Source organism: Mesorhizobium sp. M0152, from assembly GCF_040322415.1.
GTDB lineage: Bacteria > Pseudomonadota > Alphaproteobacteria > Rhizobiales > Rhizobiaceae > Mesorhizobium.
The window spans coordinates 336316-423033 of record NZ_JAMYTH010000001.1 but is presented as its reverse complement, the minus strand read 5'-3'; the positions used below and the strand labels follow the sequence as shown (position 1 = coordinate 423033).

94 protein-coding genes are annotated in these 86718 nt (G+C 62.4%); 78 read left to right on the top strand and 16 right to left on the bottom strand.

The window, feature by feature from the left end; all coding sequences use genetic code 11:
• From NKJ26_RS02165 to NKJ26_RS01985, 37 genes are all read left to right on the top strand, one after another.
• Nucleotides 1-84, top strand: an 84-nt coding sequence (locus tag NKJ26_RS02165) for an EF-Tu C-terminal domain-related protein (protein WP_455749504.1), incomplete at its 5' end; no start/stop codon positions are given.
• Nucleotides 85-147: 63 nt separating this feature from the next.
• Nucleotides 148-456, top strand: a complete 309-nt coding sequence (gene rpsJ / locus NKJ26_RS02160) for a 30S ribosomal protein S10 (protein WP_010909272.1) — start codon at nt 148-150, stop codon at nt 454-456.
• 60 nt (nt 457-516) lie between these two features.
• Nucleotides 517-1230 (top strand): 50S ribosomal protein L3, encoded by a 714-nt coding sequence (rplC, locus tag NKJ26_RS02155; protein ID WP_027026957.1) that lies wholly within the window; start codon nt 517-519, stop codon nt 1228-1230.
• Nucleotides 1230-1850: a 50S ribosomal protein L4 gene (gene rplD / locus NKJ26_RS02150; protein ID WP_027026958.1), complete on the top strand. Its 621-nt coding sequence runs from the start codon at nt 1230-1232 to the stop codon at nt 1848-1850. The genes rplC and rplD overlap by 1 nt, the downstream gene beginning before the upstream one ends.
• Nucleotides 1847-2140 (top strand): 50S ribosomal protein L23, encoded by a 294-nt coding sequence (locus tag NKJ26_RS02145; protein WP_027026959.1) that lies wholly within the window; start codon nt 1847-1849, stop codon nt 2138-2140. The genes rplD and NKJ26_RS02145 overlap by 4 nt, the downstream gene beginning before the upstream one ends.
• A gap of 22 nt (nt 2141-2162) precedes the next feature.
• Entirely contained in the window at nt 2163-2996 is an 834-nt protein-coding gene (rplB, locus tag NKJ26_RS02140) for a 50S ribosomal protein L2 (protein ID WP_027026960.1), read from the top strand.
• A gap of 16 nt (nt 2997-3012) precedes the next feature.
• Entirely contained in the window at nt 3013-3291 is a 279-nt protein-coding gene (gene rpsS / locus NKJ26_RS02135) for a 30S ribosomal protein S19 (RefSeq protein ID WP_006205463.1), read from the top strand.
• 2 nt (nt 3292-3293) lie between these two features.
• A complete protein-coding gene (rplV, locus tag NKJ26_RS02130; protein WP_006205462.1) occupies nt 3294-3683 on the top strand; it encodes a 50S ribosomal protein L22 in 390 nt (129 codons plus the stop codon).
• The gene (gene rpsC, locus NKJ26_RS02125; protein WP_027026962.1) at nt 3683-4408 is read left to right on the top strand and encodes a 30S ribosomal protein S3; all 726 of its coding nucleotides are present in this window, start codon (nt 3683-3685) and stop codon (nt 4406-4408) included. Before rplV ends, rpsC begins: the two co-directional genes overlap by 1 nt.
• Before the next feature lie 27 nt (nt 4409-4435).
• Nucleotides 4436-4849 (top strand): 50S ribosomal protein L16, encoded by a 414-nt coding sequence (rplP, locus tag NKJ26_RS02120; RefSeq protein WP_027026963.1) that lies wholly within the window; start codon nt 4436-4438, stop codon nt 4847-4849.
• A gap of 13 nt (nt 4850-4862) precedes the next feature.
• A complete protein-coding gene (gene rpmC, locus NKJ26_RS02115) occupies nt 4863-5063 on the top strand; it encodes a 50S ribosomal protein L29 (RefSeq protein WP_006205459.1) in 201 nt (66 codons plus the stop codon).
• 11 nt (nt 5064-5074) lie between these two features.
• Nucleotides 5075-5314, top strand: coding sequence for a 30S ribosomal protein S17 (rpsQ, locus tag NKJ26_RS02110; RefSeq protein WP_010909280.1), 240 nt, complete (start codon nt 5075-5077; stop codon nt 5312-5314).
• Nucleotides 5315-5399: 85 nt separating this feature from the next.
• Complete coding sequence (gene rplN / locus NKJ26_RS02105; RefSeq protein WP_006205457.1) at nt 5400-5768, top strand: 50S ribosomal protein L14; 369 nt, start codon at nt 5400-5402, stop codon at nt 5766-5768.
• Nucleotides 5769-5780: 12 nt separating this feature from the next.
• Nucleotides 5781-6095 carry a 50S ribosomal protein L24 gene (gene rplX / locus NKJ26_RS02100; RefSeq protein WP_013531428.1) on the top strand — a complete coding sequence of 105 codons (315 nt, stop codon included), beginning with the start codon at nt 5781-5783 and terminating at the stop codon, nt 6093-6095.
• Nucleotides 6088-6666, top strand: coding sequence for a 50S ribosomal protein L5 (gene rplE, locus NKJ26_RS02095; RefSeq protein WP_023717521.1), 579 nt, complete (start codon nt 6088-6090; stop codon nt 6664-6666). Before rplX ends, rplE begins: the two co-directional genes overlap by 8 nt.
• A 27-nt stretch (nt 6667-6693) precedes the next feature.
• Entirely contained in the window at nt 6694-6999 is a 306-nt protein-coding gene (gene rpsN / locus NKJ26_RS02090) for a 30S ribosomal protein S14 (protein ID WP_010909282.1), read from the top strand.
• 12 nt (nt 7000-7011) lie between these two features.
• Nucleotides 7012-7410 carry a 30S ribosomal protein S8 gene (gene rpsH / locus NKJ26_RS02085; RefSeq protein WP_006205453.1) on the top strand — a complete coding sequence of 133 codons (399 nt, stop codon included), beginning with the start codon at nt 7012-7014 and terminating at the stop codon, nt 7408-7410.
• A gap of 91 nt (nt 7411-7501) precedes the next feature.
• Nucleotides 7502-8035, top strand: coding sequence for a 50S ribosomal protein L6 (gene rplF, locus NKJ26_RS02080; protein WP_013895694.1), 534 nt, complete (start codon nt 7502-7504; stop codon nt 8033-8035).
• 138 nt (nt 8036-8173) lie between these two features.
• Nucleotides 8174-8533, top strand: coding sequence for a 50S ribosomal protein L18 (gene rplR / locus NKJ26_RS02075; protein ID WP_352601813.1), 360 nt, complete (start codon nt 8174-8176; stop codon nt 8531-8533).
• 154 nt (nt 8534-8687) lie between these two features.
• Nucleotides 8688-9251, top strand: a complete 564-nt coding sequence (rpsE, locus tag NKJ26_RS02070; protein WP_006333394.1) for a 30S ribosomal protein S5 — start codon at nt 8688-8690, stop codon at nt 9249-9251.
• A 24-nt stretch (nt 9252-9275) separates the two neighbouring features.
• A complete protein-coding gene (rpmD, locus tag NKJ26_RS02065; protein WP_006205449.1) occupies nt 9276-9473 on the top strand; it encodes a 50S ribosomal protein L30 in 198 nt (65 codons plus the stop codon).
• 22 nt (nt 9474-9495) lie between these two features.
• Complete coding sequence (rplO, locus tag NKJ26_RS02060) at nt 9496-9969, top strand: 50S ribosomal protein L15 (RefSeq protein ID WP_352601811.1); 474 nt, start codon at nt 9496-9498, stop codon at nt 9967-9969.
• Nucleotides 9970-10161: 192 nt separating this feature from the next.
• A complete protein-coding gene (secY, locus tag NKJ26_RS02055) occupies nt 10162-11502 on the top strand; it encodes a preprotein translocase subunit SecY (RefSeq protein ID WP_027026968.1) in 1341 nt (446 codons plus the stop codon).
• Nucleotides 11499-12104 carry an adenylate kinase gene (locus tag NKJ26_RS02050; RefSeq protein WP_352601809.1) on the top strand — a complete coding sequence of 202 codons (606 nt, stop codon included), beginning with the start codon at nt 11499-11501 and terminating at the stop codon, nt 12102-12104. The genes secY and NKJ26_RS02050 overlap by 4 nt, the downstream gene beginning before the upstream one ends.
• Nucleotides 12105-12308: 204 nt before the next feature.
• Nucleotides 12309-12677 carry a 30S ribosomal protein S13 gene (gene rpsM, locus NKJ26_RS02045; protein ID WP_352693285.1) on the top strand — a complete coding sequence of 123 codons (369 nt, stop codon included), beginning with the start codon at nt 12309-12311 and terminating at the stop codon, nt 12675-12677.
• Between the two features lie 159 nt (nt 12678-12836).
• On the top strand, nt 12837-13226 hold the full coding sequence (gene rpsK / locus NKJ26_RS02040; RefSeq protein WP_006205444.1) for a 30S ribosomal protein S11: 390 nt from the start codon (nt 12837-12839) through the stop codon (nt 13224-13226).
• A 99-nt stretch (nt 13227-13325) separates the two neighbouring features.
• The gene (locus NKJ26_RS02035) at nt 13326-14336 is read left to right on the top strand and encodes a DNA-directed RNA polymerase subunit alpha (RefSeq protein ID WP_027026970.1); all 1011 of its coding nucleotides are present in this window, start codon (nt 13326-13328) and stop codon (nt 14334-14336) included.
• A gap of 95 nt (nt 14337-14431) precedes the next feature.
• Nucleotides 14432-14863 carry a 50S ribosomal protein L17 gene (rplQ, locus tag NKJ26_RS02030; RefSeq protein ID WP_352693283.1) on the top strand — a complete coding sequence of 144 codons (432 nt, stop codon included), beginning with the start codon at nt 14432-14434 and terminating at the stop codon, nt 14861-14863.
• 179 nt (nt 14864-15042) lie between these two features.
• Nucleotides 15043-16533 carry a DegQ family serine endoprotease gene (locus tag NKJ26_RS02025; RefSeq protein ID WP_352693281.1) on the top strand — a complete coding sequence of 497 codons (1491 nt, stop codon included), beginning with the start codon at nt 15043-15045 and terminating at the stop codon, nt 16531-16533.
• Between the two features lie 40 nt (nt 16534-16573).
• Nucleotides 16574-17881, top strand: a complete 1308-nt coding sequence (locus tag NKJ26_RS02020; RefSeq protein ID WP_352693279.1) for a replication-associated recombination protein A — start codon at nt 16574-16576, stop codon at nt 17879-17881.
• Between the two features lie 150 nt (nt 17882-18031).
• Nucleotides 18032-18862, top strand: coding sequence for an aspartyl/asparaginyl beta-hydroxylase domain-containing protein (locus NKJ26_RS02015; protein ID WP_352601800.1), 831 nt, complete (start codon nt 18032-18034; stop codon nt 18860-18862).
• A 327-nt stretch (nt 18863-19189) separates the two neighbouring features.
• Nucleotides 19190-20851 carry a hypothetical protein gene (locus NKJ26_RS02010; RefSeq protein ID WP_352693277.1) on the top strand — a complete coding sequence of 554 codons (1662 nt, stop codon included), beginning with the start codon at nt 19190-19192 and terminating at the stop codon, nt 20849-20851.
• A gap of 118 nt (nt 20852-20969) precedes the next feature.
• A complete protein-coding gene (gene crcB, locus NKJ26_RS02005) occupies nt 20970-21344 on the top strand; it encodes a fluoride efflux transporter CrcB (RefSeq protein WP_352601796.1) in 375 nt (124 codons plus the stop codon).
• A gap of 60 nt (nt 21345-21404) precedes the next feature.
• Nucleotides 21405-22385 (top strand): RluA family pseudouridine synthase, encoded by a 981-nt coding sequence (locus NKJ26_RS02000; RefSeq protein ID WP_027026977.1) that lies wholly within the window; start codon nt 21405-21407, stop codon nt 22383-22385.
• Nucleotides 22386-22432: 47 nt separating this feature from the next.
• Nucleotides 22433-23305 (top strand): DMT family transporter, encoded by an 873-nt coding sequence (locus tag NKJ26_RS01995; RefSeq protein WP_352693314.1) that lies wholly within the window; start codon nt 22433-22435, stop codon nt 23303-23305.
• Nucleotides 23306-23316: 11 nt separating this feature from the next.
• Nucleotides 23317-24108, top strand: coding sequence for an ATP12 family chaperone protein (locus NKJ26_RS01990; RefSeq protein ID WP_352693275.1), 792 nt, complete (start codon nt 23317-23319; stop codon nt 24106-24108).
• Nucleotides 24109-24299: 191 nt separating this feature from the next.
• Entirely contained in the window at nt 24300-26189 is a 1890-nt protein-coding gene (locus NKJ26_RS01985; protein ID WP_352693273.1) for an MFS transporter, read from the top strand.
• Nucleotides 26190-26288: 99 nt separating this feature from the next.
• Here the strand turns inward: NKJ26_RS01985 and NKJ26_RS01980 are convergent, their stop codons facing one another.
• Nucleotides 26289-26486 carry a DUF2735 domain-containing protein gene (locus NKJ26_RS01980; protein ID WP_352693271.1) on the bottom strand — a complete coding sequence of 66 codons (198 nt, stop codon included), beginning with the start codon at nt 26484-26486 and terminating at the stop codon, nt 26289-26291.
• Between the two features lie 317 nt (nt 26487-26803).
• Here NKJ26_RS01980 and NKJ26_RS01975 point away from each other — a divergent pair, with 317 nt between their 5' ends.
• Nucleotides 26804-27844, top strand: coding sequence for a glutamine synthetase beta-grasp domain-containing protein (locus NKJ26_RS01975; RefSeq protein ID WP_352601788.1), 1041 nt, complete (start codon nt 26804-26806; stop codon nt 27842-27844).
• A gap of 123 nt (nt 27845-27967) precedes the next feature.
• On the opposite strand, the gene NKJ26_RS01970 is transcribed toward NKJ26_RS01975, so the two are convergent.
• The 3 genes from NKJ26_RS01970 to NKJ26_RS01960 form a co-directional block, all read right to left on the bottom strand.
• Nucleotides 27968-28213 (bottom strand): hypothetical protein, encoded by a 246-nt coding sequence (locus tag NKJ26_RS01970; RefSeq protein WP_352693269.1) that lies wholly within the window; start codon nt 28211-28213, stop codon nt 27968-27970.
• A gap of 502 nt (nt 28214-28715) precedes the next feature.
• A complete protein-coding gene (gene glnA, locus NKJ26_RS01965) occupies nt 28716-30125 on the bottom strand; it encodes a type I glutamate--ammonia ligase (RefSeq protein ID WP_027026984.1) in 1410 nt (469 codons plus the stop codon).
• 61 nt (nt 30126-30186) lie between these two features.
• A complete protein-coding gene (locus NKJ26_RS01960) occupies nt 30187-30525 on the bottom strand; it encodes a P-II family nitrogen regulator (RefSeq protein WP_006205430.1) in 339 nt (112 codons plus the stop codon).
• A 358-nt stretch (nt 30526-30883) separates the two neighbouring features.
• Between NKJ26_RS01960 and NKJ26_RS01955 the strand changes: the two genes are divergently transcribed.
• A complete protein-coding gene (locus tag NKJ26_RS01955) occupies nt 30884-32413 on the top strand; it encodes an NAD(P)H-hydrate dehydratase (protein ID WP_352693267.1) in 1530 nt (509 codons plus the stop codon).
• A 15-nt stretch (nt 32414-32428) separates the two neighbouring features.
• Here the strand turns inward: NKJ26_RS01955 and NKJ26_RS01950 are convergent, their stop codons facing one another.
• A complete protein-coding gene (locus tag NKJ26_RS01950) occupies nt 32429-33961 on the bottom strand; it encodes an acyl-CoA carboxylase subunit beta (RefSeq protein WP_352693265.1) in 1533 nt (510 codons plus the stop codon).
• 401 nt (nt 33962-34362) lie between these two features.
• Here NKJ26_RS01950 and NKJ26_RS01945 point away from each other — a divergent pair, with 401 nt between their 5' ends.
• Nucleotides 34363-35784: a DEAD/DEAH box helicase gene (locus NKJ26_RS01945; protein WP_352693263.1), complete on the top strand. Its 1422-nt coding sequence runs from the start codon at nt 34363-34365 to the stop codon at nt 35782-35784.
• A gap of 105 nt (nt 35785-35889) precedes the next feature.
• Here the strand turns inward: NKJ26_RS01945 and NKJ26_RS01940 are convergent, their stop codons facing one another.
• Together NKJ26_RS01940 and NKJ26_RS01935 are read right to left on the bottom strand one after the other, a co-directional pair.
• Nucleotides 35890-36864 (bottom strand): alpha/beta hydrolase, encoded by a 975-nt coding sequence (locus NKJ26_RS01940; RefSeq protein ID WP_352693261.1) that lies wholly within the window; start codon nt 36862-36864, stop codon nt 35890-35892.
• 99 nt (nt 36865-36963) lie between these two features.
• Nucleotides 36964-37785, bottom strand: a complete 822-nt coding sequence (locus NKJ26_RS01935; protein WP_352693259.1) for an SDR family oxidoreductase — start codon at nt 37783-37785, stop codon at nt 36964-36966.
• A 224-nt stretch (nt 37786-38009) separates the two neighbouring features.
• On the opposite strand from NKJ26_RS01935, the gene NKJ26_RS01930 reads away from it, so the two are divergent.
• From NKJ26_RS01930 to NKJ26_RS01910, 5 genes are all read left to right on the top strand, one after another.
• Complete coding sequence (locus NKJ26_RS01930) at nt 38010-39044, top strand: cysteine synthase A (RefSeq protein ID WP_352693257.1); 1035 nt, start codon at nt 38010-38012, stop codon at nt 39042-39044.
• Entirely contained in the window at nt 39044-39784 is a 741-nt protein-coding gene (locus NKJ26_RS01925) for an alanyl-tRNA editing protein (RefSeq protein ID WP_352693255.1), read from the top strand. The genes NKJ26_RS01930 and NKJ26_RS01925 overlap by 1 nt, the downstream gene beginning before the upstream one ends.
• Before the next feature lie 34 nt (nt 39785-39818).
• A complete protein-coding gene (gene sseA, locus NKJ26_RS01920) occupies nt 39819-40685 on the top strand; it encodes a 3-mercaptopyruvate sulfurtransferase (protein ID WP_352604451.1) in 867 nt (288 codons plus the stop codon).
• 5 nt (nt 40686-40690) lie between these two features.
• Complete coding sequence (locus NKJ26_RS01915) at nt 40691-41254, top strand: GNAT family N-acetyltransferase (RefSeq protein WP_352604449.1); 564 nt, start codon at nt 40691-40693, stop codon at nt 41252-41254.
• 109 nt (nt 41255-41363) lie between these two features.
• On the top strand, nt 41364-41831 hold the full coding sequence (locus tag NKJ26_RS01910) for a DUF1203 domain-containing protein (protein ID WP_352693253.1): 468 nt from the start codon (nt 41364-41366) through the stop codon (nt 41829-41831).
• Between the two features lie 228 nt (nt 41832-42059).
• On the opposite strand, the gene NKJ26_RS01905 is transcribed toward NKJ26_RS01910, so the two are convergent.
• Together NKJ26_RS01905 and ald are read right to left on the bottom strand one after the other, a co-directional pair.
• Nucleotides 42060-43364 (bottom strand): outer membrane protein, encoded by a 1305-nt coding sequence (locus NKJ26_RS01905; RefSeq protein ID WP_352693251.1) that lies wholly within the window; start codon nt 43362-43364, stop codon nt 42060-42062.
• A 212-nt stretch (nt 43365-43576) separates the two neighbouring features.
• A complete protein-coding gene (gene ald, locus NKJ26_RS01900; protein ID WP_027026995.1) occupies nt 43577-44692 on the bottom strand; it encodes an alanine dehydrogenase in 1116 nt (371 codons plus the stop codon).
• Nucleotides 44693-44849: 157 nt separating this feature from the next.
• Between ald and NKJ26_RS01895 the strand changes: the two genes are divergently transcribed.
• Nucleotides 44850-45323 (top strand): Lrp/AsnC family transcriptional regulator, encoded by a 474-nt coding sequence (locus NKJ26_RS01895; RefSeq protein WP_027026996.1) that lies wholly within the window; start codon nt 44850-44852, stop codon nt 45321-45323.
• On the opposite strand, the gene NKJ26_RS01890 is transcribed toward NKJ26_RS01895, so the two are convergent.
• A complete protein-coding gene (locus NKJ26_RS01890; protein WP_352693312.1) occupies nt 45320-45925 on the bottom strand; it encodes a 5-formyltetrahydrofolate cyclo-ligase in 606 nt (201 codons plus the stop codon). The genes NKJ26_RS01895 and NKJ26_RS01890 overlap by 4 nt on opposite strands.
• Before the next feature lie 222 nt (nt 45926-46147).
• Between NKJ26_RS01890 and NKJ26_RS01885 the strand changes: the two genes are divergently transcribed.
• Both NKJ26_RS01885 and NKJ26_RS01880 read left to right on the top strand, forming a co-directional pair.
• Nucleotides 46148-47413 carry an NAD(P)/FAD-dependent oxidoreductase gene (locus tag NKJ26_RS01885; RefSeq protein ID WP_352693249.1) on the top strand — a complete coding sequence of 422 codons (1266 nt, stop codon included), beginning with the start codon at nt 46148-46150 and terminating at the stop codon, nt 47411-47413.
• Nucleotides 47414-47565: 152 nt separating this feature from the next.
• Nucleotides 47566-49545: a bifunctional 2',3'-cyclic-nucleotide 2'-phosphodiesterase/3'-nucleotidase gene (locus NKJ26_RS01880; protein WP_352693247.1), complete on the top strand. Its 1980-nt coding sequence runs from the start codon at nt 47566-47568 to the stop codon at nt 49543-49545.
• Nucleotides 49546-49680: 135 nt separating this feature from the next.
• On the opposite strand, the gene NKJ26_RS01875 is transcribed toward NKJ26_RS01880, so the two are convergent.
• Entirely contained in the window at nt 49681-50937 is a 1257-nt protein-coding gene (locus NKJ26_RS01875) for a class I SAM-dependent methyltransferase (protein WP_352693246.1), read from the bottom strand.
• Between the two features lie 446 nt (nt 50938-51383).
• On the opposite strand from NKJ26_RS01875, the gene NKJ26_RS01870 reads away from it, so the two are divergent.
• The 4 genes from NKJ26_RS01870 (at nt 51384) to kdsA (ending at nt 53960) form a co-directional block, all read left to right on the top strand.
• Nucleotides 51384-51518 carry a hypothetical protein gene (locus NKJ26_RS01870; RefSeq protein ID WP_352604435.1) on the top strand — a complete coding sequence of 45 codons (135 nt, stop codon included), beginning with the start codon at nt 51384-51386 and terminating at the stop codon, nt 51516-51518.
• 284 nt (nt 51519-51802) lie between these two features.
• A complete protein-coding gene (locus NKJ26_RS01865) occupies nt 51803-52093 on the top strand; it encodes a Dabb family protein (RefSeq protein WP_352604468.1) in 291 nt (96 codons plus the stop codon).
• Between the two features lie 137 nt (nt 52094-52230).
• A complete protein-coding gene (locus NKJ26_RS01860) occupies nt 52231-53118 on the top strand; it encodes a VOC family protein (protein ID WP_352693244.1) in 888 nt (295 codons plus the stop codon).
• Nucleotides 53115-53960, top strand: coding sequence for a 3-deoxy-8-phosphooctulonate synthase (kdsA, locus tag NKJ26_RS01855; RefSeq protein ID WP_352693242.1), 846 nt, complete (start codon nt 53115-53117; stop codon nt 53958-53960). Before NKJ26_RS01860 ends, kdsA begins: the two co-directional genes overlap by 4 nt.
• A 107-nt stretch (nt 53961-54067) precedes the next feature.
• Here the strand turns inward: kdsA and NKJ26_RS01850 are convergent, their stop codons facing one another.
• Nucleotides 54068-54193 (bottom strand): hypothetical protein, encoded by a 126-nt coding sequence (locus tag NKJ26_RS01850; RefSeq protein ID WP_352604429.1) that lies wholly within the window; start codon nt 54191-54193, stop codon nt 54068-54070.
• A 198-nt stretch (nt 54194-54391) separates the two neighbouring features.
• Between NKJ26_RS01850 and eno the strand changes: the two genes are divergently transcribed.
• From eno to NKJ26_RS01800, 10 genes are all read left to right on the top strand, one after another.
• Nucleotides 54392-55666, top strand: a complete 1275-nt coding sequence (gene eno / locus NKJ26_RS01845) for a phosphopyruvate hydratase (protein WP_352693240.1) — start codon at nt 54392-54394, stop codon at nt 55664-55666.
• A gap of 155 nt (nt 55667-55821) precedes the next feature.
• Nucleotides 55822-56145: an FtsB family cell division protein gene (locus NKJ26_RS01840; protein WP_352604425.1), complete on the top strand. Its 324-nt coding sequence runs from the start codon at nt 55822-55824 to the stop codon at nt 56143-56145.
• A 193-nt stretch (nt 56146-56338) separates the two neighbouring features.
• Nucleotides 56339-57376 carry a pyruvate dehydrogenase (acetyl-transferring) E1 component subunit alpha gene (gene pdhA / locus NKJ26_RS01835; protein ID WP_352604423.1) on the top strand — a complete coding sequence of 346 codons (1038 nt, stop codon included), beginning with the start codon at nt 56339-56341 and terminating at the stop codon, nt 57374-57376.
• An 11-nt stretch (nt 57377-57387) separates the two neighbouring features.
• Entirely contained in the window at nt 57388-58818 is a 1431-nt protein-coding gene (locus NKJ26_RS01830) for a pyruvate dehydrogenase complex E1 component subunit beta (protein ID WP_352693238.1), read from the top strand.
• Nucleotides 58819-58835: 17 nt separating this feature from the next.
• Nucleotides 58836-60236: a pyruvate dehydrogenase complex dihydrolipoamide acetyltransferase gene (locus NKJ26_RS01825; protein WP_352693236.1), complete on the top strand. Its 1401-nt coding sequence runs from the start codon at nt 58836-58838 to the stop codon at nt 60234-60236.
• Nucleotides 60237-60374: 138 nt separating this feature from the next.
• Nucleotides 60375-61010 (top strand): SGNH/GDSL hydrolase family protein, encoded by a 636-nt coding sequence (locus NKJ26_RS01820; RefSeq protein ID WP_352693235.1) that lies wholly within the window; start codon nt 60375-60377, stop codon nt 61008-61010.
• Between the two features lie 15 nt (nt 61011-61025).
• Nucleotides 61026-62471, top strand: a complete 1446-nt coding sequence (gene lpdA, locus NKJ26_RS01815) for a dihydrolipoyl dehydrogenase (protein WP_352693233.1) — start codon at nt 61026-61028, stop codon at nt 62469-62471.
• 100 nt (nt 62472-62571) lie between these two features.
• Nucleotides 62572-62829 (top strand): GlsB/YeaQ/YmgE family stress response membrane protein, encoded by a 258-nt coding sequence (locus NKJ26_RS01810; protein ID WP_027027012.1) that lies wholly within the window; start codon nt 62572-62574, stop codon nt 62827-62829.
• A 137-nt stretch (nt 62830-62966) separates the two neighbouring features.
• Nucleotides 62967-63932, top strand: a complete 966-nt coding sequence (gene lipA, locus NKJ26_RS01805; RefSeq protein WP_352693231.1) for a lipoyl synthase — start codon at nt 62967-62969, stop codon at nt 63930-63932.
• A gap of 114 nt (nt 63933-64046) precedes the next feature.
• A complete protein-coding gene (locus NKJ26_RS01800; protein ID WP_352693229.1) occupies nt 64047-64505 on the top strand; it encodes a type II toxin-antitoxin system RatA family toxin in 459 nt (152 codons plus the stop codon).
• On the opposite strand, the gene NKJ26_RS01795 is transcribed toward NKJ26_RS01800, so the two are convergent.
• A complete protein-coding gene (locus NKJ26_RS01795) occupies nt 64481-64990 on the bottom strand; it encodes a CinA family protein (protein ID WP_352693227.1) in 510 nt (169 codons plus the stop codon). The two genes, NKJ26_RS01800 and NKJ26_RS01795, sit on opposite strands and share 25 nt — an antisense overlap.
• A complete protein-coding gene (locus tag NKJ26_RS01790; RefSeq protein ID WP_352604405.1) occupies nt 64987-66216 on the bottom strand; it encodes a bifunctional 2-C-methyl-D-erythritol 4-phosphate cytidylyltransferase/2-C-methyl-D-erythritol 2,4-cyclodiphosphate synthase in 1230 nt (409 codons plus the stop codon). Before NKJ26_RS01790 ends, NKJ26_RS01795 begins: the two co-directional genes overlap by 4 nt.
• 242 nt (nt 66217-66458) lie before the next feature.
• Between NKJ26_RS01790 and dusB the strand changes: the two genes are divergently transcribed.
• The 8 genes from dusB (at nt 66459) to hflX (ending at nt 76592) form a co-directional block, all read left to right on the top strand.
• Nucleotides 66459-67487: a tRNA dihydrouridine synthase DusB gene (dusB, locus tag NKJ26_RS01785; protein ID WP_352693225.1), complete on the top strand. Its 1029-nt coding sequence runs from the start codon at nt 66459-66461 to the stop codon at nt 67485-67487.
• The gene (locus NKJ26_RS01780; protein ID WP_352693223.1) at nt 67484-68626 is read left to right on the top strand and encodes a two-component system sensor histidine kinase NtrB; all 1143 of its coding nucleotides are present in this window, start codon (nt 67484-67486) and stop codon (nt 68624-68626) included. Before dusB ends, NKJ26_RS01780 begins: the two co-directional genes overlap by 4 nt.
• Nucleotides 68623-70083, top strand: a complete 1461-nt coding sequence (gene ntrC / locus NKJ26_RS01775) for a nitrogen regulation protein NR(I) (protein ID WP_027027019.1) — start codon at nt 68623-68625, stop codon at nt 70081-70083. The genes NKJ26_RS01780 and ntrC overlap by 4 nt, the downstream gene beginning before the upstream one ends.
• 128 nt (nt 70084-70211) lie before the next feature.
• Nucleotides 70212-72497 (top strand): sensor histidine kinase NtrY-like, encoded by a 2286-nt coding sequence (locus tag NKJ26_RS01770; protein WP_352693221.1) that lies wholly within the window; start codon nt 70212-70214, stop codon nt 72495-72497.
• Nucleotides 72487-73848, top strand: coding sequence for a nitrogen assimilation response regulator NtrX (gene ntrX / locus NKJ26_RS01765; RefSeq protein WP_027027021.1), 1362 nt, complete (start codon nt 72487-72489; stop codon nt 73846-73848). The genes NKJ26_RS01770 and ntrX overlap by 11 nt, the downstream gene beginning before the upstream one ends.
• Before the next feature lie 100 nt (nt 73849-73948).
• A complete protein-coding gene (locus tag NKJ26_RS01760) occupies nt 73949-74812 on the top strand; it encodes a D-amino-acid transaminase (RefSeq protein WP_352693219.1) in 864 nt (287 codons plus the stop codon).
• Nucleotides 74813-74957: 145 nt separating this feature from the next.
• Nucleotides 74958-75203: an RNA chaperone Hfq gene (gene hfq, locus NKJ26_RS01755; RefSeq protein ID WP_006202172.1), complete on the top strand. Its 246-nt coding sequence runs from the start codon at nt 74958-74960 to the stop codon at nt 75201-75203.
• Nucleotides 75204-76592: a GTPase HflX gene (gene hflX / locus NKJ26_RS01750; RefSeq protein ID WP_027027023.1), complete on the top strand. Its 1389-nt coding sequence runs from the start codon at nt 75204-75206 to the stop codon at nt 76590-76592. It abuts the gene before it with no gap.
• Nucleotides 76593-76598: 6 nt separating this feature from the next.
• On the opposite strand, the gene mazG is transcribed toward hflX, so the two are convergent.
• Nucleotides 76599-77423, bottom strand: coding sequence for a nucleoside triphosphate pyrophosphohydrolase (gene mazG, locus NKJ26_RS01745; RefSeq protein WP_352693217.1), 825 nt, complete (start codon nt 77421-77423; stop codon nt 76599-76601).
• Nucleotides 77424-77583: 160 nt separating this feature from the next.
• Nucleotides 77584-78768, bottom strand: coding sequence for an amino acid aminotransferase (locus tag NKJ26_RS01740; protein WP_352693215.1), 1185 nt, complete (start codon nt 78766-78768; stop codon nt 77584-77586).
• 113 nt (nt 78769-78881) lie between these two features.
• On the opposite strand from NKJ26_RS01740, the gene NKJ26_RS01735 reads away from it, so the two are divergent.
• From NKJ26_RS01735 to NKJ26_RS01700, 8 genes are all read left to right on the top strand, one after another.
• Nucleotides 78882-79433, top strand: a complete 552-nt coding sequence (locus tag NKJ26_RS01735; protein WP_352693213.1) for a sigma-70 family RNA polymerase sigma factor — start codon at nt 78882-78884, stop codon at nt 79431-79433.
• Complete coding sequence (locus tag NKJ26_RS01730; protein WP_352693211.1) at nt 79430-80203, top strand: anti-sigma factor family protein; 774 nt, start codon at nt 79430-79432, stop codon at nt 80201-80203. The genes NKJ26_RS01735 and NKJ26_RS01730 overlap by 4 nt, the downstream gene beginning before the upstream one ends.
• Before the next feature lie 23 nt (nt 80204-80226).
• On the top strand, nt 80227-80943 hold the full coding sequence (locus tag NKJ26_RS01725; protein WP_352693209.1) for a Bax inhibitor-1/YccA family protein: 717 nt from the start codon (nt 80227-80229) through the stop codon (nt 80941-80943).
• 137 nt (nt 80944-81080) lie between these two features.
• Nucleotides 81081-81959, top strand: coding sequence for a helix-turn-helix domain-containing protein (locus NKJ26_RS01720; RefSeq protein ID WP_352693207.1), 879 nt, complete (start codon nt 81081-81083; stop codon nt 81957-81959).
• A gap of 135 nt (nt 81960-82094) precedes the next feature.
• Nucleotides 82095-82754 (top strand): 2Fe-2S iron-sulfur cluster-binding protein, encoded by a 660-nt coding sequence (locus NKJ26_RS01715; RefSeq protein ID WP_352604381.1) that lies wholly within the window; start codon nt 82095-82097, stop codon nt 82752-82754.
• A 3-nt stretch (nt 82755-82757) separates the two neighbouring features.
• A complete protein-coding gene (locus NKJ26_RS01710) occupies nt 82758-83747 on the top strand; it encodes an FAD binding domain-containing protein (protein ID WP_352693205.1) in 990 nt (329 codons plus the stop codon).
• Nucleotides 83748-83762: 15 nt separating this feature from the next.
• Entirely contained in the window at nt 83763-84305 is a 543-nt protein-coding gene (locus NKJ26_RS01705) for a nuclear transport factor 2-like protein (RefSeq protein ID WP_352693203.1), read from the top strand.
• Between the two features lie 137 nt (nt 84306-84442).
• Nucleotides 84443-86692, top strand: coding sequence for a xanthine dehydrogenase family protein molybdopterin-binding subunit (locus tag NKJ26_RS01700; protein ID WP_502903073.1), 2250 nt, complete (start codon nt 84443-84445; stop codon nt 86690-86692).
• Nucleotides 86693-86718 lie beyond the last annotated feature (26 nt).

Here is an 86718-nt window from a genome sequence, read left to right as displayed (position 1 = left end):
GCCATGGAAGAGAAGCTGCGCTTCGCCATCCGTGAAGGCGGCCGCACCGTCGGTGCCGGCATCGTCGTCACCATCAAAGAGTAATTTGGACTTAAACCGATCTGTCGCGGGCGCTGCCCGCGCCGCGCCAGAACAAGGAAGTGACGCATGAACGGACAGAATATCCGCATCCGCCTGAAGGCGTTTGATCACCGCGTGCTCGACGCCTCGACGAAGGAAATCGTGTCGACGGCCAAGCGCACCGGTGCCAACGTCCGCGGCCCCATTCCGCTGCCGACGCGGATCGAGAAGTTTACGGTCAACCGGTCGCCCCACGTCGACAAGAAGAGCCGCGAGCAGTTCGAGATGCGCACGCACAAGCGTCTGCTCGACATCGTCGATCCGACCCCGCAGACCGTCGATGCTTTGATGAAGCTCGATTTGGCGGCCGGTGTGGACGTCGAGATCAAGCTCTAAGGAACGAGAGGCGAGGAAGGGGCGGTGCCCCTGGCCCGGAACTCTAAAGGAATTGAACCGATGCGTTCAGGTGTGATTGCAAAGAAGGTGGGAATGACCCGCATCTATAACGATGCCGGGGAACATGTTCCCGTCACTGTTCTCCAGATGGAGAACTGCCAGGTCGTGGCGCAGCGCACGCAGGAGAAGAATGGCTACACCGCCGTTCAGCTCGGCGTTGGCCTTGCCAAGGTGAAGAACACGTCGAAGGCGATGCGCGGCCATTTCGCGACCGCTTCCGTCGAGCCGAAGGCGAAGGTCGCCGAGTTCCGCGTCTCCGCCGACAACATGATCGATGTCGGCGCCGAGATCACGGTCGAGCATTTCGTCGCCGGCCAGAAGGTCGATGTGACGGGCACGACGATCGGCAAGGGTTTTCAGGGCGTCATCAAGCGCCACCACATGGGTGGTGGCCGCGCGACCCATGGTAACTCGGTCTCGCACCGTACGCACGGTTCGACCGGCCAGCGCCAGGACCCGGGCAAGGTGTTCAAGGGCAAGCATATGGCTGGCCACATGGGCGACACCCGCGTCACCACGCAGAACGTCGAGATCGTATCGACCGACGCCGACCGCGGCCTGATCCTGATCCGCGGTGCGGTTCCCGGATCGAAGGGCGCCTGGATCCTGGTCCGCGATGCGGCCAAGGTGGCACTGCCGGCCAACGCGCCGAAGCCTGCCGCGATCCGCGCTGTCGCCAAGAACGAGGCTCCGGCCACAGAGGGAGCGGAATAATGGATCTCAAGATCACAACGCTGGGCGGCAAGGACGCCGGCAAGGTGAAACTCTCCGAGGAGATTTTCGGCCTTGATCCGCGCGAGGACATCCTGCAGCGCGTCGTGCGCTGGCAACTCGCCAAGAAGCAGCAGGGCACGCACAAGACCAAGGGCCGCGCCGAAATCGCGCGCACCGGCGCCAAGATGTACAAGCAGAAGGGTACGGGCCGCGCCCGCCACCATTCGGCACGCGCTCCGCAGTTCCGCGGCGGCGGCAAGGCCCACGGCCCGGTCGTTCGCAGCCACGAGCACGATCTGCCGAAGAAGGTTCGCGCGCTTGGCCTCAAGCATGCTCTCTCGGCCAAGGCCAAGAGCGCGTCGATCATCATCATCGACGAGCTGAAGCTGACCGAGGCCAAGACCAAGGCACTGATCGCGAATTTCGCGACGCTGGGCCTGACCAACGCCCTGGTGATTGGCGGCGCCGAGCTTGACAACAATTTCAAGCTGGCCGCGACCAACATCCCCAACATCGACGTGCTGCCCATCCAGGGTATCAACGTCTACGACATTCTGCGCCGCGGCACGCTGGTCCTTTCGAAGGCCGCCGTCGAGGCTCTCGAGGAGCGCTTTAAATGACCGACCTTCGTCATTACGACGTGATCGTCTCGCCGGCGATCACCGAAAAGTCGACCATGGCCTCCGAGCAGAACCAGGTCGTCTTCAACGTCGCCAAGAAGGCGTCGAAGCCGGAAATCAAGGCCGCCGTCGAAGCGCTGTTCGGCGTCAAGGTGACGGCAGTGAACACGCTTGTCCGCAAGGGCAAGATCAAGCGCTTCCGCGGCACCATCGGCCGCCAGAGCGACGTCAAGAAGGCGATCGTGACGCTGGCCGAAGGCCAGTCGATCGACGTCGCGACGGGTCTCTGAGCAAGGCCGCGAGGACAGGACAATGGCACTTAAAAAATTCAACCCGGTAACGCCGAGCACCCGCCAGCTGGTCATCGTCGACCGCTCGGGCCTCTACAAGGGCAAGCCCGTCAAGGGTCTGACCGAAGGCCTGACCAAGTCGGGCGGCCGCAACAATCACGGCCGCATCACGGCTCGCTTCATCGGCGGCGGTCACAAGCGTTCGTACCGCATCATCGACTTCAAGCGCCGCAAGTTCGACGTCGTCGGCACGGTCGAGCGCATCGAATACGATCCGAACCGCACCGCCTTCATCGCGCTGATCAAGTATGACGATGGCGAGCTGTCCTACATCATCGCTCCGCAGCGTCTGGCTCCCGGCGACAAGATCGTGTCGGGCGAAGCGGTCGACGTGAAGCCGGGCAATGCGATGCCGCTGGCCTCGATGCCGGTCGGCACCATCGTCCACAACATCGAGCTGAAGCCGGGCAAGGGTGCCCAGGTCGCTCGTTCGGCGGGTGGCTATGGCCAGCTCGTCGGTCGCGACCAGGGCATGGCGATCCTGCGCCTCAACTCGGGCGAGCAGCGTGTCGTTCACGGCTCCTGCATGGCCACCGTCGGCGCCGTTTCCAACCCGGACCACGGCAACATCAACGACGGCAAGGCCGGCCGCACGGTGTGGCGTGGCAAGCGCCCGCACAATCGCGGCGTGACCATGAACCCGGTCGACCATCCGCACGGCGGTGGTGAAGGCCGCACCTCGGGTGGCCGTCATCCGGTCAGCCCGTGGGGCAAGCCGACCAAGGGCAAGAAGACGCGGTCCAACAAGGCGACCGACAAGTTCATCCTGCGCTCGCGCCATCAGCGCAAGAGCTAAGAAGAGGTAACGCCAAGTGACTCGTTCTATTTGGAAAGGCCCCTTCATCGACGGCTACCTTCTCAAGAAGGTGGACAAGGTTCGTGAAGGTGGTCGCAATGAGGTGATCAAGATGTGGAGCCGTCGCTCCACCATCCTGCCGCAGTTCGTCGGCTTCACCTTCGGTGTCTACAACGGCCAGAAGCATGTTCCCGTCTCGGTGAACGAGGACATGGTCGGTCACAAGTTCGGTGAATTCGCTCCGACCCGGACCTATTACGGTCACGGCGCGGATAAGAAGGCGAAGAGGAAATAATCATGGGCAAGGCCAAAGCTCCGCGCAGGCTTGCTGACAACGAAGCGCGCGCCGTGTTGCGCACGATCCGTATCAGCCCGCAGAAGCTGAACCTGGTTGCCGCGCTGATCCGCGGCAAGAAGGTCGCGACAGCGCTTTCCGATCTCGAATTCTCGGCCAAGCGGATTTCCGGCACGGTCAAGAAGACGCTGGAATCGGCGATTGCCAACGCGGAAAACAACCACGACCTCGACGTCGATGCGCTGATCGTGGCGGAAGCCTATGTCGGCAAGTCGATCGTCATGAAGCGGTTCCACGCTCGTGGCCGCGGTCGCGCCAGCCGTATCGAGAAGCCGTTCTCGCACCTCACGATCGTCGTTCGTGAAGTCGAAGAAAAAGGGGAGGCCGCATAATGGGCCAGAAAGTCAATCCGATCGGTCTTCGCCTCGGCATCAACCGCACCTGGGATTCGCGCTGGTTCGCGAACACCGGCGAGTACGGCAAGCTGCTGCATGAGGACATCAAGATCCGCAAATATCTTGAGAAGGAACTCAAGCAGGCCGCGATCTCGAAGGTCGTGATCGAGCGTCCGCACAAGAAGTGCCGCGTCACCATCCACGCCGCGCGTCCGGGTCTGATCATCGGCAAGAAGGGCGCCGACATCGAGAAGCTTCGCAAGAAGCTGATGGAGATGACGAAGTCCGAGACGCACCTCAACATCGTTGAAGTGCGTAAGCCGGAAATCGACGCGACCCTGGTCGCCCAGTCGATCGCCCAGCAGCTCGAGCGCCGTATCGCGTTCCGCCGCGCCATGAAGCGCGCCGTGCAGTCGGCGATGCGTCTCGGTGCCGAAGGCATCCGCATCAACTGCGCCGGCCGTCTCGGCGGCGCCGAGATCGCGCGCATGGAATGGTACCGCGAAGGCCGCGTGCCGTTGCATACGCTGCGCGCCGATGTCGACTACGGCACGGCCGAGGCGAATACGGCGTACGGCATCTGCGGCGTCAAGGTCTGGGTGTTCAAGGGCGAGATCCTCGAGCACGACCCGATGGCTTCGGAGCGTCGCGCGACTGAAGGCGAACATGCGCATGGCGGTGGTGGCGAACGCGAACGCGGTCGTCGTCGCGAGAACGCCTGAGACATTTAGGAATTTGGAGTTAGAACGATGCTGCAGCCAAAGCGCACAAAGTTCCGCAAGCAGTTCAAGGGCCGTATCCATGGTACCGCAAAGGGCGGCACCAACCTGGATTTCGGTGGTTTCGGGCTGAAGGCGCTTGAGCCGAACCGCGTCACCGCGCGTGAGATCGAGGCGGCCCGCCGCGCGATCACCCGTGAAATGAAGCGCGCTGGCCGCGTCTGGATCCGTATTTTCCCGGATCTGCCGGTCACGTCGAAGCCGACCGAAGTCCGCATGGGCAAGGGCAAGGGCGCGGTCGATTACTGGGCGGCGCGCGTCAAGCCGGGCCGCATCATGTTCGAGATAGACGGCGTCAATGAAGAAACCGCCCGTGAGGCGCTGCGTCTCGGCGCGGCCAAGCTCTCGGTCAGGACGCGCTTCGTACAGCGCATCGCAGAATAAGGACGGGCTGATCATGAAAGCCGAAGACATCCGGACCAAGACCCAGGACCAGCTGACCGACGATCTGGCCAGCCTGAAGAAGGAGCAGTTCAACCTGCGCTTCCAGAAGGCCACCGGCCAGCTCGAGAAGACCGCGCGCGTGAGACAGGTCCGCAAGGACATCGCGCGCATCAAGACCATCGCTGCGGAAAAGTCCGCGGCTAAGAAGGCTTAAGGACGAAAAACATGCCAAAGCGCATTCTGCAGGGCACCGTCGTCAGCGACAAGAACGAGAAGACGGTTGTCGTCAAGGTCGAACGGCGCTTCACGCATCCCGTGATGAAGAAGACCGTGCGCATGACCAAGAAGTACAAGGCGCACGACGAGAACAACGCCCACAAGGTTGGCGATCAGGTGTTCATCCAGGAATCGAAGCCGATTTCCAAGGACAAGCGCTGGATCGTCGTGTCTTCGGACCAAGCCTGATCTCTGGGCGTAAACAAACGAATTTTGGACAGACCGGGGAGGGGCTTCGAGCCCATCCCGTTAGAAAAGAAGAAGGCGGCCAGTCATGATTCAGATGCAAACAAACCTCGACGTCGCGGATAATTCCGGCGCCCGTCGTGTCATGTGCATCAAGGTGCTGGGCGGCTCGAAGCGGAAATACGCTTCCGTGGGCGACATCATCGTGGTGTCGATCAAGGAAGCCATTCCGCGCGGCCGCGTTAAGAAGGGCGATGTGATGAAGGCGGTCGTGGTTCGCACGGCCAAGGACATCCGCCGCCCGGACGGCAGCGTGATCCGTTTCGACAAGAACGCGGCCGTTCTCGTCGACAACAAAAAAGAGCCGATCGGCACGCGTATCTTCGGACCGGTTCCGCGCGAACTCCGCGCCAAGAACCACATGAAGATCATCTCGCTCGCGCCTGAAGTGCTGTAAGGAGCCGGACCAATGCAAAAGATTAGAAAAGGCGACAAGGTCGTCGTGCTGGCCGGCAAGGACAAGGGCCGTTCAGGCGAAGTCCTCTCGGTTCAGCCGAAGGAAGACACCGCGCTGGTGCGCGGCGTCAACATGATCCGTCGTCACCAGAAGCAGTCCCAGTCCCAAGAGGGCGGGATCATCACCAAGGAAGCGCCGATCCAGCTGTCGAACATCGCGCTGGCCGACCCCAAGGATGGCAAGCCGACCCGCGTCGGCTTCATCTTCCAGAAGGACGGCAAGAAGGTGCGCGTCGCCAAGCGCTCGGGAGAAGTCATCAATGGCTAAGGCTCAAACCAAGCAGGCGACTGCTCAGAACACGCCGCGCCTCAAGCAGGTCTACAACGAGACCATCCGCAAGGCCTTGCAGGAGCAGTTCGGCTACGACAACGAGATGCAGGTTCCGCGCATCGACAAGATCGTGCTGAACATGGGCGTCGGCGAAGCGACCGGCGATTCGAAGAAGCCTTCGATCGCGGCCGAGGACCTGGCGATGATCGCCGGCCAGAAGGCCGTCGTCACCCGCGCCCGCAATTCGATCGCTGGCTTCAAGGTCCGCGAGAAGATGCCGATCGGCGCCAAGGTCACGCTGCGCAAGGAACGCATGTACGAGTTCCTCGACCGCCTCGTGAACATTGCGCTGCCGCGCGTCCGCGACTTCCGCGGACTGAATCCGAAGAGCTTCGATGGCCGTGGCAACTACGCCATGGGCATCAAGGAACACATCGTGTTCCCGGAGATCAACTACGACAAGGTTGATCAGATCTGGGGCATGGACGTCATCGTTTGTACGACTGCGAAGACGGACGACGAAGCCAGGGCACTGCTCAAGGCCTTCAACTTCCCCTTCCGCCAGTAACGGCAGCGAGAAAAGGAAAAATCTGAAATGGCAAAGACCAGCTCAGTCGAGAAGAACAACAGGCGCCGCAAGCTTGCCGACCAGTACGGTCCCAAGCGCGCTGCCCTGAAGGCGATCATCATGGATCAGTCCAAGCCGATGGAAGAGCGTTTCCGCGCTCAGCTCAAGCTTGCTGCCCTGCCGCGCAACTCGGCCAAGATCCGCATCCGCAACCGCTGCGAAGTCACCGGCCGTCCGCGCGCCTACTATCGCAAGCTCAAAGTATCGCGCATCGCGCTTCGGGATCTCGGCAATAACGGCCAGATTCCGGGCCTGGTCAAGTCGAGCTGGTAAGGAGGACATAACATGTCATTGAGCGATCCTCTCGGCGATATGCTGACCCGCATCCGCAACGCCTATGGCCGCAAGAAGTCGAGTGTCTCGACCCCGGCCTCGCGTCTGCGCACCCGCGTCCTCGACGTGCTGAAGGCTGAAGGCTATATCCGCGACTACAGCCAGACCGACTTCGACAACGGCAAGTCCGAAATCGAAATCGAGCTGAAGTATTTCGACGGTGCGCCGGTCGTGCGCGAAATCGCCCGCGTCTCGAAGCCGGGCCGCCGCGTCTACGTTTCGGCCAAGTCGATTCCGCATGTCGCCAACGGCCTCGGCATCGCCATCCTTTCGACGCCGAAGGGCGTGATGGCCGACCACGAAGCGCGCGAACAGAACGTCGGTGGGGAGATCCTCTGCCAGATCTTCTGATCTGGCAGCGCGATCCCGAAAAATGGAATCCGGTCTTCGGATCGTTCCGAAGACAGAGACCTGAAACAAGAGAAGTGACGAGGACAACAAAATGTCTCGTATTGGAAAGAAACCCGTTTCGCTGCCGCAAGGCGTGACCGCGACCGTCAACGGCCAGACCGTGACGGCGAAGGGCCCCAAGGGCGAGCTGAAGTTCGTGGTGAACGACGAAGTGCTGGTCAAGATGGAAGGCAGCGAGATCGCTGTCCAGCCGCGCGACCAGACCAAGACCGCCCGCTCCAAGTGGGGCATGTCGCGCACGCAGATCGTCAACATTCTGCAGGGCGTCAAGGACGGCTTCGAGAAGAAGCTTGAGATCACCGGCGTCGGCTATCGCGCCGCGCTTCAGGGCAAGAACCTGCAGCTAGCGCTTGGCTTCAGCCACGACGTCGTCTACGAGACGCCGGCCGGCATCACCATCACGGTGCCGAAGCCGACCGAAATCACCGTGGCCGGCATCGACAAGCAGCAGGTCGGCCAGGTTGCCGCCGAGATCCGCGAATATCGTGGTCCCGAGCCTTACAAGGGCAAGGGCGTCCGTTACGCCGGCGAGAAGATCGTCCGTAAGGAAGGCAAGAAGAAGTAGTGGGTTGACCCCGAAAAGTCGCAGACTTTTCGGAAAGGGCCAAGCCAAGAAGTGTAGCGCCGCGGGGAGCGGTCGCGGGAGGCGCTTTCGCCTACCGCACAGGGCGGCCCCCGTTTTTTGAAGGCAAGGAAGACCACCATGGGTACCAAAGAAGCCACGCTGCGCCGCGCGCATCGCGTCCGCCGCCAGATCAAGAAGGTCGCCGGTGAGCGTCCGCGCCTGTCGGTGCACCGCACGTCGAAGAACATCTATGTTCAGGTTATCGACGACGCCAAGGGCCACACCATCGCTGCCGCATCGACGCTCGAGAAGGACCTCAAGGGTTCGCTCAAGACCGGCGCCGACACTGCTGCCGCCGCCGCGATCGGCAAGCTGATCGCCGAGCGCGCCGCCAAGGCTGGCGTCAAGGAAGTCGTCTTCGATCGCGGTCCGTACATCTATCACGGCCGCGTCAAGGCACTGGCCGAAGCTGCCCGCGAAGGTGGTCTGAGCTTCTAATGCTTGATCCCGAACCGGAGGTCAGCGCAGCAAAAAGTTGCAGACTTTCGGATAGGATCATGCAAAGGAAAAAATGATTTTCGCCCCCGGCAACCCACAGAGGTGCCGGATCTTATCAGCAACCGTGCTTCCGGAAAAAAACAAGGAACAGGATATGGCACAGGAACGTAGGGATGGCGGCCGCGGCCGCGATCGTGAAGAGCGCGATGACGGCATGGTGGACAAGCTCGTCCACATCAACCGCGTCGCCAAGGTCGTCAAGGGTGGCCGCCGCTTCGGCTTTGCAGCACTCGTCGTCGTCGGCGACCAGAAGGGCCGCGTCGGCTTCGGTCACGGCAAGGCGCGCGAAGTGCCGGAAGCCATCCGCAAGGCGACCGAATCGGCTAAGCGCGACATGATCTTCGTGCCGCTGCGCTCGGGCCGTACGCTGCACCACGACGTCGAAGGACGCTGGGGCGCGGGACGCGTTCTGCTGCGCGCAGCCAAGCAAGGTACCGGCATCATCGCCGGCGGCCCGATGCGCGCCGTCTTCGAGACGCTCGGTATGCATGACGTGGTCGCCAAGTCGATGGGTTCGTCGAACCCCTACAACATGGTTCGCGCCACCTTCGACGCGCTGAAGAGCCAGATGCATCCCAAGGATGTGGCTGCCGCGCGCGGCATCAAGTATTCGACCCTTCAGGCCCGCCGCGGCACCGCCGTCGCGGCTGAAGAATAGTCGATCTGACCAGGGATTTTGACCATGGCCAAGAAAGCAACCAAGACCATCACCGTTGAGCAGATCGGTTCGCCGATCCGCCGTCCGAAGGAGCAGCGCGCGACGCTGGTCGGCCTCGGCCTCAACAAGATGCACAAGCAGCGCACCCTGGAAGATACGCCTTCCGTGCGCGGCATGATCGCTGCCGTTCAGCATCTCGTCCGCGTCGTGGACGAGGGCTGATCAGAAGCGCAGGAGAACTCAGATGAAACTCAACGATCTGCGTGACAAGGACGGCGCGACGCACTCCAAGAAGCGTCTCGGCCGTGGCATCGGCTCCGGCTCGGGCAAGACAGCCGGTCGCGGCGTCAAGGGCCAGAAGGCGCGCTCCGGCGTCGCTGTCAACGGCTTCGAGGGTGGCCAGATGCCGCTGTATCGGCGCCTGCCGAAGCGTGGCTTCAACAACATCTTCGCCAAGAGCTTCACCGTCGTCTCGCTGGCCCGCATCCAGGTGGCCATCGATGCCAAGAAGCTCGATGCCAAGGCAACCGTGACGGCTGAATCGCTGGTTGCTGCCGGCGTCATCCGTCGCGTCAAGGACGGCGTGCGCATCCTTTCGGACGGCGAGATCAAGGCGAAGCTCGCCTTCGACGTGGCCGGTGCCTCCAAGGCCGCGATCGAGAAGATCGAAAAGGCCGGCGGCTCGGTCAAGTTGCCGGAGACGGCGGCTGCCGAGTAACAGCAATTTGAAGCGCGGCCGGCAAGAGCGGGAACCGTTTTTGCTCGCGATCGCGCTTTGATCTGCTCAATCAGGCGGCCGCGTCAACGCGGCCGCTTGCATGTTTACAGCCCGGAGCTTATCTCGTGAGTTTCGGTGCGACGCGCCGCCTGACCTCAGGGCCATCAAGCGTTACCAAGCGGAGAATCAGGCATGGCTTCGGCTGCTGAACAACTAGCCTCGAATCTGAATTTCTCGGCCTTCGCCAAGGCGGAGGATCTGAAGAAACGCATCTGGTTCACGATCGGCGCCTTGCTCGTCTATCGTCTCGGCACCTATATCCCGCTTCCCGGCATCAACCCCGACGCGTTCGCGCAGGCCTTCTCCTCGCAGAGCAAGGGCGTGCTCGGCATGTTCAACATGTTCGCCGGCGGCGCCGTGCAGCGCATGGCGATCTTTGCGCTCGGCATCATGCCTTACATCTCCGCCTCCATCATCATGCAGCTGATGACCTCGGTCATCCCGTCGTTGGAAGCGCTGAAGAAGGAAGGCGAGCAGGGCCGCAAGGTCATTAACCAGTACACCCGCTACGGCACCGTGCTTCTGGCGCTGGTGCAGGCCTATGGCATTTCGGTGGGCCTCGAGGGCGGCAACGGCATCGTCAGTGATCCCGGCATGTTCTTCCGCATCTCGACCGTCGTCACGCTGGTCGGCGGCACCATGTTCCTGATGTGGCTCGGCGAGCAGATCACCGCGCGCGGCATCGGCAACGGCATTTCGCTGATCATCTTCTCCGGCATCGTCGCCGGCCTGCCGCATGCCATCTCCGGTACGCTGGAACTTGGCCGCACCGGCGCGCTGTCGACCGGCCTGATCCTGGCGATCATCGTGCTCGCCATCGTCGTCATCGCGCTCATCGTGTTCTTCGAGCGCGCCCAGCGCCGCTTGCTGATCCAGTATCCGAAGCGCCAGGTCGGCAACCGCATGTTCCAGGGCGATACCTCGCATTTGCCGCTCAAGCTCAACACGTCGGGCGTTATCCCGCCGATCTTCGCGTCGTCGCTGCTCTTGCTGCCGGCCACCATCGCCGGCTTCTCGCAGACGACCAACATGCCGGCCTGGGCGAGCACCATCCTGGCCTCGCTCGGCCACGGCCAGCCGCTCTACATGGCATTCTACGCGGCGATGATCGTGTTCTTCGCCTTCTTCTACACTGCGATTGTCTTCAATCCGAAGGACACCGCCGACCAGCTCAAGAAGCATTCGGGCTTCATCCCGGGCTATCGTCCGGGAGAGCGCACCGCCGATTACATCGATTACGTTCTCACCCGCATCACCGTCGTCGGCGCCATCTATCTGGTGCTGGTGTGCCTGCTGCCGGAGTTCCTGATCTCGGCGACTGGCGTACCATTCTACCTCGGTGGCACATCGCTTCTGATCGTGGTCAGTGTCACGCTCGATACGGTTGCGCAGATTCAGGGCCACCTGATCGCGCACCAGTATGAAGGCCTGATCAAGAAGTCGAAGCTGCGCGGGGGGAAGAAAGCCAGATGAGGTTGATTTTGCTTGGGCCGCCAGGAGCGGGCAAGGGGACACAAGCACAAAGACTGGTAGAAAAACACGGCATACCCCAGCTTTCGACGGGCGACATGCTGCGTGCAGCGGTCCAGGCCGGAACGGAAGTCGGCAAGCGCGCCAAGGCGGTGATGGATGCCGGTGAACTGGTGTCCGACGCCATCGTCAACGCCATCGTTGCCGAGCGCATCGACCAGCCGGACTGCGCCGGGGGCTTCATCCTCGACGGCTATCCACGCACGCTGCCACAGGCTGACGCGGTCGAGGCGATGCTCGGCGAACGCGGCATCGGCCTCGACACGGTGATCGAGCTGGTCGTCGACGACCGGGCCCTGGTCGGCCGGATCGTCAAGCGCGCCGAGGAGGCCAAGGCGGCCGGGCAGCCGGTCCGCAAGGATGACAATCCCGCGGTGTTCGAAGAGCGTCTGCGCGAGTACTACAAGAAGACCGCACCGCTGACCGGCTACTACTACGCCAAGGGCAAGCTCAAGGGCGTCGACGGCATGGCCAGCATCGACGCGGTGACCGCCGAAATCGAGGCGGTGCTCGCCGCGGCGGCACAAGGGGCTGAGGAAAGTTAAGAATTGGCTTGACGGCGACGGAACGCTGCGGTATGGCGGCCCGTCTTCCTATCAGGCGTGAACTTTGCTTGTCCGCAAGGGCAAGGCAGTCGTTTTGAACTGGAAACACCCGCAAGGGCCGGCCTCCACCGGACGCGGGGCAATCTTGAAGCGCCGGGCCTGCCTTTTTTGAAGGTTGGCCGGCCCATATGGAGAAGAGAGAACATGGCTCGTATAGCCGGCGTCAACATTCCGACCAACAAGCGCGTCGTCATTGCGCTTCAATACATTCACGGCATTGGCAAGAGGTTCGCCCAGGAGATCGTCGATAAGGTCGGCATCCCGGCCGAGCGCCGCGTCAACCAGTTGACCGACGCCGAAGTGCTCCAGATCCGCGAGGCGATCGACCGCGACTATCAGGTCGAGGGCGACCTGCGCCGCGAAGTGTCGATGAACATCAAGCGGCTCATGGACCTCGGCTGCTACCGCGGCCTGCGTCACCGCCGTTCGCTGCCGGTTCGCGGTCAGCGCACGCATACCAACGCACGTACCCGCAAGGGCCCGGCCAAGTCGATCGCCGGCAAGAAGAAGTGATTTTTTAGGGGAATAAGGGAGTAGGGGAGTAAGGCAGTAGGGAATGCCCGCCGATCGGGCCGTACTTTCCTACTCCCTTACTGCCCTATTCCCCTACTCCCTTACGAAGGTGGAGCCGCTGGCATTACGGCGGTGCAGAGATCAACTGAAAGGACTATCATGGCCAAGGAAGCCGCTCGTGTTCGCCGTCGCGAACGCAAGAACATCTCGTCGGGCGTTGCCCACGTCAATTCGACCTTCAACAACACGATGATCACCATCACCGACGCGCAGGGCAATTCGATCGCCTGGTCGTCGGCCGGTGCCCAGGGCTTCAAGGGTTCGCGCAAGTCGACCCCGTTCGCCGCCCAGATGGCTGCCGAGGACGTCGCCAAGAAGGCCCAGGAACACGGCATGCGCATGCTCGAAGTCGAGGTCTGCGGACCGGGCTCCGGTCGTGAATCGGCTCTGCGTGCCCTGCAGGCGGCTGGCTTCACCATCACCTCGATCCGTGATGTGACGCCGATCCCGCACAATGGCTGCCGCCCGCGCAAGAAGCGCCGCGTCTAAATTATTGAACGCCGCGCGAACGCTACAAGGCGTTCCTCCGCGGTATTCCAGGTCGCCCGCCACGATTGGATGGTGGCGGGTCAACGGAAGGAAAGCATTATGATCCAGAAAAATTGGCAAGAACTGATCAAGCCGAACAAAATCGAGTTCTCGTCGAAGAAGAAGACGCTGACCACACTGGTCGCCGAGCCGCTCGAACGTGGCTTTGGCCTCACGCTGGGCAATGCGCTGCGCCGCGTGCTCCTGTCGTCGTTGCGTGGCGCGGCCGTCACTGCGGTGCAGATCGACGGCGTCCTGCATGAATTCTCGTCCATCGCCGGCGTGCGCGAGGACGTGACCGACATCGTCCTGAACATCAAGGAAATCGCAATCCGCATGGAAGGCGATGGCCCCAAGCGCATGGTCGTGCGCAAGCAGGGACCGGGTGCGGTCCTGGCTGGCGACATCCAGACGGTCGGCGACGTCGAGATCCTCAATCCCGACCACGTCATCTGCACGCTGGACGAAGGCGCTGAGATCCGCATGGAATTCACCGTCGACACCGGCAAGGGCTATGTGCCGGCCGAGCGCAACCGCGCCGAGGACGCGCCGATCGGCCTGATCCCGGTCGACAGCCTGTACTCGCCGGTCAAGAAGGTCTCCTACAAGGTCGAGAACACCCGCGAGGGCCAGGTTCTCGATTATGACAAGCTGACCATGACCCTCGAGACCGACGGTTCGATCTCGGGCGAAGACGCCGTGGCTTTCGCCGCGCGCATCCTCCAGGACCAGCTTGGCCTGTTCGTCAACTTCGACGAGCCGCAGAAGGAAGTCGCCACCGAAGCCGTCACCGAGCTCGCCTTCAACCCGGCGCTGCTCAAGAAGGTCGACGAGCTCGAGCTTTCGGTGCGTTCGGCCAACTGCCTGAAGAACGACAACATCGTCTACATCGGCGATCTCATCCAGAAGACCGAAGCCGAGATGCTGCGCACCCCGAACTTCGGCCGCAAGTCGCTGAACGAGATCAAGGAAGTCCTGGCGGCGATGGGCCTCCACCTCGGCATGGAAGTGCCGGATTGGCCGCCGGAAAACATCGAAGACCTCGCCAAGCGTTACGAAGATCAATATTGAGCATGATCCCGAAAGGTCGCGCGACTTTTCGGGAGATCATGCGGCTAACCAACAAGAGGCGCCTGCCTCTGAACCCGGAATGAAGGAGAAGAGCCATGCGCCATGGATTTAAAGGCCGCCGGTTCGCCCGCAGCATAAGCCATCGCAACTCGATGTTTGCAAACCTGGCCGTGTCGCTGCTCGAACACGAGCAGATCGTCACCACGCTGCCCAAGGCGAAGGACCTGCGTCCGATCGTCGAGAAGCTGGTAACGCTCGGCAAGCGCGGCGACCTGCACGCCCGCCGCCAGGTGATCGCGCAGATCGGCAATGAAGGCGTCGTCAAGCGCCTGTTCGACACCATCGCCCCGCGCTACGCCACCCGCAACGGCGGCTACCTGCGCATCATGAAGGCGGGCTTCCGCCACGGCGACAATGCGGCGATGGCCGTTATCGAGTTCGTCGACCGCGACCCGGATGCCAAGGGCGCCGGCGACCGCGCCCGTCTCGAGGCCGAAGGCACCGACGCGGAAGCCGCGGCCGCATAAGGCTCGGTCTTTCGAAGTGAATTGAAGGGGCCTGCGGGCCCCTTTTTCTTGTTCGGGTGCGCCAAGGCGCGCTCATGCTGACCCGCTGGCTGCAAAAATAATCGGATTTCAGCGGCTTAGCCTTTTATTTTGCACATTCGTCGGGACAATGCCCCCGAACTCGCCCCGGAGGATTCGCGATGCGCGCCAAAAGACTGTCCCTTGTTCTGCTCTGCGCGATGCTGGCGTTCGCAGCCGCGCCGACAGTCAGGCAGGCGCTTGCCGAGGAGGCGCCCAAGGCCGATCCCGGGCTGTCCGATGTGCTGACTGACCTCTTGCACGGCGTGGAAGGCGAAAACGCCACCTCGGGGCCTGACAAGCGCGTGCCATTTGGCCGCGAGGAGGTGCAGCTGTCGTTCGCACCGCTGGTCAAGCAGACCGCGCCGGCCGTAGTCAATGTCTATGCATCGCAGACCGCCAAGGTCACGTCGCCTTTCGAAGGCGATCCGTTCTTCGAGGAGTTTTTCGGCCGTGCGCAGCCGCGAGCGCAGTCATCGCTGGGCTCCGGCGTGCTTGTCGATCCGAGCGGCGTCATCGTCACCAACTTCCACGTCATCAAGGATGCCGACGAGGTCAAGGTGGCGACCGCCGACGGGCGTGAATTCACCAGCAAGGTGATGCTCAAGGACGAGACGCTGGATCTCGCCGTGCTCAAGATCGAATCCGACAAGCCGTTCCCGGTCATCGCCATCGGCGATTCCGACGCGCTCGAGGTCGGTGACCTGGTGTTGGCCATCGGCAATCCCTTTGGTGTCGGCCAGACCACCACCAGCGGCATCGTTTCGGCGCTTGCCCGCAGCCATATCGGCGTTTCGGATTCCGGCTATTTCATCCAGACCGATGCCGCCATCAATCCGGGCAATTCCGGCGGCGCGCTGATCAATATGGGCGGCCAGCTGGTCGGCATCAACACCGCCATCTACAGCCGCAGCGGCGGCTCTATCGGCATCGGCTTCGCCATCCCCGCCAACATGGTGCGGGCCTTCGCCGATGCCGCCAAGGCCGGTCTGGATTTCTTCGAGCGCCCCTATATCGGCGCCGAGTTCGAAGCGGTGACGCCGCAGATCGCTGAATCGCTCGGCATGGAAAAGCCCACCGGCGCGCTGGTCTCGTCCGTCGACGCGGCAGGGCCGGCGGGCAAGGCAGGATTGAAGCCGGGCGACGTCGTGATGCAGATCAACGGCAAGCCGGTCGAGAGCATCGAGGCGCTGGATTATCGCATGGCGACGCTGTCGATCGGCACCAAAGCCAATTTCGCGGTGCTGAGCAAGGGTCAGCAGGCGGCGATGGACATCGCGCTGGAGCGCGCGCCGGAAGGCGCAAAACTCTCCGAGGTGACGCTGCATGGCCGCAGCCCGTTCTCGGGCGCCAAGGTTGCGGAATTGTCGCCACGGCTTGCCCAGAAGCTCGGCCTGCGCACCGACATCAAGGGAGTGACGGTGATCGACATCAATCGCGATTCGCCGGCCGCAGATTTCGGCTTTCAGCCGGGCGACATCGTGCGCGAGGTGAACGGTACGACCATCGATACGGCGGCGGTGCTGGCGCAGGTCGCCCAGCAGGATACGCGCTGGTGGCGCTTTACCGTCGAGCGCGGCGGGCAGATACTGCGCCAGGTGTTGCGTTACTGAGTTCGATCCGGGAGGGTCGTGCTCCAACCTGAAGACAAGCATGGCCGATCTGTTCAGCGTTGACGAACCGGAAAAGCCGCCGCCCGGACGGCCGCTGGCCGACAGGCTGCGGCCAAGAAATCTTGGCGAGGTCGTCGGCCAGGAGCATCTGACCGGCCCCGACGGCGCGCTGACCCGGCTGATCGGGTCCGGCTCGCTCGGATCGATGATCTTTTGGGGCCCGCCCGGCACCGGCAAGACCACGGTGGCAAGGTTGCTCGCCGGCGAAACCAGCCTTGCCTTCGAGCAGATATCGGCGGTGTTTTCCGGCGTGGCCGACCTGAAGAAGGTGTTCGAGGCAGCCAAGCTGCGCCGCGCCAACGGCCGCCAGACCCTGCTTTTCGTCGACGAGATCCATCGCTTCAACCGCGCCCAGCAGGATTCTTTTCTCCCGGTCATGGAGGACGGCACGGTCGTGCTCGTTGGCGCCACAACCGAAAACCCATCCTTCGAACTCAACGCCGCCCTGCTGTCGCGTGCGCGGGTGCTGGTCTTCCACTCGCTCGGCGAGGAAAGCATCGCCAAGCTGATGGCCCGCGCCGAGGAAACCGAGGGCAGGGCGCTGCCGCTCGATGACGATGCGAAGGCGATGCTCATCCGCATGAGTGATGGCGATGGTCGCGCGTCTCTCACCCTTGCGGAAGAAGTCTGGCGCGCCGCCAAGCCCAGTGAGATATTCGATCCCGAGGGCCTGCAACGCATCGTGCAACGCCGCGCGCCGATCTACGACAAGGGCCAGGACGGCCACTACAACCTCATCTCGGCGCTACACAAGTCGGTGCGCGGCTCGGACCCCGATGCCGCGCTCTACTATCTCGCGCGCATGTTCGATGCCGGCGAAGATCCGCTATATCTCGGCCGCCGGCTGGTGCGCATGGCGATGGAGGACATCGGCCTTGCCGATCCGCAGGCACTGGTCGTCGCCAATGCCGCCAAGGACGCCTACGATTATCTCGGCTCGCCGGAGGGTGAACTCGCTTTCGCCGAGGCGACGGTCTATCTCGCCACCGCGCCCAAATCCAATGCCGTCTACACCGCTTTCAAGGCGGCCACACGCGCCGCCAAGGAGCACGGCTCGCTGCTGCCGCCGAAGCACATCCTCAACGCGCCGACCAAGCTGATGAAAGAAGAGGATTACGGCGCCGGCTACAGGTACGATCACGACGAGCCGGACGCCTTTTCGGGCCAGGACTATTTTCCCGAGAAGATGGGCCGCCAGACCTTCTACGATCCGCCTGAGCGCGGTTTCGAACGCGACATCAGGAAGCGGCTCGACTATTGGGCGAAGCTGCGCAAAGAGCGGGAATAGCAGGTTTGCGCGACCGGTGGTCTTCGCGCTTCCATGGCCGTTGTGCACCGGCCCAAAAGACCTTATCAAGGCGGCGCCGCCGGGCGGTGGTCGTTGCCGTTGTTCGGGCACATCTCATTCGCAACAGGATCGCGCTTCGCGCGTGGAAAAATGACAAAAACCCTTCGCAAATCTCTTCGCAAATTTGCCATTGCCATCCCGCTTCTCGCCCTTGGGTTCTATTTCGTTCCCATTCTGACGACGATTTTCATCGTTTGCGGCCTGATCGATGTGCTGCGCAACGACAGGAAGGATTTGTCCCTGTTCAGCGGCTATTTCCTCGGCAATGGCCTTTTCACCTGGCTGCTTTCGCCGTTCAATCTGCTGGTCGATCTCTTGTGCTACAGAAATCCCGGCGTGTGGAAGCTGGAGCAGTTTCCCGCCGATTATCAGCGCGAGGTCAACGAGGTCCTGGACATCTTCAAGGCGCGCAAGGATGAGATCATCGCCGATATCGACGCCAATTTCGGCGCCGGCCGGCGCGGCATGTATGTCTATCAGTGGTACGGCAAGCACAAGATCGATAACGTCGCCGAGTTCAACAAGGATTTCAAATACATCAAGACCATCGCGGTTTCGGTCTTCAGCAAGCGCGAATCGACTTCCTGGCATTTCGGCCCGCTGCGGCTCAGCCTGCGTATCCTCTACAATCTGGTCCCGGTGAAGTCGGAGATCTTCGTCGAGTGCGGCAACGTCAAGAACTACTGGTACGACAATCCGCTGTTCGTCTTCGACGACACGCTGCTGCATCGCTCGGTCAACGAGTATGACGGCCGCCGCTATTGCGTGTTCATGGACATCATCCGCCCGTCCCCGGTCCCTCGGCTCATCGCGGGCATGCTCGCGGTCGTCTCGGTGAGCGTCGAACGCATCAATTCGATGTTCTATAAGAACTGGAAGATGATCGGCTCGACCAAGCCGAAGAAGACCGAAACCACCTGAGCTGAAATTCCTCGGCGCTGCCGGGCGCTGTCGGCAGTGTTTCGGCGGTTCGCATGGGTGAGATCTGGCTGCTGTTGCGGGCCGCTCGTAAGTCGCCGTACATCGGCGAGCCCTGAACTATCAGCACGCTGCCCCTGTGGTCCCCGGGACGTGCTCAACGCTTGCGGCGCCCGCGCGTTCAAGCATACTTCCTTTCAAGATTTCAACAGTTCATCACATGAATCCCATGGGATTCCTGTTCTGCCGGAACGATTCTTAACTGCATCGGCGGTAGTTTCGGTCTGACCTCGGCGGTTCTGGCTCTTCCCTCTCTCCTGGCGACCTCAAGTGACAAACAACAAAACCCTGGGATTCTGGGTCGGAACCTACATAGGCACCGTGTTGCTTGGCGTTGCCATCAGCGCCATGTACATAAACCTTGAGGATTCGGTCTATTATTGGGACTTCGCCGCCTATTTCAATGTGTTCAACCGGGAGGGAGCGCTCCTGATCGAGAACCCGCTCAAGTGGCTGAGCCGACTGGGCACCTCCATCGCGACGGAAGACTACAGCGCGGCAATCTTGGTGCCGTTGATGCCGTTTCACATGCTTTTTGGCGGTTCGAGGCTTTCATACATCGCCGCGATAGTGACGGTTTACCTGGTCCCGACGGCTCTCTTCATGGGAAGAATGAGCTACCTGGAGGCGGTCTCCGAGACGTCTCCATCTCGAAGCTGGTTTGCGGTCTGGATCGCGGTCTTTCTCTACACCCCGCTATGGGCGGCAACGCTTCGGGGGTGGCCAGACATTGCCGGATGTCTCCCGCTTGTTGCAGCGACCTATTTTCTCTGGAAGTCAAAGTTTCTGACCCGCGAACCGGTGATCAGCGCGATATCCGTCGGCGCGTGCCTGTGGTTGGCTTTCATGCTGCGCCGCTGGTACGCCTACGCCGTCATCGGGATCGCAATTTCTGCGGCGTTCTTTTGTCTGTTGCAGGTGGCGAGGGACCGCGACCTCCCGGGTCTTCGGAAAGCTTCGCTGGCAGGACTGTGTGCGGTTGCGGTTATCCTGGGAGCCGCATGGAATTTCCAGCTTCCGCTGATCGCCAGGATTCTGGGAACCAGCTATGGCGATCTTTACAGCGGATATAGGACCAATTTCGTCACCCAGCTTGGCGAAATGGCAGCCCGGCTCAGCTATGTGAATTGGCTGTTGATTGCATTGGGGCTTTATTTCTCTGTTGTGCGTGGCAACAGGTTTTCCTTGTTATGCGCTGTTGCCTCGGTACTCACCTTTCTGCTTTTTACCCGGATGCAGGATCCAGATCGCCATCATTCATTGCCGATGTTTCTTTGGCTATTTCCTGCCTATGCCCAAGCAATCGTCGCGATCGTTTCTGTGCCGGTGCTAAGATCGCGATGGTCGACGATAGCCGTGGCTGCTGCTGCTGGACTTGCATTTTGGGGCACTTTTTTCCCGGCCGGCCGTCAGGTCCTGTCGCCGGTGGGCTCTGTTTTCTTCGCCAGGGAAGACACGCTTCCGCTTCGCCTGGACAATCTTCCCGAATACAGACGCCTGATTGCCGATCTTGTCGGCAAAATGGGACCCGAAGACCGGTTTTCGGTATTTGCCTCTGGCCCGGCTATGAGCGACTCGCTTTTGTTTGGCATGAATCGAGACCTTTTCGCGTATGTCGGATGGTCCTGCCAGGTTGATAGCCGTGACCAATTCCAACCGGAAGCGTTGAAATCCAGATTTGTTGTCGTGACCGATCGTCCAGTCACCCATTTGCAACCGGGTGCTCAGATCTGCGTCACAACACCGAACCAGTACATTCTCGAAGGGAAAGGCATCGGTGCCGCCTACAAGCGCATTGCGACGTATCAGTTGTCCGGCGGCGTTACCGGTTACCTTTATGAGCAGGTGCGTCCGGTGAGCAAAGCGGAAATCGACGCGCTCTACGGCGAGTTCAGGAAGAAATATCCTGGTTGGACGACGCCGGAGTGGTGACGATCACGTGAACGAGTTTGCGCGTGGCCCAGGCTGGCCGCTCTGCCTGCGCTGTCCGGCGGAACACGTTCGGCTCGAGGGATTGACCTTGCCGCCCCGACAGGGGCAGTAAACGGTCATGTTCAATCTGCTTCTCATTGCGATCGGCGGCGGCATCGGCGCCGGCATGCGCCACCTGGCCAATATGGGCGCGCTGCGCCTCGTCGGCCCGAATTATCCCTGGGGCACGATGGTCATCAACATCGTCGGCTCCTTGGCCATGGGCCTGTTCATCGCCACCCTGGCGCGCCGTGGCGGATCGAGCGAACTCAGGCTTTTCGTCGCCACCGGCATCCTTGGCGGGTTCACCACCTTTTCCGCCTTTTCGCTCGATTTCGCGACCTTGTGGGAGCGAGGAGCCACGCTGCCGGCGTTCGGATATGCGTTGGCCAGCGTCATTGGCGCCATTATCGCCCTGTTTCTGGGACTTTGGCTCGCAAGAGGCCTGCCTTAATGCTATTGCCGCGCCAAAGGCAGGCCGAGCCTGCTCAGGAAACAGGTAAGCGAAGAAAACATGGCAGGCGTTGAACAGATCACGGTAGAGGCCGGCGAGGCGGGCATGCGGCTCGACCGCTGGTTCAAAACCCATTTCCCGGGCCTCGGCTTCGGCCATCTGCAGAAGTTGCTGCGCTCCGGCCAGATCCGAGTCGATGGCGGCCGGGTCAAGGCCGATACCCGCGTCGAGCCGGGCCAGATGGTGCGCGTTCCGCCGCTCGAGGTGGACAAGAAAGGCGAGAGCGCGCTGACTGGTCATTCGATCCGCAACCAGGGCGATGCCGACGTTTTGGCGAAGATGCTGATCCACGAGGATCCTAAGGTCTTCGTCTTCAACAAGCCGGCGGGCCTTGCGGTGCAGGGCGGTTCGGGCGTCACCCGCAACGTCGACGACATGCTGGAGGCCTGGCGCAACCAGAAGGGCGAGAAGCCGCGGCTGGTCCACCGGCTCGACCGCGATACGTCGGGCGTGCTGGTCGTTGCCCGTACGCGGCTGGCCGCGATGAAGCTCTCGGAGGCGTTCCGCGCGCGCGAGACCAAGAAGACCTATTGGGCGCTGGTCAAGGGCGTGCCGCCCAAGCGCGAGGACAAGATCTCGACCTGGCTGATCAAGGAGCCGACACCCGACGGCGACCGCGTGCGGATCGCCGCGCATGGCGAAAAAGGCGCCGACCATGCCGTGTCCTACTACCGCATCATCGAGCAGGCGGCGCAGACGATGACCTGGCTGGAAATGGAGCCCTATACCGGCCGCACCCACCAGCTTCGTGTTCATGCCGCCTACATCGGCTGCCCGATACTCGGCGATCCGAAATATTTCGAGGCCGACACCAACTGGGATTTTCCGGGCGGCATTCAAAACCGCCTGCATCTGCACGCCCGTCGCATCGTCATTCCGCACCCGGACAAGGGCTTCATCGACGTCACCGCACCGATGCCGCCGCACATGCGCCAGAGCTGGAACCTGATCGGTTTCGACGACGCCAGCGCGGAGGACTGATCTTGAGCGGCGCCAGCCATGCGCTCGATCGGCGCCAAACCGTCGACATGGCCGCCGCCGCCATCATGGTCGGCCTGACCTTTTCCTGGGGGCTGAACTACGTCGCCGCCAAGGTCTCCTATGCCGGCTACGATCCGGTTTTCCTGTCGATCGCGCGCTCGATCGTCGGTGGTTTCTGCGTCTTCCTCTGGTGCCGCTGGCGCGGCATCGCTCTCTTCACGCGCGACGGCACATTGCTCGCCGGCATCGCCGTGGGCGTGCTTTTCGGCATCGAATTCCTCTGCCTCTATGTCGGCCTGGAACACACCACCGTTGCCCGCAACACGCTGCTGGTCAACACGATGCCGTTCTGGATGCTGGTCGGTGGCCATTTCCTGCTTGGCGAGCAGATCACCTTGCGCAAATTCCTCGGCCTGTTGCTGGCCTTCGCCGGCCTCGCAGCCGTGTTTTCGGACAAACTTGGCAGTGGCGGCGACATGTTGTTCGGCGACCTCCTGAGCCTCGGTTCCGGATTTTTCTGGGCCTTGACCAACATCCTCATCAAGCGGTCGAAGCTGGTCGAGGCGAGCGCGGAGAAACTGTTGCTCTATCAGCTCGCCGGCGCCGCGATCGTCGGCTTCCTGGTGCTGCCTCTCGCCGGTCCGCCCATTCGCGATCCTGCCGTATTGCCGACATTGGCGCTGCTTTTCCAGGCGATCTATATCGTCGCCTTCACCTATGTGCTGTGGTTCTGGCTGCTGCGTCGCTATCCGGCGTCGGGCCTGTCCAGTTTCACCTTCCTGTCGCCGGTTTTCGGCGTCCTATGCGGCGCGATTTTCTTGAACGAGCCGCTGACCATGCGCATCTTTCTGGCACTCGGCCTGATTGCCGCCGGACTGATCATCGTCAACCGGCCGGCGCGCAAGCTGATACCGGTATAAGAGAGACTTCCATGCGCGATATCCTCAACGACCTCGAAACGGGCAAACAGCTTTCGGATCCGGATCCGGTGCGCCGCGCCCAGATCCAGATGAGAAAGCCGCTGCCGAAGCGCTTCTACAAGACCGTCTCGGTCGCGCCTGTGGACAGCGGTTTTGCCGTCCATCTCGACGGCAAGCCGGTTCGCACGCCAGGCAAGGCGTTGCTGGTGTTGCCGACCGAGAAGGCGGCGTTGTTGGTCGCAGATGAATTCTCCGCCCAGGGCGAGACCATCGATCCGGTGACGATGCCGGTGATGCGCTTGGTCAACACTGCTCTGGACGGTGTCGCCAACGATCCCCAGGCGGTGCTGGAGGACATATTGCGCTTTGCCTCGTCGGATCTGCTCTGCTACCGCGCCGACGTGCCGCAGGGTCTGGTCGAGCGGCAGAACCAGCATTGGGACCCGGTTCTCGATTGGGCACGGGCCGCACTTGGAGCTCGCTTCAATCTCGCCGAGGGGATCATCCATGTCGAGCAGCCCCGCGAGTCCATCGCGGTGCTTGGCGCCCATCTCAGCCAGCGCGCCGAGCCTCTGCGCCTTGCCGCCATTCACGTCATGACCTCGCTGACAGGTTCGGCGCTGTTGGCGCTGGCCGTCGATTTCGGCGAACTCGATGGCGAGGCGGCCTGGGCCGCCGGCCATGTCGACGAGGACTGGCAGATCGAGCATTGGGGGCAGGACGCCGAAGCAGTCGCGCGCCGTTCCGCCCGCAAGCGCGACATGATGGCCGCCGTCGGCCTCCTCGAAGCGCTCAAGGGCTGACGTGCGCAACTCGTACGGGTTGATGCCGCATTGCACCTAATACCAAAGTCATAATCCCAAAGACGCGTTGCCGTTGGGCAGCACTTTCTGTCATTTTTTCCGTGATGGCTCCACTTTCTGAGTCTGCGTTCGGAGGAGAACGCGGACTTTGGCGCGCATCGAGGACACGGGTCTCACGGGAGGATATATCAATGGCAATCGCATCGACCGCCGGCGGAAAGAGCCGCGGCATGACGCGGGAGGAGAAGAAGGTCATCTTCGCTTCCTCGCTCGGCACTGTTTTCGAATGGTACGATTTCTATCTCTACGGCTCGCTGGCCGCCTTCATCGGATCGACCTTTTTCAGCCCGACCATTCCCGAGGCGACGCGCAACATCTTCGCGCTGCTGGCCTTTGCCGCTGGCTTCCTCGTCCGTCCGTTCGGCGCACTGCTGTTCGGCCGCATCGGCGATCTTGTCGGCCGCAAATACACTTTCCTCGTCACCATGACGATCATGGGCCTGTCGACCTTCCTGGTCGGCCTGCTGCCTGGATATGCGACGCTGGGAATCGCGGCGCCCGTGATCCTGATCATCCTGCGCATGCTGCAGGGGCTGGCACTCGGTGGTGAATATGGCGGTGCCGCGACGTATGTCGCCGAGCATGCGCCCGACGACCGCCGCGGTTTCTACACATCGTGGATCCAGACGACGGCGACACTCGGCCTGTTCCTGTCGCTGATCGTCATCCTGATCGTCCAGGGGTCACAGAGCAAGGAAACCTACGCAGCCTGGGGCTGGCGCATTCCTTTCATCGTCTCGTTCGTGCTGCTCGCCGTTTCGATCTGGATCCGGCTGTCTCTCTCCGAATCGCCGACGTTCCAGAAAATGAAGGAAGAAGGGAAGGGCTCCAAGGCGCCGCTCTCGGAAGCCTTCGGCCAGTGGAAGAACGCCAAGATCGCCCTGCTGGCGCTGCTCGGCCTCACCGCCGGCCAGGCCGTCGTCTGGTACAACGGCCAGTTCTACGCGCTGTTCTTCCTGCAGAACGTGCTGAAAGTCGACGCTCAGTCGGTCAACATCATGATCGCCATCGCGCTGGCTATCGGCTCGATCTTCTTCGTCGTCTTCGGTTGGCTGTCCGACAAGATCGGCCGCAAGCCGATCATCATGGCTGGCCTCGCGCTCGCCATCGTCTGCACCTTCCCGCTGTTCAAGGCGTTGACCTGGGCCGCCAATCCGGCGCTCGCCACCGCCCAACAGAACACGCGCGCGACGGTGACGGCGGCACCCGGCGATTGCAGGTTCCAGTTCAATCCCGTCGGCACTGCCAAGTTCACAACCTCCTGCGACATCGCAACCTCGTTCCTGACCAAGAACTCGGTTCCCTTTGACGTGGTCTCGACGGCCGCGGCCGGAACGGCGGCGTCGGTCAAGATCGGCAACGAGACGGTGGAGTCCTATGACGCCATCGCCGCCGGCGATCAGGCCAAGGCCAAGGACGCGGCCTTCGTCAAGGCCGTCAACATGTCGCTGCAAGACAGCGGCTATCCGCTGAAGCGCGCGGCGATCAAGGTTGCCGACCAGAAGCTCGACGCCTTCATCGCGGCCAATCCGGAACTGAAGCTAGATGCCACCACCATCCGCGGCGGCGAGAAAGCGACGGTACCGGTCGATCAGGCGGTCAAGGACAAGCTGGTGACCGCCGACGAGGCTGCCGGCGCCACCGAGGTCACCGCCTACAACATACCCGGCGGTGGTCCCTTCGCCATGTTCGCCGATCCGGCGGCCGTGAACTGGCCGGTGACGATCGGCATCCTGTTCATCCTGGTGCTGTTCGTGACCATGGTCTACGGGCCGATCGCGGCGATCCTGGTCGAGATGTTCCCGACCCGCATCCGTTACACCGGCATGTCGCTGCCTTATCACATCGGCAATGGCTGGTTCGGCGGCCTGCTGCCAGCGACCGTGTTCGCGCTCAGCGCCTACAGGGGCGATATCTATTACGGCCTTTGGTATCCGGTGGTGATCGCGGCGATGTCCCTGATCATCGGCATGATCTTCGTCAAGGATACGCTCGGCACCGATCTGAATACCAAGCAGTAATCGGGCACAACGGCCTCGGAAAAGCCCGGCGCGAGCAATCGCGCCGGGCTTTCAATTTATCTACGCCAATTCGCTGCCGAAGGCTGGCTGGCCTTGCGGTCAGCTCTTGCGCCCCTGGGCCTCTTCCTCGATGGCTGCTTCATGGTACCAACCATCGCCGAAATCGGTTCGGGCGCCGCGCAGCGAGGCAAGCTCTGCTGCAAACTTAGCCTTTCCGCTCAAATTTGAGGCAGAGGCGTGCGCTGCCACCGGGAACATCAGAATTTTGGCCGACGGACGGGCGGAAACGATTTCCATTGCCGGGCTCCTTTCTTCTGCCGAACCTTGTCGATTCAACTTGTCCCGAAGATAAGGTCTGCAATCAAGTTAGGCAATATGCCCACGAAAAGATCAGTATTTGCCTAATATTTATGCGATTTGTGACTGTGATCGATCCGGGCGCATTGCTTAGGCGGCTTGCCGACTTCAGCCGAATGCGACGTCAATTTTGCCGCACCCTTCGGGACGAGAGTGGCACACGACTTGCATTTTAGTGAACCGGCAGGGCCGGCTGCTGGTGGCAGACGCATGTCGACGCCGTTCAGTGTTCGGTGATCAAGCAACGAGAGGCTAGAATGACGAAATACAAGCTCGAGTACATTTGGCTCGATGGATACACCCCGGTCCCCAATCTTCGCGGCAAGACGCAGGTCAAGGACTATGCGGAATTCCCGACGCTGGAGCAGCTTCCCCTGTGGGGCTTTGACGGCTCGTCGACGATGCAGGCCGAGGGGCACAGCTCCGACTGCGTGCTGAAGCCGGTCGCCGCCTATCCGGACCCGGCCCGCACCAACGGCGTGCTGGTCATGTGCGAAGTCATGATGCCGGATGGCGTCACCCCGCATGCCTCGAACAAGCGCGCCACCATCCTCGATGACGAGGGCGCCTGGTTCGGCTTCGAGCAGGAATATTTCTTCTACAAGGACGGCCGTCCGCTCGGCTTCCCGGAGAGTGGCTACCCCGCACCGCAGGGCCCGTACTACACCGGCGTCGGCTACTCCAATGTCGGCTCCGTCGCCCGCCAGATCGTCGAGGAGCACCTCGATCTCTGCCTCGCGGCTGGCATCAACCACGAAGGCATCAACGCCGAGGTTGCCAAGGGCCAGTGGGAATTCCAGATATTCGGCAAGGGCTCCAAGAAGGCCGCGGACCAGATGTGGATGGCCCGCTATCTCATGCAGCGCCTGACCGAGAAATACGGCATCGACATCGAGTACCACTGCAAGCCGCTCGGCGACACCGACTGGAACGGCTCTGGCATGCACGCCAACTTCTCGACCTCCTATATGCGCGAAGTCGGCGGCAAGGCCTATTTCGAAGCGCTGATGGCCGCTTTCGACAAGAACCTGATGGACCACATCGCCGTCTACGGCCCCGACAACGACAAGCGTTTGACCGGCAAGCACGAGACCGCGCCGTGGAACAGGTTCAGCTATGGCATCGCCGACCGCGGCGCCTCGATCCGCGTCCCGCATTCCTTCGTCAAGAACGACTACAAGGGCTATCTGGAAGACCGCCGCCCGAACTCGCAGGGCGACCCCTACCAGATCGCTTCGCAGATCCTGAAGACGATCGCCTCGGTGCCGGCGAGCGCCCAGGTGTCAGCTGCCGCGTAACCGTCGCGGCATCGGTGAAACAAAGGCCCCGGCGCTCCAGCGTCGGGGTTTTTGTTTGCGAACTGCCCGATTGAAAAAACGGCGCGTTGCTTCGGCTTTAGCCGGCAACCACTCCGCGTGCTTTCAGCGCCGCTGGCATCTTGGCGGGCGCAAGGCCGGCGTACGGTTGCCGCCGCGGCCGATCATCTGCTGTTCGGCGACCAGAGCGTACCCCGGCCCGTCGGGTGTCTTTTTCGTCGTGCCTTTGACATGGCGAATTCCCCCAAAAAAAGTCAGGCGGAAAAGATCGCCGCCGAGAGCATAGGGGCGAGGCAATCCGGGCTCTTGCATCGCTGTCGTGAAGCCCTCCCGGCGAACCATCATGTACAAAAAAGCCCGCAAATCCGCCCGATTCGACCGTTTCTCGCGCTTGCGGGCGCTTTTATAAGCTGCTGTTCATGCACTGAAATCGGCGGTTTGCACAGCCGGCCGCGGGCGTTGACAGATGAGGCCGCGTCATGCGTATTCGGAGGCCTTGGGGTACGTCATCGCGGGTGCTGTTCGGCGGGCGGGGGTTTTCTGAACAGCAGCATTGGCGGGGGCGCCGGACGAGCGGGCATTGCAGCCTGAGGCGGTGTGCCGCTCGCTCCTGGCGTATTTTTTTCAGTCGAAAAGCCATTCACCGGGTCGCTTGAGCCGTGCCTTTCCGCTCGGCATAAATGTCGCCGCTCGACCAGCCGCTCGTGTCTGACGCTTGCCAAAGCAGGCCAAACAAGTGGCACGAAATGCAGGCTGGCCGGATGCAACCGGGTCGGTGTGGTGTTTCACAGACGGCAAAAAGCCCTCGAAGGAGGATCCTTCGAGGGCTTTGAACCGCGATGCGAAGACGATCTTAAACCGAGTAGTACATATCGTACTCGACCGGATGCGGGGTCATTTCGAAGCGCATCACTTCGGCCATCTTCAGCTCGATATAGCTGTCGATCTGGTCGTCGTCGAAGACGCCGCCGGCTTTCAGGAAGCCGCGATCCTTGTCCAGGCTCTGGAGCGCTTCACGCAGCGAGCCGCAGACGGTCGGGATCTTCTTCAATTCCTTCGGCGGCAGGTCGTACAGATCCTTGTCCATCGGCTGGCCGGGATGGATCTTGTTCTTGATGCCGTCGAGGCCGGCCATCAGCATGGCGGCGAAGGCGAGGTAGGGGTTCGCGCCCGGATCTGGGAAGCGGACCTCGACACGCTTGGATTTCGGCGACGAGCCGAATGGAATGCGGCAGGAAGCCGAACGATTGCGTGCCGAATAGGCGAGCAGCACCGGCGCTTCGTAGCCCGGCACCAGGCGTTTGTAGGAGTTGGTCAGCGGGTTGGTGAAGGCGTTGATCGCCTTGGCGTGCTTGATGATGCCGCCGATATAGAACAGGCAGCTTTCCGACAGGCCGGCATACTCATTTCCGGCAAAGGTCGGCTTGCCGGCCTTCCAGATCGACTGGTGGACGTGCATGCCCGAGCCGTTGTCGCCGAAGATCGGCTTCGGCATGAAGGTGGCCGTCTTGCCATAGGCGTTGGCCACCTGGTGCACGACATACTTGTAGATCAGCATCTTGTCGGCGTTGCGGACCAGCGTGTCGAACTTGATGCCGAGTTCGTGCTGGGCGGCGGCGACCTCATGGTGATGCTTTTCGACGCGCACGCCCATTTCGGCGAGCACGGTCAGCATTTCGGAGCGCATGTCCTGCGCGGAATCGATCGGCGGCACCGGGAAATAGCCGCCCTTGATGCGCGGGCGATGGCCGAGATTGCCGGTTTCGTAGTCGGTGTCGTCATTCGACGGCAGTTCCGTGGAGTCGAGCTTGAAGCCGGTATTGTAGGGATCAGCCTTGTACTTCACATCGTCGAAGACGAAGAACTCGGCTTCCGGACCGACATAGATGGTGTCGCCGATGCCTTCCGACTTCATGTAGGCCTCGGCCTTCTTGGCCGTGCCGCGCGGATCGCGGTTGTAGGATTCGCCCGAAACCGGATCGAGGATGTCGCACAGGATGACCATGGTCGACTGCGCAAAGAACGGGTCCATGTGGACCGTGTCCGGATCGGGCATCAACACCATGTCGGACTCGTTGATGGCTTTCCAGCCGGCAATCGAAGAGCCGTCGAACATGACGCCGTCGGCAAACATGTCTTCCTCGACTTCGATGACATCCATCGTCACGTGTTGCAGCTTGCCCTTCGGATCCGTGAAGCGCAGGTCGACGAATTTCACGTCGTTGTCCTTGATCTGCTTCATGATGTCTTTGGCTGTCGTCATGTCGTGTATCCCTGTGATGATTTTTTTGATGATGACGTTTCGGAAGGAGGGCCGGGCCGGATCAGACCGCGTCCATACCTGTCTCGCCGGTGCGGATGCGCACGACTTCCTCGATGTTGGAAACGAAGATCTTGCCGTCGCCGATACGGCCGGTCTGGGCCGCCTTGCGGATGGCCTCGATCGCCCCTTCCACCGCGTCGTCGCCAAGCACGACCTCTATCTTCACCTTGGGCAGGAAATCAACGACATATTCGGCGCCGCGATAGAGTTCGGTATGCCCCTTCTGGCGACCAAAACCTTTGGCCTCGGTGACGGTGATGCCTTGCAGTCCGGCCTCCTGAAGCGCTTCCTTCACTTCGTCCAGCTTGAATGGCTTGATGATCGCTTCGATCTTTTTCATGTAAAAAGTGGCCTCCACTGCCAAAAAAACGGGTTGTTGACCCCCCGCTTGCGCCTCCATCAAGCACGAATTGTGCCAAGTAGATGGATTTGAAGCGGTCTCATACGATTTCAAAGCCCTGCCGCGCCGGTATGCAAATTCGCGTCATTCGCTGCATCAGGCGCGTCATGGGCTGCTGGAGCCTAAACAGCGCCTGCGCTTACGTCTGAACAAAATATAGGCATACCGCCCATTTTGCGGGCGCTTCTGCGCTTGCGGCGTCCCTCCAGACATGGCGGCACCCTGCGGCGGCAACTCCTCTCCGTTTGCGTCGAACCGAAAACTGGACAATGCTTGATCGAATGCGGATCGGCAATCCATGAGCGACGAACTTCTTACTTCCGCCGAGATGGGCGAGGCGGATCGGCTGACAATTGCCGCCGGCGCAATCGACGGCATCGGCCTGATGCGTCGCGCCGGTGAAGCCGTCGCGGCCGAGGTTCTCAGGCGCTATCCCACTGCAAAGCAGGTCCACGTGCTTTGCGGGCCCGGCAACAATGGCGGCGATGGCTATGTCGTCGCCCGCATCCTGGCCGATAGCGGCGTCGACACCATCCTCTGGGCATCCGGCCCGCCGAGGTCCGGAAGCGATGCGGCGTTCGCAGCTGCGGAATGTTCGATCGAACCGCGTCCGCTGTCGAAGTTCGATCCCGAGGCCGGGTCGATGGTGGTCGACGCGCTTTACGGGGCAGGGCTCTTCAAGCCACTGTCGGGCGATGCCGCGAAAGCCGTCGACCTTGCGGCCAGCTTGCATTTGCCGGTCGTCGCGATCGATCTGCCTTCCGGGGTCTCCGGAGACAGCGGCAAGGTGCTTGGGAAGGCATTTGTCGCCGACATCACCGTGACGTTTGCGCGCAAGAAACCCGGCCATCTGCTTTTGCCCGGCCGGGAACGATGCGGCGAGATCGTGCTTGCCGATATTGGCATTGGCGAGGACATCATTGCACGCCTTCAGCCTCGGGCGTTCGGAAACACGCCCGCACTCTGGCTGGCCGATTTTCCGATGCCGGCCACCGATGCACACAAATACAAGCGCGGCCATGTCGGCGTCTTTTCCGGCGGCCCGAGCGCCACCGGCGCGGCGCGGCTGTCGGCGCTTGCCGCGGCAAGGAGCGGGGCAGGGGCGGTAACGGTGCTGTCGCCCGCGAACGCGATGCAAGTCAACGCCTCTCATCTCACATCGATCATGCTGCGCAAGACCGACGATATCGAGGACATAAAGGCGTTTGTCGGAGCGCGCCGGCCGTCGGCCTTTGTTCTTGGGCCCGGCTTTGGTGTCGGTGAAAGAACGCGGGCGTTCGCGCTGACACTGCTCGCCAGTGGTCAGCCACGGGACGCCTCCGCCGGGGTTGACGGCCTGGTGTTCGACGCCGACGCGATCACATCCTTTCGCGAGGCGCCGGACGTTTTGTTCGAAGCCGCTCGCCAACCGAGTGCGCCTGCTCTTGTGATGACGCCGCACGAAGGCGAGTTCGCCAGGCTGTTTCCCGACATCGCCGAGGATGAAACCACATCGAAACTGGACAAGGCCCGCGCCGCGGCCACGCTTGCCGATGCCGTCATCGTCTACAAGGGCGCGGATACGGTGATCGCCGCTCCCGATGGCCGGGCGGCGATCAATTCCAACGGCGCGCCGTGGCTCGCCACCGCCGGGTCCGGCGACGTGCTGTCCGGCATCACCGCCGGCCTGCTGGCGCAACGCATGCCGGCCTTCGAAGCGGCCTGCGCGGCGGTCTGGATCCATGCCGAGGCGGGCAGCCGGTTCGGGCCGGGACTGATCGCCGAGGATCTGCCGCTGGCGCTGGTGCCTGTTCTTCGTGATCTGGTCGCGACTCGCGGCCAGCGCTGAGCGGCGACGTTCAGGTCACAGCGGAATGTTGTCGTGCTTCTTCCAGGGGTTCTGCATGTCCTTGTTGCGCAGCATCCGGAGCGCGCGGGCGATGCGGCGTCGGGTCGAGTGCGGCATGATCACCTCATCGACGTATCCGCGCTCCGCGGCGACGAAAGGCGACAGGAAGCGATCCTCGTAAGCCTTTGTATGAGCCGCGATTTTTTCGGCATCGCCGATGTCCTTGCGATAGATGATCTCGACCGCCCCCCTGGCGCCCATCACCGCGATCTGCGCCGTCGGCCAGGCATAGTTCATGTCGCCGCGTAGATGTTTCGACGCCATCACGTCATAGGCGCCCCCATAGGCCTTTCTGGTGATGACGGTGATCTTCGGCACGGTTGCCTCGGCATAGGCGAACAGAAGCTTCGCGCCATGTTTGATCAGCCCGCCATATTCCTGCGCCGTCCCCGGCAGGAAGCCTGGGACGTCGACGAAGGTGACGATCGGGATCGAGAAACAGTCGCAGAAGCGCACGAAGCGCGCGGCCTTGCGGCTGGCGTCCGAATCGAGCACGCCGGCCAGCACCATCGGCTGGTTGGCGACGAAGCCGACCGTGCGGCCCTCGACGCGCCCGAACCCGGTGACGATATTTTTGGCGAAACTCTGCTGGATCTCGAAGAAGTCGCCCTCGTCGGCAACTTTAATGATCAATTCCTTGATATCGTAGGGTTTGTTGGCATTGTCGGGGATCAGCCGGTCGAGCGACAAATCATGGTCGGCGACCGACTGATAGCATTCGATCTCGGGGAGTTCCGAAGTGTTGGAGGCAGGCAGCAGATCGATCAGCCGGCGCATCTGCAAAAGCGCCTCGACGTCATTGTCATAGGCGCCATCGGCGATCGAGGATTTGGTCGTGTGGACGGAGGCGCCTCCGAGGCTCTCGGCTGTCACCGTCTCATTGGTGACGGTCTTCACCACATCCGGCCCGGTGACGAACATGTAGGATGTGTCCCGCACCATGAAGATGAAGTCGGTCATCGCAGGCGAATAAACGTCGCCGCCGGCGCAAGGCCCCATGATCACGGAAATCTGCAGAATGACGCCGGAGGCGAGCACATTGCGCTGAAAGATCTCGGCATAGCCGCCGAGCGCCGCCACGCCCTCCTGGATGCGCGCTCCGCCAGCATCGTAGAGGCCGATGATCGGCGCGCGGTTGCGCAGCGCCATCTCCTGCACCTTGATGACTTTTTCGGCATGCGCCTCAGAGAGCGAACCGCCGAACACGGTAAAGTCCTTGGCGAAGAGATAGACCGGACGGCCGTTGACGGTACCCCAGCCGGTGACGACGCCATCGCCGGCGATCTTCGTCTTCTCCATGCCGAAGTCGGTCGAGCGGTGCTCGACATACATGTCGAACTCCTCGAAAGATCCTTCGTCGAGAAACACCTCGATGCGTTCGCGCGCGGTGAGTTTGCCCTTCTTGTGCTGGGCATCGATGCGGGCCTGTCCGCCGCCCATGCGGGCAATCTCGCGGCGGCGCTCGAGTTCCTTGAGTACATCCTTCATCGGTTACCTCCCAGGCCAGCGGCATCCGTGGTAATCGTGCCGGTAAGCGAGCGCAAGCGCCGCTTACGTCGTGGCATTTGTTGCGCTGCAACATGCCGCCCTTGCATTTCGGCGCGAACTAAGCCATATGCACGGCATAGGCGCTTGGGCCGGGAGCGAATCCGGCCTTCTCGATGAATGAGACTGGTTGCGTCTGTTTTCCCTCTTTCCTGCTGATCGGCACCGATTGGTTAGCAAGGTGGCGAAAAAGCCCCGTGGCATGACGCCTGCGGGCACGACAGCGCAGCCGCGCGGACGAAACCGTCCGCCGCCTTGTCGTTCCATAACAGTTTTCCGACGGCAGGTTGCGCCCTGCCGCCATTGATGTTTGCGGCCAGAGGCCGCGTGAAAGAAGAAATATTTTGACCAACGAAAACACTTTGCCCGGCAAGGACACTGGGGAACTCTCCGGTTTCGCGGCACTGGGAATTACGGGTGCGCTGCTCAAGGCCACCCATGCCGCCGGTTTCACCGACCCGAAGCCGATCCAGATGCAGGCCATCCCGCCACAGCTGGAAGGCCGTGACATATTCGGCATCGCACAGACCGGCTCCGGCAAGACCGCGGCCTTCGCGCTGCCGATCCTGTCGAAGATCATCGCGCTCGGTACCAAGCGGCGCGCCAAGACGGCTCGCGCGCTCATTCTTGCGCCGACACGCGAACTTGCCGTGCAGATCGAGGACACCATCAAGATCCTCGCCAAGGGCGCACATGTTTCGACGGCACTCGTGCTGGGCGGCGTTTCGCGTTTCAGCCAGGTGAAGAAGGTTGCTCCCGGGGTCGACATCCTGATTGCCACCCCAGGCCGGTTGACCGACCTGGTGCGAGAGGGCGACCTCATTCTCTCCGACACCAAATGGCTGGTGCTGGACGAGGGCGACCGCATGCTCGACATGGGCTTCATCAACGACGTCAAGCGCATCGCCAAGGCGACCGCGCCCGACCGCCAGACGGCGCTGTTTTCGGCCACCATGCCGGACGAGATCGCCGAACTCGCCAAGGGCCTCTTGAAGAACCCCGTTCGTGTCGAGGTCTCGCCGCAAAGCACGGCGGCGGTCGAGATCGTGCAGGGCGTCGTTTTCGCCCGCACCAAGCAGAAGCGCCAGGTGCTGTCGACGATGCTCGCCGACGAGGCGATGAGGTCCGTCATCATCTTTTCGCGCACCAAGCATGGTGCCGACCGGGTGACCAAGGATCTTGAGCGCGACGGCTTCAAGGCCGCCGTCATCCACGGCAACAAGTCGCAGAACGCCCGTCAGAAGGCGCTGAACGACTTTCGCGATGGATCGGTGCGCATCCTGGTCGCGACCGACATCGCGGCGCGCGGCATCGACGTCCCCGGCATCAGCCATGTCGTGAATTTCGACCTGCCGGACGAAGCCGAGAGCTATGTCCACCGTATCGGCCGCACCGGCCGCAACGGCATGGACGGCATCGCCATCACGCTTTGCGATCCTTCGGAAAACAGCAAGTTGCGCCAGGTGGAGCGCATCATCCGCACCAAGCTGCCGATCGTTGCCGACCATCTCGGCAGCCCCGATCCGCAGCGCAATCCGGCTGAAAAGAACGAGCGCTTCGAACCGGCCAATGATCGCAACGACCGCAATGGCCGTCGCGACGGCAGGCGGCCCGGTGGCGAGAGCAAGGGCAACGGTTTTGGCAAGAAGCGCTTCGGCGACAAGCCGGCCTTCGCCGGCGAACGCAAGCCGGAGGGCGCCAAGCCCTTCAAGGGCAACAACAAACGCCGCTTCGGCGGCAAGCGCCCCGCGGCGCGCGCTGCTTAAGTCTCATCGCGCGCATCGGCCAGGCCATGAGGCCTTGGCTTGTGACTGACAAACAAAGGGCGACCGCAGCAATCCTGCGGTTGCCCTTTGCGTTTGATACCGGGCTTACTTGACCACGGCCTCGATCCAGACGCCGATCCTTTGCACCAGAAAGGCCGTCGTCGACGGTGACAGGGCGTCGCCGGCAATCACATGATCGTCGGGGTCGCCGGTGTCGTCGACCGGCACCAGTTCGTGCGGCGCGCCCCACCGGCCGGCGATTTCACGTGTGCGGTCGGGCCGTACCACCTTGTCCGAATCCGAAAAGATGAACAGCGCAGGGATATCAGCCTTCTCCACTGGCGCGCCGTAGGCGAGCTCGGTCAGAGCCTGCATCGGCTGCGTCGCGGCGATCGGATATTTGGTGGTCCAGAATTTCTCGTGCAGCGCGTTTCGCGGCACGTAGCTGCGTTCCTTGCCGGCGACGAGTTCGGCGATCTGTTTGCCCCATGGCATGGTCAGGATCTCGGCGCCGGAGGCCTTGACGCCGAAATTGGGCGAGATGAATGCGATCGCCGCCACCCCGTCCGACGCGCCTGGCTGCGTTGCCGCCCAGGCCGCCAGCGAACCGCCGGTCGAGGTCGAGATGACGATCACCTTGTCCCCGATCGCCCGGCCGATGGCGAGCGCCTCCTCATAGTCGTTGATCCAGGCATTGACGCTGGCTTGCGTCATCGCCGCTCCGTCCTGCCCGTGGCCGGTCAAGCGGGTGTAGAAGAGATTGGCGTCGAACTGGTCGGCTACCTCGTCGGCCAACGGCCTGACCTCGCCCTTCGACGCGGAGAAGCCGTGGACATAGACGATCGATAGCGACGTCCTGGCATGCACCATCGGATTGGCCCAGACGATCTCCTTCTCCAGCCCGTCACGGATGCCGGATACGGTGGCCTCCACCTTTGCCACGTAGGCCTGCGGATCGTCACCGATGACGGACGCGTCGAAACGGATATTTGTGTCGACGGGAACGCGAGGGCCAAGCACGAAAACCAGTGCGAGGATGGCGACGAGGCCCAGCACAGCAAGCACGATTCGTCGCCCCATCGCAGACCTCACGCAAAGAATGTCTCAACCTATGATGGCGGCCGCAAGCAGGCAACGGCCGGCCATCGCGCCGATTTCCGCCAATCCAGTGGACTGTGTTTATTCGCTCGGCGGCTTGCGGTCGTAATTCAGCGGCCGTGCCTTCCAGCTCGTCATCATGCTGATCACCGATCGGCATAAAGGCCTCGGCAGCAGGCTGAGCAGTTTCAGTGGCCAACTCGTCCGGTACGGGAAAGTGACCTCGAAGCCGCCGGACTTGATGCCCCGCGCCATCCGGCGCGTCGCCCGGCTGACCGGCATCAGCCCGGGCATCGGCAGCATGTTCTTTTCGGTCAGTGGCGTGTCGATGAAGCCCGGATTGATCACCTGGATGCGCACATTCATCTTGTCGAAATCGTATTTCAGCGACTCGGCCAGGATGTTGATCGCGGCCTTGGTGCCGCCATACGCGGCCGTGGTCGGCCAGCCGAAATAGGCGGTGACCGAGCCGACCAGAACGATATGGCCGCGCGCCCTGACACGCATATGCTCGAGGACCGGCACCAGCCCATTGATGATACCGAAATAGTTGACCTCGAAAGACCGCCGAAAGTCTTTGACGACGAGGGCCTCGCCCGGCGTCGAGATGTAATTTCCGGCATTGAAGACCGCCAGCACGATGGGGCCGAGTTCCTTCTCGATCGCGGCGACCGTTCTTGCCATGCGCGGCTCGTCGGTGACGTCGCAGGGAAAGGCCGTGACGCTGCCCGGCATCTGGGCCGTCTCGACGAGAAGCGTGTCGATCGGATCGTTGTCGAGCGCCGTCACCGCCACGGCATAGCCTTGGGACGCAAGATCCCTGGCCAGCGAGCGGCCGATGCCGCTGCTGCCGCCCGTGATCCAGGCGACGCCGTGCTTGGGGTCGGCCCGGTAGAGTGTCATGCTGCGCCCCGTCGAGTTGTTGGTGTCCTGCTCTAGCCGTGAAGAAATCGAATGAAAAGAGTGCTTTTCGGCCGCGGGTGCAAATGAACCGTGCGATATCGATCCGTTTTCGCCGGCATCCACGCACCGCAGTGCTGGAATGCGACTGGACCAGACGAATTCTTGCCTTGAAACCGAAGCTTCGGGTTTCTAGGGTTTCGCTGCACGCACACAAGGAATCTTGAATGCCCCGTTCTGTGATCGACGCGATCGGCAACACGCCTCTGATCCGCCTCAACAAAGCTTCCGAAGCAACCGGCTGCGAGATTCTGGGCAAGGCCGAGTTCATGAACCCGGGACAGTCGGTCAAGGATCGCGCCGGCCTGTTCATCATCCGCGACGCCGAGCAGCGCGGCCTGTTGGCGCCTGGTGGGGTTATCGTCGAGGGAACGGCCGGCAACACGGGCATTGGGCTGACGCTGGTTGCCAAGGCGCTCGGCTATCGCACCGTCATCGTCATTCCGGACACGCAGAGCCAGGAAAAGAAGGACACGATCCGGCTGCTCGGCGCCGAGTTGATCGAAGTGCCGGCCGTGCCCTACAAGAATCCGAATAACTACGTGAAACTGTCGGGACGGCTGGCCGAGCAGATGGCCAAGACCGAACCGAACGGCGCCATCTGGGCCAACCAGTTCGACAATGTCGCCAACCGCGACGGGCATATCCGCACCACGGCGCAGGAGATCTGGGCCCAGACCGGCGGCAAGGTCGATGGTTTTGTCTCGGCTGTCGGCTCCGGCGGCACGCTCGCCGGTGTCGCTTACGGGTTGAAGGCAAAGAGCAAGGACGTCAAAATCGCGCTCGCCGATCCGCTGGGCGCCGCGCTCTACAGTTTCTACACCAGCGGTGAATTGAAGTCCGAGGGCAGCTCGATCACCGAAGGCATTGGGCAGGGCCGCATCACCGCCAATCTCGATGGCTTCACGCCGGATTTTTCGTTCCAGATTCCGGACGAAGATGCGCTGCCGATCGTCTTCGACCTGATCCAGGAAGAAGGCCTCTGCGTCGGCGGCTCGACCGGCATCAACATCGCCGGGGCGATCCGGCTTGCCAGGGAATTGGGCCCCGGCCACACCATCGTGACCATGCTTTGCGACTACGGCACGCGCTACCAGTCGAAGCTGTTCAACCCGGAATTCCTGCGTGAGAAGAAACTGCCGGTGCCAGGCTGGATGGAGCTGAAGAGCAGGATTTCTGTGCCGTTCGAAAAGGTCGCGTGATGGCGCACAAGACGCAATCGCTGTTTCGCGACGATGCCTATCTGCGCACGACGAACGCGGCGGTGATCGCCATCAATGACCGCGGCATTATCCTCGACCGGACGATCTTCTACGCCACCTCGGGCGGTCAACCGGGCGATACCGGCTATCTCGAACGTACCGACGGCAGCCGCGTCGCCATAGCCGCCACCATCTCGGGTGAAACCAAGGACGAGATCATCCATGTGCCGGCGCCAGAGCAGGCCGCGCTCGAGCCAGGTGAACGTCTGAGCCTGGCGATCGACTGGGAGCGGCGGCACCTTTTGATGCGCATGCATGCGGCTTGCCACCTGCTGACCGTCGTCTGCCCGTTCCCGATCACGGGTGCGGCGGTTTCCGAAGACGACAGCCGCGTTGATTTCGACATGCCCGACGCCAGCTTCAGCAAGGAAGAGGTGACGGCTGGCCTGATGGATCTGGTGCGAGCCGATCACCCGATCTTCACCAGACTGATCAGCGACGAGGACCTGGCCGACAATCCTGGCCTGGTGAAGTCCAAGAATGTCCGGCCGCCGGTCGGCACAGGCAGCATCCGCCTGGTCTGCATCGGCGACAATGCTTCGGTGGACAGCCAGCCTTGCGGCGGTACGCATGTCAGAAGCACCGGCGAGATCGGGGAAATCCATATCGGTAAGATCGAGAAGAAGGGTCGTGAAAACAGGCGCTTCCGGATACGCTTCGGCCCGATGCCGGCGATCTGACGCGCAAGTCTTCGACCAGCGAACAGGAGAAGAAATGGCCCAGGACAGTCCTTTCACCGTCGACGCGGATTGGCTGCAGCAGCGCTTGGGCGAGCCGGGGCTGACGATCATCGATGCGTCCTGGTACCTGCCGGCCCAAAAACGCGATGCGCGCGCCGAATATGACGCCGCGCACATTCCGGGGGCCCGCTTCCTCGATCAGGATGCCGTCTCCGATCCGGACGCCGCTTTGCCGCATACGCTGCCGTCGCCGCAGCATTTCGCGCAATATGTCGGTGCGATGGGCGTTACGGCAGATGATACGATCGTCGTCTATGACGGTCCGGGCTTCTTCTCGGCGCCCCGGGCATGGTGGATGTTCCGGGTGATGGGCGTTTTCCAGACCTATATCCTGGACGGCGGCTTTGATGGCTGGAAAGCGGCTGGCCGGCCGGTGACGGCCGAGCCGACGAAGATAGCGCCAAGTGTGTTCTATGCCGATTTCGACGCCAGTCGCGTCGCCGGCCTCGCCGATATGCGCCGGATCGTCGACACCGGGGAAAGCCAGATCGCCGATGCCCGTGGACCGGGCCGCTTTACGGGCACGGAGCCCGAACCTCGTGCGGGTATCCGCTCCGGCCACATGCCGGGCGCGCGCAATCTCCCGTATTCGGCATTGTCGGAAAACGGTGTGCTGTTGCCGAAGGACCGGCTGCGCAAGGTGATCGAAGGCGCCGGCATCGATCTGTCGAAGCCTGTCATCACCTCTTGCGGCTCCGGCGTCACGGCTGCCGTGGTCACCCTGGCATTGGAGACGCTTGGCCACACCGACAACAGGCTTTACGACGGCTCATGGACCGAATGGGGCGGGCTCTCCGACACGCCCGTGGTGACCGGTCCCGCTGCGACCGGCAAGGAATGACAACGATGGAAAACGGCGCGCTGCAGGACATCGAGGTCACGGTGACGTTTCTCGAAATGCATGCCCCGCCGGCCGCCTCGCCACCGATGCCTTACAACCGGCAGGTCGCACTGTTGAAGACCAAGGATATTCCATTGCATTTTTACCGCTACCTGATGGATCGGGTGGGGCGCAAATGGCATTGGGTCAATGTGCTGAGGCTGAGTGACGACGAGCTTTCGGCCGGCATCCACCGTGAGGATCGCGACATCAGGGTGCTCTATCTCGACGGCGCACCGGCGGGGTTTTTCGATCTCAAGCCGCATTTGCCCGAGGAGGTGGAACTGGCCTATTTCGGCATGATGGAGCATGCCACAGGGCAAGGTCTGGGCCGTTGGTTCCTCGGTTCCGCGATCTCTGCCGCGTGGTCGTACGGGCCAAAACGGGTGACGGTGCAGACTTGCACGCTCGATCACCCGGCGGCTTTGCCGCTCTATCAAAAGCTTGGGTTCGCGCCGGTCGCGCAGAAGAAGGAAGTCGTACACCCGCTGCCTTTCGCCGAGCGTTCGGCGAGCGTCATGCGGCCGTGACGCAGGCTCGGACCTGAACCGATCGCTGACATCCTTGGCAGGAATCGGGTGGGAAGACCGGCTGTGGGGGCACATAATTTCCGGGTCAACGACGCCGGAGATTTTCGCCATGACCGTTCAATTCAAAGCCTTGCCGACCGAAAATGTGAGAGCCTTGCAGCGCGGTAGCCCTGACGCTTACGGTCGCACCCCGGAGCGACAGATTTCCGACGGCGATGGCATGCCTTGTCGGCACTGCTTGAAGAACATTGCCGCGGGTGACGCCTATCTCATTGTGGCCTACCGGCCATTTCCGGACCTTCAGCCCTACGCCGAAACCGGGCCGATTTTTTTGCATGCGAAAGAATGCGCTCGTGCCGCGGAGAACGGGGAACTCCCCGAGATTCTCGAAAGCCCCGACTACATCGTCCGCGGCTATGGCAGGGATAATCGCATCGTCTACGGCAGCGGCGGCGTCATTCCCACCGGAGCAATTGTTGCGCGGGCCGAGAGTCTGTTCGAACGCGACGATATTGCCTACGCCCATGTCCGCTCGGCACGCAACAATTGCTACCAGTGCCGCATCGAGCGTGCTTGAGGCGCGGAGTTGCGCGCCGACTCTGTCGCACTCCCGTCGCATAGTTGCGGTAGGAAGGGATCGTCGATCGATTGGCGACCGCGGATGAACCGGCGGCAATCTCGATATCGAGGAAGCGGGGCTTTGGCTCCGCTTTTTTGTTGCCTGCTTTTTCTTCGCGATAGCCTTCGGCAACGAAAAAGCCCGCCGGCATGGCCGACGGGCTTGGACTGTAGCCTGGAGGACCTTTTAGTTGAACTTGTACTTCGCGCCGAGGCGCACGGTGTGGAAGGAAGAGGTGGCGGTGAGGGTGTCGTCAGGCGCACCGAACTCCGAGGAAAGATCCTTCTTGGCGAAAAGCGAATAGCGATATTCGAGACCGACAGTGACGTTGCTGGACAGAGCCGTTTCCAGACCGCCACCAACCGAGAAGCCGCTGGAGCCCCAGTCGAGGATATCGCCGACCGGGTCGGAAGCGTTCAGATCGAAATGCTGCCAGCTGTAGCCGGCAAGCGCGTAGGCGAGGGTCGATTCGTTGACCTTCATACCGACGCGGCCAAGCACGTCGAAGCCGTAGTCGGTATCCACATTGATCGATCCGCCGCCGAGGTCCAGCTTGGAGGTCATGCCGGAATACCGGGCGTCGACCATCACGCCTGCAACCCAGTTGCCGAACTCATGGTCGTAGCCGACGTTCAATTCACCGAAAACACCTTCGCCGCCGAGGCCGTTGAATTCCAGATCGCCGAACGGCGAAACGTTGATCTGATGCACGGAGGCACCCGAGCCAAGACCGCCGCCGACGTAGAAGCCGGTCCAATTGTAAGCGGGAGTCTCGAAGGCAGCACCACCGCCATTCTGCGCATTGAAGCGATAGTTGGCAGCGACCTGGAAGGTATGCCGCGACGTATCGAGATTGAGCAGGCCATCCGGAGCGCCGACAAGGCCGGCCTCGGACAGGAGATCACCCTTGGTGCCAAAGCGGGTATAACGATATTCGGTCTTGATCGTCCAATTGCTGTTAAGGGCCGTTTCAACGCCGGCCCCGACAAAGTATCCGCTCTGGTCCCAGTCGAAGCCGAAGCCGGCGTTCGTGTCGAGCTTGTACTTCTGCCAGGAATAGCCGCCGAGCACGTAGCCCAGAGTGTTTGGTGTGAAGAGATAACCTGCACGCAAACCGGCATCGAAGCCGTAGGTCTCCTGGATCGAAGCGCTCAGTCCGCCAGCATCCAGCGTGGTTTCGACATTACCGACGTGAGCGTCCAACAGTCCGCCGAGCAGGAAGCGCGGTGAGACCATGTAGTCGTAGCCAACCGTCAATTCACCGTAAACGCCTTCGCCGCCAATGCCGTTCAGCGAAATGGGAGCAAAATCGCTGCCCAGTTCGTGGACATTGGCTCCGGCGCCGACACCAAACCCGACATAGACACCGCTCCAGTTAAAGCCGGACGCTTCGACCGGCTGCGCCACATCAGCCGCATGCGCGACAGACATCAAAGCCAAAGCTGAAACGGCACCAAAAAGAATAGATTTCGCAGATGTGCGAATAAACATAGCCCGTACCCCTGATAAATAACCCCAAGTCATTCCTATCAGGGGTTCGGCAAATTTAGGAATGACAAAAATGCAACACTGGTGGGCAAAGTGACGTTACGGCACATGTTTCAGCGCCGAATGCTTGGAAACGGGCTAGGCGGCAGTGGCCCTCAAAGAAAACCCGCCGGCATGAACCGGCGGGGTGACAGGAGAAAGCCCTTCAGGGTGAATCAGGCGGCGAGAACGGCTTTCGGCTCGACTAGGTCATAGCCGAGCGCCTCGGCGACCGCACGGTTGGTGATCTTGCCCTTGTGGACATTGAGGCCGTTGCGCAGATGGTGGTCGTCGACCAATGCCTTCAGGCCCTTGTCGGCGAGCTGCAGACCGTAGTGGAGCGTCGCGTTGTTGAGCGCGTGGGCCGAGGTGACAGGCACCGCGCCGGGCATGTTGGCGACGCAATAGTGGATGACCCCGTCGACCTCGTAGGTCGGCTCGGCATGGGTGGTCGCATGCGAGGTTTCGAAGCAGCCGCCCTGATCGATGGCGACGTCGACCAGCACTGAACCCTTCTTCATGCCCGACAGCATTTCGCGCGACACGAGCTTGGGCGCGGCGGCACCCGGGATCAGCACGGCTCCGACGACGATATCGGCTGAAAAGCATTCTTCCTCGAGCGCTTCGACGGTGGAATAGCGCGTGTGGACGCGGCCGGCAAAGAGGTCGTCGAGCTGGCGCAGCCGCGGGATCGAGCGGTCGATAATGGTGACGTCGGCGCCGAGGCCGACCGCCATGCGGGCCGCGTGCAGGCCGACGACGCCGCCGCCGAGCACCGTGACCTTGCCGGGCAGCACGCCGGGCACGCCGCCGAGCAGCACGCCACGGCCGCCATTGGCCTTCTGCAGCGCCGTGGCGCCGGCCTGGATCGACAGGCGGCCGGCAACTTCCGACATCGGCGCCAGCAGTGGCAGGCCGCCACGGTCGTCGGTCACCGTCTCATAGGCGATCGCCGTCACGCCGGAAGCGAGCAAGCCCTTGGTCTGCTCAGGATCCGGAGCCAAATGGAGATAGGTATAGAGAATCTGGCCGTCGCGCAGCTGGGCCCATTCATTGGGCTGCGGCTCCTTGACCTTGACGATCATGTCCGACTTGGCGAACACGTCGGCGGCCGTCTTGGCGATGGTTGCCCCGGCGGCGCGATAGGCGTTGTCATCGGCGCCGATGCCGGCACCGGCTCCGGTCTCGACCAGCACCTCATGGCCATGGGCGACATATTCGCGGACCGAGCCGGGCGTGAGGCCGACACGATATTCGTGGTTCTTGATTTCCTTGGGGCAGCCGACGCGCATTTTTCTTCTCCTGATCCGGCCCTTTTGGGCTCACTCCCTGTATCAACGAAGTGAACCATGAATCGCTGCGCAGGTGTTTGCGAATGCGCTTGCGCTAACAGGCGGGTTTCGATAATCGTTGCGCGAAATTGCAAGATATTCGCAGGATTCACGAAAAATGCCGCTCGACAGGATCGATATCGCCATTCTCGAGACATTGCAGAAGGAGGGGCGGATACCCAATGCGGCGCTTGCCGAAAAGGTGGGCCTGTCGCAATCGGCCTGCTCGCGCCGGCTCGACAATCTGGAGAAATCCGGAACCATCCGCGGCTATCATGCACGGCTCTCCAACGCGGCGCTTGGTCATCAGATGACGGCGATCGTCCACATATCGTTGTCGGGGCAATTCGAAAAGACGCTGTCGGATTTCGAAGCCGCGATCAAGCGCTGCCCGAACGTTCTGTCTTGCCACCTGATGTCGGGCGAATATGATTACATCCTGCGCATCGCTGCGAAGGATCTTGTCGACTACGAGCGCATCCACAAGGAATGGCTGTCGGCGATGCCGCATGTGACGAAGATCAACTCGTCCTTTGCGTTGCGCGAGATTGTCGACCGCACGGCCATGGGCATGAAGCCCGAAATGGCCTAGCTGGCTTCGAATGCCTCGGTAACGATCCGGTCCATCGGGATATCGTGCGGCTGCGGGTAGATGGTGACGATGCGCTGCAGCTCGTAGCCGACGCCGATGACCAGCGGCTTGAACGGCATCGCAGCCAGTGTGCGATCGAAAAAACCGCCGCCATAGCCCAGCCGATAGTTTGTCGGGTCGATGCCGACGATCGGCGAGATGACGATGTCGGGCAGCACCGGATCGCCCTCGGCCGGTATCGGGATGTTCCATACGCCTTTTTCCAACCGGTCGCCCGGTCTGTACGCACGGAAGATAAGCGGCTGCGCTTTCTCGACGACGATGGGCAGCGCGGTGCGGCCGCCGCGTGCGTTGATGGTGGCCACCCACGGCCGCAAGTCGGGCTCGCCGCGAAACGGCCAATAAAGACTGACCATGCGGCCGGCGACGTCGCCGATGACAGCGTCCAGACCTTCGGCGATGCGTTGCGACATCGCCGTTCGGGCATCGGCTGAAACCGCCAGCCGGGCAGCGATAAGTCGCTCGCGCTCGGCCTTGCGCCAGCGCCTCACATCGGTCCAGTCGCTCAAGGGCGCGCGGAACTCGGGATCGAGCTCGTGCATGAAACAAGGCGGCGAAGAATACTGCGCCGGACCTTGGTCTCCGGGATCTTTGGCCACGCGTTACCTTTCGTGCGGTTTCGGACAGGCTATACCCGGTGGCGGCGGCTGACATGTTGCATTCACGACATCCAGCGACGAGTCCCAGGCAGGTGTCCGGCATTGTTGCGCTGCACAAAATACCTACATTGAGACGGGAGCTTACATCGTTCTGGAGTGGATGAGATGAACCGGAACAGCCATCACGTCGTCGTTGTCGGCGCGGGTTTCGGCGGCCTCGAATTCACCCGCGCGCTTGCCGACGCTTCGGTGCGTATCACCATGATCGACAAGCGCAACCACCATCTTTTTCAGCCGCTTCTCTACCAGGTGGCAACCACGGCGTTGGCAACCTCCGAGATTGCCTGGCCGATCCGCCACCTCCTGCGCAAACGCAAGGATGTGACGACGCTGCTCGCCAACGTCAACGGCGTCGACCGTGCCGGCAAAAATGTCCTGCTCGAGGACGGCAGCGCCATCGCCTACGACACGCTGGTGCTCGCGACCGGCGCTCGCCACGCGTATTTCGGCCATGACGAATGGGAACCCTTCGCACCAGGGCTGAAAACGCTGGAAGACGCCACCGCCATCCGGCGACGCATTCTTCTGGCCTTCGAGCAGGCCGAGCGCGAAACCGATCCTGCCAGACGCTGGGCGCTGCTCACGCTGGCGATCGTCGGTGGCGGGCCGACCGGCGTGGAGCTGGCCGGCACCATCGCCGAACTGGCGCATGACGCGCTACGCGGTGAATTCCGCAACATCGATACCGGGCAAGCGCGCGTGGTGCTGATCGAGGCCGGCGACCGCATCCTCGCCAACTTTGCGCCCGACCTTTCCGCCTATGCTGCGAAGGCGCTCGAGCGGCTGGGCGTGACGATCGAGCTCGGGCGGGCCGTCACACGTTGCGACGCCGAGGGCGTCGTCTTTGGCGACAAGCAGCTGGCGGCGAAGACGATCCTGTGGGCGGCGGGCGTTGCCGCTTCGCCAGCCGCCGAATGGCTCGGCACACCGGCGGACCGGGCGGGCAGGGTGCTCGTCGAGCCAGACTTGACCGTTCCGGGCAGCCCGGAGATTTTCGTGATCGGAGATGCCGCGCATGTGCCGCGCCCTGACGGGCGGCTCGTTCCCGGGGTGGCGCCTGCCGCCAAGCAGGAGGGCCGGCATGTTGCCGCCACGCTGAAAGCCCGGCTCGCCGGCGACACGAGCCCGCGGCCGTTCCGCTACAGGCATGACGGCGATCTGGCGACGATCGGCAAGCGGGCAGCCGTGATCGACTTCGGCTGGATGAAGCTGACCGGTTGGCCGGCGTGGTGGCTGTGGGGACTTGCCCACATCTATTTCCTGATCGGCTTTCGCAACCGGCTTGCGGTTTCGCTGAGCTGGCTATGGATCTACGCCACGGGCCAGCGCAGCGCGCGCCTGATCACGCAAGGAGACGACGACAAGGGCTGATATTCTTTCGCCTGCGCCTGTTCATCGGCGCGTCATCTGTTGCTGATCGACTGACGGTCCGATGCGCAACTTCTCGGATGGACTCGGATGGGTTTTCAGCGCGAAGTTCGCTTCGGGGCAGGGCTCGTCAGGTCGTCGAAGAAGGAGAAAACATGTCGCAACTGCTCCATCCCGTCTCTCGCCGCGGTCTCCTTGCCGGCGCCGCCGCCACGGGGGCATTGATCATGCTTCATCCCTTCTCCGCCCGCGCGCAGACCAACCAGGCGCATCTGAGAATCATGGAAACCACCGACATCCATGTGAACGTGCTGCCCTACGACTATTACGCCGACAAAGCGAACGACACGATGGGCCTGTCGCGCACGGCGTCGCTGATCGATGCCGTGCGCAAGGAAGCCGTCAATTCGATGCTGATCGACAATGGCGACCTGCTGCAAGGCAATCCGATGGGCGATTACATTGCCTATGAGAAAGGCCTCAAGGACGGCGATCTGCATCCGATCATGAAAGGCATGAACCTGCTCGGCTACGAATGCTCGACGCTCGGCAACCACGAGTTCAACTACGGCCTGTCGTTCCTGGACAAGGTGCTGGCCGGCGCCAATTTTCCCTTTGTCTGTGCCAATTTGATCCGGGGCACCGAGCTTGCGGCCAACCCGCGCGACGACAAGCTCTATCTGAAGCCCTATGTCATCCTCGACAAGAAGATCAAGGACGGTGCAGGCGCCGAACAGCCGATCAGGATCGGCATTATCGGCTTCGTGCCGCCGCCGATCATGGTCTGGGACCTGAAGAACCTCGAGGGCAACGTCAAGACGCGTGACATCGTCGAGGCAGCCAAGGCCTGGGTGCCGCAGATGAAGGAGGAGGGCGCCGATATCGTGGTTGCTCTCTCGCATTCCGGCATCGACGTGAAGCAGGGCGATATGATGGAGAACGCATCGTTCTTCGTCGCTGGCGTCGATGGCATCGACGCGGTGTTTACTGGTCACCAGCATCTGGTCTTCCCCGGCAAGAAGGATTTCCAGTCGCTTGAGGGCGTCGATGCCCAGAAGGGCACGTTGCAGGGCAAGCCTGCCGTCATGGGCGGCTTCTGGGGCTCGCATATGGGGCTGATCGACCTGATGCTGGAGCGCGACGGATCGAAATGGAAGGTCGTTTCCGCTACGTCGGAGGCACGGCCGATCTTCGAACGCGTCGACAACAAGAACAAGCCGACCGTGCCGGACGACAACCGCATCATCGCCGCGCTCGAACAGGACCACCAGGCGACACTGGCCTATGTGCGACGCCCCGTCGGCAAGACCTCCGCGCCGCTCTATTCTTATTTTGCGCTGGTCGCCGACGATCCGTCGGTGCAGGTCGTAAGCCAGGCGCAGACCTGGTACCTCCGCGATATCCTGAGGAACACGCAATGGAAGGACGTGCCGCTGCTGTCCGCCGCCGCACCCTTCAAGGCTGGCGGGCGCAACGGCGCCGATTACTATACCGACGTCCCGGCGGGCGACATCGCCATCAAGAATGTCGCCGACCTCTATCTCTATCCCAACACCGTGCGCGCCGTCGAAATCACCGGTGCTGATGTCAAGGAATGGCTGGAAATGTCGGCCGGCATCTTCAACAGGATCGAGCCGGGCAAGCCCGACCAGTCCCTCATCAATACCGATTTCCCATCCTACAATTTCGACGTCATCGACGGCGTCGTCTACAGGATAGACCTGTCGCAGCCGCCGAAATACGATCCTAAGGGTGGACTGGCGAACGCTGGCACCAACCGTATCGTCGACTTGATGTTCGACGGAAAACCAATTGATCCAAATCGGAAATTCGTCGTCGCGACGAATAATTACCGGGCCGGCGGTGGCGGCAATTTCCCAGGCATCGAAGCCTCGAAAATCATCTATGAGGCGCCGGATACCAATCGCGACGTCATCGTTCGCTATATCGTGAATCAGGGCACGATCAATCCGTCGGCGGACGACAACTGGTCGTTCGCGCCGCTGCCCGGAACCAGCGTGATGTTCGAAACCGGCGCTAAGGCGAAGGATTTCATCACCGAGGTGAAGTCGCTGAAGATCGAGCCGGCGGGCGAGGGCGAAGCGGGTTTTGCGAAATACCGCATCACCCTTTGATCATCGATATCCTGCCGTGCGTCGTCGGGCGAATATTCCAATGCGCCCGCACAAACGCAAAGGCCTTCCATTGTAGGCAGGACCGGCCTCGACGTCGGCCTGCCGCAGGCAGCGAAACGCGGTCAGCGCGTTGGGCTACGCCTTGTAGACCACTTGGCGCACGTCGATATAGCTGGCGCGGAAGCCGGCTTCGCAATAGTGCAGGTAGAACTCCCAAAGCTTCTTGAAGCGGTCGTCGAAGCCGAGCGGAACGATCTTCTCCCACGAAGCCCGGAAGCGATGGCGCCATTCGGCGAGCGTGCGCGCATAATCGTCCGGAAACACGCGCTCGCGCAGATGAGCAAGGCCGTGATCCCTGCCGAGCGCCTTCAGGATCGACGGCGTCGGCAACATGCCGCCCGGAAAGACATAGCGCTGGATGAAATCCGGCCTGGCGCGATAGGTGTCGTAGGCCGCTTCATTGATGGTGATGATCTGCAGGCCCGCGGTGCCGCCGGGTCTCAGGCAGGCCTTCATCTTGCCGAAAAACACCGGCCAGTATTTCTCGCCGACCGCCTCGAACATCTCGATCGAGGCGATCCGGTCATAGGTGCCGGTTTCGTCGCGATAATCCTGCAGCTTGATGTCGACCTTGTCCGCAAGACCGGCCTTGGCGATGCGCGCCTTGGCGAAGTCGTGCTGCTCGCGGCTGATCGTCAGCCCGGTAACGTGGCAGCCGATCTCGCGTGCAGCGAATTCGGCGAAGCCGCCCCAGCCGCAGCCGATTTCCAGCACGTGGTCATTCGGGCCGATCCCGCTGTCCCTGGCCAGTTCCCGGTATTTGGCGGCCTGGGCGCTTTCCAGGTCGTTGGCGCCGTTCGCGTAGAGTGCGGACGAATAGGTCATGCTCGGATCAAGCCATTCCCTGTAGAAGGCGTTGCCGAGATCGTAATGCGCCGAGATGTTGCGCTTGGAACCGGAAGGTGTGTTTTCGTTGAACCAGTGGCGGATGCGCTGGACCGCGTTGACCACCCAGCTTGCCCCGCCGGCGACCTTCTCGCCGAGGGCGGAGTTGATCACGAACAGCTCGAGGAAACTGGTCACATCCGGGCTTTCCCAATCGCCGTCCATGTAGGACTCGGCAACGCCGATCGTGCCGCAGGCAAAGGCGCGGCCGGGCAGCCGCCAGTTCTTGAGCACCAGTTCGGCCTCGGGGCCCGGCCCCTTGCCACCGACGAGGACGGCACGGCCGTCCGGCATCCTGACCTTCAATGAACCGCGCGGCAGGCTCATCGCCGCCGACAGCACCATGCGCGCCTTGGCTGGCAGGCCCTTGACGATCTCGGCGAAATTGAATTCGTCCAGCTTGACCGCGTCGCCCGGCGTCGTGCCGGAATGATTATCGTAAGCCATGTCGCGCCCCCGGATTTTCGCGATACCCGTGCAATTGCCGGTCGCGCTTTTCGCAGTTCAATTCGCCGGGTCGAACGCCTTTGCCCGACCGGATAGCTGACCGGTTCGGCCATGGGCGAGCTCGAACGAAAGCCGATCGGCCCTTAGAGCTTCAGCGCTTCCCGGTGAATCCCCGCGACAATCTTCCACGTCATGGCGAGGAACTTCAAGAGGCAGGCTGCGGGCAGGGCTAAGCCAAAAGGTGGTTGCGGAACTGCCCTGCTTTGCCCTGTCTGCCGCCAGGATGCCGGCGCGCCATGGGGTGGCCGATATCGGCTACGCAACGGCCGACACCGGGTCTCCCGGAACCGTCGAGGGCGTTTGCCGGTTGATGATCTTCCCACCGCGGCGGCTGGTCGCGTCAAAAACGTCTATGGCCGGCGCCGAGCTTGTGCGATAGCTTAGCCATGCGTTATGTGATCGTCATCTGCGCCATCGCCTTTTTCGTGATCTGGGACGGCCTGTACAATCAGGGCCGGTATCTCGACATCGCGGTCAAGGATTTCTCTCATGTCGTGCGCTACGTGACCGGCAAGGTCTAGATATTCCATCCAACGGCAGCGGGCCGATGCTTCATCCCGCCTCTGTTTTCCCGGAAGATCCCTGTTTTCCCGAAAGATAAAGTTCCGAGCAATTTCAGGCGCGTCGCAAGGACGCGTGGCGCGATGAACGGTTGACGCGAGAAGTCTACCGTCACAAAAGAGCCGGCGTTCAGAGCGTGATCCCGAAAAGTGGAAACTGGTTTTCGGACAAGATCCTGCTCAACCAGACGGAGCCCTATCCCGACCCGTCGGGATGGAACAGGCTCCAGACCGAGGAGGCGGGGTTGATTAGGCATATCGTTTTCTTCAGCGCGCGGCGCAAAGAGGATGTGGAAGCAGTGCGCACCGGCCTGCTGGCGCTTGGCGATATCCCCCACTCCAGCCATTTCGAAGTGACCCTCAACACCAAGGTCGACCCGCTGTCGGACGAGATCGACGTGGTCGTCTATGCGGAATTCGCCGACCACGCAGCGTTGGCCGCCTATAAGGCGCATCCGCTCTATGCCCAGACGACCAGCAAGGTCAAACCATTGCGCGAGCTGCGTTATTCCGCCGATGTCGTTGCCGGGAGCTGACCCTGGCCTGCTTCAGCAGATGGCTTTTCGACGTCCCGATGAAGCATGTGCAGGCGCGCCCAGCACGTTCCCGGCCTTTCGCCAAGATCGCGATCAAGTCTTGAACCACTCCTCGGAATGATGCACATCGCGCCCGCATGACCCGAACAACAGCCGCCGGCACTCATCCGCTCGATCATCTGGTACTGCCGACGCAGAGCCTCGATGTGGCGCGGGCCAGGCTCACCTCGCTGGGTTTCGTCGTCGCCCCAACCGGCATTCATCCCTTCGGAACGGAGAACTGTTGCGTTTTCCTCGCCGACGGCACCTATCTGGAGCCGCTTGCGATCGGCAGCGCACAGGTTGCGACGAAGGCTGTGGCCGCGGGCAATGTCTTCGTCGCGCGTGACCGCGTCTATCGCGAGAGCCTCGGCGACGAGGGATTTTCCGCGCTGGTTCTCGGCACCGGCGATGCCGAGGCCGATCACGCGCGCTATGTCGAAGCCGGTCTGTCGGCGGGAGATACGTTGAGCTTTTCGCGCGCTTTCACCGACACGGCGGGAAAAAGCGATGTCGCGGCGTTCAAGCTTGCCTTCGCTTCCGGCAGCAAGGATACCGACGCTTTCTTCTTCGCCTGCCAACGCATCAACGCGCCGAGAGTGGACCGCGCTGCTTTGCAGGCCCACGCCAATGGTTCCACCGGCATCGTCGAAGTGGTGGCGGTCAGCGACCAACCTGCCGGACAGCATCGGCTGGTTTCCGTGGCGGCGGACGATGCCGCTGGCGGGCAAGGTGGTGTATTCCGTTTGCCGAATGCAACCTTGAGCGTGCTCGATCCCGCGTCTTTCACCACGCGCTTCGGCGTTCCGGCCGGTTCACCGACGAAACTTCGCTTCGCTGCGGTCGTCTTTGCAGTCCGGAGCGCGGATGTCACATCGAGGCTGCTTGCATCCAATTCCATCCGACACGATATGTCGGGCAATGATATTGTCGTGCAGCCGGCATCCGGACAGGGCGCGGCCTTCATCTTCCGGGAGACCCCATGAGCAAGCCCCTGGCACCCAATTCGTCGGTAACCGTCGGCAACGTCGTCTTCGACAACAAGGCGGCCTTGTCGCTGATCGCCGGCCCCTGTCAGTTTGAATCGCGCCAGCACGCCTTCGACATGGCCGGCGCGCTGAAGGAACTGACGGGCAGGCTCGGCATAGGCCTCGTCTACAAGACCAGCTACGACAAGGCCAATCGCACCTCGCTATCGGCGACGCGCGGCGCCGGCATGGACGCGGCACTGCCGGTCTTCGACGAACTGCGCAAGGAATTTTCGCTCCCGGTGCTCACCGATGTGCACACCGAGGAACAGTGCGCGATCGTCGCGCCGCATGTCGATGTGCTGCAGATTCCAGCTTTCCTGTCGCGCCAGACCGACATGCTGGTCGCCGCCGCCAGGACCGGCAAGGTGATCAATGTGAAGAAAGGACAATTCCTCGCCCCTTGGGATATGAAGAACGTGGTCGCCAAGATCACCGGCTCCGGCAACGCCAACGTGCTGACTACGGAACGCGGCGCGTCCTTCGGCTACAACACGCTGGTGTCCGACATGCGCGCTTTGCCCGTTATGGCCGAGATCGGCGCTCCGGTGATCTTCGACGCCACGCATTCGGTTCAGCAGCCGGGCGGGCAGGGTGGTTCGTCCGGTGGCGAGCGTCGCTTCGTCGAGACGCTGGCACGCGCGGCTGTCGCCGTCGGTGTCGCCGGCGTGTTCATCGAGACGCACCAGGACCCGGACAATTCGACCTCTTCCGATGGCCCCAACATGCTGCCGCTGAAAGACATGCCGGCACTCCTGGAAAGGTTGATGGCGTTCGACCGGGTGGCGAAAGCCCGCTGAGCGCGGTGCATCGTCCACCGATTGCCGACGCTTGTGATTCTACCAACGAACCGCCCAGCTACCAAAGGGCCCGTTTCGGGGCCTTTTTTGGGGAGGCGATGCGATGCCTATTCGCCGATGTGCAACGCCGCCAAAGGCGCCATCGTCTTCGGCGCCGACTGCTGATTGTCGCACGACGTCAGGAACGCAGCCGCGATCAGGAACAGACTGACGATACCGCTCAACTCAGACATGGCGAAACTCCTCCCGTTTCGCCCCGCGCAACAACAGCCATAACCGAAATTCGCGCCTGATGGCATGACTTATGATGACAGAAATTTGCGCTTCGTGAATCGGATAGACGGCAATATTCGCCAAGGGGCCGATTGCCTTTTGCGTCGCTTTGGCTAAGACGTGCGCGACGCTTCGTCAGATCAATCGGGGACATCGCAATGACCGCCATCATCGACATTGTCGGGCGTGAAATCCTGGACAGCCGTGGAAATCCGACCGTCGAGGTCGACGTCGTGCTCGAAGACGGCTCGATGGGCCGCGCCGCGGTGCCGTCCGGCGCCTCGACCGGCGCGCACGAAGCGGTTGAGCTTCGCGACGGCGGCGCCCGCTATCTCGGCAAGGGCGTGCTCAAGGCGGTCGAAGCGGTGAACGGCGAGCTGTTCGAGGCGATCGGCGGCATGGAAGCCGAAAACCAGATACACATCGATCAGACCATGATCGAGCTCGACGGCACGCCCAACAAGAGCAGGCTCGGTGCCAACGCCATTCTTGGTGTTTCGCTGGCGGTGGCCAAAGCCGCGGCCGACGCCGCCGGCCTGCCGCTCTACCGCTATGTCGGCGGCACCAAGGCTCACCTCCTGCCGGTGCCAATGATGAACATCATCAATGGCGGCGCGCACGCCGACAACCCGATCGACTTCCAGGAATTCATGATCCTGCCGGTCGGCGCGCCGACGTTGCGCGAAGGCGTTCGCTGGGGTTCGGAAATCTTCCACACGCTGCGCAAGAAGCTGAAGGATGCCGGCCACAACACCAATGTCGGCGACGAAGGCGGCTTTGCCCCGAACCTGAGGAGTGCGCCGGTGGCGCTGGATTTCATCATGGAATCGATCGAGAAGGCCGGTTTCAAACCGGGCGAGGAGATCGCACTCGGTCTCGATTGCGCGGCGACCGAATTCTTCAAGGACGGCAACTACGTCTATGAAGGCGAGAAGAAGACGCGCGACCCCAAGGCTCAGGCCAAGTATCTCGCCAAGCTCGCCGCCGACTATCCGATCATCTCGATCGAGGACGGCCTGGGCGAGGACGATTGGGAGGGCTGGAAGTACCTGACGGACCTGATCGGCAAGAAGACGCAGCTGGTCGGCGACGATCTGTTCGTCACCAACACGGCGCGCCTGCGCGACGGTATCCGCATGGGCGTTGCCAATTCCATCCTGGTCAAGGTCAACCAGATCGGCTCGCTGACGGAAACGCTGGACGCGGTCGAAACCGCGCATAAGGCCGGCTACACCGCCGTCATGTCGCACCGCTCGGGCGAGACGGAAGATTCGACCATCGCCGATCTCGCCGTCGCCACCAATTGCGGACAGATCAAGACCGGGTCGCTGTCGCGCTCCGACCGCATGGCCAAGTACAACCAGTTGATCCGCATCGAGGAAGAACTCGGCAAGCAGGCGCGCTACGCCGGCAAGTCGGTGCTGAAGGACTGATCCGGAAACGCCGGGTCATCGGATGTTGACCAAGGGCGGGCATTCCCGCCCTTTTTCATTATGCGCCAAGATGATCATCCGTAACCATCCGTTAAGCACAATCGGGCGAAAAAGATCGCAGGCGGCCTGAGTTCGCGGCTGCGAGGACCTGGATCATGTGGACGCGTCAGCACAAGCAGAGAAACACCGGCCGGCTGATCATTCCCTCGCTCTGCGCGGCGTTCCTGGCCTATTTTGGCTTTCACGCCTATCACGGTGAATTCGGCATCAATTCGAAATATCAGCTGGAAGCCCAGACGGTCGCGCTGCAAGCTCAACTCGACGCCGTCAAGGCGCGCCGGATGGAACTCGAGCAGCGTGTCCGGCTCATGCATGACGGCACGCTGGAGAAGGACATGCTCGACGAGCAGGCGCGCAAGGCGCTGAACTTGTCCCAGGCTGACGAAATTACCATCATGCTGCCGGGCTCGGCGAATTAACCGGTATTCCGTTAATCAGCAATATTTTCAATGATTTTAGTCGCTTAGGCGCATGCCAGCTATGCATTTTCGACATGGCGGAACGCGTTCTCACGTGTTAGCCTCCCATAAATCGGTGGGGAGAGCTGATCTTCCCGGAGCAGTTTTGATCCTGCTCTGATGTCCGCAAAGAGACACCAACAGGGAGTGATGCATGGCCACCGCAGCCAGAAAAGCGCCTGCCAAATCCAAATCCGACGGTAAAGCGGGGCTTTCAGCACCCAAGCCTGTCGAGTTCACCAAGGACGAAGAGCTTGCCGCCTACCGGCACATGCTGCTCATCCGCCGCTTCGAGGAGAAGGCCGGCCAGCTCTATGGCATGGGCTTTATCGGTGGGTTCTGCCATCTCTATATCGGCCAGGAAGCAGTCGTTACCGGCATGAAGATGGCGCTGGTCGACGGCGACCAGATGATCACCGCCTATCGTGATCACGGCCACATGCTGGCGATGGAGCTGTCACCGCGTGGCGTCATGGCAGAGCTCACCGGGCGGCGCGGCGGCCTGTCCAGGGGTAAAGGCGGCTCCATGCACATGTTCTCCAAGGAGAAGCATTTTTACGGCGGCCACGGCATTGTCGGCGCGCAGGTCTCGCTCGGCACTGGGCTCGCCTTTGCCAACCGCTATCGGGACAACAACAATGTCTCGCTGACCTATTTCGGCGACGGTGCCGCGAACCAGGGCCAGGTCTATGAAAGCTTCAACATGGCCTCGCTGTGGAAGCTGCCGGTGATCTACATCATCGAGAACAACCGCTACGCCATGGGCACCTCGGTGTCGCGCTCGTCGGCGGAGACCGATTTCTCGCACCGCGGCGCCTCGTTCAAGATTCCCGGCATCCAGGTCGACGGCATGGATGTGCGCGCTGTCAAGGCCGCCGGCGATCTCGCCACCGAATGGTGCCGCGCCGGCAACGGGCCGCTGATCCTCGAAATGCAGACCTATCGCTACCGCGGCCACTCCATGTCGGACCCGGCGAAATACCGCTCCAAGGAAGAAGTGCAGAAGATGCGCTCCGAACGTGACCCGATCGAGCAGGTCAAGGCGCGGCTGATCGAGAAGAAGTGGGCGACCGAGGACGAATTGAAAGCAATCGACAAGGAGGTTCGCGACGTCGTCGCCGACGCCGCCGAATTTGCTCAGAACGACGCCGAGCCGGATCCGTCCGAGCTCTGGACCGACATCGTATTGTAAGGGGCCAGGACATGCCGATCGAAATTCTCATGCCCGCCCTTTCGCCGACCATGGAAGAGGGCAACCTTTCCAAGTGGTTGAAGAACGAGGGCGACAAGGTCGTCGCCGGTGACGTCATCGCCGAGATCGAGACCGACAAGGCGACGATGGAAGTCGAAGCCGTCGACGAAGGCACGCTGGGCAAGATCCTGATCGCCGCCGGCACCGAGGGCGTCAAGGTCAACACCCCGATCGCTGTTTTGCTGCAGGACGGCGAGAGCGCTGGCGACATCGCCAAAGCCTCCAAGCCGGCTCCTGCCTCTACGCAGGACGCAGTGTCGGCTGGTGGGCAGCGCACCGACGCAGCCGAGGAAGGCTCGAAGGCGACGCCCCAGGATGCCGGAGAGGCGCCGAAGGCCTCCGTTCCCGCCGCCCCGGCGGCAAAGCCCGCCGCCGATCCGGATATTCCGGCCGGCACCGAAATGGTCTCGACCACGGTGCGAGAGGCCTTGCGTGATGCGATGGCCGAGGAAATGCGCCGCGACGGCGATGTCTTCGTCATGGGCGAGGAGGTCGCCGAATACCAGGGCGCCTACAAGATCACGCAAGGGCTGTTGCAGGAATTCGGTCCGCGGCGCGTCGTCGACACGCCGATCACCGAACACGGCTTTGCCGGCGTCGGCGTCGGTGCGGCGATGGCCGGCCTGAAGCCGATCGTCGAGTTCATGACGTTCAATTTCGCCATGCAGGCAATCGACCAGATCATCAATTCGGCCGCCAAAACGCTCTATATGTCCGGCGGCCAGATGGGCGCGCCGATCGTGTTTCGCGGACCGAACGGCGCGGCGGCTCGCGTCGCCGCCCAGCACTCGCAGTGCTACGCCGCCTGGTACAGCCACATTCCCGGCCTGAAAGTGGTGATGCCTTACACTGCGGCCGACGCCAAGGGCCTGCTCAAGGCGGCGATCCGCGATCCCAACCCGATCATCTTCCTCGAGAACGAAATCCTCTACGGCCAATCCTTCGATGTGCCGAAGCTGGATGATTTCGTGCTTCCGATCGGCAAGGCGCGCATCCACAAATCAGGCAAGGACGTCACCATCGTCTCGTTCGGCATCGGCATGACTTATGCGGTCAAAGCGGAGGCGGAACTGCGCGGCCTCGGCATCGACGCCGAGATCATCGACCTCAGAACGATCCGCCCGCTCGATTTCGACACCATCATCGCCTCGGTCAAGAAGACCAACCGCTTGGTGGTGGTGGAGGAAGGTTATCCGCAGAACTCGGTCGGCGACCATATCGCCAACCATGTGTCGCAGCGCGCCTTCGATTTCCTTGACGCCCCTGTCATCACTATTGCCGGCAAGGACGTGCCGATGCCCTATGCGGCGAACCTCGAAAAATTGGCGTTGCCCAATGTCGGCGAGGTCATCGAGGCGGTCAAAGCCGTCGCGTATCGCTGAACCGGCCGGAGGACAAAATGCCAATCAACATCACCATGCCGGCGCTCTCGCCCACGATGGAAGAGGGTAATCTTTCCAAGTGGCTCGTGAAGAAGGGTGACAAGGTTTCGCCGGGCGATGTCATCGCCGAGATCGAGACCGACAAGGCGACGATGGAAGTCGAGGCTGTCGACGAAGGCACGGTTGCCAAGCTCGTCGTTCCCGCCGGCACCGAAGGCGTCAAGGTCAATGCTCTGATCGCCGTGCTCGCGGCTGAGGGCGAGGATGTCGGCGCTGCCGCGAAGAACGGTGGCGGCGCAGCACCGGCGAAAGCCGAGGCCAAGCAGGACAAGGCGCCAATCTCCCCACCCGTGGGGGAGATGTCGACGAAGTCGACAGAGGGGGGCGCTGTCCCTCCAGCCGCGGGGAGCGAGGCGCCCCCCTCTGGCCTGCCGGCCATCTCCCCCACGGGTGGGGAGATCAGCCAATCGTCGAACGGCCGCACTTTCGCCTCGCCGCTTGCCCGTCGCATCGCCAGGGAAGCCGGTGTCGATGTCTCCGCCGTGACCGGCACCGGCCCGCATGGCCGTGTGGTGAAAGCCGACGTTGACGCGGCGATTGCCGGGGGCGGTGCCAAAGCCGCGCCTGCTGCCAAGGCAGCGCCGGTCGGTGCTCCGGCAGTTAAGGCGATGTCGGACGAGCAGGTGCTGAAGCTGTTCGAGGAAGGCTCCTATGAACTCGTCCCGCACGACAATATGCGCAAGACCATCGCGCGGCGGCTGATCGAGGCCAAGACCACCATCCCGCATTTCTACCTGACGCTCGACTGCGAACTCGACGCGCTGCTTTCGTTGCGCACGCAGCTCAATGCGGCGGCACCGGTGAAGAAGACCGAGAAGGGCGAGGCCCCGGCCTACAAGCTGTCGGTCAACGACATGGTCATCAAGGCGATGGCCATGGCGCTGAAGGCAGTGCCCGATGCCAATGCCTCCTGGACTGAAAGCGCGATGGTCAAGCACAAGCATGCCGATGTCGGCGTTGCCGTGTCGATCCCTGGCGGGCTGATCACGCCGATCATCCGCAAGGCCGACGAAAAGACGCTTTCCGTCATCTCCAACGAGATGAAGGACCTGGCCAGCCGCGCCCGCAGCCGCAAGCTGAAGCCGGAGGAATACCAGGGCGGCACCACGGCGGTGTCCAATCTCGGCATGTTCGGCATCAAGGACTTTGCTGCCGTCATCAACCCGCCGCATGCGACGATCCTGGCGGTGGGTGCCGGCGAGGAGCGGGCGGTGGTCAAGAACGGCGAGATCAAGATCGCGACGGTGATGTCGGTGACGCTGTCGACCGACCATCGCGCCGTCGACGGTGCGCTCGGCGCTGAACTGCTGGTCGCCTTCAAGCGGCTGATCGAGAACCCGATGGGCATGCTGGTCTAGGAAAGGAAAAGGCGGTGCGGAAATTCTTCACCAGCCTTTTCGCCTTTATTCGTTCCGGATTCGCTGGCGGCTTGGCGGCGCAGGAATTCGCCGTCGCCACCAAGGAAGATTACATCCTCGCAAGCTCGGGTTGATCGGATGAAGACGGTTCTTTGCTACGGCGATTCGCTGACCTGGGGCTACAATGCCGAGGGTGGCCGACATGCGCTCGAGGATCGTTGGCCAAGCGTGCTGCAGGCCGGACTAGGTGGCGGCGTGCATGTCATTGCCGAGGGGCTGAATGGCCGCACCACGGCCTTCGACGATCATCTGGCCGGCGCCGACCGCAACGGCGCAAGAACGCTGCCGACGGTGCTGACCACGCATGCGCCGATCGACCTGATTGTCATCATGCTCGGCGCCAACGATATGAAGCCGTGGATCCACGGCAATCCGGTCGCGGCCAAGCAAGGCATCAGCCGACTGATCGACATCGTGCGCGGCCATGACTACCCGTTCGACTGGTCCGCGCCGCAGATCCTGATCGTTTCACCGCCTCTCGTCACCCGCACCGAAGATGCCGAGTTCAAGGCAATGTTTGCCGGCGGCGATGACGCCTCGAAGCAGCTTGCACCGCAATATGCGGCGCTCGCCGAAGAAGTCGGCTGCGGCTTCTTCGATGCCGGCGCGGTGGCGCAAACGACACCTCTCGACGGCGTCCACCTCGATGCCGAAAACACGCGAAAGATCGGCAAGGCCCTGACGCCGCTCGTGCGCGTCATGCTGGAATTGTGATTGAAGGAGAAAACCGTGGCTGAGAACTACGACGTCATCATCATCGGCTCCGGTCCCGGCGGCTATGTCACGGCAGTGCGTTCCGCCCAGCTCGGCTTCAAGACGGCGATCGTCGAGCGCGAGCACCTCGGAGGCATCTGCCTGAACTGGGGCTGCATCCCGACCAAGGCGCTGCTGCGCTCGGCCGAGATCATGCATTATTCGGATCACCTGAAGGACTACGGGCTGAAACTCGACGGCAAGGTCAGTGTCGATACTGCCGCAGTGGTCGACCGCTCGCGCAAGGTCTCGCTGCGGCTCAATGGCGGCGTTGGCTTCCTGATGAAGAAGAACAAGGTCGACGTGATCTGGGGCGAGGCCAAACTGTCCAAACCGGGCGAGATCGTCGTGTCCAAGACGGCCAAGAAACCGATGGAGCCGCAGCCGCCGGTGCCGAAAGGCGTCAAGGGCGAGGGCACATATACCGCCAAGCACATCATCCTGGCGACCGGCGCCCGGCCACGCGCGCTGCCCGGCATCGAACCTGACGGCAAGCTGATCTGGACCTATTTCGAGGCCATGGTGCCGAAGGAGATGCCGAAGTCGCTGCTGGTGATGGGCTCCGGCGCGATCGGCATCGAATTCGCCTCCTTCTATCGCACCATGGGCGCCGAGGTGACCGTGGTCGAGCTCTTGCCCGCGGTGGTGCCGGTCGAGGACGCCGAAGTCTCGAAATTCGCGCAGAGGCAGTTCGAGAAGCAAGGCATGAAGATCATCCTCGAAGCCAAGGTAACCAAGGTCGAGAAGGGCGCCAACTCAGTCACCGCGCATGTCGAGATGAAGGACGGCAAGGTCGAGAAGATCACTGCCGACCGCATGATCTCGGCCGTTGGCGTGCAGGGCAACATCGAAAATCTCGGCCTCGAGGCACTTGGTGTGAAGACCGAGCGCGGCTGCGTCGTCGTCGACGGCTATGGCAAGACCAACGTGCCGGGCATATACGCCATCGGCGATGTCGCGGGCCCGCCGATGCTCGCCCACAAGGCCGAGCATGAGGGCGTCGTCTGCATCGAAAAGATCGCTAATTTCCCCGGCGTGCATGCCATCGACAAGCTCAAGATTCCCGGCTGCACCTACTGCAACCCGCAGGTCGCCTCGGTCGGCCTGACGGAAGCCAAGGCCAAGGCCGAAGGCAAGGATATCCGCGTCGGCCGCTTCCAGTTCGCCGCCAATGGCAAGGCCATCGCGCTCGGCGAGGATCAGGGCTTCATCAAGACGATCTTCGACAAGAAGACCGGTCAGCTGCTCGGTGCGCACATGGTGGGTGCCGAAGTGACCGAACTGATCCAGGGTTTTGTCGTGGCGATGAACCTTGAAACCACCGAGGAAGAGCTGATGCACACCATCTTCCCGCACCCGACGCTGTCGGAGATGATGAAGGAAAGCGTGCTCGACGCCTATGGCCGCGCGCTGAACGCATGATAGATTCCCCGCACGAGACTCAAAGCGCACAGGACGCGCGAACTCGACGGCAAGTTGGGTCATTTCCGGACGCATTTTCACTCGTATAAGGAGAGGGCATATGGACGTGAATGGCGTGGGCTGGATAGCAGCCATCATCATCGGCGGACTTGCAGGCTGGTTTGCCGAGATGGTCATGAAGAGCAACACCGGTGTCTTCATGAACATCATCCTGGGCATCGTCGGCGCCGTGGTGCTGAACGCCATTCTGCGAGCCCTCGATTTCGGCGGGTTCGGCGTCGGCTGGACCGCCTATCTGATCACCGGCTTCATCGGCGCATGCCTGCTGATCTGGGCAGGACGCCTGGTGCGGCGTTAGCCGAGATCGTTTCGGCTATGCGAAAACGGTCGTAGCGGCATGCGCCGCCGCAGCCTTTTTCTTTGTGCCGAAAGGTCCTAGATGACAGGGAAGTGACGATCGCCGGCAGGCGGTCGCGAAAACAAGCCAGGGTTCACATGGTTACCGTCCTCGACACGATCGCCAACGCGCCGCGACTGCGGCATCCCGAGAAGGCGCACAAGCCTGACCAGGACGTGCTGCGCAAACCTGACTGGATCCGCGTCAAGGCGCCGGTCTCGAAGGGCTACGCCGAGACGCGCGAAATCGTGAAATCGCACAAGTTGGTGACCGTCTGCGAAGAGGCCGGCTGTCCGAATATCGGCGAATGCTGGGACAAGAAGCACGCCACCTTCATGATCATGGGCGAGATCTGCACGCGCGCCTGCGCCTTCTGCAATGTCGCCACCGGCATCCCGACCGCACTCGACCCCGACGAGCCGGCCCGCGTCGCGCATGCGGTCAAGCAGATGGTCCTGACCCATGTCGTCATCACCTCGGTCGACCGCGACGATCTTGCCGATGGCGGGGCGCAGCACTTCGCCGAAGTCATTCGCGCGATCCGCGCTGCCACGCCTTCGACGACGATCGAAATCCTGACGCCCGATTTCCTGCGCAAGGATGGCGCGCTGGAGATCGTCGTGGCGGCCAAGCCCGACGTCTTCAACCACAATCTCGAAACCGTGCCGTCTAACTATCTGACCGTTCGGCCTGGCGCCCGCTATTTTCACTCGATCCGGCTGCTGCAGCGGGTCAAGGAACTCGACCCGTCGATCTTCACTAAGTCCGGCATCATGGTGGGACTGGGCGAGGAGCGGAACGAAATCCTGCAGCTGATGGACGATTTGCGTTCGGCCAATGTCGACTTCATGACCATTGGCCAATATCTGCAGCCGTCGAAGAAGCATCACCCGGTCATCCGCTTCGTCACGCCGGAGGAGTTCAAATCCTTCGAGACGATCGGCCGGACCAAGGGCTTTCTGCTGGTGGCATCGAGCCCGCTGACGCGCTCGTCGCATCATGCTGGCGATGATTTCGCCAGACTGCGTGCGGCGCGGGAAGCGCAGCTTAAGAAATCGCTCTGATGCATGTCGCCCAAAAGTGACCTCGGTTTTGGGAGAACGACATGCATAAAAACAACGAATCTAAAGTGCGTCGCATGACCGCGTTTCGACGCGACGCGCTTTAGAGCCGGTTTCATGCCGAAGTTCGAAGCCACCCGTCGCGTTGACCACACGCCGCAGCAGATGTTCGCACTGGTTGCCGACATCGAAGCCTATCCGCAATTCCTGCCGCTTTGCGAAGCGCTGACGGTACGCACGCGCAAGGAGCGTGACGGGCGCACCATCCTCGTTGCCGATATGAGCATAGGCTACAAGGCGATCCGCGAAACCTTCACCACGCAGGTGCTGTTGAAGCCTGACGAGAACGCCATCGACGTGAAATATATCGACGGTCCGTTCAAATATCTAAGCAATGTCTGGTGTTTCGAACCCGATGGCAGCGGCTGTGCCGTCCGCTTTTTCATCGACTACGAGTTCAAGAGCCGCATCCTGGGCGTGGTGATGGGAACCATGTTCGATCGCGCCTTCCGCATGTTCTCCGAAGCTTTCGAGAAGCGCGCCGACGTCATCTACGGTGTCGCACCGTCGGGTTGACCGTGGCCGAGCGCACGCAAACCCAATTCCAGCGCATGCCTGACCGTTTCGCGGCGAATGAAATCCCGGCCCTTGTCTGTAAACAGCTTGTGTTCAGCGCCCACAGCCTGGCCATCGAGGCCAACGCCGAACCAGACCAGGCCGATGGGTTTTGCCGCTGAACCGCCACCAGGGCCGGCGATACCGGTGACTGCGAGAGTAAGCCCGGCCCGTGAACGGGCAAGCGCGCCCCTTGCCATTTCGATCACCGTCTCGCGGGAAACCGCGCCATGCGCATCGAGCGTGGCGGCGGAAACACCGAGCATGTCCATCTTGGCTTCGTTGGAATAGGTGATGAAGCCGCGATCGACCACCGCCGAGGACCCGGCAATGTCGGTCAGCGCCGCGATGATCATGCCGCCTGTGCAGCTTTCCGCTGTCGCCAGCATGATGCCGCGCGCCTGGCAGGCTTGCAGCAGCGCGTTGGCCAGCTCATTGTCGGTCATTCCGGCACCTCGCCGGGAAACACCACGCTGGCGGTGGCAATCGCCGCGATGCCTTCCTCGCGGCCGACAAATCCGAGCTTCTCGTTGGTCGTCGCCTTGATCGAGATGCGGTCCGCGGAAATACCCAGCATCTGGGATAGGACCGCCGTCATCGCTTCGCGATGCGGGCCGACGCGCGGCGCCTCGCAGATCAGCGTGATGTCGGCATTGGCGATGCGTCCGCCGCGCCCGCGCACCAGTTTCGCCGCATGTTCGACAAACATCCGGGACGCAGCGCCTTTCCACTGCGGGTCGGACGGCGGGAAATGCGTGCCGATGTCACCGGCGCCGCAGGTCGCCAACAGCGCATCCGTCAGCGCGTGCAGGCCGACATCGGCATCGGAATGACCGGACAGTTTCTTCTCATGAGGAATGGCGACGCCGCACAGCGTGACGTGGTCGCCAGGCTCGAAGGCATGGACGTCGTAGCCATTGCCGGTGCGAATGTCGGGAAAGTGTGTCCGCCCGCTGGAAAGCCGCTGGTCCGCCATCGCAATATCCCGTGCCCAGGTGAGTTTGACATTGTCCGGCGAGCCGGGAACGATCTTTACCGGCATTTGCATCCATTCGGCGATCGCTGAATCGTCAGTGAAGTCGGTTTTGCCGCGGCGATAGGCTTCTTCATGCATCGTCATGATTGCCACGAATGGAAAGCCCTGCGGCGTTTGCGCTGCGTGAAGCCCGCTCCTGGAAACGGTTTCGCCGACCACGCCACTGGCAGATTCGCGCTTCAAAGTATCCGCGACGGGCAGGGCAGGGAGGGCGCCCTCGTCTTCGCTGATGGCGAAGATGGTACGGTCGATAAGGTCGGCGTCGACGAACGGGCGCGCGGCATCATGGATGAGGACCTTGTCCGGCCCGTGGCTTCTCAGGGCCTGCAACCCCAGCCGAACCGAATCTTGCCTGGTGGCGCCACCAGCAATTACCGTGACCCGATCAGCATCGATGCCGACCGCTTGCCGAAAAAGCTCGCCGTCCTCCGCGTGAATGGCAACCACGATCGGGCCGATACGCGGATGTGCCAGGAAAATCTCTATGACGTGCGCGATGACGGCGCGGCCACCGATCCGTTGATATTGCTTGGGGCCGTCGATCTGTCCGGCGCGCGCGCCACGGCCGGCAGCTACAATCACCACCGCGACCTTGCCATTCGCCTCTGAAGCCTGATTTTCACGTGCGTCAGTCATGCCGATTGGCTTAGCGCACGATCTGGAAAAGTGTAATCGGTTTTCAAAAAGATCGTGCGCCAAATATGAAGGTCCAAGGCGTCCTTTGCTGGCCCCGACGAACGCGCAGCACCTGGTCGTGGCCGAAAACGACAAGCCGGCATTTTCCCAATTGCGCCTTATTGTGACGTCATTCCGCGTTGCACATTGCCGCGGTTCTGGCTAGAGAATGTGCAACGAATGGACATGCTTGGTTTTTGTGCATGGATGATTTGACCAAATTGGCCTCGCCTCTCGACGTCGGTGGTGTGAGAATCCGCAATCGCGTGTTCCTTGCACCGATGTCGGGAATTACCGACGAGCCGTTCCGGCAGCGTGCCCATGCGCATGGCGCCGGCCTGGTGGTGTCCGAAATGGTGGCAAGCGGCGAACTCGCCAAGGGAAGGGCGGGCTGCGGCTTGCGCATACGCCATTCCGGCTTGCCGGTCCATATGGTGCAGCTTGCCGGCCGCGAGGCGACCCACATGGCCGAAGGCGCGCGTATCGCCGCTGGCGAGGGCGCCGACATCATCGACATCAACATGGGTTGCCCGGCCAAGAAGGTCACCGGCGGCTATGCCGGTTCCGCACTGATGCTCGATCTCGATCATGCGCTCTCGCTGATCGAAGCCGTTGTCGGCGCGGTCGATGTGCCGGTGACCGTCAAGATGCGGCTGGGCTGGGACGACGGCGCGCTGAACGCGCCTGACCTGGCACGCCGCGCCGAGCAGGCTGGCATCAAGATGGTGACCGTCCACGGCCGTACGCGCTGCCAGTTCTATCAGGGCAAGGCCGACTGGCGCGCCATCGCCCGCGTCAAGCAAGCCGTATCCATCCCAGTCGTTGCCAATGGCGACGTCTGTTCCCCCAGCGAGGCTGCGAATGTCCTCGACCAATCCGGCGCCGATGCGGTGATGGTCGGCCGTGCGCATTACGGCGCGCCCTGGGTCGCCGGCAGCATCGCGGCGGCAGCGACAGGCGAGACGGCGGTCGAAGCGCCGCGGAACCCGTCCGCGCTGGCCGACTATATCGTCGCCCATTACGAGGACATGCTGGCGTTCTATGGCATCGAGAGCGGCCTGCGCCAGGCCCGCAAGCATCTCGGCTGGTATCTCGACCGCCATGCCGTCGCTGTCGCTGATGAGCGCCGCAAGGCCATTCTCACCTCATTCGAACCTGCAAGGACGATAGCCCTGCTGCGCGATGCATTTTTGAACGTCGTGGAAACACCGGACCTGCGGAGTGCCGCATGAGCGCTTCCGTTGCCCGGGGCACTGAAATGGCGGATGCCGCCCAGATCGTGCTCAACACCATCCGCCGCCCGGTGATCATGATCAGCGACGAGGGATTCATCACCTTCGCCAACGCCGATGCCGAGGACTTCTTTCGCTCGAGCGCGACCATGCTGGCGCGCAACACGCTGTCGAAACTGATCCCCTTCGGCAGCCCGCTGCTGACCCTGGTCGACCAAGTGCGCGAGCGCCGGGCTCCGGTCAACGAGTATCGGGTCGACGTGTCGTCGCCGCGTCTCGGCGTCGAGAAGGTCGTCGATCTCTATGTCGCGCCGGTGCCGGAATTTCCAGGCTCCGTCGTGGTGATGTTTCAGGAACGGTCGATGGCCGACAAGATCGACCGGCAGATGACGCATCGGGGGGCGGCACGCTCCGTCACCGGCCTTGCGGCGATGCTTGCCCACGAGATCAAGAACCCGCTGTCCGGCATCCGTGGCGCCGCCCAGTTGCTCGAATTGTCCGCGTCCGACGAGGATCGCGCGCTGACGCGGCTGATCACCGACGAGACGGACCGCATCGTGTCGCTGGTCGATCGCATGGAGGTGTTTTCCGACGAGCGGCCGATCGATCGCTATCCCGTCAACATCCATGTCGTGCTCGATCATGTGAAGGCGATCGCTAAGAACGGTTTTGCAAAGAAAATCAGGATATTGGAAGACTACGATCCTTCATTGCCTCCGGTTTTCGCCAACCGCGACCAGCTCATCCAGGTGTTCCTCAACCTGGTCAAGAATGCGGCCGAGGCGATCGGCAGCGACCCACAAGGCGAGATCGTGCTGTCGACCGCATTCCGGCCGGGCATCCGTGTGTCGGTTCCGGGCACGCAGGACCGCGTTTCATTGCCGCTGGAGTTCTGCGTGCGCGACAATGGCTCCGGCGTCTCCGAAGATATCCTGCCGATCCTGTTCGATCCCTTCATCACCACCAAGCCGAACGGCTCGGGGCTGGGGCTGGCGCTGGTCGCCAAGATCGTCGGCGAGCATGGCGGCATCATCGAATGCGAATCGACGCCGCGCGCAACCACCTTCCGCATCCTCATGCCAGCTTGGAAGGAAACGCAGTTCAGTGCCGATGAAGACGGCGAAGGAGACCGCAAATGACCGTTCGCGGCAATATTCTGGTCGCAGACGACGATGCGGCGATCCGCACCGTGCTCAACCAGGCGCTGTCCCGCGTCGGCCATGAGGTGCGCGTCACGTCCAACGCCTCGACCTTGTGGCGCTGGGTGGCGGCGGGCGAAGGCGATCTGGTCATCACCGACGTGGTGATGCCCGACGAGAACGCCTTCGACATGCTGCCGCGCATCAAGAAGGCACGGCCGGAGCTGCCAGTCATCGTCATGAGCGCCCAGAACACCTTCATGACGGCGATCCGCGCCTCCGAGACCGGCGCCTATGAATATCTGCCGAAGCCGTTCGACCTGACCGAGCTCCTCAACATCGTCAACCGCGCGCTTTCGGAGCCGCGCCGGCCCAAGATCGATGCGCGGCCGGAAGAGCAGCCCGAGACGATGCCGCTGGTCGGCCGCTCGGCCGCTATGCAAGACATCTACCGCATGCTGGCGCGCATGATGCAGACCGACTTGACGGTGATGATTTCGGGCGAATCGGGTACCGGCAAGGAATTGGTGGCGCGTGCGCTGCACGAATACGGCCGCCGCCGCGGCGGGCCGTTCGTCGCCATCAACATGGCGGCCATCCCGCGCGACCTGATCGAATCGGAACTGTTCGGCCATGAGAAGGGCGCCTTCACCGGTGCGCAGAACCGCTCCACCGGTCGCTTCGAGCAGGCCGAAGGCGGCACCTTGTTCCTCGACGAGATCGGCGACATGCCGATGGAGGCGCAGACGCGCCTGCTGCGCGTCCTCCAGCAGGGCGAGTACACGACGGTTGGCGGCCGCACGCCGATCAAGACCGACGTGCGCATCGTCGCCGCCACCAATAAGGACCTGCGCACGCTGATCAACCAGGGGCTCTTCCGCGAGGATCTTTTCTACCGCCTCAACGTCGTGCCGCTCAGGCTCCCGGCGCTGCGCGAGCGCTCCGAGGACGTGCCCGACCTCGTCCGGCACTTCTTCAAGCTTGGCGAGATGGAAGGCCTGCAGACCAAGCGTATTTCGTCCGGCGGTATCGAACTGATGAAGCGCTACCCCTGGCCTGGCAATGTGCGCGAATTGGAAAACCTCGTTCGCAGGCTTGCCGCGCTCTATTCGCAGGACGAGATTTCCGCCGAGATCATCGAGGCGGAACTCAAGACGGGCGAGCGCCCCGTGGTGCCCGGCGGCGGCAACCTCATTCCCGACGATCTGTCGATCGGTCAGGCGGTCGAGCACTTTCTGCAGCGCTATTTCACCTCGTTTGCCGGCGAATTGCCTCCCGCCGGCCTCTATCAGCGCATTTTGTCCGAGGTTGAATATCCGCTGGTCCTGGCTTCGATGACCGCGACCCGCGGCAACCAGATCAAAGCCGCGGAATTGCTGGGTTTGAACCGCAACACGCTGCGCAAGAAAATTCGCGAGCTCGGCGTCAACGTGTATAAATCCTCACGGCAGTCGTGACGCCAGACTGAGTTAAGGTTGTTTTCGGGGGATCGGGCGCGAAAGATTTCCGTCTCGGTCACACTTGTTGCATAATCGCCACAATGCGTTGCATACATCCGACGCAATCACTGGCTCTAGACGGCGACATGGCTCCGCAGGCACCGACTCTCAATCAACCGCTTTTCAGCGAACCCGGCGCGCGCGACGGGCGCAGGCTGCTGGCGCTGCCTGGCGTCGTGGCGGTCGTCGGCGCGCTTGTCATGGCGGCTATTTCGTTCGCCATCCTGGTCGGCGCGACGCCGATCGCGCCTGACGCCAAGACGACCTGGGCGCTGATCGCGCTCAACGCCGCCTTCGTGCTCTTCCTTATCGCTCTGGTCGGACGCGAGGTGCATCGCATCGTTATGGCGCGCCGCCATGGCAAGGCTGCGTCGCGGTTGCATGTGCGCATCGTCGCCATGTTCGCGCTTGTGGCCGCCATTCCGGCCATCATGGTGGCGATCATCGCCTCGATCACGCTCGATATCGGCCTCGACCGCTGGTTCGAGATTCGCACCAAGACGATCGTCAATTCCTCGCTTTCGATCGCCGATGCCTATGTCCAGGAAAACGCACGCAATCTGCAAGGCACGACACTGTCGATGGCCTACGATCTCGACGCATCGCGCACGCTCTACGGCCTTGATCGGACAGGCTTTCTCGACCTGATGAACAAGGAAGCGGTGGGCCGGTCGCTGGCGCATGCGGCGCTGATCAAGCCCGACGGCTCGTTTGTCATGAGTGCCAAGACCAACACGGATTTCGCCATGCCGGAACCGCCGGAAGGCGCCGTGGCCAGCGCCGCCGACGGCAAGCCGGTGCTGATCGAACCGCGAACCCGCAACATTATGGGTGCCATCGTCAAGTTGCGCGAGATCGAGGGCCTCTACCTCTACACGATCCGATTGGTCGACCCCGAGGTGATCAAGGCGCGGCAGATCGTCAGGTCCAACACGGACGAGTACCGCAACCTCGAAGACAACCGGCGCACTTCGCAAGTGGCCTTTGCTCTGCCTTATCTGTCGCTGACGCTGATCATTATCCTGTCGGCCATCTGGACCGGCATTGCCGTGGCCGACCGGCTGGTGCGCCCGATTCGCCAGCTTATCGGCGCCGCCGATGAGGTGGCGACCGGTAATCTCGATGTCGCCGTGCCGGTGCGACCATCCGACGGCGATGTTGCCTCGCTCGGCGATACTTTCAACAAGATGCTTCTGGAATTGAAATCGCAGCGCAACGAGATCCTGTCGGCAAAGGACCTGATCGACGAGAGGCGGCGCTTTTCCGAAGCCGTGCTTGCCGGCGTCACCGCCGGTGTCATCGGCGTCGATCCCTACGGGATCGTCACCATCGTCAACCGTTCGGCCGAATCGATGCTGGCCATATCCGCCAACGCCGCGCTCGGACAGAACCTCTCCGCCGTTCTGCCGCATGTCGGCCGCGTCTTCGAGATCGGCCGCAAATCAGGCAAACCGGTCTATCGCGAGCAGGTGACCTTCTACCGTGCCGGCGCAGAGCGGACTTTCAACGTGCAGATTACCATCGAGGCCGGCGACGACGGTTCGGAGGAGAAATCCTACGTCGTGACGGTGGACGACATCACGGACCTGGTTCAGGCCCAGCGCTCCTCCGCCTGGGCGGACGTGGCGCGGCGCATCGCCCACGAGATCAAGAATCCGCTGACGCCGATCCAGCTTTCCGCCGAACGCATCAAGCGTCGCTACGGCAAGGTCATCACCGAGGACCGCGAGGTCTTCGACCAGTGCACCGACACCATCATCCGGCAGGTGGAGGATATCGGCCGCATGGTCGACGAATTCTCGGCCTTCGCGCGCATGCCCAAGCCCGAGATGAAGGCCATCGACCTGCGCGAAGCCTTGCGCGAGGCCTCGTTCCTGGTCGAAGTCAGCCGTTCCGACATCACGTTCGAGCGGGTGTTCGGCAACGAGCCGCTCAAGGGTACTTTCGACAGCCGGCTGATGGCACAGGCTTTCGGCAACGTGATCAAGAACGCCGCCGAAGCCATCGATGGATTGGAACAGAAGGATGGTTCGCACGGCATAATCCGGATTCAAGCCGGACGTCACAATGGCGCGATTCGAATCGACGTCATCGACAATGGCAAAGGCCTACCACGTGAAAGTCGTCAGCGGCTGCTCGAGCCCTATATGACCACGCGCGAGAAGGGGACCGGCCTCGGCCTCGCTATCGTCAAGAAGATCGTGGAGGACCATGGCGGCAGGCTGGAGCTCCATGATGCACCCGCGGATTTCCATGGCGGGCGCGGCGCGATGATCAGCATCATCCTGCCGCCCACGGCCGGCGCGCCGCCGCGCGGCGAAGGCAGGGCGGAACACGAACGAGAAACTGAAAAGGTCGGTAATGGCGTCTGATATTCTGATCGTCGATGACGAGGAAGACATCCGCGAGCTCGTCGCAGGCATCCTGAGCGACGAAGGTCACGAAACCCGCACGGCATTCGATGCCGACAGCGCGCTGGCGGCCATCGCCGACCGGGCGCCGAGGCTGATTTTCCTCGACATCTGGCTGCAAGGTTCGCGTCTGGACGGGTTGGCCTTGCTCGACGAGATCAAGACGATGCACCCGAACCTGCCGGTCGTCATGATTTCGGGCCATGGCAATATCGAGACGGCGGTCTCCGCCATCCGTCGTGGCGCCTACGACTTCATCGAGAAGCCGTTCAAAGCCGACCGGCTGATCCTTATCGCCGAGCGCGCGCTCGAAACCTCCAAATTACGGCGCGAGGTTTCCGACCTCAAGCTGCGCAGCGGCGAAACCTTCGACCTGATCGGCATGTCGTCTGCGATGAGCCAGTTGCGACAGACCATCGAGCGCGTCGCGCCGACCAACAGCCGGGTGATGATCATCGGCCCGTCTGGCTCGGGCAAGGAACTCGCCGCGCGCGCCATCCACACGCTGTCGGCGCGCAAGGGTGCACCGTTCGTCACGCTGAGCGCCGCCAACATCACGCCCGAACGTATGGAGATCGAGCTGTTCGGCACCGAATCCAACGGCGTCGAGCGCAAGGTCGGCGCGCTCGAGGAAGCCCATCGCGGCATCCTCTACATCGACGAAGTGGCCGACATGCCGCGCGAGACGCAGAACAAGATCCTGCGGGTGCTGGTCGAACAGCAGTTCGAGCGGGTAGGGGGCACCAAGCGGGTCAAGGTCGATGTCCGCATCATCTCCTCGACCTCGCAGAACCTGGAAGCGATGATCGCCGACGGCCGCTTCCGCGAGGATCTCTATCATCGCCTGGCGGTGGTTCCGGTCATCGTGCCGGGACTGGCCGAGCGGCGCGAGGATATTCCTTATCTCGTCGACAATTTCATGAAACAGATCGCCCGCCAGGCCGGAATCAAGCCGCGCCGTATCGGCGATGACGCGCTTGCCGTGCTGCAAGCGCACAACTGGCCGGGCAACGTCCGCCAACTGCGCAACAATGTCGAGCGTCTGATGATCCTGGCGCGCGGCGACGAGGTCGACGCGCCGATCACGGCGGACCTGTTGCCGGCGGAGATCGGCGATGTCATGCCGCGCACGCCGAATCAATCCGACCAGCACATCATGGCGCTGCCCCTGCGCGAGGCGCGCGAACAGTTCGAGAAGGACTATCTGATCGCGCAGATCAACCGGTTTGGCGGCAACATCTCGAAGACAGCCGAGTTCATCGGCATGGAACGCTCCGCCCTGCATCGCAAGCTGAAGTCGCTCGGCGTCTGACCGCCGGCTGTTGTTGGTCCAGCGGCCCGCTGCCGGCTGATTATCGGTTACGGTCGCGGCGGAATCGCTTAAAAAAGCTGAAATTTCTTCAGGGGTCCCCATGCCACGCATTGCCTATGTCAACGGGCGCTACGTCGCCCATGCCGACGCTTCCGTGCATATCGAGGACCGCGGTTATCAGTTCGCCGATGGCGTCTATGAAGTCTGCGAAGTGGCGCGCGGCTTCATCGTCGACATGCCGCGCCACCTGGCCCGCCTGAACCGCTCGCTGACCGAACTGTCGATCGCCTGGCCGGTCACCTCGATCGTGCTGCCGCTCATCTTGCGCGAAGTGGTCAACCGCAACCATGTCGCCAACGGTCTGGTCTATGTCCAGGTTACGCGTGGCGTCGCCAGTCGTGACTTCGTGTTCCCATCGGCCGACACCAGGCCGTCCCTGGTGGTGACCGCCAGGAAAGCCGACCCAGCAGCCTCGGCCAAGAGGGCCGAGAGCGGCATCGCGGTCATCACCGTGCCCGAGAATCGCTGGGATCGCGTCGACATCAAGAGTGTCGGGCTGCTGCCCAACGTCTTGGCCAAGCAGAAGGCCAAGGAAGCCGGTGCGCAGGAGGCGTGGTTCGTCGACACCGAAGGTAACGTAAAGGAAGGCGGATCGTCGAACGCCTGGATCGTCACCAGGGATGGCGTTCTGGTCACCAGGCCGGCCGAGCATGGCATCCTGCGCGGCATCACTCGTACGACCATGTTCGAAGTGGCGGCCACACTCGGCCTGAAGATCGAGGAGCGCGGCTTTTCGGTTGCCGAGGCCAAGGCGGCGCGCGAGGCGTTCATCAGCTCCGCAACGACGATTGCCATGCCGGTCGTGGCCATCGATGGCGACCCGATCGCCAATGGGCATCCCGGCTCGATAACACTTTCGTTGCGGCAAGCCTTTTTTGACATTGCGGAAAAAAGTCCAGCCTGATAACCGCACAGGTGGAATGAACATCAATATATCTCGTTCTGCTTGTCGTTACTGACGGCAAGACGGTGTTTGCGCGCTTGACATGTGCCTGACAATTTGGCGCATTGGCTTGCAAACCGAAGGGGATCGGCGAAAGACAAAAACAATGGCGGAACGATCGCAAAACCTTCAGGACCTGTTCCTGAATTCAGTTCGCAAGAGCAAGAACCCGCTCACCATCTTTCTTATCAACGGCGTGAAGCTGACCGGCGTGGTCACTTCGTTCGACAATTTCTGTGTGCTGCTACGCCGCGACGGTCACTCGCAACTCGTCTACAAGCACGCCATTTCCACGATCATGCCGAGCCAGCCGGTTCAGATGTTCGATGGTGAGGAAAGCCAGGGCGCCTGATTGGCACGTGAGAAGGACGCGGACGGTATGGTTCGCGGAAAACCAGCACATCATCCCGAGACGGAAGCCAAGGGTCCGACCCGGGCTGTCGTCATCGTGCCGGTGCTGACCCGCCAGCCACGCGGCGACGACGATACCAACCGCCCGCGGCTGACGCGCTCGGCTGACGCCCGTCACGACGAAGCGGTCGGCCTTGCGCGCGCCATCGACCTTGATCTGATCCATACGGCGGTCGTGACCGTCAACGACCCGCGCCCGGCAACCTTGCTCGGCAGCGGCAAGGTCGCGGAGTTCGCCGAAATCGTCAAGGAAGGTCACGCGGAGGTGGTCATTGTCGACCATCCGCTAACCCCGGTACAGCAGCGCAATCTCGAAAAGGAACTCGACGCCAAGGTGCTGGATCGCACCGGGCTGATCCTCGAGATATTCGGCGAGCGCGCGCGCACCAAGGAAGGCACGCTGCAGGTCGAACTCGCTCACCTCAACTACCAGAAGGGCCGTCTCGTGCGCAGCTGGACCCACCTGGAACGCCAGCGCGGCGGCGCCGGCTTCCTCGGTGGTCCCGGCGAAACGCAGATCGAATCCGATCGGCGGCAGCTGCAGGAAAAGATCATCAAGCTGAAGCACGAACTGGAAACGGTGCGGCGCACGCGCGATCTGCACCGCGCCAAGCGCAAGAAGGTGCCGTTTCCGGTGGTGGCGATCGTCGGCTATACCAACGCGGGCAAGTCGACGCTGTTCAACAGGCTGACCGGGGCAGACGTTCTGGCTCAGGACATGCTGTTCGCCACCCTCGATCCGACGCTGCGCCGCGTGCGCCTGCCGCATGGCACGCCGATCATCCTTTCGGACACGGTCGGCTTCATCTCGGACCTGCCGACGCATCTGATCGCGGCATTTCGTGCGACATTGGAAGAGGTGGTCGAAGCCGATCTCGTCATCCACCTGCGCGACATTTCCGATCCCGACACGTCAGCGCAGGCCGAGGATGTCGAACGCATCCTGGCCGATCTCGGCGTCGACGCCAGCGACGCCAAGCGGGTCATCGAAGTCTGGAACAAGGTCGACCTGCTCGATGAGGGCAATCGTGCGCGGCTGCTGGCCGAGAGTACGGATGCCAAGGCGCCGCCCGTCGCCATATCGGCTGTCACTGGCGAAGGCATCGATGCACTGAAGGCGATTATCGAGGCGCGGATGGCGGGCGAGCTCGAAGAGCTGACGGTGACGATCGAGCCGGCGCAGTTCGGCCTGGTCGACTGGCTCTACCGCAACGGCGATGTCGTTTCGCGAACCGACAATGAGGACGGCAGCGCCACCATCTCGCTCAAGGCGACGCAAAGCGCCAGCGAAGAGATCGAGAGCAGATTGCGTCGCAAAAACAACAAGTAATGCCGGCTACTTCGCGCTTTTTGCTTCTTGCCAGAGCGCTTCCATCTCGGCCAGCGTAGCTTGTCCCAGCGTTTTGCCGGACTTCTCCAATGCTTGCTCGACATAGTGAAAGCGCGACCGGAATTTTTCGTTGGTGCCGCTCAGCGCTGCTTCCGAATCGAGATCGAGGTGACGGCCTAGATTGACGACGGCAAACAGCATGTCGCCGAATTCGTCCTTGATCGAGGCGGTCTCGCCTTTGGCAAGCGCCTCGCGCAACTCGCCGATCTCTTCCTCGATCTTGTCAAGGATGGGGGCAGCCTCGCTCCAGTCGAAACCGACGCGGGCGGCCTTCTCCTGAAGTTTCAACGCTCGCGTCAGCGCGGGCAGGGCAATCGGCACGCTGTCCAGGAACCCCTTGCCGTTGTCTTCCGGGTCGTGGCCGCGAGCCAGGCGGGCTTGACGTTTCTCCGCCTTTTCCTCGGCCTTGATCTTCTCCCACATGCCCTTGGCCATGCCGGCGCTGCGGGCATTTTCGTCACCGAAGACATGCGGATGGCGGCGGATCATCTTGGTGGTGATCGCCTGGACCACGTCCGGGAAAGCAAACTCGCCGGCCTCCTCGGCCATCTGCGCGTGGTAGACGACCTGCAGCAGGAGGTCGCCAAGTTCGTCGCGCAGATCGTCGAGATCGCCGCGCGCGATGGCATCCGCCACCTCATAGGCTTCCTCGATCGTATAAGGCGCGATGGTCGAGAAATCCTGCTCTATGTCCCACGGACAGCCGGTCTTCGGCGCCCGCAGCGCCGCCATGATCTCGATCAGGCGCGAAATGTCTTTCGATGGCGTCATGGAGCGGATGCTATCCTGCGGCCAGTCGCGCGGCCAACGCTGTCAGGCGGCGACGGCGCCTTGTCCACAGCTGAGCATAACCATGATCTCGGTCCGGTTTTCAGGAAAGATCATGGTCGGACAAGAAAAGCCATCTCGGCCTGACCGGTAGGATCAGGCGTCAGTCGAGCACCGAAATTATCGCCTTGGCGAGTTCGTCCATGCCGTCCTCGGGCAGGCCGGCCACGTTGATGCGGCTGTCGCCGACCATGTAGACGCCGTGCTCGGCGCGCAGCCGCTCGACCTGCGCTTCCGTCAGGCCAAGCCGGGAGAACATACCGCGATGGCTGGCGACGAAATCGAAACGGTCGGAATTGGACTGCCGGCGCAGCGCTTCGGCGAATTGCACGCGGAGCCTCAGCATGCGAAGGCGCATCTCTTCGAGCTCGGCTTCCCAGTCCGCGCGCAAAATTGGGTCTTCGAGCACGATGCGCACGGCGGCAGCGCCGTGGTCCGGCGGCATCGAATACATGGCGCGCGCCGCCGACAGCATCTGGCTCATCGCCACATCCGCCTGGGCACCGTCCTTGGCCAGGACCATCGCAGCGCCGACGCGGTCGCGATAGACGGCGAAATTCTTCGAGCAACTCGACGCGACGACCATCTCCGGAACTTTCGCCGCCAGCAAGCGCAAGCCGAGGGCGTCGGCCTCGAGGCCATCGCCAAAACCCTGGTAGGCGATGTCGACAAACGGCAGCAGGCCGCGTTCGACGATCAGATCGGCAACGGCGGCCCACTGCGCCGCATCCAGATTGGCGCCGGTCGGATTGTGGCAGCAGCCATGCAGCAGCACCACGTCGCCACTGTTTGCCGTCCGCAGCGCCGCCAGCATGTCGTCGAAGCGAACAGCGCCGGAGCCCGCATCGAAATAAGGGTATTCGCGGATTTGCAGGCCAGCGGCGCGCATCACCGGCATGTGGTTCGGCCAGGTCGGGTCCGACAGCCAGACGGTGGCATCGGATCGTGTGCGCTTGAGCAGTTCCGCCACCAGCCGCAGCGCGCCCGAGCCGCCGGGCGCCTGTGCCGCACGGATGCGCGTCATGTCGGCGTCCGGACCGAAAGCGAGCTTGGCCATCACTGTGTTGAAGCCGACGTCGCCGGCGAGGCCGAGATAGGTCTTGGTGTCCTGGCCCTGCAGCAGTCGCTTTTCGGCCTCGCGCACGGCGCGCATGACCGGCGTCTTGCCGTCGCGATCCTTGTAGACACCGACGCCGAGGTCGACCTTGTTCGGGCGTGGATCGGCGCGATAGAGGCCGATCAGGGCAAGGATCTTGTCGGCGGGAGCCGGCTGCAGGTCTTCGAACATCACTATGGTTCCATTGGCGCGGCGGAGTGATACGCAAATAGAACGCGCTTCGCCAGCGGTTTCCGTCCACCTGGAAAACGAAAAATCGGGGCGGCCGGGATTAAGATCCCCACATGCTCCGTAAACAGGGCATGAAACGGTCGATGCCACGCTTCGATATTGTTGGACAGCTCGGATCGCTGCGGCGTTATGCACACTCGCTGACGCGCGACGGCACCGAGGCCGAGGATCTCGTGCACGACGCGCTGGTGCGCGCTTATGAGCGGCGCGGCACCTTCCGCTCCGGTGGAAACCTGCGGGCGTGGCTGCTGTCGATCGTCCACAACGCCTTCATCGACCGTATGCGTTCGCGCCGCTCGGAAACCGCGCGCCTCGAACAGGCCGGGTACCTGGCCGAAGGCAGCACGCCGGCGCCGCAGGAGCATTCGGTGCGGCTGGCGCAGGTGCGCGAGGCCTTTTTCAGCTTGCCGGAAGAACAGCGTTCGGCGCTGCATCTCGTCGCCATCGAAGGACTTTCCTACAGCCAGGCCGCCGATGCCAGCGGCGTACCGCTGGGGACGCTGATGTCGCGCATCGGCCGGGCTCGCGCCGCACTGCGCGAAATGGAGGAGGCGGCTCCCTCGAAGGCGAAAAATCACCTCAGGATCGTTGGAGGCCCGTCATGACCGCAACTGTCGATCCCGTGACCGATACCGATCTCGACGCCTATGTCGACGATCAGATGGATGTCAGTCGCCGCATCGAGGTCGAGGCGTTTCTGTCCGCTCGTCCGGAGGTGGCCGCGCGCGTGATGTTGGATCTGAGAACCCGAGACGAACTGCGCATGGCGCTTGCCGGCTCCAAAGGCATGGCGAGGCCAGCAACCGCCGATGCCGCACGGCGGCTGGAGAGGGCGCTGGCCCGGGGGCGCATCTTCGGCGTGTTCCAGCGCGTAGCGGCGGTCGCCGCTTTCGTCGCCGCCGGCTGGCTGGCGAACGGCATCATCGGGCCAATGTCGGTGACCAAGGTCGTCGCCTCGCCGCAGCCGCCCGCCTATGTCGACGAGGCGGTGCGAGCACACCGGACGACGCTGGTGCGCGAGACCATGCCGTCGCAGCCGGAAGCGCCCAACTACAACGCAGGCGAAATCCGCGCCGCGACCGCTATCGTCATGCCTTCGCTGCCCAAGGACTGGAAGGTGCGTGACGTGCAGATCTACCCGTCGCGCTTCGGCCCGAGCGTCGAGATGGCTGTCGAGACGAAGGAGATGGGCCTGATCTCGCTGTTTGCGATCCGGCCGGGGAGCTTCGACGTCGTCAAGCCGACCGTCGCACCGTCGGGCGACATTGCCTCGGCCTATTTCCAGATCGGCGAGGTTGCCTATGCGGTGGTCGCGCGAAGCGAGGTCCATGACCTCGACCGCGCCGCCGAGGCCCTCGCCAAATCGCTTTACTGACCGATCCACAAAGGAGAACTCAAATGAACACCCCCAATCTGGGATACCGTGTCGGTACGGGCGCGCAGACCGGCGCCGTTTATGACGAAGGCCTGCGCCAGCACATGCTGCGCGTCTACAACTATATGGGCCTTGGCCTCGTGGTCACTGGCCTCGTCGCTTTCCTGGTGTCGTCGACGCCCGCGCTCTATGTGCCGATCTTCTCCAGCCCGCTGAAATGGGTGGTGATGCTGGCGCCGCTCGCCTTCGTCATGGTCTTCTCGTTCAAGATGCAGACCATGTCGGCGGCCAGCGCCCAGGCTATGTTCTGGGCTTTCTGCGCGGTGATGGGCCTGTCGCTGGCCTCGGTATTCCTGGTCTTTACCGGAACCAGCATCGCGCGAACCTTCTTCATCGCCGCCACCATGTTCGGCGCCACCAGCCTCTACGGCTACACGACCCGGCGCGACCTGACCCAGTTCTCGTCCTTCTTGATTATGGGCCTGATCGGCGTGGTGATCGCCAGCGTCGTCAACATCTTTCTCGGTTCGACCGCGCTGCAGTTCGCCATCTCGGTGATCGGCATCGCCGTCTTCATTGGCCTGACCGCTTGGGACACGCAGACGATCAAGGAGCAGTATGCCGAGAATTTCGACGCGGAATCGCGCCAGAAGCTCGCCGTTTTCGGCGCCTTCTCGCTCTATCTGAACTTCATCAACATCTTCCAGCTGCTGTTGAATTTCACCGGCGAGCGCGAGTAACGCCTTTCCAGCCGGCCTGCCCGACAACCAGATCGGGCAGGCACCGGCTTCCGTTCTGACCATCTCGCCATCGGAGGCCAGGCGAACAATTCCAACCTGAGCGTTCTTTGCTCGGAGTGCATCGGCAGGACATCGCGATGTCATTCAGACCCTTGCTTGGTGACGGACGGATTCGGAGCCGGCAGGAGAAGTCGGAAGCGCTGCAAACGGCGGCCTGGGTCGACTCTTCGGTCGTTTTCGACAATCGGCGCTGGGAGTGCCGGGAAGCGGAGCTCCGCTGGACTGCTCCCCATCATCTGATCGTACTGACCGAGGAAGGCGGGACATCGCATACGTCGATCCGCTCCGGGGCAAAGTCCGTCTATTACGGGATGGATCGTCCGGGAGACCTCACCTTCGTCCCCGCCGGCGCGGAGCGGCTCGGCGTCTACAGGGACGTCAATCTCTCCTATTCGGCTTTGTGGATCGATCCCGAATTTCCCGGAAGCGAAAGCCTGGCGGATAAGCCGATCATGGTGAACAGGAGCGACAATGTCGTCGCCACGCTTTTGAGTTCGCTCCGCGTCGAGATGGCGCTCGGCCATAAGCCGGACACTGGCTATGTCGAGCATCTGGCTGCGCTCGTCAGCCTGCGCGTAGCGATGCTGGCCGGCAACCAGCTCCCGGTCGTTCGTTACGGCCGTCTCAGCCGCCGCACGTTCGCCCGCATCCGGGAATACGTCGATGCGCGCATCAACTCCGACATTTCGCTGAGCGAACTGGCGGCCGTCGCAGAGATGGCGGTCGACACGTTTGCGCGGCGCTTCAAGGCGACGACAGGTTTCGCACCTTATGCCTATGTGATCGAGGAACGGGTCCGGCGGGCGGAAGTCATGCTGCGTGAAACCGGGGCGTCTATCGGAACCATCGCTTTTCGCTTCGGCTTCTCGAGCCAGAGCCACTTCACCGCGACCTTCCGGCGCCTCAGAGGCATGACTCCTCGGGCCTACCGGCTGCAGTTTTCTCCGGAATCCTGACAGTTCCGCCGATTTCCTGAAAGAAAAACCGAGCCTGCCGGACCACGTCCATAAGTGTCGATGAGCGCACCCGACGCGCCCGCTGTCGGGCCTGGTCGCTGTCGAGCCCTTATCATTGCGCCCGGGAGACCACGCATGGCTGAGACGGACAACAGGAACGGACCGACGCGTCGAGCGGTGCTGGAGGGAGGGGCCGCGACCGGTCTGCTCGTGGCGACCGGGCTACCGGTTGAAGCCCAGCAGATGGAGCCCGCCGCGGCTGCCGTATCCGCCACGCAGGGACGGACGATGCCGGTGTCGCTGCGCGTCAACGCCAGGGACTTTGCCGTCGAGCTCGATCCACGGACGACGCTGCTCGACACGTTCCGCAATCATCTCGGCCTTACCGGCTCGAAGAAAGGCTGCGATCACGGCCAGTGCGGCGCCTGCACCGTCCTCGTCAACGGGCGCCGGATCAATTCCTGCCTGACGCTCGCTGTCATGCATGAGGGCGACGAGATCACTACCATCGAAGGGCTCGCCGACGGTGATCGGCTTCACCCGGTCCAGGCCGCCTTCATCGCCCGCGACGGCTTCCAGTGTGGATACTGCACGCCTGGCCAGATCTGCTCCGCAGTCGGCATGCTTGGCGAGGCCAGGGACGGCTGGCCGAGCCATGCCAGCGACGAGGTAACGGCAGCCTCGGTCGCGCTCACCGATGCCGAGATCCGCGAACGGATGAGCGGCAACATCTGCCGTTGCGCCGCCTATCCGAACATCGTCGCCGCGATCCGCGACGCGGCAGGGGAGGCGTGAGCGATGCGGGCTTTCACTTATGAGCGGGCGGAGAAAGCGGAAGAGGCGGCCGCCGCGGTTGCCGGGCGGCCAGACGCCAAATTCATCAGCGGCGGCACCAATCTCCTTGACCTGATGAAGCTCGACATCGAGCGACCGGCGCATCTCGTCGACGTCAGCCGGCTGCCGCTCGACCGGATCGAGGAAACGGAGGAGGGCGGCTTGCGGATCGGCGCCCAGGTTCGCAACAGCGATCTCGCCGCCGAGCCGCGGGTGAGGTCGCAATACCCGATGCTCTCGCAAGCGCTGCTGGCGGGAGCTTCCGGCCAGATCCGCAACAAGGCCTCGACCGCCGGCAATCTCCTGCAGCGCACGCGCTGCTTCTATTTCTACGACCGCAACATGCCGTGCAACAAACGTGAGCCGGGCTCCGGTTGTGCCGCGCTGCAAGGCTTCAACCGGATGCATGCGGTCCTCGGTACGAGCGAAACCTGCATTGCGGTTCATCCCTCCGACATGGCGGTTGCCATGGCTGGGCTCGACGCAAGGATCGAGACCTTGTCGTCAGGCGGCGAAGCCCGCACCATTCCAATCGGCGATCTCCATCGCCTGCCCGGGACAACGCCCGACGTGGAGACTGCGCTCGGCCATGGTGAAATGATCACCGCGGTCACCTTGCCACCCCCTCCACCCGGCCGGCAGCTCTACCGCAAGGTGCGCGACCGCGCGTCCTATGCCTTCGCATTGGTGTCGGTGGCGGCGATCGTCGAGAAAAGCGGCGGCCGCATACGCAGCGCCCGCATCGCCATGGGCGGCGTCGCGGCCAAGCCCTGGCGCGCGACCGAGGCTGAGCAAACGCTCGCCGGCGCGGCGGCGTCCGATGGCGCCTTTACCGCGGCCGCCGAAGCCGCGCTCGCCGAGGCGGTCGGCCATGGCGACAATGATTTCAAAATCCCGCTGGCGAAACGGACGGTGCGGCACACGCTCGCCGCAGCCGCGGTCGAGCGCGCGTAAGGTCATGCAGAGACGATGGCCCCGAACGGCTGTTTCCAGATGCCGACGCCCGCGGGCGACGCGCCGGGCAACAGGGAGAAAGACATGAAACTCACACGACGTGCCGTTGTTGCAGCCGCCGGTGGCAGCCTGCTCGTCTCTCCCGCCGCAGCTTGGAGCGCCACGCCCGATACTGATGTTCGTCGCGAACTTGAAGCGGCCGTGGAAGCGTTCTTTACCGGCTGGGCTTCCGGCGACTGGTCGGCTTTCCTCGATCGTTGCGACGAGACAATGACCTTCCAATTTCCGGTTGGTGAGCAGCGGGGCAGACACGGACCGCCGAACGGCAAGCGGGCGCTCACAGCCTGGACCGCCGCCCATAAAGCGCAAGGCAACAGGATCACGGAATCGATCGTCGATCTCAAGCTCTTCGCCTCCGATTGGATCATCATTTGCGATCGCGGGAGCGGGATGGTCGGCGGCGGTCCTTATACGGGCCTGCACGCGCTGTTCATGCGAGCCGGCCCGACGGGGCGGCTGATCGAGTTTCGAGAGTATTTCGGCGATATCGCCACGTGAACGCCAGCTGCGCGCGACGATCACGAAGACAGAGGCCGTGTCGCTCTGTGTGAGTTTCCCAGAACAGATGAACCAGGTGAGCCATGGACAAGACCACTACGCCTGCCGATTCGACCGGCTTTGTCTCTCGTTCAGGGATGAAATCTTCCCCTGATGTCGAATTCATCGGCCGTCCGGTCGACCGCATCGACGGGCCGCTCAAGGTGACAGGCCGAGCCACCTATGCCTATGAGCACGCGATCGACAACGTGGCCTATGGCTATATTCTCGGCGCTGCCATCGCCAAGGGCCGCATCGCCGAAATCGATATCACTGATGCCGAACGGGCACCGGGCGTGATCGGCGTCATGACGCACCGGAATGCTCCGGCACAACCGGATTTTGGTCCGGCGGTGACGCCGACCGTGCCGGAGGTTTTCACGCGCGCCCGACCAGCGCTCAACAGCGACCGCGTACGCTATTATGACGAGCCGGTGGCGCTGGTCGTGGCGGAGACGTTCGAGGCGGCGCGCGCCGCCGCGGGGCTCATAAGGGTGCGTTACGAAGAGGAGGCGGGCACTTACGATCTCCAAGCCCATCTAAAGGATGCCTATGCACCCAGGCGGACAAATGCCGGTCTGGCGACCGACAGCATTGTCGGTGACTTCGAGAGTGCCTTCGCGCAAGCGCCGGTCAAGATCGATGCCACTTACCGGACGCCCTTCGAGCACCACAACCCTATGGAACCGCATGCGGCGATCGCCGTCTGGTCAGGCGACGAGCTGACGATCCACACATCGGCGCAAACGCTTGCGAACTATCGGGCGGGCGTTGCCAGCACGCTCGGCATGCCGCCCGAGCGCGTGCGCATCGTCAGCCCTTTCGTCGGCGGAGGCTTCGGTTCCAAGCTGATCATCCATGCCGATACGGTGCTGGCGGCTCTTGCGGCGCGTGTCCTGCGGCGTCCGGTAAAGATCGCGCTTACGCGCCAGCAGATGTTCGCCAACACCGGTCACCGCGCCGAAATGATCCATCAATTGCGCCTCGCTGCGGAAACCGACGGACGGCTCACCGGGATCTCGCATGACGTCTGGTCGGCCACGTCGAGCTTCGAGGAGTATTGCGAGCAGACGGCGGCCTTTGCCCGCTCGCTCTACGCGGCGCCGAACCGTCTCACGCGCCATCGCCTGGTCCGCCTGGATATCAACCGCGGCGAATGGATGCGCTCGCCCGGCGAAGCGCCGGGCATGCTGGCCTTCGAATGCGCCATGGACGAACTTGCGGAGCGTCTCGGGCTCGATCCGATCGAACTCAGGATACGCAACGAGCCGACGCAGGATCCGGAGCGCGGTGTGCCGTTTTCGACCCGCAATCTCGTCGCCTGCATGGAGGAGGGGGCGCGTCGCTTCGGCTGGCAGCGACGGGATCCGGTGCCAGGTCGCACCCGGGAGGGCCGCAAGCTCATTGGCTACGGCATGGCGGCGGCGATCCGACCGAACTATATCGGCGCGTCGACGGCGCGGGTCGCGATCGACCGGGACGGCCAGGTGACGGCACGGCTCGACATGACCGATATCGGTACCGGCACCTATACGATCTTGACCCAGATCGCGGCGGAAAACCTCGGCTTGCCGCTATCATCCGTCAAGGTGGAACTCGGCGACAGCCGCTTCCCGCGCACCGCCGGCTCGGGCGGCTCCTGGGGCGCTGCCAGTTCGGGTTCCGCGCTGCATCGGGCGTGCAATACCCTCAAGCAGCGGATCCTGGAGGTGGCGCGGTCGAGCGAAGCTTCGCCGTTCCGTGGCGCCAATGTCAGCGAGGCAAACTTTGCCGACGGTGAGGTCAGGATCGGCGACCGTTCGGCAAGGCTGACCGATCTCGTTCGCAGCATTGCCCCCGATGGGTTCGAGGCCGAAGGCTCCGTCGCCGCCGCCAATGCCACCGAGACCTACAAGTCCTATTCCCAGCACTCCCACGGCGCGCATTTCGCCGAGGTCGCGGTCGATTGCGATACCGGCGAGGTCCGGATGCGTCGTTTTCTGTCGGTGATCGGCGCCGGCCGCATTCTCAATCCCAAGACCGCGCGCTCGCAAATCATCGGCGGCATGAGCTGGGGCATCGGTGCGGCGCTGATGGAGGAGACGGTGCTCGACCGGCGCTACGGCCACTTCGTCAATCACGACCTTGCCGAGTATCACGTTCCGGTCAATGGCGACATTGCCGGATGGAAGTCGTCTTCCTCGAGGAACACGACGACAAGGCCAATCCGCTCGGCGCCAAGGGGCTCGGCGAACTCGGCGTCTGCGGGGCGGGGGCTGCTGTCGCCAACGCCGTCTACAACGCTACCGGCATCAGGGTTCGCGAATTTCCGATCACCCTCGACAAGGTGCTGCCTGGCTTGCCCCTGACCGCCATCTGATCCGGCAAGTACCGG

Excerpts from the sequence above, each read along its gene's own strand:
- rplE (WP_023717521.1), top strand. The coding sequence starts at position 6,088 with ATGGCTAAGGCTCAAACCAAGCAGGCGACTGCTCAGAACACGCCGCGC.
- rpsE (WP_006333394.1), top strand. The coding sequence starts at position 8,688 with ATGGCACAGGAACGTAGGGATGGCGGCCGCGGCCGCGATCGTGAAGAG.
- crcB (WP_352601796.1), top strand. The coding sequence starts at position 20,970 with ATGTTCAATCTGCTTCTCATTGCGATCGGCGGCGGCATCGGCGCCGGC.
- NKJ26_RS01730 (WP_352693211.1), top strand. The coding sequence starts at position 79,430 with ATGACCGCAACTGTCGATCCCGTGACCGATACCGATCTCGACGCCTAT.
- NKJ26_RS01705 (WP_352693203.1), top strand. The coding sequence starts at position 83,763 with ATGGCCCCGAACGGCTGTTTCCAGATGCCGACGCCCGCGGGCGACGCG.
- NKJ26_RS01760 (WP_352693219.1), top strand. The coding sequence starts at position 73,949 with ATGCCACGCATTGCCTATGTCAACGGGCGCTACGTCGCCCATGCCGAC.
- NKJ26_RS02020 (WP_352693279.1), top strand. The coding sequence starts at position 16,574 with ATGGCCGATCTGTTCAGCGTTGACGAACCGGAAAAGCCGCCGCCCGGA.
- NKJ26_RS01700 (WP_502903073.1), top strand. The coding sequence starts at position 84,443 with ATGAAATCTTCCCCTGATGTCGAATTCATCGGCCGTCCGGTCGACCGC.
- NKJ26_RS01725 (WP_352693209.1), top strand. The coding sequence starts at position 80,227 with ATGAACACCCCCAATCTGGGATACCGTGTCGGTACGGGCGCGCAGACC.
- NKJ26_RS01935 (WP_352693259.1), bottom strand. The coding sequence starts at position 37,785 with ATGACACTCTACCGGGCCGACCCCAAGCACGGCGTCGCCTGGATCACG.
- NKJ26_RS01950 (WP_352693265.1), bottom strand. The coding sequence starts at position 33,961 with ATGAAGGATGTACTCAAGGAACTCGAGCGCCGCCGCGAGATTGCCCGC.
- NKJ26_RS02050 (WP_352601809.1), top strand. The coding sequence starts at position 11,499 with ATGAGGTTGATTTTGCTTGGGCCGCCAGGAGCGGGCAAGGGGACACAA.
- NKJ26_RS01910 (WP_352693253.1), top strand. The coding sequence starts at position 41,364 with ATGACCGTTCAATTCAAAGCCTTGCCGACCGAAAATGTGAGAGCCTTG.
- sseA (WP_352604451.1), top strand. The coding sequence starts at position 39,819 with ATGGCCCAGGACAGTCCTTTCACCGTCGACGCGGATTGGCTGCAGCAG.
- NKJ26_RS01975 (WP_352601788.1), top strand. The coding sequence starts at position 26,804 with ATGACGAAATACAAGCTCGAGTACATTTGGCTCGATGGATACACCCCG.
- rplB (WP_027026960.1), top strand. The coding sequence starts at position 2,163 with ATGGCACTTAAAAAATTCAACCCGGTAACGCCGAGCACCCGCCAGCTG.
- rplP (WP_027026963.1), top strand. The coding sequence starts at position 4,436 with ATGCTGCAGCCAAAGCGCACAAAGTTCCGCAAGCAGTTCAAGGGCCGT.
- hfq (WP_006202172.1), top strand. The coding sequence starts at position 74,958 with ATGGCGGAACGATCGCAAAACCTTCAGGACCTGTTCCTGAATTCAGTT.
- rplN (WP_006205457.1), top strand. The coding sequence starts at position 5,400 with ATGATTCAGATGCAAACAAACCTCGACGTCGCGGATAATTCCGGCGCC.
- NKJ26_RS01995 (WP_352693314.1), top strand. The coding sequence starts at position 22,433 with ATGGCCGCCGCCGCCATCATGGTCGGCCTGACCTTTTCCTGGGGGCTG.
- NKJ26_RS01825 (WP_352693236.1), top strand. The coding sequence starts at position 58,836 with ATGCCAATCAACATCACCATGCCGGCGCTCTCGCCCACGATGGAAGAG.
- NKJ26_RS01870 (WP_352604435.1), top strand. The coding sequence starts at position 51,384 with ATGCGTTATGTGATCGTCATCTGCGCCATCGCCTTTTTCGTGATCTGG.
- mazG (WP_352693217.1), bottom strand. The coding sequence starts at position 77,423 with ATGACGCCATCGAAAGACATTTCGCGCCTGATCGAGATCATGGCGGCG.
- NKJ26_RS01780 (WP_352693223.1), top strand. The coding sequence starts at position 67,484 with ATGAGCGCTTCCGTTGCCCGGGGCACTGAAATGGCGGATGCCGCCCAG.
- pdhA (WP_352604423.1), top strand. The coding sequence starts at position 56,339 with ATGGCCACCGCAGCCAGAAAAGCGCCTGCCAAATCCAAATCCGACGGT.
- NKJ26_RS01850 (WP_352604429.1), bottom strand. The coding sequence starts at position 54,193 with ATGTCTGAGTTGAGCGGTATCGTCAGTCTGTTCCTGATCGCGGCTGCG.
- rpsQ (WP_010909280.1), top strand. The coding sequence starts at position 5,075 with ATGCCAAAGCGCATTCTGCAGGGCACCGTCGTCAGCGACAAGAACGAG.
- NKJ26_RS01770 (WP_352693221.1), top strand. The coding sequence starts at position 70,212 with ATGGCTCCGCAGGCACCGACTCTCAATCAACCGCTTTTCAGCGAACCC.
- NKJ26_RS01800 (WP_352693229.1), top strand. The coding sequence starts at position 64,047 with ATGCCGAAGTTCGAAGCCACCCGTCGCGTTGACCACACGCCGCAGCAG.
- rpsM (WP_352693285.1), top strand. The coding sequence starts at position 12,309 with ATGGCTCGTATAGCCGGCGTCAACATTCCGACCAACAAGCGCGTCGTC.
- rplO (WP_352601811.1), top strand. The coding sequence starts at position 9,496 with ATGAAACTCAACGATCTGCGTGACAAGGACGGCGCGACGCACTCCAAG.
- NKJ26_RS01720 (WP_352693207.1), top strand. The coding sequence starts at position 81,081 with ATGTCATTCAGACCCTTGCTTGGTGACGGACGGATTCGGAGCCGGCAG.
- rplR (WP_352601813.1), top strand. The coding sequence starts at position 8,174 with ATGGGTACCAAAGAAGCCACGCTGCGCCGCGCGCATCGCGTCCGCCGC.
- ald (WP_027026995.1), bottom strand. The coding sequence starts at position 44,692 with ATGCGCGTCGGCTGCCCCAAGGAAATCAAGAACCACGAATATCGTGTC.
- NKJ26_RS01820 (WP_352693235.1), top strand. The coding sequence starts at position 60,375 with ATGAAGACGGTTCTTTGCTACGGCGATTCGCTGACCTGGGGCTACAAT.
- rpsK (WP_006205444.1), top strand. The coding sequence starts at position 12,837 with ATGGCCAAGGAAGCCGCTCGTGTTCGCCGTCGCGAACGCAAGAACATC.
- NKJ26_RS01985 (WP_352693273.1), top strand. The coding sequence starts at position 24,300 with ATGGCAATCGCATCGACCGCCGGCGGAAAGAGCCGCGGCATGACGCGG.
- NKJ26_RS01895 (WP_027026996.1), top strand. The coding sequence starts at position 44,850 with ATGCCGCTCGACAGGATCGATATCGCCATTCTCGAGACATTGCAGAAG.
- NKJ26_RS01860 (WP_352693244.1), top strand. The coding sequence starts at position 52,231 with ATGACCCGAACAACAGCCGCCGGCACTCATCCGCTCGATCATCTGGTA.
- rpsN (WP_010909282.1), top strand. The coding sequence starts at position 6,694 with ATGGCAAAGACCAGCTCAGTCGAGAAGAACAACAGGCGCCGCAAGCTT.
- rplX (WP_013531428.1), top strand. The coding sequence starts at position 5,781 with ATGCAAAAGATTAGAAAAGGCGACAAGGTCGTCGTGCTGGCCGGCAAG.
- lipA (WP_352693231.1), top strand. The coding sequence starts at position 62,967 with ATGGTTACCGTCCTCGACACGATCGCCAACGCGCCGCGACTGCGGCAT.
- NKJ26_RS01880 (WP_352693247.1), top strand. The coding sequence starts at position 47,566 with ATGTCGCAACTGCTCCATCCCGTCTCTCGCCGCGGTCTCCTTGCCGGC.
- NKJ26_RS01905 (WP_352693251.1), bottom strand. The coding sequence starts at position 43,364 with ATGTTTATTCGCACATCTGCGAAATCTATTCTTTTTGGTGCCGTTTCA.
- NKJ26_RS01810 (WP_027027012.1), top strand. The coding sequence starts at position 62,572 with ATGGACGTGAATGGCGTGGGCTGGATAGCAGCCATCATCATCGGCGGA.
- NKJ26_RS01925 (WP_352693255.1), top strand. The coding sequence starts at position 39,044 with ATGGCGCACAAGACGCAATCGCTGTTTCGCGACGATGCCTATCTGCGC.
- rpsH (WP_006205453.1), top strand. The coding sequence starts at position 7,012 with ATGTCATTGAGCGATCCTCTCGGCGATATGCTGACCCGCATCCGCAAC.
- NKJ26_RS01795 (WP_352693227.1), bottom strand. The coding sequence starts at position 64,990 with ATGACCGACAATGAGCTGGCCAACGCGCTGCTGCAAGCCTGCCAGGCG.
- NKJ26_RS01715 (WP_352604381.1), top strand. The coding sequence starts at position 82,095 with ATGGCTGAGACGGACAACAGGAACGGACCGACGCGTCGAGCGGTGCTG.
- secY (WP_027026968.1), top strand. The coding sequence starts at position 10,162 with ATGGCTTCGGCTGCTGAACAACTAGCCTCGAATCTGAATTTCTCGGCC.
- NKJ26_RS01930 (WP_352693257.1), top strand. The coding sequence starts at position 38,010 with ATGCCCCGTTCTGTGATCGACGCGATCGGCAACACGCCTCTGATCCGC.
- NKJ26_RS02145 (WP_027026959.1), top strand. The coding sequence starts at position 1,847 with ATGACCGACCTTCGTCATTACGACGTGATCGTCTCGCCGGCGATCACC.
- NKJ26_RS01980 (WP_352693271.1), bottom strand. The coding sequence starts at position 26,486 with ATGGAAATCGTTTCCGCCCGTCCGTCGGCCAAAATTCTGATGTTCCCG.
- glnA (WP_027026984.1), bottom strand. The coding sequence starts at position 30,125 with ATGACGACAGCCAAAGACATCATGAAGCAGATCAAGGACAACGACGTG.
- rplV (WP_006205462.1), top strand. The coding sequence starts at position 3,294 with ATGGGCAAGGCCAAAGCTCCGCGCAGGCTTGCTGACAACGAAGCGCGC.
- NKJ26_RS01990 (WP_352693275.1), top strand. The coding sequence starts at position 23,317 with ATGCGCGATATCCTCAACGACCTCGAAACGGGCAAACAGCTTTCGGAT.
- NKJ26_RS02015 (WP_352601800.1), top strand. The coding sequence starts at position 18,032 with ATGACAAAAACCCTTCGCAAATCTCTTCGCAAATTTGCCATTGCCATC.
- rplD (WP_027026958.1), top strand. The coding sequence starts at position 1,230 with ATGGATCTCAAGATCACAACGCTGGGCGGCAAGGACGCCGGCAAGGTG.
- dusB (WP_352693225.1), top strand. The coding sequence starts at position 66,459 with ATGGATGATTTGACCAAATTGGCCTCGCCTCTCGACGTCGGTGGTGTG.
- rpmD (WP_006205449.1), top strand. The coding sequence starts at position 9,276 with ATGGCCAAGAAAGCAACCAAGACCATCACCGTTGAGCAGATCGGTTCG.
- rpsJ (WP_010909272.1), top strand. The coding sequence starts at position 148 with ATGAACGGACAGAATATCCGCATCCGCCTGAAGGCGTTTGATCACCGC.
- eno (WP_352693240.1), top strand. The coding sequence starts at position 54,392 with ATGACCGCCATCATCGACATTGTCGGGCGTGAAATCCTGGACAGCCGT.
- NKJ26_RS02000 (WP_027026977.1), top strand. The coding sequence starts at position 21,405 with ATGGCAGGCGTTGAACAGATCACGGTAGAGGCCGGCGAGGCGGGCATG.
- kdsA (WP_352693242.1), top strand. The coding sequence starts at position 53,115 with ATGAGCAAGCCCCTGGCACCCAATTCGTCGGTAACCGTCGGCAACGTC.
- NKJ26_RS01955 (WP_352693267.1), top strand. The coding sequence starts at position 30,884 with ATGAGCGACGAACTTCTTACTTCCGCCGAGATGGGCGAGGCGGATCGG.
- NKJ26_RS01830 (WP_352693238.1), top strand. The coding sequence starts at position 57,388 with ATGCCGATCGAAATTCTCATGCCCGCCCTTTCGCCGACCATGGAAGAG.
- ntrX (WP_027027021.1), top strand. The coding sequence starts at position 72,487 with ATGGCGTCTGATATTCTGATCGTCGATGACGAGGAAGACATCCGCGAG.
- rplQ (WP_352693283.1), top strand. The coding sequence starts at position 14,432 with ATGCGCCATGGATTTAAAGGCCGCCGGTTCGCCCGCAGCATAAGCCAT.
- NKJ26_RS02035 (WP_027026970.1), top strand. The coding sequence starts at position 13,326 with ATGATCCAGAAAAATTGGCAAGAACTGATCAAGCCGAACAAAATCGAG.
- NKJ26_RS02025 (WP_352693281.1), top strand. The coding sequence starts at position 15,043 with ATGCGCGCCAAAAGACTGTCCCTTGTTCTGCTCTGCGCGATGCTGGCG.
- NKJ26_RS01915 (WP_352604449.1), top strand. The coding sequence starts at position 40,691 with ATGGAAAACGGCGCGCTGCAGGACATCGAGGTCACGGTGACGTTTCTC.
- NKJ26_RS01710 (WP_352693205.1), top strand. The coding sequence starts at position 82,758 with ATGCGGGCTTTCACTTATGAGCGGGCGGAGAAAGCGGAAGAGGCGGCC.
- NKJ26_RS01740 (WP_352693215.1), bottom strand. The coding sequence starts at position 78,768 with ATGTTCGAAGACCTGCAGCCGGCTCCCGCCGACAAGATCCTTGCCCTG.
- NKJ26_RS01960 (WP_006205430.1), bottom strand. The coding sequence starts at position 30,525 with ATGAAAAAGATCGAAGCGATCATCAAGCCATTCAAGCTGGACGAAGTG.
- rpsC (WP_027026962.1), top strand. The coding sequence starts at position 3,683 with ATGGGCCAGAAAGTCAATCCGATCGGTCTTCGCCTCGGCATCAACCGC.
- NKJ26_RS01885 (WP_352693249.1), top strand. The coding sequence starts at position 46,148 with ATGAACCGGAACAGCCATCACGTCGTCGTTGTCGGCGCGGGTTTCGGC.
- NKJ26_RS01790 (WP_352604405.1), bottom strand. The coding sequence starts at position 66,216 with ATGACTGACGCACGTGAAAATCAGGCTTCAGAGGCGAATGGCAAGGTC.
- NKJ26_RS01735 (WP_352693213.1), top strand. The coding sequence starts at position 78,882 with ATGCTCCGTAAACAGGGCATGAAACGGTCGATGCCACGCTTCGATATT.
- rplC (WP_027026957.1), top strand. The coding sequence starts at position 517 with ATGCGTTCAGGTGTGATTGCAAAGAAGGTGGGAATGACCCGCATCTAT.
- NKJ26_RS01840 (WP_352604425.1), top strand. The coding sequence starts at position 55,822 with ATGTGGACGCGTCAGCACAAGCAGAGAAACACCGGCCGGCTGATCATT.
- NKJ26_RS01875 (WP_352693246.1), bottom strand. The coding sequence starts at position 50,937 with ATGGCTTACGATAATCATTCCGGCACGACGCCGGGCGACGCGGTCAAG.
- rpmC (WP_006205459.1), top strand. The coding sequence starts at position 4,863 with ATGAAAGCCGAAGACATCCGGACCAAGACCCAGGACCAGCTGACCGAC.
- rplF (WP_013895694.1), top strand. The coding sequence starts at position 7,502 with ATGTCTCGTATTGGAAAGAAACCCGTTTCGCTGCCGCAAGGCGTGACC.
- NKJ26_RS01890 (WP_352693312.1), bottom strand. The coding sequence starts at position 45,925 with ATGCACGAGCTCGATCCCGAGTTCCGCGCGCCCTTGAGCGACTGGACC.
- NKJ26_RS01940 (WP_352693261.1), bottom strand. The coding sequence starts at position 36,864 with ATGGGGCGACGAATCGTGCTTGCTGTGCTGGGCCTCGTCGCCATCCTC.
- ntrC (WP_027027019.1), top strand. The coding sequence starts at position 68,623 with ATGACCGTTCGCGGCAATATTCTGGTCGCAGACGACGATGCGGCGATC.